The sequence below is a fragment of the Paenibacillus ferrarius genome, from assembly GCF_002027705.1.
Lineage (GTDB): Bacteria > Bacillota > Bacilli > Paenibacillales > NBRC-103111 > Paenibacillus_E > Paenibacillus_E ferrarius.
The window spans coordinates 57672-173014 of sequence record NZ_MBTG01000015.1; the positions used below are offsets into that span (position 1 = coordinate 57672).

Genomic DNA, 115343 nt, shown 5'->3' on the forward strand with positions numbered 1-115343 from the left:
AGCGCAGGTACTCTTTCTTTGTAATCCTTCGTATTGATGCCAGCGCCAACAATATAGCTTTTATTGCCATCAAGAAGCTCTAGCGGGTTCTCTTTATGCTCATCATAATCCTTGCGGAAAACGAGCGTATCCAGCTTCTGATTCTCATCGACAATCGGCAAGCAATTCAATTTATGATCCCAGATCAGATTGTTCGCTTCCGACAAAGTGATCCCTGATTTTCCGTAAATCAACTTTTCGAAAGGTGTCATGAACTGATGAATAGGACGATTCAGCGGGTCGCGGCTAATTCGATAATCTCTTCCAGTTACAATACCAAGCAGTTTTCCATTTGCTGTACCATCGTCGGTGATGGCAACTGTGGAGTGTCCAGTTTCTTCCTTCAAAGCAAGCAAATCGCTTAGCGTATGGTCCGGTGTCAAGTTAGAGCGGCTAACGACGAAGCCGGCTTTGTATCCTTTGACTTTGCGCACCATTGCCGCTTCTTCTTCAATGGATTGCGAGCCAAAAATAAATGAAATCCCGCCGCAACGCGCCAAAGCAATCGCCATTCCATCATCAGATACGGCTTGCATAACAGCAGATGAAAACGGGATATTCAACGAAATCGCGGGTTCCTCACCTTTGTTGAATTTCACTAACGGCGTCTTCAGCTTCACATTCGCTGGTGTACAGTCCTTCGTTGTCAGATTAGGAATCAACAGAAACTCACTAAACGTACGGGATGGTTCCATGTAATACGTGGCCACTTTTCGATTTCCTCCTCATTGATCCATAGGTAAATTTTTTCAATCTTATCACTGATCCTTGTCTGTGGTCAATGGATTTTTCAGGGAAATCTATTTTTCGTTAATTTACAAGCAATGCCCCCACTCCACCCAGCTGCCATTGCGGAGTAATCGTCCCTTTCAAGGTCGGTTGATGACTCGGTCGATAGAGGTGATTATGCTGTGCGGCGGCCAAAGATATTTTAGAATAGGACTGGTTAAATCATTGATTTCACATTATAATTTCTATGAGACGAAGAACGTCCTAGCCCATTCTTGTGAATGGATTAGGGCGTTCTTTTTTTTATGGAGGAGGGGGAGCACAATGAATTTCGAGGAAGCGCACGCTGCTTATATTCAATCCCATTTAATGAGGAGGACAGGTGAACGCAGAGGCCGTTTGGAGCGGGGACACAAGGAGGCAGAAAAGCTGTTTTGCCATCATGTATGGTGGCCGCTTCGTGGCAATTTTGAAGATTTGCATCCCGAATTCGAAGTATTCGATTGGAGGGGACTCTCCTACTTTTGTGATTTCGCCTGGCTTACCAAGTCAGTGAAACTGGTTATCGAAATTAAAGGCTTTGGTCCGCATGTTCGAGATATGGACAGACAGAAATACTGCAACGAGCTGAATCGAGAAACGTTTCTATCTGCGATGGGCTTCCAGGTAATTTCATTTGCGTATGACGACGTCGCTCACCGACCCGAACTATGCTTAACACTGCTGCGAATGGTCATTAGCCGGTACCAACCAGATTCCACCCCAGTCAACCTGCATAGTTTGGCGGAACGAGAAATCGTTCGACTTGCCTGCATGCTCGCTCAGCCTCTTCGCCCCATTGATGTGGAAACCCATCTAAGCATCAACCACCGTACCGCAGTTCGAACACTTCAAGCCCTCTGCTCCAAAGGATGGTTGGCTCCAGTCACCGGAACGGAAGGCAGACATGTCGTGCGCTATGAACTGCAGCCTGATAGGTTAATGCGGTTGCAGTAGGGTTTGGGGGTGCTTTGGGGGTGCAGTAAGGCCTGCGATTGCAGAAAAGCCTGCGAAAGTACATCTTTTGGGGCTTGTATTTGAGCTTTTACCGCAAATTCCTGCGATTGTGCATCTTTTTCGGACTCATAATCAACTTCAGGCCAAAACATCCGAAAATTCCTGCATAATCGCAGGTTTCCCTTCTTTTTAAACGATTATTGGAAAAAAGCCTGCACTTTCGCAGGTTTTGGTGAACCCGAGTCGACGTCAGCTTTAAACGTGATGATGTGTGGACGGTGCGTTGGCAGACATGGTGTTCGTTTGAGCTTCTAAGTAATAATCTGATGGTGCTGGTGGTGGCTCGGCGTATGATATGAGCTTCTTAAGTGATAATGTGTTGGTGCTGATGGCGACTTTGGCGTGTGGGATGAGCTTCTAAGTGATAATGTGTTGATGCTGACGGCGACTTTGGCATGTGATATGAGCTTCTTCTGATAATGCGTTGGAGTAGATGGCAATTTGGCGTGTGGGATGAGCTTCTAAGTGATAATGTGTTGATGCTGACGGCGACTTGGCGTGTGGTATGAGCTTCTTCGTGATAATGTGTTGGAGTAGATGCGACTTGGCTATGATATGAAGCTTCTTCGTGATAATGTGTTGGTGCTGATGGCGACTTTGGCATGTGATATGAGCTTCTTCTGATAATGTGTTGGAGCAGATGGCGACTTTGGCGTGTGGGATGAGCTTCTACTGATAATGTGTTGGAGTAGATGGAAATTTGGCGTGTGGTATGAGTTAGAAAGTGATCAGATGTTCTACATTCTCAGAAAAGCCTGCAATTGTGCATCTTTCTTGGCATGTATTTGAGCTTTTACAGCAAATTCCTGCGATTGTGCATCTTTTTCCGGCTCATTACCAATTTCAGGCTATAAAATCCCGAAATTCCTGCACTTTCGCAGGTTTTCTTTCTTTTTAAACGATTATTGGAAAAAAGCCTGCACTTTCGCAGGTTTTGCGAGTTCGAGCGGTAACCGGCATAAGCTTCTGCGTGCCAGTGGGTTCGAGCCGCAGGCGGCACGAATCATGTGTGGCAAAAGGCACGAGCTTCTGCGTGCCAGTGGGTTCGAGCCGCAGGCAGCACGAATCAAGTGTGGCAAAAGGGCACGAGCATCGGCGTGCCAGCAAGCTCAAGCCGCAGGCTTCACGTACTCAGCAGCCCAGCGAGCTCAAACGCCTCCATGCATGCCGCAGAAAGCACCAAAAAACCTTCAGCACCACATGAAATGTGGGATTGAAGGTTTTTTGCGAATTGCATTGCGGAAGCCGCCCGCCTTATTTCTTCCAGACCCGCGGCTTGTCGTGCCCGCTTGTGTATTCGATGGAAGATGGTGTAATTTCCAATACGATATATTCTGGATCGTGGGGGCCTTTGAACCATTCCTTGAAGGAATTTTCCCATAGCTTCTCACGAAGCGAGTTATCGCTGCATATGTCAGCGGTAGCTTCGACTTGCAGGATATCGGACGAGCGCTTGCCATCGTATCCGACCAATATATGGACATTGGGATTCTCTTTAATCTCGTCCACTTTATCGGTTTTGCTGTTCGTCGCCAAGTATAGCTTCAAACCTTCGTGGAACAAGGCCATGTACCGAACCTTTGGCTTCTTGCCATCTATGGTACCAAAGGAGCAAATGGGGTTAGCATCCAATACTTTCGAGATTTGGTCTTCCAGCTGTTTGGTTTCAATCATGGGGAACTCTCCTCTCAGATTCTCAAATGGCTTCCTGCTTCAACTACCATAGATTACCCTCAGGAGCAAAGTTTCAATCAAAGGGGCGCAAAAGAAACCCCACCCCTTCATTCGAAGGGGTGGGGCTATTCTTAAACCGTGGCCGCCTGATGCAGCGGCATCGTGTAGTAATGAGCCGGCTGCTGAGCGTCCGGCGGGAAGTGCACAACGAGCAGTTCCTTGCTGCTCGCATCGATCTCACCGCTTTGCAGATATGTCTGCAAAGCGAAAGGCAGAACCTCCAGCATGACATGCTTATGGAGGTCTTTCTCGTTGATGCGGAGCAGGTGGAAATCTCCGCTGACAAGCTCAGGCTGCTCCGCAAGCAGCTTGAAGTAGCTGTTCTGCTCGGACTTCTCCAAGGTGAAGTCCCACCAGATTTTGCGCGGCTTATATTTATGACCCAGGAAATAATCCAGCTTCATCAACCCTTCAATGACGCGCATATCCATCGTCCCGCGAGACATCAGGAAGTCGCGCAGACGCGTGAAGAGGTCCTCGAGCTGATGCCCGATTTTCTGCCAGCCGCGCCCCTCCCAGAAATCGCCGAATTCCTGAAAGAAATCGAAAGCAGACGCAAATTCATGCTTGATTAAGTGTTTCACCGTATGATCCATACGATGGGCGTTCCAATATTTCTCGAGCACGTCCTCCACCCGTTTGATCCGAATCAAATCGGTGAAGGGCAGGATGTCGTTGCCCAGAATTTCATAAGGAGCATGGTCCATGTAGACATAGCCATATTTGTGTGCGTCATTGCGCATACCGGTACCGCGCAGCATTTTCAAGAAACCAAGCTGAAGCTCTTCCGGCCCCAACTCGAACACGTCGTTAAACGTCTTCCGAAACGAGTTATAGTCCTCTTCCGGCAAGCCGGCAATTAAATCAAGATGCTGGTCAATTTTCAAGCTGTTTTTCACTTTGGACACCGTACGGCTCAGCTTGAAGAAATTTTGCCTGCGCTGGACTAAATCATTGGTCGTATCGTTCGTAGACTGTACGCCAATTTCGAAACGGAACGTACCTGGAGGCGCATTCTCAGCCAAATAATCCAATACCTCAGGACGCATGATATCCGCCGTAATCTCGAACTGGAACACGGTTCCACGGTGATTGGCAATCAGGAATTCGAAAATCTCCATCGCATAATCCCGCTTAATATTAAAAGTCCGATCCACGAATTTAATCAGCTTAGCCCCGGAATCAATTAAATAGAGCAAATCCGACTTCGTTCGTTCCATGTCAAAATAACGCACGCCCACTTCAATACTCGAAAGACAGAATTGACAAGAGAAGGGGCAGCCCCGGCTCGTTTCAAAGTAGACAACACGGTTCGCAAGACTCGGCACATCCTCTGCGAAGCGATGCGGAGACGGGATATCATCCAGTTTCAGCTTAGGTCTGCCCGGCATGAGGATGACTTCCTCACCTTTGCGATAAGCCAGGCCATAGACGAAATGATATTTGCGCGTCGTCGAAATCTCCGTCAACAACTGGTGAAAGGTCTCTTCCCCTTCGCCCATCACGATGAAATCAACCTCGGGAATACGGTTCATCCAGTACTCGGTATCGTAGGAGACCTCAGGTCCCCCAAGCATGATCAGGAGATCCGGCCGAATTTTTTTGATCATTTTGATAATCGTAATCGTTTCTTCAATGTTCCAAATATAACACGAAAATCCCAGCACATCCGGGGCTTTCTGATAAATATCGGACACGACATTCATGACCGGATCTTTGATCGTATATTCTGTAATTTCAACATCAAAATCCTTCTCGCAAAACGCTTTTAGATAGCGAAGTGCTAAGGAGGTATGAATGAATTTGGCGTTCAGTGTCGTTACAAGTACTTTCATTCGCAAAAAACCTCGTTCTGTTTTCGTTTATCGATCACTCTAATTCTACACGAAAACGGAGGAAATACAAAGACAAGCCTCCTGCAGAGGCCAAAAGAATTCAAAAGAACAGCTAAAGAACCATATCGTCATCCCAAACAGGATTCTCATAAGGGAATTGCAGGTAAGAAGCTTCTTGGATCGCATTTTTCCATCGTTCGGCATGAACGTGCAGCTGCTCCTCGACTTCTTGAATTCTTAACTGCAGCAGGCTCATGTTGTCTTCATCTGCTCCACTTTGCAGCGCTTTTTGCAGGGTGGTACGTTCTTCGAACCACTGGGTTAGCTGATATAAAAGCATGTAGATTCCCACCATTCCTCATTCATAGGGTTTTAGTAATCAGTGTTCCCCCTACGGGAAGTCCGCATACCGTTGATCCGAATGATAAGCCCTAGTATAGTTAGTTTAAATTTAGTTTAAAAAAGAGCAAAAAGGGGCCCTAACCTATGCGCAAACGAATTACGCTTCACGATTTGGCCGGCCAATTGGGCTTAACCATACAAACCGTATCCAAGGCACTGCGTGGATTGCCCGGCATGTCCGAGCAGACGCGCAGCGAGGTTTTCCGCCTTGCCCGTGAGCTAGGCTATATGACCAAAGATCAGAAGCAGACGCTGCAGCTTGACCACATATCCCCTTATCCCATTGTTCAACGCCGTTTCGTGCTCGTTCAAAACAAGCTGTCCTTGAATTTCAATCAACTTCTTCTGCAGGGCCTGCACGAGAGGTTCATGGAATTCGGACATACCGTGCAGCCGCTCCTTATTCCGCCACAGCTGAAGCCTTCACAATTCGAAGCATGGGCGGAAAAAGAAGGGCTGCTTTATTCGGAAGGCGTGTTCATCGCGCCGAGGATGAGCCACGATTCTTTGGAGCAGAAATTGTTGGAGCTGCCGCTGCCTCGTATTCTGCTGAATTTCCCGCCTCCAGAATCCAGCGTCGACAGTGTCATATGGGATGTTTACGAGGCTGTCTATCAGGCCGTCCGGAGACTTGTCAGGATGGGCCATAAGCAGATCATGTACGTGGGAGATACCAAAGATCAACGCGGCTTCGTGATCCGCTGGCAGGCGTTCTGCGAGGCCATGAAGGAAGCTGGTTTGCCCGTGGATTCCGAGGCGCACGTCACCCAGCGTGACGGCACGGATCAGTGGCTTGAAGATTTGCAGGCACAGTACCGCAAGCATCAGCCTACCGCTGTAATTAGCGGTATTGATGAGGAAGCTACCCCTGTCTATCACACGCTGCGCCGGCTAGGGGCAGCTATTCCTCAACAGTGTTCCTTCGCAGCACTCCTAAATGAACAAAGCGGGACACTTCCACTATGCTCGCGTCCTCAGCTGCCGATTCGCGAAACTGGGTATCGTGCGGCGGATCGGATGCTTTGGCGGATTGCCAATCCGCACTTGCCTTATGAACATGTGCGTTTGCAGGGCGCTTTTTTCACTGGAAGTACGATTCAGAAGCTGTCGGAGAAAGCTTTCCCGGGAATCCTTTCATAAGAGTTTGCATAGAGCGTTTCAATTGCTTTTGTGAACGTGGTATATTGAGTACTGTGAAACAAAGGAACGGAAATGAAATCGGAGGTTTATGTATGCAAAAAAAGCAAGGCAAGAATCAAGGTCCGAAAAAAAACTTTAGTCAGAAACCAACTTTTAAGCAGAAGCCTAGCTCCAGTCCGAGCTACTCCAAAGCTAACCAAGAGATGAATACGCGTCAATATACGGTGAAAGAGCCGATGGAGCTCCTGCCTTTTTTAATAGAGAAACTATCGAGTTTGGGAAGAAATTCAGTCAAAGCGATTCTCGCCCGTGGACAAGTCGCTGTGAATGGCAAAGCAGTAACAGCTTACAATCACCCCTTGCTGCCAGACCAAACGGTGACGATTAATAAAGATAAAATCGTAGAGGACATCCCTCTGGCGGGCATGTCCATTCTCCATGAGGATGATGATGTGATCGTCATTCAAAAGGATGCTGGACTGCTGTCCATCGCCGCAAATACACAAGAGAATGAAATAACCGCATATCGCCAGCTTACCGCGCACGTACGCAACCATGATCCGAAGGCAAGAATTTTCGTCGTACACCGTCTAGATCGGGATACCTCGGGTGTCATGATGTTTGCCAAAAATGAGAAGGCTCAACAACACCTCCAAAATACTTGGCAGGAAAGCGTGAAAGAACGGACCTACGTCGCTTTGGTTGAAGGCATGGTAAAGAAACCGGAAGGCACCATTTCCTCCTGGCTTAAGGAACATACGAAATCGTTGAAAATGTTCTCTACCCCGTATCCAAATGATGGGCAGCACGCCGTAACGCATTACAAAACTATCCAAACCAACCGAAGCTTCTCTTTGCTTGAAGTCAATTTGGAAACGGGCCGCAAAAATCAAATTCGCGTGCATATGCAGGATATCGGGCACCCGGTTGTCGGCGACAAGAAATACGGAGCGAAAACCAAAGAGATTGGACGACTTGGGCTCCATGCGCGTGTGCTTGCTTTTATCCATCCGACCACAGGGCAGCTGCTTCGTTTTGAGACGAATATCCCCAAATTATTTATGAATCCTTTCCGCGAAGCACCGGGGACAAAATAAATCCTTCAGAATTTATGACATATACAAGAATTTACGAGTTGGGAGATACATACAGATGAACATTGTTGTCCTTGACGGCTATACACTCAATCCAGGCGATCTGGATTGGGACGGGCTGCACGCGCTTGGCGAAGTCACTTTGCATGATCGAACTGCGGAATCGCAAATCGCTGGGCGGGCTGCCCATGCCCAGATTGTACTGACGAACAAAACGCCGATTACGGCCGAAACGATCAAGCAGCTCCCTCATCTTCGCTATATTGGCGTACTCGCGACTGGCTACAATATCGTTGATGTGCAAGCAGCCAAGGAGAATGGCGTTGTTGTCACGAATGTTCCGGCTTACAGCACACATTCCGTAGCACAGTTGGTTTTTGCTTTGTTATTGGAGTTCTGCCATCGTGTTCAGAAACACAGCGACAGTGTTCAGAACGGGGATTGGGCCAGTTCGGTTGATTTCAGCTACAGCCGCTCCCCTCTCGTTGAGCTAAGCGGTAAAACGATAGGACTGATTGGCCTCGGACAAATCGGCAAACAAACGGCGCTCATCGCACAGGCAATGGGCATGAAGGTACTTGCTGCGGGCAGCGGGCGACGTGTTCCGGAGCCCACCAGCGGGATTGAATGGGTACAGACGGAGGAGCTTCTGCGACGGGCGGATGTCGTCAGCCTGCATTGCCCGCTGACTCCCGAAACAACGCAATTGATCAATGCAGAGCGAATTGCGCTGATGAAGCCGACGGCAATTTTGCTCAATACAGCAAGAGGCGGACTTCTGAATGAGGATGATGTTGCGCAGGCGCTGAATGAGGGCCGATTGGGCGGAGCCGGGCTAGATGTATTAACCGTCGAGCCGCCAAGCCCAGACAACCCTCTCTTGCATGCACGTAATGTTATCATTACCCCGCATATCGCTTGGGCTACCCAAGAAGCGCGTACACGCCTGATGGCTGTAGCGGTTGATAACGTACGGGCTTACAAAGAAGGAACACCGATGAATGTCATCGGCTGAAGAAAAATCAAAAAGCCACGCTTCCCTAATCAGGGGCGTGGCTCTTTAACTTTTACACGAATTATAACTGCTCGCGAAGAACGACCGGCTTCTTCATTCGCTTCATCAGCTCAGGAAGGGCAATCCCGCACATCGTTACCACGACGCCCAGCCATTGCAGCCAATTGACGGCTTCGTTCAGCACGACATAGGACATCACCACAGCCATCGGCAATTCCGCCGCGCTTAGGATCGTCGCCAAGCCGCCTCCAACCTTGGGTACCCCAATGGCGAAAAACAATGGCGGGATGACCACGCCGAAAAGCGCCAGCAGCAGCGCCCATGGGAGCAGTGCCTCATGCAATGAACCATTCACAAGAAAGTGAGGTGGAAACACGAGCATGACAAGAATGAATGAGCCGGTTAGCATAATGGCGCTTCGTGTGATCGGAGCGACTTGTTTGGCTGTTTTGCCGCTAAACCAGATGAACAAGGCATACGTCAGAGCAGCCAGCAGCCCCAGCGTCACACCTATCCAAGAGATGGCTTCTTTCCCCCCGCCTAAATAACCGCTTGCCATAATAATCCCGATAAACAAAATAACCAGGGATAACAGCTTCTCTTTGCCAGGACGCTTGCGTTCAACAATCGCCTCCAAAAGGATGCCCATCCACGTGAATTGGAATAGAAGGATAATAGCGAAGGATGCAGATATATATTGCAGCGCCGCGTAATAAAACATACCCGTCAAACCTGTCGTTGTTCCTACCAGCATGAGCGAGAAAACTTGTCGCTTTGATACTTTAAACACGCTTGCGGCTGTGGCTTGTTTGTTCGATTTGGCTGAAACAAGCACCAAAATCCACAGCATGAGTACGCCAAAAAGGTTTTGGCTGCCAACGACATCGCCAACATTAAAGCCTGACTCATAGGCTTTTTTTACGAACGTGGATAACATACCGAAGCTGCATGCTCCGGCCAAAACAAATAGAATGTATTTCATGATGCCTCCCTGCGAAAAGAAAAAAGCGGACTGTGTGCCCAGTCCGCCACGTTTCGTTATTATGCCATTATACAAAAAAACTACTTGAAAAACGAGTCTCTTCCAGTCAAACTACTCTACTGAGAAAATGTCTCAGAAACTGCTCCGTATCAACTTTCAAACAAACTTGCATGTTGGGCTCATTCGCAGGCTTGCTGCGCAAGTCTCCGACGGTGCGGCCCAGCGTGTGGAAACCATCCAAATCAACCCGCACATAGAGCGGAGTTGTTGTGACAAACTCCGGATTGATAGCGACACCTACGGCAAGCGGATCGTGCAGGCCGCAGCCGCCGATGCCAGGGTAGAAATCTTCATAGGCATCAATGTAAAACTCCGTCATATCCGCCATTAAAGTTCCCAGTGCCGTCTCCTTGTCCCGCCACGCCTCAACGTCCTTCTTCGGCAGCAGCGTCTCCATCGTCACGTCAAGACCGACAAGCGTAATCGGAACGCCAGAAGCAAAGACATAATCCGCGGCTTCCGGGTCGGCATATATGTTCGCTTCTGCATGCGGCGTTGCATTGCCGGCACGCGTTACCGCTCCGCCCATGACGATGACATTATCGATCAGCTTCACAATGTCTGGCGCTTGCATAATGGCCAGCGCCAGATTCGTCATCGCAGCCACGGTGATAATCGTTACCTGATGCGGTCTGCTCCGCACCTGATCGATAATAAATTGCGGTGCAAATTGCGATGACGCTTCCCGCTTCGGCTGCTCGCCTTCGCTCAGCGTATTCCCCATGCCGTCCCTTCCGTGTATATGAACCGCACTGGCTTTCACACGGCTTACATAGAACGGCTTCGCTGCTCCAGGAACAACAGGAATGGAGCTGTCCAAATGTTCCAGAACAAGCAGCGTATTGCGGGTGGCCTCCTGAACCGTTACATTGCCGAAGCAAGTCGTCACACCCAGCAGCTCGAGCTCAGGGGAATTTACAGCGTAGCTGATAGCCAACGCATCATCAATACCTGTATCAACATCCAAAATAACCGGTTTCATCTATGTGTCTCCTCTCGTTAGCTCTTTAATGTGGTAATGAAGTAGTCAAGAAACCGCGGGCTGTCAACATCAACCCCTACCGATGTATTCGTAACCTCCACCGATCTGCGCAAATCTGCGAGTGTAGCTCCGTAGGACATCGTACCTTTCGTTTCAATACGGATATAGTGTTCTTCCGTCGTAATCAGATCTGGATGAGCCGCAACAGCCACGGCAAGCGGGTCATGCAGAGGTGCGCCGTAGAAACCATTTTGCTTGTCATAAGCGCCAAAATAAAATTGGAAGGCTTCTCCGATGTAAGCCGCAGCTCTTTCATTGCCTGGAGCTGGCGACTCCATAAGATGAAGGCGTTGTTCCTCGCCGATAATCGTTTTCATAGTGACATCAAGGCCAACGAGCGTAATCGGGATACCCGATTCAAACACGCGATGCGCGGCTTCCGGATCGCCGTAGATGTTCGCTTCGGCAGCAGGAGTCACATTGCCAGGCACTTTCACTGCACCGCCCATGATGACAAGGCGTTTCACCTTGGAAGCGATGGAAGGATCTTTGGCGAGGGCAAGAGCCAGATTCGTCATGCGGCCCACGAACACAAATGTCAGCTCGTGCGGGTTCTCATTGACCATGCGCACAATAAAGTCTGAAGCGCTTTCGGAAATAGCCTTCCCTTTGGGCAGCGGAAGCTCGCAATTGCCGATACCGTTATCGCCATGAATATGCGTGACAGGCCCTTTCCAATCGCGGTACAACGGGCGTGCTGCACCCATAGCGACCGGCACTTCATAAGGAACACCTGACAGCTCAATCACTTGCAGCGTATTTCGGGTCGCTTGCACCACATCGGTATTCCCGAAGACAGTCGTAATGCCTTCTACTTTGACATGCTTCGTTTTTAGGGCGAGAAGAATCGCCATTGAATCATCAATACCTGTATCAACATCAAGAATCATCCGCACATTTTGCATTGTGATCACCTCTACGTGTAGTTTTTCAAAGTTTGAACGAGCATAGCCCAGAATTTATCCTGATCAAGCGTGAAAGCAACATTAACATTAGGCTCACGACCTGTGACGCCTAGCAAGTCAACGACGGTCATCCCGTACGTATGCTCGCCTTTTGTTTCAATATCCACCCGCAGCTTCTTCGTTCCGAATGCTGTTGGGTCAATACAGTAAGCGACGCAGCAAGCATCGTGAATCGGAGCACCAGCGAAGCCAAAAACTTCCTTGTACGTATGAGCGAAAAATCCCAACAGTTCATGAACAAAATGTGATACACGATTGTCCACGTCGAGAATGCGTTGATGGATTTCGTCGGTGACGATCGCTTGGTGGGTTAAATCCAGCCCCATCATCGTGATCGGTACGCCGCTCTCGAAAACTACCTTCGCTGCTTCCGCATCTACATAGATATTAAACTCTGCAGCAGGCGTAGTATTGCCGAACGTTCCTCCGCCCATGATGACAATTTCCTGTATTTTAGATAAAATTGCAGGCTCTTTGCGCATCGCTAGAGCAATATTCGTAAGCGGCGCGACAGGGACCAGCGTAATATCGCCATCGGACTCCATCAACTTGCGAATAAGGAGATCTACGGCATGCTCCTCTTCCATCGCTTTGCTTGGATTAGGCAGCAGAGGACCATCCATGCCCGATTCGCCATGAATATCAGCTGCCGTCTGACGCTTGCGTATGAGCGGCTGGCCGGCGCCCTTGGCAACAGGCACATGCGTGAGACCTGCCAGTTCACATACCTTTAACGCGTTAAGCGTCGTTTTCTCAACCTCTGCATTGCCTGCTACCGTCGTAATAGCGACCAGTTCCACATGCGGGTTAGCCCCTGCCAGCAAGATCGCAATAGCATCATCGTGCCCTGGATCGCAATCAATCATGATTTTCCGTTTACCATTTTCCATCGTTCGCTCCGCCTCCCAGCTCTTATCCACTGCTTTGGTTATGCTACAGCTGCATTTGGTGATCTTTCAGACTGCGCTCTGAGCGCATCATTCAGCTTCTTCTTCTTGCGAATCGCAAAGAAAACAAGCGCTGCTATCGTTACAAGATAAGGAATCATTTGGATAAACTGACTCGGAACCTTACTCCCCGGAATGGTTTGCACGACTGTCGCAATAGCGCTGGCCAACCCGAAGATCAGCGAGCCGAACAAAATACCAATCGGGTTGCGGTTCCCCAGCAATACGACCGCCAGCGCCAGAAATCCGGTTCCTGCCGTCATGTCCTTCACAAACATGCTCGTCATGCCCATCGATAAGTATGCGCCAGCTAGGCCTGTGAACAATCCACTCCAAGCGAGTGCCGAGAATTGAATGCGGTTCACAGAGATGCCGAGCGATTTGGCTGCTTGCGGCGCTTCGCCAACTGAACGGAGATGAACGCCATACGGCGTTTTGTAGAGAATAAATACACAGATAAGCACAGAAAGGAATGCAATCCACGTCATGAGACTATGACCGCTAAGCACCTTCCCAAGGAAAGGAATCGTGTCAATAACCGGAATACGAACGACAGGGATATTGTGAACAGCCGAAGGGGAGTAGTTGCCCGTCACCCCAAAAATTTTATTCATGAGAAAAATCGTCACGCCTGAACCGAATATATTGACGGCAAAACCGGTAATGATCATGTCTACTTTCAATTTGAGCGAGAAGAACCCCATTCCGTAACACACCAGCATCGAGGAAGCGACTCCCGCAACCACACCAAGAACCCAGCTATCCGTTACAGAGCCAACGGCAATCGCACTGAAAGCCGAGATAAGCATAAGGCCTTCCAAACCGATATTGATGACTCCTGCGACATCAGCGATAAGTCCACCCAGAGCCGAAAGCAGGATCGGGGTTGTGAATCTGAGAAGCACGACGAACAGCGATAAGTCGATGATTTGTGCCCAAAGAGCTGATAGCATCTTAGTTCACCGCCTTTTGACGCAGCGCGAATTTTTGTTTCAGATACGTGAAGATGGCTTGTGAAGATACGAATAAGACCAACATAACCTGGATAATAATAGCCAATTCGCGCGGCACGTCGCTTCCGACCTGCATTTGGGTAGCGCCTACTTGAAGATAAGCATAGAACAGGCTCACTGCCACAACGCCAATCGGATGATTTCTGGCAAGCAATGCGATGATAATCCCATCAAATCCTAGTCCTGATGAGAAATTATCTTTATACGTGCCATGTACGCCCAGAATTTCCACAATACCAGCTAATCCGGCAAGCGCTCCGCTGATCATGACGCTAACGATCACAACACGTTTCGTTGAAATACCGCCGTAATTCGCAAATCGGCTGTTTTTGCCAACCAAACGCATTTCATAGCCTGATCTTGTTTTGTACATCAAAAGATAAACGACTACGGCTGCCAAGAGGGCAATCAGCACACCATAATGCGCTGGAAAACCTGCGAAAATTTTGCCCAGCTTTGCCCCATCCCCAACATAATGCATACGGGCGTAGCCGCCACTGGCTGGATCTTTGAACACGTTGTTCACCAAATAGGATGTAGTCAGAATGGCAACGAAATTCAACATCAGCGTAGTGACAATTTCATTGGCATTCCACTTGGTTTTGAGCCAGCCTGGAACTGCGCCATAAAGCGCTCCGCCAGCCATCGCACATAGAAGAACCAAGGGAAGCAAGATCCAAGCAGGCAATCCATGTACATAGACAGCGACCAGTGAACCGATGAAAGCTCCAACGTACAACTGACCTTCCGCCCCCATGCTGAAGACGCCACATTGAAATACCACGGACAATGCCAAACCTGTGAAAATAAGCGGAACGGCTTTATTCAAAATCGTGCCGATATTGAACGCCCCAGAAAGCGGGCCGCCTAGAAAAGAACTGATAGCTTCCATCGGCTGATGGCTGGAGAACATAATAATGATAAATCCGCAAAGGATCGCCATGATGGCAGCGGCAATGATACCTGTGATCTCGAGATAAATAGCTTGTCTTGTATTCATTGGAGCGCCTCTTTCCTTTCCTGACTTTTAATCCCCAACATATAATAGCCGAGTTCCTCTTCGGTCAGCCCGTCATGATTATCAAGAACGGCAACGATTTTACCATTGTAGACAACAGCAATGCGGTCGCTTAAACCCATGACTTCCGATAATTCAGCCGACACGAGCAGTACTGCCGCCCCGCCATCCCGCCTTTTGATAATCTCGCGATGGATGAATTCGATAGCTCCAATATCGACGCCGCGCGTTGGCTGCGAAGCAATCAGAAGCTTCGGATTTTTGGAAATCTCCCTGGCGATCACCACTTTTTGCAGATTGCCCCCGGATAATGCCCCGGCCATCACGTCTTCGTTTTGAGCGCGCACGTCATAAATATCCATCATAATTTTGGCGAATTGCTTGATTTTCTTTTTATTCAAAAAAGGGCCCCGGCGAAATTCAGGATTCCGGTAATGGTCAAGAATTAAGTTTTCGGCAATGGTTGACGTTAAACTGGCTCCCGTCGTTTGCCGGTCTTCAGGAACATGCCCCACTTTCATCGCGCGGATTTGGGCAGCGCTTTTCCCGATCAGTTCGTCGCCCAAATAGCGGATTTCGCCTGACGTAGCTTTCCGCAAGCCAGTGATCGCTTCGACCAACTCCGTTTGTCCGTTCCCTTCCACACCAGCGATTCCAACAACCTCGCCAGCTCGAATATCAAGGGAAATGCCACGAAGCGCCGGAGCCCCCTTATCATCAGAAGCACACAGATTTTTAACTGATAATACGATGTCTTTCGGTTCGGAAGGCTGCTTATCGACGCGGAATAACACTTCTCTGCCAACCATCAATCGTGAAATTTCTTCTGGATTCGTGTCTTTGGTGAGCATGGTCGTAATCGTTTTCCCGGCTTTAAGCACCGTAACCCGATTGGAGATTTCCATAACTTCGCGCAGTTTATGCGTGATGAAAATAATCGTATAGCCTTGTCGCACCAGCATTTGGATCGATTCGAACAGTTCATCGGTTTCCTGCGGTGTTAAGACGGCTGTAGGTTCATCAAGGATAATAAGACGTGCGCCGCGATACAGCACTTTGATAATTTCCACACGTTGCTTTTGCCCAACAGATATCGTTTCAACCGTCGCACGCGGATCTACTTTCAGTTTGAAAGTTTCAATCAACTTCTCAATTTCGGAAAATTCCTTCGTACGATCCCGCACGAGGGAGAAAAGCCCTTTGACGGGCTCCTCGCCAAGCACGATGTTTTCTGAAACTGTGAGCGATGGGACGAGCATAAAATGCTGATGCACCATGCCCATGCCTTGCTTGATTGCATCTTTGGGTCCTTGAAAGCGCAGCGGCTGTCCCTTGTAGAGAATCGAGCCGCTCGTCGGCGCCTCCAGTCCGAACAATATCTTCATTAGCGTCGACTTGCCTGCTCCATTCTCGCCGACCAGGGCATGGATCTCACCTTCATGCACGGTTAAATCCACACCACGATTTGCCTTCGTACCGTTGGGGTACGTCTTATGGATGTCTTTCATCTCCAGCAAAATCGCCATGGCTGCGTTCCCCCTTCATGATCGGCTTATTTCAAAGTCGTTTGTACTTTGATTTCGCCTTTGTTCAACTTATCTTCAATTTGCATGATTTTATCTTGAATAGCTTTAGGTACGTTTTTGTTGTACAGATCATCCTTCGCCAGACCTACTCCGCCTTCTTTAATCCCTAAGACTTCATTCTTGCCAAAGCCCAGTCTGTCTTGGCTGAACAGGGTTAATGCCCGAAGAACCGAATTATCAATGGATTTCACCATGGACGTTAAGACACTGCCCGGATATAGACCATTTTGGTTGGAATCTACACCAATCGAGTATTTGCCTAACGAATTACCGGCTTCCAGAAGACCTAGACCTGCTCCCCCTGCTACATTGAAAGCGATATCAACTTTTTGCGAATTATATTGAGCGAGTGCGAGTTCTTTCCCTTTGGGAGCGTTTGCAAAATCACCAACATAAGAAGCGACAACCGAAATGGCAGGATCCACGTATTTAGCGCCTTGTTCATAGCCGGCTTTGAAGTCATTAATAATTGGAATGTCCATACCGCCGATAAAGCCGATAACTTTTTCTGGATTTGCACCTTTCAATTCTGTGCTTGTTGTAACCAATGCGGCAAAAGCGCCAGCCATGAAAGATCCTTCATTTTGCGAGTAAGTCATGGAGTATACATTCGGAAGACCTGTAATCGCTTCATCAAAGAAAATAAATTTTTGTTTCTCATAACGCTTCGCCACATCTTTGATGATATCTGTCATTTGGCTTGTTCCCAAAACGATAACATCATATTTCCCGCTGGAAGCAAGGGACTCCAAACCTGCCGGCCAATCCGCTTGGTTCGTGCCGCCTTCAACAGTTTTCACATCCATGCCCAGCGTTTCGCTGGCTTGCTTCACACCTCTTTGTGCAGAGTCAAAGAACCCTTTATCTCCAAGTGTACCGTTTACAAAATAGGCCGCATTAATTTTCTTCGTTGTCGCAGCTTTGCCAGGACTAGCCGAATTGGCAGGGGTTGTCGTAGATTTACCACAACCCGCCAAGAAAACCAAAACCGAAAGCAACAGTAACGCAGTAATTCCTAAACTTTTTTTCATCGCATATATCCCCCTTAGGATGTTCTTATTGGATGGAAAGTTTGTTTAAATCTGCTTGAGTCGGCATACCCGCTTGGGCACCAAGCTTGGTAACAGACATGGCGGATACTTTGCTGGCGAAAACAACCGCCTCATTCAATGCATAACCGGCCGCTAAGGCATAAGCCAGTCCGCCATTATAGGCATCTCCGGCCCCGGTCGTATCAACAACAGGAACATGATAAGCTGAAACTTTCACTAAGGACTCACCTTTGTGCAAAAAGGCGGAACCTTCTTCGCCAAGCGTCGTTACGACACAACTCGGTCCCATCTCCAGCAGCGCTTCCATTGCCGTCTGCAGCTGATCGCCAGAAGCATCAATACCTGTGAGCGTTTCCAGCTCCAACCTGTTGGGTGTGATATAATCTACGCATTTCAGCATCGACTCTGGCAGCTTGCGTGCAGGTGCTGGGTTCAAAATCACGGTTTTACCTAACTTCTTCGCTAACTCACATGCGGCCGAAGCCGTTTCAAGGGGAATTTCCAACTGCACAAGCACAATATCATGCTCGCTGATCACTTGCTCCAAGGCTTGGATATGTTCCGGCAGACACTTTGCATTCGCGCCAGGAATAACAACGATTCGGTTGTCCGATTCAGCTAGCGTGATAGAAGCGATACCTGTTGGCGTGTCTGCTATCCGCTTGATATGATCCGTAGAAATCGCATCCTGATTCAGATATTCGATCAGCGATTTCCCGAACATATCGTCTCCGATCGAGCCGATCATCGTTGTCTGACCTCCAAGTCTAGCAGCAGCTACCGCTTGGTTCGCGCCTTTGCCGCCTGGAATAAAATGGACATGCTCGCCTGTCAGTGTTTCCCCAACACGTGGAAATCGGGACGTTTCCACAACAATGTCCATATTCAAGCTCCCGATGACCACAATACGGGGTTTATTCATCAGTTCTTTTCCTTTCTGTCGATCCTCTAGTTATGAGATTCACATCAAATAAATGTGTCTGCTCTTCTTGTATGTCGCCTTCAATCTTCTTAATCAGCAGCCGCGTAGACAACATGCCCATGTCATAAATCGGTTGAGCAACTGTCGTAATCTCCGGCTCAACGATAAGCGTTAAGTCGATGCCGTCAAATCCGACTAGCGCAACTTGATCAGGTACGCTCAGTCCCATGCGCTGAAGCTTCTTGAGCGCTCCAATCGCCATCATGTCGTTGCCAGCAAAAATGCCGTCAATATCCGGATGGCGCTGCATCAAATTCTCTACGGCAGCCATCCCGCCATCAACACGGAAGTGGCCTGGTTCCACTAGGCTTGGTGAATACCAAGGAAGATGCTTCACCGATTGCTCGTATCCGATGAACCGCTCTCTTCCGGTTACCGTCTCCTGCGGGCCATAGATATGGGCGATTTTCTTGCATCCCACATCCATCAGATGCTGCACAGCCATCTGAGCTCCTTCCAAATGCTTCGAGCTAACCACCGAGCAGGATGCATCTCGCGGCGCTCTGTCAAGGATAACGAGCGGAATCTTCTCATTCTTCAATGCTTCTACATCGTCGGAACGAAGGTTGTAAGAGGCGAACAAAATGCCATCTACATAACGCTGCTTGAGTACTTTGATGTACGTTTGTTCCTTATCGGCCTGATTGTCCGAGTTGCACAAAATAACCGTGTACCCGTACATCCTTGCCACATCTTCTACAGCTCTGGCCAACTCAGCAAAAAAGGGATTCGTAATATCAGGAAAAATAAGAGCAATCGTCCCTGTTTTCCTTCCCGCCAGCCCTCTGGCTATCGCGTTGGGCTCATACTGAAGCGTCTTAATCGCTTGTTGGACCTTTAGCTTGGTATCTTCATTAACATACCCATTTTTGTTGAGATAACGGGAAATCGTCGCAACTGAAACTCCAGCTAATTTCGCGACATCTCTAATCGTTGCCATTTGTTACGACCCACTCCTACTGATGCGGACAACCCGCTCCCCACATCCAATTTTAGGTAATAGGTAAACGGTTACACATATCCGAAATTTGCTATTTTATCTATTATAACCAATGAATAAAAGAAAAACTTCGATGTATGATCTTTGTGTAACAATCAATGTGTAACCGGTTACACATCTTATATTTTTATTATAGCTCTCGTTTTCAAAAAGTGTCAAGAAAAAAGTTAGCAAATAGCCCTTTCTGTTGGAACAACAGAACTACTCTATTGATCATCCAAGCGCTTTTCTTGATCTACTTAGGAAAGGGGCGGTCAACAGAAAATTGAGGTTAGCTGGGCAAGTATAACTAAACCTAAAGCCTAGCTTTTTTTGAGTAACTCTCCAATAAAAATGGGGCTGCCCTCAAGTAGGTTTATCTACTTTGGGACAGCCCTCTCAGTTGGTTCAAACAAGCAGCCTTACTTCAATAAAGCCGCATAATCCATCTGCGGCACAAGTCCCGCTTCTGCAGCCCGCTGGAGCAAGGTCAAGACGGCGCCGTAGCCGCTCTCTCCAAGATCAGCGGTGAACTCGTTCACATACAGGTCAATGTGCGCCTGAGCGACCTGCGGGTCCATCTCTTGCGCGTGCTGCATGACGTAGTCGCGCGAAGCTTCTGGATGCGCCCACGCGTATTCTACCGAGGCGCGGGCCCAGCCCGCAAGCGCCTCTAGATCCATAGAGCGCCGCGCAATGATGGCGCCCAGCGGGATCGGCAGGCCGGTGTCCGTTTCCCACCAGCTGCCCAGATCTGTGAGAAGCGCTAAACCGTACGACGGGTAGGTAAAGCGCGCTTCATGGATCACAAGGCCGGCATCGATGCGGCCGTCCCGCACGGCGGGCATGATCTCGTGGAACGGCATGACCACGATCTCGCCTACGCCGCCAGGCACATTCTGTTCGGCCCAGAGGCGGAACAGCAAGTACGCGGTCGAGCGCTCGCTTGGCACAGCGACCCGGCGGCCGCTAAGCCGAGCCGGGTCAGGGGCTGCGCTGTCTCCGCTGGGCTGCGTCAGCACCAGCGGTCCGCAGCCTCTGCCCAAGGCGCCGCCGCAGGGCAGCAGGGCGTAATCCTGCAGCACCCAAGGGAGTGCTGCGTAAGAGATCTTAAGAACATCAGGGCCCGTGCCTTCAGCGGCCAGCCGGTTCGTGATGTCGATGTCCGCATATTGGACATCCAGCTCTGGAGCGCCTGGGATTAAGCCATGCGCCCAGGCATGGAAAACGAATGTATCATTCGGACAGGGTGAATACGCAATTTTCATATTAAAGCACCTCCGCTAAGACTGAACTTGCTGCTTCCAAAGCTTTCAAAGCATCGCCGATGCGCCACGCATCGCGGTCACGCGGACCGATCGCGTTGGAAATCGCGCGAATCTCTATAACCGGCACGCCGAGCTTCTGGGCAGCGGCGGCAATGCCGAAGCCTTCCATAGCTTCGGCGGCGGCTCCGGGCACACGCGCTGCTAGCGCTGCTGCGGTAGCGGCAGTGCCTGTAGCCGTTGCTACGGTAAGCACCGGCCCTGTGCGCGCATGCAAACCGGCGGTTTGCAGCGCCGCTGCCACCCGCTCGGCCCTCTGCGCATCGACGCTGATTCGCGTCGAGCCAAAGCCGAGCTCGTCTAAGCTGCTGAACCCATCCAGCAGCTCCACACCAAGATCAGCGGCAATGATTTCGCTCGCTACGACCAGCGTGCCTATTTCCGCTTGTCCTGCAAAACCGCCGGCAATACCGGCAATCACGACCAAATCATATTCAGCTTTTGCAAGCTCTATCGCTCCATTAACTGCTGCGGCAGCAAGTCCTACCCCAGCCAAGGCGAATTCAAATCTGCTGTCATGCCCCAATCCGCGCTGAACAGCATCCCTTTCAGGGGCTACCGCGGTCATTACAAGTATACGCATCGCTATGCCTATCCCCTTTGTGAATTGCAAAATAATCATTCCGACCATCTCTATTATTTTACATGACTATACGTAAATAGGGAAACTCCCTCGCTGTCCAACGACAGAGTGATGGCACATCAGCCTTGTGCTGCTAGCCTTCCAATAACCATTTATTTAAGTTTTCGCTTTCTGCCAAGCTCTCTAATCGGGTTACTAACGGATTTACTCTGCTGCCATCGAAAATAATATAAACAGGATACTCGGCATGGATGCCGTTCTCAGTCAAAGTAATGGTTGCCTTTCCAGTTATCCAGCCATCGTCCGAGTTCACAATGATATTTTTATAGCTTTTAATAAATACTCCTTTTTCTTTTAAAGATTGCAGTTTCTGTTCAAGGATCGTTTTTTGGTTTGGATCTATATGGTAACTGGAAGCTTTAGAATAATTCTCCTGTACTAAGTTTTCTAGATAGCTCTTTGCAATCATCTTACCTTTTATGATCGGGTATAGATGAAACAGTGAAATAGACAATGCAACTAGAAGAAGAGAAATAATTACAATCTTTTTTTTCATTTGTACCTCCCGTTTTTTCTTTTGAGTTTCATTCATTATATTACTTCTTTTTGGCATATTTTCCAGAAAAAAATCAATTCCAATAACCATATCGTTGACAATCCCAACTAATTTAATTATCATCTAATTAGATGAACGTCAAATAACCTAGAGGTGACACCCATGCAATTAGATAAAATTATCACCTATCACAAGGCCCTCGCGGATGCGACGCGAATTCGCATGCTGATTTTGCTTGCGGATGGCGAATTGAATGGTCAAGTGCTTGCGGAGAAATTGGGACTGACCCCGGCCACAATTACCCATCACGCGGCTAAGCTGCGCGAAGCCAGCCTGATCTTTGAACGCAGAGAGAAGAACTCCATTTATTTCGCGCTGAACGATTATTTCATTCGCAGCAACGCTAGCGCAACCGCTGAGCTTATTTACAAAAATAAGAAAGGAGAGCAACCACCCATGAATGAAGTGAATGCTAGAAGCAGCCTGAAACAAACGGTCGTGCGCAACTTTTTCACAGCAGATGGCAAGCTTAAGCATATGCCTGCTCAGCTCAAGAAAAAATTAATCGTTCTAGAACATCTTATAGCGCAAATGGAGCAAACGCGCAGGTTTACGGAGAAAGAGCTGAACATGTGGATCCAGCAAGTTCATCCGGATTTCGCGACGATTCGGCGGGAATTTATTATGCATCAGTTTATGTTTCGAGAAAATGAGATTTATGAAATTAACCCGAGGGAAATGTGGGCCAAATGGGAAACTCTTTCCTAAAGGCAGTCATACGTGGAATCGCTTCATCAAAAATGATATAGTTATATGTAAGTGTTACATTTTACAAAAAGGCAGGTGAACCTACAGATGAGACCTCTCTTCCATCCTGCTCCGAGCGATCTTGAACTATCAACGATCCTACACGCACTCAGCGATGAGATTCGTTTGCATGTCATTAAACGACTCCATGAACAAGGTGAACTGATCTGCGGGGCGATTGAAATAGACATCCCCAAATCAACACTTTCCCATCATCTGAAAGTTCTACGTGAATCCGGGCTGATCCATACACGTATGGATGGCACCCTTCGTCATATATCCTTGCGCCGAGAAGATCTGCAAGCCAGATTTCCCGGGCTGTTAGATACGATTTTGACCCTCGTCAACACCTAATAAGCTTCCTGACTCCATGGTTCGCCGTGGTGAAGGGAAGCTTTTTTTTCACCTTGCAAGGGATGTCCATCGGTCAAGCATCTATTTTTTTCTCACGAATAGGGCAAACATCCATACGCCCTCTAGATGAATGACATATAGTAATTTTGTGAAGGGAGGGATTAACATGAGTTGTGGCTGCGGAACATCTGTACCTTACACTGGCACTTCTGTAATCCTCGTTCTATACATCCTTTTGGTTATCGTTCTTAGTACTTTCGGATTTGGTTGGTAATTAGACTATAGCGGCTGGAGCGATGCTTTTCGTTCCAGTCGCTTACTTTTTGGATCGCTTTTACGTTATAATCGAAATAGTTCACTTTGCACGATTTGATACATACCTATTCAGGATGGAGACGAGGAATTGTGGCAACTCCGATTTTGACCATTGTGGTCCCTTGTTATAACGAAGAAGAAGTACTTCCAGAAACGGTATTCCGGCTTAGCGGTGTACTCGATGCGCTCATCGCGGACGAGCTGATTGCAAGCTCCAGCACGATGTTATTGGTCGACGATGGCAGCAAAGATGCGACTTGGGCATTGATCGAACGCTTCCATGAGGCAAATACCTTCGTCACAGGCCTTAAGCTGGCGAAAAATGCCGGACACCAAAGCGCTCTGCTCGCTGGGCTTATGAAAGCCAAAGCTTATTCGGATTGCGTAGTCTCCATCGATGCCGATTTGCAGGATGACACCGATGCGATTCGTGAATTTATCGTCAAATTCCATGAAGGTTATGATATTGTCTATGGCGTTAGACAAGACCGCTCCGCTGACACCTTCTTCAAAAGAGCTACAGCCCAAGGTTTCTATAAGCTAATGACATCCCTTGGCGTGAAAATTCATTATAATCATGCGGATTTCCGCTTAATGAGCAAACGAACTCTTGATAATTTGGAGAAATTTCAAGAGGTTAATCTATTTCTTCGCGGTATGGTGCCGCTGCTCGGCTTCCCCTCTACGCAGGTTTATTACGACCGCAAGGAGCGCTTTGCCGGGGAATCCAAGTATCCGCTGCGCAAAATGCTCGCTTTCGCCTTCGACGGCATCACGTCGTTCAGCGTGACCCCCATTCGCTTCGTAACTTTAATGGGATTTCTCCTGTTTCTGCTCAGCGTCTGCGCTGGGATTTATGCCATTGTCGGCAAATTGGTAGGAGCGAATGTGACTGGCTGGACATCTCTCATTGTCTCTGTTTGGTTCATTGGCGGCGTGCAGCTGCTGGCTCTAGGTTTAATAGGCGAATACATCGGGAAAATATACAAGGAAGTAAAGCAGCGTCCGCTTTTCGTTATCGAAAAGGATTTGACCGCGCATGCGACTGCACAATCAGAGCTAACCGATTCTACCTTCAAGCAATCCATTTCAGGCCGGGGATAGCTAGATGAATCAATTAAAAGCATGGTTATCCGGCAGCTTTGCCCGCTTCTTGTTGGTCGGTCTGTTCAATACGCTGGTCGGATTATCCGCCAGCTTCGTTTTCTTTAATCTCCTTCATTTGAATTATTGGGTCTCTACCTTCGCGGGAAATACGATCGGGGCCATTGTCAGTTTCATGCTGAATCGGACGTTTACCTTCCGCTCCAACGTCAGTGTCGGCCGCAGCTGGTGGAAATTCGCTATTGTGATTATGAGCTGCTACGGCCTTTCGTATGGTGCAAGTTATCTCCTTGTCGAGACCGTCAGTCCTTTCGTGACTTCGCTTAGTGCTGATTGGCTGCATAACGCAGCTATTTTGATTGGCAACGGACTTTATACAATTGGCAATTATTTGGGTCATAAATTTTTTACGTTCCGAACTCATGGAACTCGCGACCACGGGACAACCTAAGCAGCAAGAGGTGATGTGAAAATGGCCCGTAGAAGAAGCCACAGAGCCATGGTGCCCGGTTCCGAGCATGGACTTGGACTGCTCAAAGCGCAAGTCATGAAAAATCAAGGTTATGCTGTCAACCCCGAACGACCCGATTTGGTCAAATATGAAGTAGCCCGTACGCTTGGCGTTCCGCTGCAGCAAGGCTACAACGGTCAGTTAAGCTCAGAGGACGCTGGCAGAGTTGGCGGTCCTATCGGAGGGGCGATGGTACGTGAACTCGTGCGCATGGCCCAGCAGCAGCTGTCTGAACAACGCCCGCCGCAGAGGTAGGTTAGAGATAGAAAGCCATAATCCGCCGCGGAAGCACATAGACTAGTAGCATGCTGCTTGCAGCGCTACTTTCTATGCAGAAGAGTCAGGTGATGATGGCCGATGAATCCCCCAGGCAACCGTTCACAGGGGCCCGATTGGAAATCACTATCGGCGCAGGCCGGCGACGTGTTAGGCCCCGAATTCTGGCAGGACATTGCCAGTATCATCCCGCTTACAGGACCACGGATTGATATGTATGAGACACCGCAGGAGCTGGTTGTTGTCGCGGAGGTTCCTGGACTTTCTTCTCCCGAACATATTCAGCTTTCCTTTCGAGATCAATCCCTTCTGGTGCGAGGCAATCTCGTTCGACCTTATCAAGTGCCGGATGAGAAGATGCGGCTTTCCGAGCGTTTCTTTGGCGCCTTTGAGCGAGCCATTCGTCTGCCCGGCAGAGCGATGACCGAGCATATGCGGGCAAATTATCATAATGGTCTACTTATTGTTCGAATCCCCTTGGCTCCGCCGGATGGGGAGAAGGTAATCCCTATTCAATTCACGTAACGTTCGACAGCCCAAAGCAGGAGGCGACACATTCGCCCGCTTGTCTAGGACTAGCGGACGTTATTTGTTTTTGGAAAAGTGAAATGAATCTCCGTTTGTCCCCATATAAATAAATGAGACCATTCGGAAATCCAGATACGGAGGGGATTATTGTGGTGCGCATTCAATTTCAATCCATTCATATCGATAACATCGCAGAAACATCCAGTGTGAATAAAGGGACCAATCGGATTATGGGAAGGCGGCATTCGGTAAAGGTCAATCAGGGACTGGGCGAAGTACATGGCGATAGCAATGTCGTTCTCGGCGGCAAGCATGCCGTCCATGATGGCGACATGTTTGATCTTAAACCGATGACAAGAAAGAGCTGAACGGAGGATGTGGTTCAAAAAGAAAAAAACGAAACCGCAGCCACGTACATCTATTCCGTCGACGGCAGCACCCACACCTGCATCTCCGCCTTCGAACCAGGCCAAACCTGCATCCCCACCTTCGAACCCCACCAAACCTGATTCGACTTCTCTCTATGTTCAGCAACTGGAAAGACGGCTCAAGAAGCTTGAAGATGAACTGGCTAATCTGACCGCCAAACATCCGCAGATTCGTATTGATACTTTGCATGTGCATCAGCCTGTTTTGGAAAATCTAACATTTCGCTTGGATCATCTCGATATTAAAGAATTGAGCGGCTCCCTGAATTTAGGCAATAATTTCGGAGCCAAGCCAAATGAGAAGAAAGGCCCCTTGGATGAAGCCCTCAAGCATGTCCAAGTGTCAAAAGACGCGAAACAAGCTGCACACCCAACTGGCGGTGAAAGCTCGGCTGAACAAAGTACCGATAGCGGAAGTCAGACTGGTGGCGGTACGAAGCATAGTGCGAGCAGCGGCTCCCCACATTCAGAACGAACTTCAACCGGCTATCGTTTTACGTCCCCATCCAAGACAGAATGAGGTGATCTACGCATGTCAACGTTCATGTCGCCCTCTTTCATTATCGGCTCGATCCGGATTGGATCCGTCGAAAGTGCCTCATGCATCAATATGGGCAACAATTGGCCGACCGACTTCCAAAGCAATCAGAAAACTGTGCAAGGGTTTGGCGCTGTAGAAGGCGATCATAATCAGCTAGTTGGAACGCGCTCCATGCTGAACGACTCCGATTTCATGGATATGCTCAATATTGGCGACAATGAAACACCGGATTGGCTGCAAGAGATGATTGCCAACCAGGCTCAGGCCTCCGGCTTTACGTCGGCTCAGGCTCACAAGGAGGAACCTGCCGCAACAAATGCTCCGCAAGCGGCTGATTAAAGCGGCTGCGGAGCAAGTTTTTTTACAAACGGCCAATAATGAAATCTCCCTTGGTGTACGGCGCATCAATGATATCATTGTCGTAGACGGTGTTCACATTGTTCAGCATATAGTTATTGTCCCCGCTGACTTCACCCATGCCGCTATTCGCCTTGCTGCTTGATGTCCAAAGAATTTGCATATTCGTCCCTACGAAAATACCAGAGGAATCACCGATTGTATTCACATGAATGGAATCGAATTGAATGAGTGGCGGCTCTTGTGGAACTGGCAGATACGTGATCGCATTCCCCCACTCTTTCATCATACTTGGGTCGCCACGGTAGGTTTAAAGTCCTGATCATTAATTGGCGCATCGATAAAGTCATTATCATAAAGGAAATTCACGATATTAACGGAAATCGAATTGCCGATAAATTCACCGGTACCGTAATTGTTCTTGCTGTGCGAATCCCAGCTCGATTGAACATTCTCACCGATTCCGATGGTGGCATTCGTATTCTGATTATTGATATTAATCATGTTAAAAACGATGGAACTCGGCATGCCGCTCACTCCTGTCCACGGATAGCTTTCAATCCGCCGCCCTTTCCTTGCTTCAAGGACATTGGCCGAAAACTTGTATGTTAGCCTATTCATGTGGCAGCCGATTGGTGACAGTTGCCGGCTTCCGATTAGGGATGAATTTGACCCTTGCATACGAGTAAGGAGCAATCGAGCATCTTTGGGCTCACGATTTTGAAAACCTGCCAAAGTGCAGGCTTTCTCGATCAAATCGTGTGAAACAGCAGAAAGCCTGCGATAATGCAGGCTTTTTAAGCTTTTTCATCCTGGGATCGAAAAAAAGCCTCAAAAGGATGCATAATCGCAGGCTTTTCACCCTTTTGCCTATTCCAAGACGAAAAAGGATGCATATTTGCAGGAAATACGCAGGATAGACGAGCCTAAGGCAGACCGCCAACTGCCAGCTTGGGCATAACTCAAACTGCTCCAGCAAGAGGGCTGTCAACAAAAAAAACCCTTTCCCACTGGGGAAAGAGTCCTCCTTCGACAACTTTTAAACCTTAGAACCAAAGCCCAGGACCGAAACCGCCGCCAAAGCCACCGAACGGACCACCAAAGCCGCCACCGAAGCCACCGCCAAAGCCACCATAACCATAGCCACCATAAGCAAACGGTGAAGTACCAATTGCTAACAGATCAAACAAAACCAACGGAACGATAGCTTTAGTTTGTGCTTTTTTGCTAGTTTGCTGAGCCACAATTAATGTATTCCCGCTGATGCGCACTAGTTTTCCCGTTACACTGGATCCGTCTTTCTTCACAGCTACAATATGTTTACCTATCAATTTCCGAACATCTTCTTTACGAATCTTGGACGCCATGAACGTCCACCTCCTTCAGCTACCAGAGATACATTGCTCTACAGTGTACGGCTGTATAGGTCGATTCGCTTGGATAGCTGTCCATTCCAAAGAATAAATACGCAGATGTCTCTATAAAGAAAAAAGCCGTATTTCCAAGCCCCGCAAAGGCAAGAAAAACGGCTTCTTATTTGTAACCTACTAGGCTTTGCGAATATTGCCCAGCTCTGTTGTGATCGCATCAATTTCACTAATGCTGAATCTATCTTTGCTTGCAACCATGTTGTACAGATCCTTCAGGTCCTCATATACCTCTTCCTTCACGTTGGAGGCTTTGATTGAACCGCCTGTCGCCATGCGCAGCTTCTTCTTAATTTCTTCGAACATGAATTCCACGTTCTCTTCCGACCATGTGTTCAAATCCATCTATGTGTCATCCTCCCCTGCTTCTCTTCCATCATTTTAAAGCACCTACCGCTGAATGTAAAATAGAAAGCATGTTCAGAGGAGCAAAAAAGGACTCTCTTCCAGCAGATAGATCTACTTGAAAGACAGTCCTAACCTTATTAAATCGCATTCGAAATAGGTAAATTCGAGCCGACCATTTTGACAAGGGGACGCTGCTGTTCATAAGAATCAATGTCCAAGCTTACACAGATCAGACGAATATGCTCTTCAGCCAGCCTCCGCGCTTCTTCATAGGTTTGTTTAAACTGAATGCAATAAGAGATAAGGCCATGCATGGACATAAACAAATTCCACGGCAGCGTGAACTTTCTGCTCTCATAAGCAGGTTGGTCAGCGATTACCTGTCTAATCACAACAGCGAACATTTCTAAGCATTGTGCTTGCTCGGTACGAGAGTAATGGGCTAATTCCGGTTCGTTCAACATGAACATCATTTCGTAATGATTCGGGTTGGTCAAACCAAACCAAACGAATTCCATCATCAGCTTTTGAAGCAGGTTCACGCTAAACCCATGCTCACGAACGATCATTTCCCTCTGCCGCTGCAACAGTAAGGAAAAGTCATCTTTAATTAACGCATAAAATAGTTCAGCTTTCTCATTAAAATGGTAATATAACGCTCCGTGACTGTACCCCATTGCTTTTGCGATGCTGCGCATCGTTAAAGCACGATAGCCAAAAGTAGCGAATAAATCCCGCGCCTCGGTAAGTATTCGTTCTCTGCTAAGCTCTTGCGCGACTGCTTTCCTAGCCATTCTTCTATCCCTCCGCATCCTTAGCTTATGAAATTATATGATCTGTTTAACCTCGAACCCGCCTATTCCGGCAGGTTCTTATGAATGATGTACTCGTTCTCTCCGGTGGTGATCATGCCTTGACCTTGTGTAATGTCTGTTGCCCAGTTGATAAATGTTTCCGCTGCCGCTGCCAAAGGGTAACAAGCTACCGTCACTTTATCTGTAAACTGAATGTCCCCTAGGAGCATCCCCTGGTTTCTCAGCTCATTCTCGATTTTGCCATACCACGTATAATCAACCTCAATCAATACCTTTTGATGGTTAACTTTATAAATCGGCTGACCAGCCTCAATGCCGACCACGGCTCCATCTGTATAGGCACGAATAAGTCCGCCCGCGCCAAGCATGATGCCGCCAAAATAACGGGTAACCACAACGGCGATATTCTTGAGCCCTTGATGCTTAATCACTTCCAGAATCGGCTTACCTGCGGTCCCGCTCGGTTCTCCGTCATCAGATTGCTTCTGAATCTGGTCTCTCTCCCCGATTACATACGCACTGCAGTTGTGTGTAGCCGCTTTGTGTTCCTTTTTGATCGCTTCAATAAATTGGACAGCTTCTTCTTCTGACTCTACTGGCTTGGCATGGCCGATGAAACGCGACTTCTTGATGATGATTTCCGACGATCCGTACGATTGGATAGTTTTGAAATGTGCTAGCATAGCCGACCTTTCTTGGTAGAAGGAAACATCTGTTTCACTATATTCTACACACAACATTAGACTTCGACAATATAGAAAGAAAATTTACCACATAAATAATGGGAATTATGGAACGAAAAAACGACCTATCCGATAGGATTGATCGCTTTTTTACATTTGTTCATTTTTATTGTTGCAAACGTGCTTCTAACTCCGCTTTTTCCTTCTCATAACCCGGTTTGCCTAAGAGGGCAAACATGTTCTTTTTGTAAGCTTCAACGCCTGGTTGGTCGAAAGGATTCACGCCCATCAAGTAACCGCTGATGCCACATGCTTTTTCAAAGAAGTAAACCATATACCCAAAAGAGTAAGGTGTCAGGTCCGGCAAAGTCACGATCAAGTTCGGAACGTGTCCGTCTGTGTGGGCCAGCATCGTGCCTTGGAACGCTTTTTTGTTGACGAAATCCATTGTTTTTCCGCTTAGGAAGTTAAGCCCGTCCAAATCATCTGCATCCGTACCAATCGTGATATGGTCTGCAACTTGATCAACTTGGATCACCGTTTCGAATAAAATCCGGTTGCCGTCTTGCACGAATTGGCCCATCGAGTGAAGATCCGTGGAGAAATCAACAGACGCAGGGTAAATGCCTTTGTAATCCTTGCCTTCGCTTTCCCCGAACAACTGCTTCCACCATTCCGATACGAAATGTAAAGACGGCTCATAGTTCACCAGGATTTCAATCGTTTTGCCTTTGCGATATAGGGAGTTGCGAACGGCCGCATATTGGTACGCTTGGTTCTCGCTTAATTTCGGATTGGAGAATTCTTGCTGCGCATCTGCCGCGCCTTTCATAATAGCTTCTACGTCAATACCCGCCGTCGCGATTGGCAAAAGGCCAACAGCTGTAAGGACGGAATAACGACCGCCGACATCATCCGGAATGACGAAAGTTTCGTAGCCTTCTACATTAGAGAGTGTTTTGAGAGCACCCTTTTCTTGATCTGTTGTTGCATAAATCCGCTTGCGTGCGGCTTCTTTGCCATATTTTTTCTCCAGCAGCTCACGGAAAATACGGAAAGCAATCGCCGGCTCTGTTGTCGTACCGGATTTGGAAATCACGTTGACGGAGAAATCTTTCCCTTCCAACAATTGAAGCAAATGCGTGACATAAGTAGAGCTGATGTTATTGCCCACAAAATATATCTCAGGCGTTTTACGTTTATCTTTTGGCAAAATATTATAGAAAGAATGGGACAACATCTCCAGCGCTGCGCGCGCTCCCAAGTAAGAACCGCCAATCCCGATCACGACAAGCGCTTCGGAATCTGATTGAATTTGCTTCGCTGCAGCTTGAATACGTGCAAATTCCTCGCGATCATATTTCTCAGGAAGATCCACCCAACCTAAATAATCGGATCCTGCACCTGTTTGGTTATGCAGCTGATCATGCGCTAACTCCACTTGAGCTGACAAATAATCAACCTCATGCTGGGATAGAAAAGATAATGCCTTACTGTAATCGAACTGTAGTTTCTTGCTCACTATGCTCGCCTCCATCTCTATATTTTTCCTTTTCCTAGCATACTTATTTGCCTGTCCAAATGCAAGTAAAGAAGGCATTCACAGGTTCTAGTTCCCATGATAAAATGAACCTAGAGGTGAAATATCTATGAAACGTATCGGCTTTATTGGACTTGGCACAATGGGCAAACCCATGGCTGCTAACCTTATTCAAAAGGGTTTTAACGTAACGGTCTATAATCGCACTGCGGAAAAAACGGACGAGCTGGCCCGTCTTGGCGCTGAAGTCGCTTCGACTCCTGCACAAGCAGCACGCAGTTCGGATGTTCTTATTACAATGCTTAGCAATGATGCTTCACTCTTGGAAACGTTCTACAGTGAACACGGCATTCTGAGTGGTATTCATCCCGCTCTCACGATTATTGACTCCAGCACCGTGTCCCCTCAAACAAGTCAAAAGCTGGCTGAGGAGCTCGCGGCGCATTTCGTTGATTTCCTCGACGCACCGGTCACCGGCACCAAACCTGCCGCTGAAGCTGGTACGCTTACTTTCATGGTTGGCGGCAGCCAAGAAGTGTTCGATGAACAGCAAGACGTGTTCTCGGCACTTGGCAGCAAAGCCCTCTACCTCGGCCCGAACGGTTCCGGCTCCAATGCAAAGCTTGCCCACAATACCATGGTGGGTATTAACTTAGCCGGGTTAGCCGAAGGCTTATCCATTGCAACCAAAGCAGGAATTAACCCTGCTCAATTCCTAGAGATTGTACGCTCCGGCGGAGCGCACAGCAAGCAAGTCGAGCTGAAAGGCGACAAAATCATTGATCGCGATTTCAGCAATCAATTCTCCCTGAAGCTGATGCTGAAGGATCTTTTGCTCGCGCAGGAGCTTACCAATAAGTTCCAATTGCCTTCGCCGATGTTGAATTCGGCAACAACCTTGTTCCAGATGGGCTTCAGCAAAGGCCTTGGCGAGGAAGATCTGAGCGCCGTCATCCAGTGCTATGAGGACTGGATGGGTGTTGAAGTCGCAAGACCAAGCGAAGCGGTAGTGGAAGCTGCTTCTGCTGCGGAGAAGCAAGCTTCGCCGCTTTCCGGCCGGGAACGCCGCCGGAACACACGCGTGAAGCTGGACATCAGCCTGAAGCTGTCCATTTACCAATGGGAGCAGGAAGGCTCCTTCTCCGGCCAGAACATCGACGGCACGCTGTTCGACTTGTCGGAAAGCGGCCTGCAGATCACCTCGGAGGCTCCGCTTGCGCCGGACATGTTCATCGTCATCCACTTCCCGCAGGAAGCGGAACTCCCGCCAATCACGGCTCGCGTGATTCGTATTGAAACGGATGGCCATAAGTTCCGTTATGGCTGTATGCTGTCCGGCTTGCCGCCTTATGTGCGGATCAAGCTGGAGCAATATATTGATGATCATATTGAGTATGCTTTGTAGGTGAATGCAACTTCTTCTATTCACCTCTAATGAAGAGAATTCGCGCAAATAAGAGCCTGCAAAGGCTCTTATTTGTGTTGTATTACACTTCCAGTTGGCCAGAAGCCTTGCGCAGCTCATCAGCGAGTCGATGGAATTCTTCTCTAGCTTCTGCATCCTCCGTACTCATCCAAGCGGCCGATAGAAAACGAATAATCTTGTTCGCATCATCCGCACTCATCATATACTCCCCCTTTTCCTCCAGTTGATCAAAACGAGTGAGATCACTTCCCTCTATGATTTGTATAAGCTTGTCCGCATACTTCGGATCTGTGGCATAGCCTGCACGCTGCAGCTCCTTACTTGCAATTTGGTAATTGCGTTCATTCAAAACATTCTTATAGCGCTGATTCTGCGCAAGCAAAAGAGAATGATCGCGTATGCTATCCGCCCAGCTTTCGTACACTCTAAAACCGTCTACAATTTGTACCCACTTGCCGTTAATGAACTCCTGCGTCGCTTGCTGCTGCCCGCTCCCTTTGATGCCAAACAAATTATTCCCAGGTGCCGAGCGCCCCCAGCCACTTTCCAAAATCGCCTGCGCAATCGTCACACTCGCCAAAATCCCATACCCCACCATATCCGCTTGTGCGGCCGGCGCCACTTGGTCAATAAAACTTTCCTTGCTCATAGCCCCTCCCCTTTGCTGCGCAGTATTTGAATCATCTGTTTCAGAAAACTTGGGAGCGGAAGCCCCAACCGCCCATAATTTTCCGTAATGGAAATCAACTCATTAGCTAAATAAAAATAAATAGCCGCCGTCATCATCAACTCCGTATCAAAGAGAAGATCCATCCGATGCGCCAGCATAATGACCAGCAGCATAAGCCCTTTGCGGGCGAGTCCCCAAAAGCCAACCTGACTATTCAGTCCACGTTGTTCCTTCATCGACGCCGCAATCCCCGTCAAATAATCAATGAGGATCGCCATGAGAAACAGGGACATCAATTCATTCCACCCGCCGAATGCGTAAGTTAACATCGTTCCAAAGACAGCTGAAATCATATTAAAATTAATTTGATTCATGTGTAGTTGCTCCTTTCTTCAATAGGTGAGGAAAGGCCGCCGAGATTCTAGGTTCTGGGCAGCCTTTCTGCGTAAATTACCATATAATTGATGCGACTTCTTCTTCGGTGTTTGCTGCTGATAGTGCTGTTTTCAGCTCCCAGTACTTGCTGATGTTGGCGTTTTTGTGGGCGAGCCCATCTGCGTAGAGGTTTTTGAATTGTTCAAAAGAGTGCGGCTGTAGCATGCCGGAGGCTTTCCACGGAATGGGATCTGCGGCTATGCCTGCTGCGATTGCGTTTAGCGTGCTGTTGAGATTTGTTTGGGTTTCGTAGTCGAAGTCGTAGGCGTGTTCCTTGCCCAGAGCTTTTGACTTGAATCCGCTTAGGATTGTTGTGTTGCATTTGGAGTTGAGTTCTTCAGTCTTTGATTCCTTCGATTGTAACAAAACTTGCTCCGGAGTTGGCTGCATCGCTTCCCAGGCGGATTGGAGTTGTTCCTCCGTTGGCTCGGGAGATTCTAGATTCCATTTTGCGATGTAGGGGCCTTGTCCGTCTGAGTCGTCTTGGACGATGAAGTCGGCTAGGGGGTTGGCATCTGGGTATAGATGCATGATTGTTTGTGCTATGTTCATTTGGGTTTCCTCCTTTATGCGATTCTTACAACATCAATACTTGAACCACTTCCTAAAACTGTAGCCGAACTTGTTTGTACATAAACTTCAATGTAATCATTTGCAGATAAATCTATATTCATCATATAAGGAATTATGGGATTACCTGAATTTGATCCATTATCCCCAAATATATTCCTAAATGGTGAACCATTTTTATAAATAGTAATATTTCTGCCTACCGATGTACTCATGCCCGAACTCCACACAATGACACCAGATACATTGTAAGTGCCTGCTGATTTTGCAGTAAACCTTGCAGTACCGCTGTTGAACTCTAGCAAATTATCAACGCCACCTGCTTGGAAAAGGATTTTTGTAGCTGTTACTGCATTAAGATTTTGTGTTGTGTTGCTTCCGTAGTTGACTCTACTTCTATTTGCTTGCGTGTTATCTCCCCAAGGATTAAGAACACCACTATCAGAAACGTTAATGCCGCCCGTCGTAGTCAAATGAAGTCCTGAGGGTTGTGTGCTATTCCTTGCAATTTTGCCGCCATACTGTGCATATGTTGCATATGTGTTGCTTGTACCACTGTTAACCTCTGTCATAACATCTGCGTTTACATGTGACAAAATCGCTGTGAGCCTATTAGATATAACGTTATTGAAAATGTACACTTTTGAATATTCGGCAACAATTCCCCCATAATTTGCAGCATTTCCAACTATATTCAGATCACTTAATAAAACCTTTGCGCAACCCGATACTTGAACACCATGATTGGACGTTGTATTTATGTTGAACCCTCGAACAACTATGGCAGTTGAATTGTATGACATTTCAAACAAAATCACATTTCTACTCGTACTGGCTATTGTATCACCAGTAATAATTATCTCCCTTGTACCGCTGAATCCTCTAATTGACACGCCCTCTGCATACGTACCCGCCGCAACATTAATAACGACCGCATGATTCACAATTTGTGGAACACTATTAATAGCCCGCTGAATCGTCTTAAACGGCTTCCCAGCGCTTCCATCATTATTATCCGCTCCGTTTGTACCATCGACATATAACGTCATTGCAGCACTTGTCTTTTGTGGTACGTTGTATATCTGTCTAGCTAAGATTTCATTAGCACTAATACGTGCGTCTTGGTCTGCTTGATTCGTGGACAATGTATCGACAACGGTTTTTAAGTTGCTTGCCACTTCACCGTTTACCGATTGTACTGGGGCTGCTAATAAATATTGGTCAAGGGCAATGTATGAGACTTCGTATGTTGCTGTTGGATCATAGTTTACAGGAGAACAGTAAGCCCTTTGTTTTCCGTAAGGGTTACCAGAGTCGATTGACCATTTGGAATCACGAATCCCATTCTTATAAACTGCCAAAATGACTGATGTTCGATTTTTTAGTTGTGAAGGTGTCAAACCAACATCATTTATGAACCAATTAGGAGCGCTGAATATAGGTGTAGCCTTCTCACGCACTACACCCCCTTGCCCCACTTCAATCTGATTTAATCCCTCATGTAAAGACATTCCTGCATCTATTTGGACTTCTTCAAATGTTGGTGTAGCTAGTTGATAGATTAGTTTGTAAGGTGTCCAGTTTGGCGCGTAACTAGTTGGCAATGTTCCAGTTCCGTTAGTATGTCCGATCACTTTAAACCAACCTTTGAAGTTCCCATCGACTCGATTGTAAGGAAATGATGAGTTACTGGTATCGTACATAGCCCAACCATTAAAATATGCTTGCATCTCTGCTATTAATGGCATGTATGTCTCTCCCCAACCGCTGTCTGAGTCGGCAACGTCTAAAAAGAAGTTTCCGTCATCATTCAGTTGCGCTCCGTCAATCGCTCCAACAGTACTAAGCACTTTTCCGTCATATTTCACAGCCCTTTGGGAACTCGAAACGACATTAGCACCTAAATTACTAACCAATCTTTTATAACCTGCATAGTCGTTTGTTTGACCCCACGATAAACCTCCATCAAGCAGCATATCCTTAAAACGCTTCTCAACAAAGAATTTCCCATCACGTTTAAACAATGTGTCATACACTGATCCATCCACGGAAGAAGCTAGTTGTACGTTAGGAAATGCAAGCATATCGTCATTACGTGGTTTGAATGGTTTAGCTGTTGTGCCAAGGTTTAGCATTGGATTAGTGAATGTGAATGTTCCTGTAACGCCTGTATCGGCTCCAACTAGAATCGTAACACTTGCCGCATTGCTATCCGTTGTGAATGTTTTGTTAAAAATCATTGATCCATTTGCTATGGCATAGGGCACAGTGTTAAAGCTAGCAATTAGATTACCATTCTTATCATAAGTGTATATATTGTAATAGCCTCCTGCCCCAATCGTACCACCGATGTTTGACACAGAGACGGCTGCTGAAAACGTATATTGCTGTCCACTTATAATTGGAATATTAGTAGCATTATAAGTAGAAAACCCAGCCAGCGTTTTCACAATGGTAACGCTGTATGGATCAGTAATATACATTGCTGAGTTAGCTGGATTAGTCGTTCCCCATTCACCAAACGTAGGCAACAAGTTCTCCCCATACTTAATTACATAAGGTGCATTAACATGTTTTACATCATCTACATATGGGTATTTAGCTGCAACTTGTGCAGCTGTCAAACCATCAAATTCCGCATATTCAGCAGAAGTAACTTCAAACATTCTTATTTCATCAAAGTTGGCGTTGTTACCACTCGCACCTACAACCATCCTTAATTGCATTACATTACTTCCTGCGTTTGGTGTGAACTTAAAGCGTGATAAATTGAACTTTGTTGTGTCTGAAATGACGGGAACTAAAGACGCATAGTCACCTGTTACTGTACCTCCATTATAAGTAATCGGAACAATCTTAGCCGTACCTACATTCGGTTTCACAGAACCGACAAGGATATATTTAGATGTGTCTTTGATCGTTATAGTTGAGCCAGTTGCCGCCAAATCTTGACCCGCACCCGATCCACTCCAAGTTAATTTAAAAGATGAATTACCACTAACTTTAACTGACGTGTCCAATGCCAAAACGGAGGGCGTAGCTGTCCACTGATAGACACTTTCTCCGTTACCTAAACGCCCCAACAAGTTAACTAATGTACGACCTGTAATGTTTTGGACGTTGTAAGGCGCCCCCTTCGGAGCCGTAACAACCTGCAACCCATTAACCAAATTCACAGCCATAGGCGCAGAATTACCCAACTGCCCCCCAACCTGCGAATCAATCCGATCCCAATTGTCATTCAACATCGTGTTAATATCAAACGTATCATTCCCGTCCGTAGACGGATTCTTCTTATAAAGCCCCATGTTCGTTGTCGAGCTCGGCATATGCGTTTCCCTCCAGGTTAAACGGGGATGAATGGCGCGAAATCGGTCATTTTCCTCGTTTGAATTTGATTGATGGTCATCGTTTGGTGGAGCTGGTTGAGCAAGAAGTATTTGTACTGGTACACAACTTGCAAATGTGCCGGTTTGATCTCATCGATCGCCGCCTTCAGATCGCCAAGATTCGGCGGCGTGCCGAGTGTGTCCACGAACCGCACGGTGAACTGATACGCAGCCGGCTGCTGCGTCACTTCAACCGTGCCGCGACTATACGCGCTGGCCACGCTCTCGATCAGCTCAACGGTGACGGTCCCCACGCCGCGCAGCTTGGCGTTGATCACCGACCGGCGCTGATCGTCGGGCTTGCCCGGCACCGGCGCGATGCCGAGCTCGGCTTCCCAAACGTCGAGCCCCCACGTGGCGGAGCCGACGAAGAACTGAGCCAGTGTCTCCTCCAAGGAGACACGCAAAAGATCAAGCTCCGCGCCCTGCGCTTGCAGAATGCCATCCATGATCCGCGAGGTCTCATAGTAGCGGGGCAAATATCCCTTCATCCTGCCGCCACTAACACTTGCACTTGCACTTGCACTCAAATTCCCATTCACACTCACAGCGTCACCACCCCAATAACGGCAACCTGCCCAGCACCAATCACAATATTGGTCCCGCCGCCGTTCAACTGCAAACCAGCATAATCCTGCACGCCCGGGGTATCCAGCAGCAAGGAGCCAATTCGCACATAGCGCACATACGGATCCGCAGAAAAAGCTATTTCGGCTAAATAGCTGCGAACAGTAGCCATAAAGTCAGCTTTCACCTGAGCTAAGGTTCGACTCCCACTCAAGGTCACACTCGCAGAGATGCCAATCAAGACCTCGGCAGCCGCAACGACGGTGACGGCCGCGCCGATAGGCGCTTTGCCAACCAAAGGCGGCGCTGGATAGATGTATTGCTGCACAGCAGAGACAACGGAAGCCGAAGCGCTTCTTTTATCCGTGCCGATAACAACAACTTTGACGGTGCCCGGGCCGTTCCACAAAGGCAGTACCTGTGCTGCGCCAACGCCTGCTACATCGAGCGCCCAGTTGAGATAATCCGCTTTGTTCCCGCTTGTTCCGGGGGAGCGAACTTTCGCATAATAACGGTTCAATAGAGAGGGATCGCCCTCTTTCTCTGCCCCGCCCGTAATTGCCCCAGCATTCGTCACTCCCGTAACTCCAGCAATAGGAGAAATCAATAGGCTAATTGCACCACTAGGTACATTCCCCCCTGTCCCGCCATTCACAGCAGATGCCAGCACGGCAACACGCCCCGAGCCATCTACAACTCCCGCATCCTGCGTCTCAAAAACAATCGAAGCAGTCCCCAGATACGTATCCGCCATCGTTCCGATGCGTGTACCTTTAGGCACTACGGTGCCTGGGACTCCTGCAAACTCAACCAAGCCAGCAGCCCTAACGGCCTCCTTGCGAAAAACACCATGCTCGGCACAACGCAAGTCCAAATAGGGACCAAAGGTCGTCCCTGCAAAACCTCGCCGCAAAACCTCCTGCGACTGAATCGCCGCCTGTGCCAGCTCAATTGCTGCCGGAGCCAAAGCATCCCAAATATACGACCCTTCGGATTGATCCCAGTCGGACGAAAGCCGATCCAGCATTCGCCCGCGAATCGCTTCTTCGGTCTGCTCGGCCAAATAATCCGGTAAACTTGCCATATTAACTGATCACCACACTTCCCTTGATGTTCTTTTGCTCGCCTCGCACATTGGTGATTTCGCACTGAAACGAACACTCGCTATTTTTCCATTCAAATGTAAAATGACGCACATCCGCCGTACGCGGATCGACTTTCAACGTCTCCGTCGTAATGCGTACGATTTCCATTTCATTCGCTTGACGTGACAAATGCCGGGCAACCAAGTCCTCGTACTCCTGGCCATAAGCCCGTGAGTAGACTAAATGCGCATAGCGCTCCGTACGAAGCGCCTTTTGGCACCATTCCAGCCATGCCTCCGTATCTGTGCATTCTGCAATTCTCCCCGTCTGAGTCGTTGCGAACTCCCCAAGCGAATGGTTAAACTTAGGGCTGCGCCTGAACTTAACCGAACCCTTACGCTTCTCTCCGACAAGTGCCCCTGTTCCAATCCCAACCTGCGGAAATAAATTTGGCATCTATCTCACCACCTTGCACAGGATCACAGCATCATTGCCGTCATTGATGGGAATCGCCAAAACGCGGTCGCCCGGCTTCAAGCCATGCCGAAGCTCCAAACGCACATCTTCCACCTCGGACTTGCTAAAGGCAAACGTCCCCTGCCCCGTCACAGCAGCGCTTCCACTGGTCAAGCCTGTAACGGTTCCACCTAATGTGAAAGCAGGCAGGTACACCTTCGCCATCCAATCTGCCACATAATAATCGGCAATCTCATGTTTAAAACGATCCAGCTTCAGCCCGCCAGCCGTCATCGTTCCAAGTTCTGCGGGCATGCCTGCAACGGCAGCCGCAGCATGCCCCGACATCCGATTATCCAGCGTAGTCGCGAGCTTTTTATACGGATTCATTCATGTAATACCTCCTTCTTACCAGCTCGGGGCTGCCCAACTCCAACACCATCTTGCCGGGATCGCCCAGCTCATGCCGAACGGACATCGCAATCAGCTCCATCCCGCTTCCGGCCAAATCAACCTTATCGCCTGCGCGAATCGTGTTAATATCCAGCGAAGTTACGCTGATCGTTTCCTGTACGCCTGAGAGCATTGCTTGCGCTGCCTCTTTGGCTTCGCTGACGGAGGTATAACTGCTGTCCTGTACAATTTTCTGCAAGGTTCCGAGCTCAGCAAGCTCACCTTCTTCTACAGCCAATACTTGTGCGGAAGCATCCTCGCCAATTTCCTTGGTGCCAAGCACCTTGACCTTGGTCACAGCGCCCTCGAGCGTTCTTTTCTGCATAATGCTGATCACATTCTCGCTGGGCTCCAGCGACCAGACGACCTTGTTGCCGCCAATTTCCACGAGTTCCAATCCACTCGCAGTCATGCGGGGGCGATACATCGGTCCGCCTTTTTTGGCTGTTTCCTTCAAATCTTTCATCATCATCCCGTAGATCGACTCCGCGCGATACAGCGCCTTTGCCAGCTTCACTTCCGTATCCGGTAAACGGTCATACCGAATGTTCCAATCATCCGCATACTTGCGAATGCGCTCACTCGCCGTCATCCCCGCTGGAAACACATATTCATCCTCAGATTTCGCCAAATAAATCGTTCGGTCATACATCGTTACCGTCAGCCGGTCGCTTCGTTCATAGTGATTTTCACACTGCCAAACGACAGCGGGATGAAGCAAGTCCACCTGCTGCGTAGCCCTAAAAGGAACTCCTAATACACGGACAGCTTGACCAGGTTTCATCCCTGGGAAATCCGGTGACACGACGAGTGTCGCCTGAGCCCTGTAGGAGATCTCATCGAGTGCTTCCTCCAGCGTCAGTTCATAAATCAAATCTTGAAGCGCATACTTATCCTCCAGCCAAATATCATAAAGGCCAGCCATCCTTTTAGCTGTCATCCGGGCATCACCAACTCTTGATCAGGCTGAATTAAATCGGGATTATCGCCGATAATTCCACGATTAGCCTCATAAATCTCCCGCCAACGGCTGCCTGAACCCAGATTCATTTTGGCAATAGCCCATAGAGAATCGCCCAGCTTAACCTTGTACGTGGCAGGCAATGGTTTAATATCAGGCCTTGACTCCCCGCCCGAGCTTCCCAACCGCTCATCCAGTGTCCTCACCTTATAGTCATTCCAAGTACGGAAGGTCACATCGAAATACACATCGCCAGGCTCACCGCCTCTGAAGCTGCTGTTGTGCGCCGAAAGCATAACGAGTACATTTACCTGTGTTCCCGTAATACGAAGACGAAGCGGGTCCTGACTCTCCATCCATGTATTCAGCTGATTCATCGCTGTTTGGGGATCTGGCAGCGGTTCATATTGACAGTAGCTTGCATCATAATTCGCCGGAAAGAAGGAGGAGAAGGCAATCTCCTTCACCTTCACGCCTTGTGGAACATCCAGCTCGCCACCACGAATAATCGTGATCGTTTCGAAGCTTTTATCTCGGCGGATGTTCACTTCAGAGGGATTGACAGGGAAATGCAGCTTCAGTCCACTCGGATCCTCCAGCGAGAAATCCATTTCCTGACTAGACATAATACATCCTTCCGTTCTCTGTGCGATTCTCCACCGCAGCGTTAATTTGCGAGACAATGTGATGCCCGATCGTCAGGGCTAATTGTTCCTCATCCACTTTCTCTGTTGGAAAATTAATCGTAATGCCATCCACCGTAATGCTGTATTGCTGAGAAATAGCGGAGCTCTGAGAAGAACTACTCATATTTGATGGATCGCTCTGCAAAGGATTCGCAGATGCAGACTCGCGGCCAGCAGGCAGCAGATCCGTCTTGGACTCCTGAGCCTGAGACTTATCCTTACTCGCAAATAACTTATCATTAATATAAGAGCCCGCTTTATCGCCGAGCCAACCGCCAACAATACCGCCAACGGCAGTCCCAAACCCTGGTAAAATAAAGGACCCAATCGTAGCTCCGATTACAGTACCCGCTGCACCTGCACCTGCTTGAATGGCTGCGGCGGCCTTATTGTCGGAGGTCAAAATATCTGCGGCTGATAGTGCGATACCGAGCGGCTTCACCACTTTCCCACCCATTTTCAGCAGCTTGGAGCCTTTCTTGAACAACTTGCCCAAGCGCCCTCCTTTCGGAGCAACCGGATTTCCTTCCGGTTTCACATCGGCAGCAGCCGGTGTTGGTGGTGTTGGTGGTACTGGCGGTGTTGGCGGTACTGGTGGTACTGGCGGTACTGGTGGTGTTGGTGGTGTTGGTGGTACTGGCGGATTTCCACGCGCTCTTTCCCTAGCTTTAGCTTTCTCTGCTGCTTTGTCAGCCTTCGACTTGCTTGCAGGTTCGGCATTGCCTGTCTTTGTTTTGGTTTTGCTGCCTGCTTTACTCTTCGTCTTCGAGCCAGCTTTGGGCTTTGTTTGCTTAGCCCCTTTGCATTTGCCCTTGCCTTTCGTGCAGCATTCCGTCTTGGTTCCTGCTCCCGACTTCGTTCCCTTGCCCCCGCCGCCAAACAATCCCTTCAAAGATTTGATGCTGGCTACAATGGATTTAACGCTTTCCGCAAATGAGGCAAAGCTCTTGGAGATCGACTTAATCCCCTCCGCAAAAATCTTGCAGCCTTCGCCAATCCCTTTGGCTCCTTCACCAATGGCTTTGAAGCCTTCGCCGAAGCTTTTGAACGCTTCTCCAAAATCCTTGAGAATGGGCCCCAGCTTCTTCAATCGCTCAATCCAAATATCAATCGGGCTGGTATCCGGCTTGGTCGTAATTGTAAGCATCGCAACGGATGCTGAGGCAGATGCCGAAGCAGATGCCGATGCCTCACCTGATCCTTTGGCCGCTACATCAATGGATAAGGTGCCGCCGAGACCCTTCAACAAATCGCGAAGCTGCTTGGCGTTCCTGAGGATGTCCTCACCCAGCATCAACTTCAAATCCACCTTCGTATGTCCCAAATCCGCCAATTGCAGCAGCAGCCGGTCTATCACGAAGGAGAAATAATCCCTGATCGCAATCGTCGGTCTGGCTGTAATCTGGCTTAATCTGGCGCTGGCCTCAGCGGCCTTGCCGAACCTATCTTCCAGACGCCTCGTTGATGCGCCCGTCCGGTCCACCATACTGCGCAAACGGTCCTGCGCGGCCATCATTTTGGCCATATTGCCAACTATCGCTGTATCGCTCATTCCTCTCACCTCCTTGCGCGTTCACGCTCGCGCTGCTGCGCTTGTTCTTGTTCCAGCTCGAGCTCCAAGCTGGCGAGCAAGAACTGCTGCTCACCGCGAGGCAGCTTCCAGAATGCTCCGGGGCGCAGATGGTGACGCGTCCACATCGCATGGAGCATCGCCGGGAGCCCCCCGGAGGCAATTAGTTTTTTACTTCATCCAGCGTTGTGTTGAAACCGCTCAGGTCCAGCACTTCATCCCCAAGCGCGGACAGCTCGCCTGCGAGCAAAATCCGCTTGATCACTTCCTCGCCGGAGCTGGCCTGATACTTCGTCAGCAGCCTCGAGTCCCCCCAGTTGGGGGACACGGTGGCAGCCGCAATCAGCGCGACGTTGAACTGCTCTTCGTCCAATCGGTCCGTGTGCACACCCCGGCGATCCGAACGTTCCGTGCAGCGCTCACGCAGCGCAAACACCTGCTTCCCGGTTAGTCCGCGCAGAATAATCGGGACGCCGACCCTCGAAAGGGTCACCGTCTTTTCTGGCAATTGATCCGCGTCGAGCAGCTTTTGCAAAATTTGTTCATCCGTTAACATGATCGCGTTCCTCCTCTTTTAGATACCCCTGATAGGGTCATTCAGTGTGTAGCCTTCGAATGTGAAAGCAACCTCTTCTTTGACTTCCTCGCCGGCCGTCCAATTCGCCAGCTGAAGCTTGTCCAGCATGACATTATTCAAGGTAATCCGCTCAAAACCATAAGAATCGGGATCATTTAATTTGGAAACGAGACTGAATTTATCGAATCCGCGGGCAATCATATCGCTGGTCACTTTGAAACCGCTCATCGTCCCCGTCCCCTTCATTGCGCCTTTCTTGTGGCGTACCCAAGGATCTCCGGCCAGGTTCAATTCTTTCTTCTGAATTTCTACATTGGCTTCCAAATGGTTAAAATTCGTTTGCCATACACCTGCAATAAATACCTGACCATATGTCCCTAAAATAACTCTGCTCGCATCTAAACTCATCGCTAGTCCCCCTTAATTTACGGTAAATGTGCCAAAAATTTGTTCCATCACATCCGTCAGCTTCGCTTCCCACTTGATGTACACTTGGTCGGCAGCCGGTGTCAGCACCGAGCCAGTACCATAGTAGGCCGGATTCAAGTACACATCGAAATCGACTGCTTCGATCACACCAGCTTGAGCCAATGTCTGCATATACTGCTTAGCCGCTTCCACCAGCGCCAATCGCCCTTCTTCTGTGTTGTTTACTTTGCCGATATAGCTGTCTTCCGCCGTGCGGAGCAAATCGTTGTTAATCGTATCCATCACACGAATGGTGCGGATTTTCTTCCAAGCCGTGCTCTGTCCCTGACGCAAGCTGACCAAAGCATTCATCCCGCGAAGCGCCTTCACTTTCTGACCGTCATGGTACAAAAGGAAGACCCCGTTCTTCACGGCTGTTTCCTGCTCGCTCCGCGTCCAGCGGCGTGTCACGTCACTGAAAGGCGCTGCCGCATAGGTAGTCGATTCGCTCAGTTTCTGACCCGCGATGAGGCCGGCGACATAGGCGGAAATATAAGCTGAGCTATAGCTCGTCCCTGCCAAAATCGCCCCGGCTCCCACATTCACGATCGCTTCGTGATTGAAAGCTGCGCTTCGCGCTGTTGCTCGGCTGACCGCATCGGCCGCAATATCGTCGGCGGCTGAACCGCCCAGCACCGTTACAATGCCTCTGCCTTCGCTGCGCAAACGCGTCGTCCATGCAGCTGTCGAAGCTTGAATGCCTGCATCCGCTACCCCATCCAGCGCTAAAACATGAAACTGCTGGGTTTCAAGCGCGCTGAGCGCATTCACATAATCGGTGGAAGCGATGCTGCTGATACCGGAGTTGCCCCCTGTTAATGCGCTGCCTGCAACCGGAGCGAGTGTGCCACTCCCTGGAGCAAGCACCGATGCTGTCAGCCATACGTTGCTGGCATCCTGATTCATCGCATCTGCTGCCGCTTGGACGGTGCTGCCGGAGAACGTGAACACCTTCAGAACTGCTGTGCCTTCAAGCAGCTTGAGGTCTTTTTTGGTCCCATCCACCGCATTCGTCTGTACGATGACAGAGAAGTTATTGCCCCGTGTACCCTCGTATTTGGCGGTAAGCTTTAGCACATTGGCCGCCGCCGAGTCCTTCAGAGTCACACTTGCTTTGGCCGCTGCCGTATCCGCGATCCGATAAGCGAGCAGCTTTTTCGGCTTGCCGAGTAAAGCCAGCTTCAACACAACCGGCGCAGTCGCCGCATCCCCTTGATCAATCCCATAAGTATCATAGATACCTTGCTCACTTGTAATTTCCACAAACTGCCGCACCGCGCCCCAGTTCGCCTTCACCGGGATAGCTACTACGCCTTGCCCGCCAGGTTCAATTGCGCTTAATGCCGCCGCCTCAAAATTCATATAAAAACCCGGTAATACCGGACGATCCGCCCCACTCCAAGTTCCACCTGCCATTATGCAAGCACCTTCCTTTGTAAAAAGTTTTGAATGCGTTGATTCGCTGCTTCAATCGTCAATTCGTTCTCTTCGCAGCCATGCAGAGCGCCGATCAGCACTTCCGGCTGGCTGGCAAATAAAGCTTGCGAGTGCGTGATCAGCTCATCTTTGCTATATAAAGTGGCTTCAGCAGCATTGTCTGGTTTACCGCTTGTTTGCGTCGTGCTTTTTTTCAAAATCGATCACCTCAATTTTCAATTTGTGTTGCCGTTTGTACGCCAGCTATAAGTGGGAAAACGCCTTGCGGTACGGCGGCAGTACCGCTGAGTGTAACGGTAATAAGTCCTGTGGACATATCTCCAGCCCGGAGAGCTGCGCCAGCATGCACAACGGTTAACCATCGGCCGCCCAAGCCAGCCATAGGCAATTTGGCATGTTCGGCTAGTCCCAGCAGCAAATTCTGCGCTGCCAGTTGATATTCACTGGATGTCCTCGCTGCAATCTGTCCAACGAACTGCTTGGAGAGCTGATTAGCGGCTCTTGAAGACGAGGCGCTTTGCTCATTCATGCACTGCCATGAGACGCTGGGTCGGCAAGTTCCATTGAACCCGCGATAAACACGCCACTGCGCTCCCAAAGCCGTCTCTGTGAAAAGGGATATGGCTTCCAGCCACGGTTCAGTGATAGCATCGACTTGCCTAAGAATCAGCACTGTTTTCATTGCATATCTGCCCGCAGCATCCTTATCCTGCACAGCAGGCAAAGCTGTAATTTGTACCGTGTAAAGCTGTCCATCTACTTTAATGACACCGTCATTAGGATGAAGCAGCTTATTCATGCAGCTCCATATACGATCCTGCGCACGTTGTGAGGTAGCGCTTCTCGTATTCAGGCTGAGCTTGCGCCAGCTTTGCGGCGAATCAAGCTTGAATTCGGCGCTGCCGCCAACATGGTTGAACCAGATCGCTTCATCCGGGGAAGCCGGTATGCTGTCCACGAACATGTCGCTTCCCAGCACCCCCTCGCCCTCGGACTGAAGATAGCGCGCTAATTGATTAGTCAAATTAATCATTCACTTCTCACCTCCTTTCCGATCATTCATCCTCTACATTTGTTTTGAAATTCAAAACATTTTTTTCTTTTCAAAGCAATGAACTTGCCTGTTTCCCGAAACCACGCTTTTCACTCCTTCGGCTCATCCCTTAAGCTGCCTCCCAAAGGCCGGCTCGACACCAGTCAGGACTTTGTGTCAAAGTAACTTCTTCTGGAACATCGCCTCCTCTAGCTGACTTCACAACGATCTTACCATCCCCTATCTAGTGTGAACTGCCAACGTACGGCCAACTTTCTGTTAGATCCTTGGAACCTACTTCTCTTTAAATACCTGAATGACGTTCGCCCCCACTAGATTGCTATCCCCTAGCCTCCACTCTCTCTGCGGCATCATTGCTCCGTGACTCCACCTCCAACCGCAGCATATAAGCCAGCTTGCTCATCGCTTTCGCCTTAATGCGGCGGTAAGTGCGTTCACTTACATTCAATTCATGAAACAACAAGAAATCGAATTTCTTATCCTTTTGCAAATAGCGCTTGCGAATCAGCTCCTGCTCCTGAAGCTCCAACCGTGAGACAGCCTCCTCCACCTCCACGCTTACACTTGCTATGTAAGCTTCGGGATCGGCCTCATGCAAACCTGGCATTTCCGCTGCGATGAGATCTGATTGCGAGCCGATAATAGCATTCTTTTCCCTCCTCATGCCGCCAATCGACCTAAACATGCGGACCAGTTCAAGCACCCTCTCCACACGTTTGCGCGTTGTCTTCTGATCTATATCTGTATTCGCTTTATGTAAAATACGATTAACCATTCATCGATCATCTCCTAAAATTTGTCGTTTTGAATTTCTAAACAAATCATACGATGGATTGTTTTAAATTTCAACACAAAAGTTTTGAATATCAAAACTTTTTTTTCTAACCCCTCTTGTTTTTTGTGCCTCCAACCATTTACAATAGAACAAGGTGATGAAGCGATGAAAGATATGGTGCAATTCGGCATTCGAATCCGGCGTCTGCGCCAGCAGAACAAATATTCCCTGCGAGAGCTTGGAGAACGATCCGGTGTCAGTTATTCATTTATAAACTCCATAGAAAATAACCGCTTCAGTCCATCCAGAGAAACGGTTATCGCCTTAGCCGATGCGCTTAACAGTGCTGATAAGGACGAGCTTCTACTGCTTGCCGGTTTTGCTCCGACGGAAGAAGAAGCGCTTGATGGACCTTTGGGAGCCAGTCATGCGGTTGATGTCGATGATCCGGAGATCAGTCTGTTCTTCAAAGATTTCAAGAATGCCCCCAAAGAGCGTAGAGACGAGATGCTTCGCTTCTGGCATTTTATTCAAGAACAGCAGAAGACTCGCAATCCCGATAGCGAGCAGTAAGCTTATTCATTCTATACATGAAGCCCAGCCGGGCTTTTATTTTCGATTATATAACGAACATATATTCCTATAACGAGGTGTTGGTCCTGTTCACGCATTATCAAACTACCCCTCTGGAACAGTGGGTCGAAGATTTATATATCCAACATGGGATTACAACGCCTGCACAGCTTTCCATGACTCATTTGGCTGCCAAATTGAATATTTGGGTATATACGATGGATATGAACAGCATGGCCGTTGAGAAGAACGGACTGTTCAGCATCAATGTCGACCGCAGGCTGTCAGCCAAAGAGCAGTGGGAGGACTTCCTTCATGAGCTGTGCCATGTGCTGCGCCATTCCGGGAACCAGATGGTCATGCCTGATCGCTACGTTGATTGGCAGGAGCAGGATGCTGCGAATTTCCAGCTCTACGCGGCGATGCCGCTTGCGATGCTGAAGAAGCTGTCGCTGCCTGAGCAGAAGAACGAAATGATTGCCCTCTTATCGGAGGAATTCCAAGTCACGTACCGGCTTGCCGAAGCACGCATTGTCCAAATTCAGCGCCGCGTCCTCCAAGGGATTGTGGACCAAGAATATCAACGGCTTACGGAAAGCCAATTCACAAGATACAGCTCCGCCAACTGGTCCGATTCTACCCGTGCCATTATGAACAAGCTCGAACAATTGAAGCAGAAAGGAGCATCTGCCGATGGCTAAGCGCACAGTTTTCTATGATTTTCATGAGGATCATATTCGTCCGTTTATCATGGCGCTGCGCTTTCAGCCTCATGAGCTGGATTGGACCAAATCATCCCTCTATATCCCTCTGAGCGGCCCTTTCCAGCCGCTAATGCTAGAAGAGGTCCCAGAGCTCGAAGCAGGCATAACCGTCCTTCTAGATGATCTCGTCATCCATCCCGAACGGCCCCACACCATTGGCATCAGCCTTAACTCCATCCAGCAAAGACACGCAATGCAAGCGGATTCCCTGCCAAGCATCGTTCATCTATGGATCCGTATGAGCGACATCGAAGAGGTGCTGCAGCTGGACAGCCGCTCCTACTACGCTTGGTCTCCCAACTAACCTTGATCCAAAACCAAAAATCCCATACCCCCATCCGACATTAAGTCCGATAGAGGTATGGGATTTCTTTGGCAGAGAATGATCTCTCCGTCTAATTTTACTCAGAAATATAAGAGCAGATATAATCGCTGACTGTTTTCACTTCGAGCTTGAATTTCGTGTTAGCCGGAACTGTGAATTCACCTTGACCGCTAATGCTGATCCATTCGCTGCTGCCTGGAAGCAATACATTCAAGTCACCCGCTTGAATTTCCATGATTTCTTTCGTATCCGTGCCGAATTCGTATTCACCTGGAAGCAGGATACCGAGCGTTTTTTTGGTTCCGTCTGCGAATACAACGGTACGGCTCGTTACTTTACCGTCGAAATAAACATTGGCTTTCGTTAGTACGGTTACATTTTCAAAGCTGGACATGGTGAATAGTTCCCCCTCTAATTAACGATGAATATAATGGCAAGCCCACCGCTGGTGGGCTTTGGCCATGGATGAATTAGCTTATGACAAGAGAGCTTTCACTCTCGCTACAACATTTTCAGGAGAGAAGCCGTATTCTTTGAGAACTACGTCCCCAGGTGCGGAAGCTCCGAAAGTGGAAATCCCCAAGATAGAACCTTGGTCGCCTACATAACGCTCCCAACCAAGCGGGTACGCCATTTCAACTGCAAGACGCTTCTTAACTTCCGGCAGAATAACAGAATCTTTGTATTCTTTGGATTGCTTCTCGAACAGCTCCAAGCTTGGCAAACTGACGACACGAACGTGAATGCCTTCTTCTTGCAGCAATTTTTGCGCCGCGACAGCCAATTGTACTTCGGAGCCTGTTGCCAGGATCTGAGCGTCCGGTTTGCCGTTAGCTGCGTCGGATACCACGTATCCGCCTTTTCTCAGGTTTGCTTTGGCTCCTTCTACCGCACCTTCAAGGATCGGCAAATTCTGACGAGTCAATACGAGTGCAACTGGTCCTTTAGCCTCAGCAATCGCATAACGCCATGCTTCGGAAGTTTCGTTGCCGTCCGCAGGACGAATTACGGTAATGCCCGGAATGACGCGAAGCGCTGGCAGTTGTTCAATCGGCTCATGCGTAGGTCCGTCTTCACCAACAGCAATACTGTCATGTGTTAGAACGTAGATAACCGGAAGCTGCATAAGAGCCGCCAAACGGATCGAAGCACGCAGATAGTCGGAGAATACGAAGAAAGTCGCTCCGTATACTTTCACACCGCCATGCAAAGCCATACCATTCAGTGCAGTACCCATACCGAACTCACGAACACCGAACCACACGTTGCGGCCTGCATAGCTGCTAGCTGTGAAGTTCGCTTCACCCTTGATCATCGTGTTGTTGGAGCTCGCCAGATCCGCGGAGCCACCGATCAATTGCGGCAATTTGCCGGCAACAGCATTGATCGCATTACCGGAAGCAACACGCGTTGCCATCGGCTTGTCCGATGTGCTGTAGACCGGAAGGTCTGCATCCCAGCCTGCTGGCAGTTCACCATTTACAGCCGCGCTGAATTGGTTGCCAAGCTCTGGATATGCTTTGATGTAGTCATTCAGCAGCGTGCTCCAAGCTTGTTCAGCTGCAGCGCCTTCTTTTTGAATCTCCGCATAATGCGCTTTAACTTCGTCCGGAACCAAGAAATCCGGCTCTTCCGGCCAGCCATATGCTTGCTTCGTCAATTTCACTTCGTCGCCGCCAAGCGGTGAACCGTGAGGACCTACGTGGCCGCCTTTGCCGCCTTTGTTCGGGCTGCCGAAGCCGATTGTTGTTTTCACTTCAATCAAGGTAGGACGCGTTGTATCCGCTTTTGCTTCAGCAATTGCTCGGGAAATAGCAGCAAGATCATTTTGCTCTTCTACGCGCAGAACTTGCCAGCCATAAGCTTCGAAACGCCCTTGAACGTTTTCGGAGAATGCCATATTCAATTCGCCATCCAGCGAGATATCGTTGGAATCGTACAACATAATTAATTTACCCAATTTCAGGTGCGCTGCCAAGGAAACGGCTTCGGAAGAAACGCCTTCCATCATATCGCCATCGCCACAGATTGCATAGGTATAGTGGTCGATTACAGGGAAGTTCTCTTTGTTATAAGTCTCTCTCAGGTGAGCTTCGGCCATCGCCATACCCACAGCCATCCCAATACCTTGTCCAAGAGGACCTGTCGTTGCGTCAACACCGGCTGTATGACCGTATTCCGGATGTCCTGGCGTCTTGCTTCCCCATTGGCGGAAGTTCTTGATCTCTTCGATCGGCAGATCGTATCCACATAAGTGAAGAAGGCTGTACAGCAGCATAGAGCCATGTCCCGCGGAAAGCACGAAACGGTCACGATTGACCCATTTTGGATTGGCTGGATTGTGTTTCATATGTTGTTTCCACAGCACGTAAGCCATTGGGGCTGCCCCCATAACCATACCTGGGTGTCCTGATTTGGCTTTCTCAACGGCATCGATACCGAGAGTACGGATCGTGTCTACGGCTAGTTGTTCAATCGTTTTGTTTGTAACTGTCATTCGAGAATTTCCTCCTATTTGTCTGTATTTATCATCCATGTCCAACTTGTACATACAAGTAACTTTTATCGCTTGCATTATTGTACCATTTGCTTTGAGGCTTTGCCACAATAAACCGCTAAAAGGAGTTCACGCCTGTACGGCATCTAGCCAAAAAAGCTGCATCCGCAACGGACACAGCCTAGCTTTCCCCATTAATTAAAAACTACCGTTTTATTGTTATGCACAATAATTCGATCTTCAACATGCCAAGCGACGGCTCTGGCAAGAACAATTCGCTCAATATGTCGACCGATTCGTTTCAAGTCTTCGACGTTGTCACGATGGCTTACCCGCTGAACGTCCTGCTCAATAATTGGCCCGCCATCTAATTCCTCAGTCACGTAATGAGCCGTGGCTCCGATGATTTTCACACCGCGGTTATGAGCTTGCGCATAAGGCTTGCCGCCGACAAACGCTGGCAAGAACGAATGATGAATATTAATAATCCGATTCGCGTAATGCTTAATGAAAGAAGGCGACACGATTTGCATATAGCGTGCGAGAACGATCGCATCTACCTTGTCTCCCACCACTTCTAGCTGACGGCGCTCCGCTTCTGCTTTCGTATCGGCTGTCACCGGAATGTGGTAATACGGGATGCCGAAAGGCTCTACCAGCGACTGCATATCCGGATGATTGCTGATCACCATCGCGATATCCGCATTCAGATCGCCGGCACGCCAATGCCACAGCAGCTCAAGCAACGCATGATCTTCCTTCGATACGAAAATCGCGATCCGCTTTTTCTGGCTGGCCAACGATAGGCTCCAATCCATCTTGAACTTGTCTGCAACGCCGGAGAAATCCGCTCTCAACTGCTCGACACGATTCGCAAGCTCTTCCAGATCAAATTCGATACGGATGAAGAACATTCCGCCTTCCGGATCCATCGTATATTGATCGGATTGCACGATATTCGCACCATATTCAAATAAAAATTGTGAAACTGCCGCGACGATGCCTGGTTGATCAGGACAGGAAATTAACATTCTTGCCCTATTCTTCATTTCGATGTCTTTGCGAAGTGGACCATTATTACTTGCCAGTACCATGTTTCTCCCCCTATAAGCCTAAACTAAAGCTCCCCGTTAAGGGAGCTGCGTCTCTATTATTGAACTCTATTAAGCTTTTTTCAACACATCTTTGCCGGCAAGCCACACAATCAGGCGTTGATTCAATTGTTCTTCCGTCAAATCAGCCAAAATGCGTTCTTCGAACAGGATATCGTACAAACGCTCCAAAGGCTCGCGTCCATCCGCTTTCTTCGCTTTTGCATCATTTTTCAATAGATCCCATGTATTTAGGACATAATCACGGAAATGAATATCTTTTTTGCCGAATAAATGGTCAATCCGCTCGACTTGATCCAAGAATTCGCCGCCAAAACGTCCGCTCAAATTGCCTGACAACAAAGCGATCTCAGCCTCGTACATCGGACGCTGCGTTTTGTCTTCTTTTCCGATCCAAGGTGTCTCTAGAATCATCGGCAGATGCTGCAGCTTAGGATGGTTGGCTACATTATTCATCGCCTCGAAGCCAATCCATCCCGAACCTAACGGTGCGTGACGGTCTTTGCTGGCTCCGCGGGAATTTTTACTGTCATTCAAGTGAATCACGCCAAGTCTTTCCAGACCGACGACTTTATCAAAGTGATGCAGAACACCGTCCAGATCGTTCACGATATCATAGCCGGCATCATGAATATGGCAAGTATCCATACAAACGGAAATTTTGCTGTTTTCTTCAACACGCTCGATGATCTCGGCAATCTCCTCGAAGCTGCGGCCAATTTCAGTCCCTTTGCCAGCCATCGTTTCCAGTGCAATCTTGACATTCGTATCCTTCACGCCAGCAAGCACTTCGTTCAATCCATCGGCGATTCTAGCAATGCCATACTCGGCATCTTTGTCCGTATAGGCTCCTGGATGAAGCACAATATTGCGAACGCCAATGTAGTCAGTGCGACGAATTTCTTCTTGCAGAAAGCGAACAGCCAGCTCAAACGTATCCTCTTTATAAGAACCTAGATTAATAATGTAGGGAGCATGGACAACGATTTCGCCGATGGCATGCTTGTCCATCAAAGCTTTGCCTTCTTCGATATATTGATCCTCAATCGGTTTACGGCGCGTATTTTGCGGAGCGCCCGTGTATATCATAAATGTGGAAGAACCGTATGAAACTGCTTCTTCAGCTGCATTCAACAAGCCTTTATCTGAGAATGAAACGTGTGAACCAATATTGGGCATGATCCATAACTCCTTTGTATGTGTCTTCTACCCTCCTATTTTACTCGGATTGTCGCAAGAAATCTAGAAATAAGGTATAATTCTTATCACATAACGATGTAAACGAGTGAGGTGACAAATAAATGGCTAATGATTTCTTCATGTGGTTCATCATTTTCTGGGTATGTGTCCTGCTTTTTTTCATGTCGGTAGGCGGATTTTTTATGTTTCGGAAGTTTCTCAAGGTGCTTCCCAAGGAAGACGGCAAATCGAAGCTGGATTGGCAGAATCATTACGTTGACAGCTCCCGGCATCTATGGACGGAAGATTCCAAAGTGTTTCTAGATCAACTCGTTTCGCCGGTGCCAACAGCTTTCCGGGATATTGCCAAGCATTCGATCGCCGCGCGCATCGGACAAGTAGCCCTCGAAGCGCAAGCCGATCAAGTCACAAGAGATCACTGTATTGAAGGATATATTCTCGCAACTCCTAAGCGCGACTACAAGAGCTTAACCAGCTTCTTGGAGAAGCAGGCAATTGATTATAGTGCTTATAAGCATTTGCTGCAGTAACAGCAATGACAAAAAGCCGCTCCACTTTTCACAAAAGAGGAGCGGCTTCTTGGAATTTCCATTCTTATAATCCGTATGTTGAAGCAAAAGCTTCTTTCTGATAGATCACTCTATGTACCGGCGCCCTTAGAACTTGATAGGACAAAGGCAGATCAAAATCCGTATAACATTTATGTGAATTGCCAATAATTTCAATATTGAATCTGTTTTCCTCCGTACAAGCACATGATTTACAGAGGCAAAGTGGGATCGTCGTATGATAAAAACCCGTCTTAAAGATCTTGTTTGCGTTTTCTTTTACCATAAGTGAATTACATTGAATACAATATACAATATCTAAATTCATGATCTTCCCCCCTTAATTTCTCGGATTCAACAATTGTTACGATATGTATACAAATCAATTATAGGATACGATTTGTAACATTACAAGGGGGGAAACCCAGAATTTGTGAAAAAGAACTGAATATTCGTCATTCCATAGACGAATCTGCTAATTTTTTAGCATCTTCAGCATATGAGATCGACTGTATTCTCCAGGGATAAAGACTCTGTTGCGTAGCTTTTAACTAGTTTACCGTATTTATTATTCTGTTTGACGGCTAGCTGATTAATCATATATAGCATTTCAGTATCCGTATTTGCATGCTTGTCTTGTTTAATAATTGCTTTATACACGTATTCATTTTCCGTATTGCTGACTAGCGTAATGCCGCCAAGAACGTGAATGGATTGATTAAAAATAGTCAGTTCAAACCCGTAAATGACCTGGTGATTCGTTGGCAAGCATAACGAGCTAATAAATTTAAAATGAAACTTCTCAAGCTCTATAATGTCAATTAATGTATATTTGCTATTAATAGGTTGATCTCGAATTTGAACAATATTTAACTTGCCTATAAACGGTACCAATAATGATAATTTATTCCTTTTTTCCACACCCATTCCCATAACTCTCCTTTATAGTTTCATCTTTTATCTAGTCAAATGAATCTCCGCTTTGCTATAATAGTTCTCTGATACAGCCTTAAAATGCAGTGGATACTGGTTATAGGAAATATATATAGTGAGGAATGATACCTACTTGAAGTATGGAGATCGCATTGCGCAATTACGAGAAAAAAGAGGACTGACTCAAGAAGAACTATCCACGAAAATCGGGATTTCTAGAGCTGCTCTTTCGCATTATGAAACTAATCGCCGTGAGCCCGATTACGAAACGATTAATAAGATTGCAACTTTCTTTCATGTTACTATTGATTATTTGCTCGGCAGAACGGATCAACCCGAAATGGTTCTTGATCACGATGTTCGGGAATTCGTTGAACATCTCGATTTGACGGATGAAAGCATTTTGAAAAAGTTTTCATTAACGGTAGATGGCAGAAGGCTGACTCCCGAAGAAGCAAGAAGATTTATCGCTTTTGTGAGAGCTGAGCGCTCTTTGGAGTAGGTTGTGAGGATGATATCCCTGTTGTAGGCTGAAACTTCTGTGGGTCAATTCCTAGCTGTTGAAGTACCTGATGAATGTTAACCAGAATTTTTTCTTCGTGTTTCATAAAGAAGTCACACTCCCAACGCTCAGCTATGATCTTTGAATTGAAGTGATGGCTAGCTCGTCACACCGATATATCTTAAAGTAACGGATGGGGCCGACTGATTGAATAAATCTCTCAAAACGGAGACGTTTTTCGTTTTTAGGTAATAATGATAACCATATGTTTTGCGGAGCGTGTGCGTACCAATATCAGATAGCCCCACCTGCTTGGCGGCTTCGCTTAGAATCCGATAAACCCGAATTCTCTTGATCGGATTACCCGTTCGTTGGGATGGAAACAAGAAGTTGTCTTCATCCATATATTTGATATAATCCTCAATAAATACCTTGAGCTGTGTAGAAAGCTGAAACGTCTTTAATTTACCCGTTTTTTCCTCCCGCACATGTACGATATTTCGATCCATCACATCTTTTACTTTCAAAGATAGAAGATCACTTAGATGGAGTCCCGAATTAATCCCAATTGTGAATAGAAGCCAGTCTCGAATCGACTGTTCTTTCAACACGGCTTGTATGGCTTCGATTTTCTCTTGTTCTCTAATAGGTTGAACAACTTGCATGAGTTGCACCTCACATCATTTTAATCGGATTCATTTTATGCGATACTAATTGTATCTAAGAATACAAAAAAATATATTTTCTTCCCAAGTCCCCCCTCTTTATTACCATATGATACATATTGTATCACAAATATTAGAAATGATCTATGCCTTTTCTAGTTCTCAAAACCTAATATATACGGTATAATTCTTAATAACGAACAGCCACTCCTACATACATATTAATTTAGCATGAAGGGAGGTTAGGTACAATGTTTAGAATCACCAGAATATCCCTTATCCTTTTGCTGTTTAGCGCTATCCTTCTTCCAGCCTATGCTTCAGCATCAACAGGCTCAAATAACTCCTCCGTGAACAAAAAAACGGCCACACAAACGATTCAACAACTATTCTCTTCCTTCACTAGCAATAAAAAAGAGAGCAAAGAAGATTTAGATGATTTCATGAAGAAAAACTCGAAAAACTTCGATAAAATCAAGTGGGAAGACATAGACTGCAAAGATTCTTATGATATTTGGAAAAAATGGTTCTGCTATTAGAATACACTCCGTTGGCGTAAGCCAGCGGAGCTTCTGCTGAGCTACATCTGCTTAGTCTCCAGATCGAAGACTGTAATCTCAGGCCGGCAATTGAACCGGATCGGAAACAATGTTGTTCCTATTCCGCGATTCGTATACACATGAAATTCACTTCCCGCGAAGCTGTAGAGCCCCATCGGATACTTCTGAGCCAAATCTGGTATAAAGATGCTCCCGTAGAAAGGGATTCGTATCTGTCCCCCATGGCTGTGACCAGAGAGCTGCAAATCTACTGGAAAAGCTAAGGCTGTATCTGCAAAATCGGGTTCATGGGCAAGTAAAAGGACGAAATCGTCTTTCCCTACCCCCTTCAACGCAAGTGGCAAGTCAGGCTGACCATGGAACATTTCATCTATACCCACCACCTGCATGCGCTCGAGTCCTCGTACAATAGAGCGGCTTCCGTTAATAAGTACGGTAAAACCCGAGCGCTCCAGCACATCCACGACTCGTTTGGCATTCAAACGCATATCGTGATTACCGAGGACTGCAAATTTGCCCAGCTGAGCTTGCAGTCGTGCGAGAATCGGAATGACGTCATCGCTTACTTCCCCGAATTTGGAATCAAAGAGATCCCCTGTAAAGCAGATCAAATCAGGTTTCTGCTTTTGTACGAGTTCCACGACTTCTTCCAATCGCTTCAAACTGTAATACTTCCCAATATGTGTATCACTGAATTGAACAATACGCATACCAGCGAAAGAGGATGGAAAACGCCGGTAGGCCAGTCGAACCCTTTTGATTTGAATCCAGAACCGCTCTCCAAAAATACTATAAAGACCGCCAGCTCCCGCTAGGGCAACGAGGGCTTTAAGGGCAAAAAGGCCATTCTTGAGAAACGTCCTACGGCTAAGGCGCTTACCATTCACAAGGTAGTCCCTCCCCTCTCTCGTTTAATGGGGTAATCTTCCGTATTCACGCGTTATTTGTCGAGGGATCTACAATAGCCCTGATACACTTTGTATAATTTTAATATTTTCAGGATTGATTTCAAGGAAAAAACGTGCAATAATAAACAGTAAGATACGATTTGTATCACACAGGATTATTGTGGAGGGGTTAACTATGAGTATGCTAAACCAGATGAAAACCGAAGAGTTCGATGCAGAGTGGATGAATCTGATTATAAGTGCACGTAAATTAGGTCTTACGTTGGAGGATATCCGCGCATTCCTAAGAAGCCCCTATCAACCCATGAAAAATCCACACCTGACAACAGCAAACAATACCTGCACGTCCTCGTAGAATTCATGAACAAACGCAATACTACTCATCGTTCGGACGTTTCATTCTCCATTTATTGAAATCTAAAAATTCCCGGAACTGCTGTTTGTCAACTCCAGAAGTCATGGCTTCCTTAATGATCTCATACCATTCCTGATCCAGCTCACGGTCGTTTGGAGCCATTTCTTCCTGATCATCAATTAACCTGTCAACAGGCACCTTAAGTACAGCTGCAATTTTCTCAAGAAATTGAATCGACGGATTCTTCTGAATATCCCGTTCCAAGCTGCTAATATATGACTTAGCCACGCCTGCTCGCTCTGCCAGTTCTGTCAGGGACAGGCCTTTCTCTTTTCGCAATTGTTGAACTCGTTTACCAATCATTTGGGATCTTCCCTCTTCGTGAAGTTATAGTTGCTCTTGTTGTTAGTATAGCAGAATTTCTTACAACGAACAAATTTGTTTGTTATTAAGAACGGCATTTTACCAAAAAAAGTCTCTTTGGATCAACGCCGTTAATGGACTACTGCTTATTCATCGTTTTATCATCGTGCCATTTCATAAAATCAATTAAAATTTTAAATTCATGGATGCGTTCCTTCGCTATGCCTGATTGTTTCAAGTAAAAAACAAAATCGATCCACTCTTGATCCAGTTGGGGATTGGTGTCCACATCTACGGCTATTTTTAACAGCGTTTTCAAATCTACTTTCAGAACCAAAGCAATTCTTTCCATGACATGAATGGACGGGTTCTGTTTCAGATTTCGTTCAATGTTGCTTAAATAGGATTTGGAGATACCCGTCCGTTCGGAAAGCTCGGACAATGTATAGCCCCTTTGTTTACGGATACTTGAAATGTTTTGTCCGATCATGGTCTCCATCACTCCACAGTGACACTCTTGGCAAGATTTCTGGGTTTATCAATATCGCACCCTCGATATAGCGCAGCATAATAAGCAATTAGCTGGAACGGAATGACAGAAACAAGCGGTGTTAGCCATTCATAGACGGCAGGCAGAATAACATGATCTTCTTTCTCCTCTATCCCTTCAATACTAATCATGCAGACATGTGCGCCGCGTGCTTTGACCTCCTGAACATTGCTGCGAATATTGGCTCTAACATGAGCTTGTGTCAGGAGTGCAATCACCGGAGTACCTTCCTCAATCAAAGCAATCGTGCCGTGCTTCAGCTCTCCGCCTGGAAATCCTTCTGCTTGAATATACGAAATCTCCTTCAGCTTGAGCGCGCCTTCCAAACAAGCGTAGTAGTCCACACCCCGACCGATAAAAAAGCAGTTGTGCGAATCATTTAAATATTGCCAAACGATCTCTTCCATAACTTCCTTGTGATTAATCATAATTTCCATGGCATTAGCGGCAATACTTAATTCATGCGCAGGGTTCACATTCAGCTGAATCCCCTTGGCACGTGCGCTATCGAATGCCAATATGGCTAGGACTGCGATTTGTGCTGTATAAGCCTTCGTGGAGGCTACCGCTATCTCCGGACCGGCATGCGTCAATAAGGTATGCGTGGCTTCGCGAGACAGCGTAGAACCCGGAACGTTGGTTATCGTTAAGGAGCTATAGCCCATTTGTTTGATAGCGACTAACACACCGCGAATATCTGCTGTTTCTCCACTTTGCGAAATAAAGATAAAAAACGGCTTTGGAGACAGAATCGGTCTGTTATATAAGAATTCACTGGCAATGTGTGTTTCAACGGGTATATCCGCTATTTGCTCAATGAGCTGCTTCCCTGCTAATCCAGCGTGGTAGCTAGTACCACAAGCAATGATATAAATCCGATCAGCTTTCTTCATACAATCGCGAATCTCGCTATCCATAATCAAATCGCCAGCAGCATCTTGATATTTGGAGATAACCTTGCGGATAACGATCGGCTGTTCGTCGATTTCCTTCAGCATATAGTGCGGGTAAGGCCCCTTTTCTATATCGCTGGCATTCAGCTTGACGTGAAAGGGTCTGCGCTGAATGACTTCACCGTTCAAGTTTTGAATCCTTTTGAAGTTCTGCCGCAGAATGACGATTTCTTCATCCATCAATTCGACAAATTGATTCGTTACTTGCAGCATGGCCATAGCATCGCTAGCAATAACATGGAAATCGGGACCAAGTCCGATCAGTAAAGGGCTCTTATTTTTCCCCACATAGATCGTTTCCAGATCTTGATTGTCTAATAAGGCAACGGCATAGGACCCCTTGATCTCCAGGAGAAGCTGCCTGAAAGCGTCCTCGACGGCTAATCCACTGTTTACCCATTTATCCAACAATTGCACAATAACTTCTGTATCCGTTTCACTGACGAAGGGGGTATCCAGCAAGTATTGTGCTCTAAGTTCTTCATAGTTTTCAATTACTCCGTTATGCACAACCGTGAATCGTCCGCTGTTGCTAAGATGAGGATGCGCATTTCTCCGACTTGGCTTCCCATGAGTGGCCCATCGGGTGTGACCGATTCCTACTGTCGCCTGTTCCTGCTCATCAATTGCCTCGCGAAGGGCAGCAATGCGGCCCTGTTCTTTGTAGACATGCAGTCCACTGTCGTTTAACAAGGCGATCCCTGATGAGTCATAACCTCTGTATTCAAGCTTTTCTAGCCCTTTCACTAGAATTTCCTTCGCATCTTGATTCCCGATGTATCCGACAATTCCGCACATGGCTGATGATACCTCCTGTATAGTAGTTAACTGGAATGAATAGTTTGCAGGATTGATTTCTTCACACACGAGATGACCCTGATCTGGTCATCTTCTGTCATTTGAGATCCGGAGGGCAGACATAGACCTGTATGAAATAATTGATCTGATACAATTTCCTTATCTTGATGCGGATAAAATAAGGCTCCTTCAAACAGCGGCTGCAGATGAAGCGGCTTCCATACCGGGCGAGCTTCAATGTTCTGTGCCGTCAAGGCTGCGAACACTTCCTGCACACTAGTCCCCGCTTCTTGCTCGTCTATGGTTATGACGGTAAGCCAACGATTCGAGCGGGAATTGGCTAGTTCCGGCATGAACTGAATGCCTGGTACGGAGGACAATGCTTCTTGATACCGGTCACAAATCAATCTTCTAGCTTGAACACGCTCATCCAGCACCTCTAGCTGAGCTCTGCCAATGCCTGCCAGCACATTACTCATCCGGTAATTAAAGCCCAATTGGCTGTGCTGATAGTGGGCAGCTTGGTCTCTGGCTTGTGTAGCTAAAAAACGGGCTCGCTTTAACTGTTCCATATCATTAGACACCAGCATGCCGCCGCCTGAGGTAGATATGATTTTGTTCCCGTTAAAGGAATACACGCCAAATCGGCCAAAGGATCCGCTTGCTTTGCCGCGATAGGTGGAACCCAAGGATTCAGCCGCATCCTCGATAATCGGAATATCAAAGTCATCGCACAACTGGACAATTTCATCCATTTTGGCACTTTGACCATAGAGATTGACAACGATAACAGCTTTGGGCAATTGCCCCTCTCGCCTCGCGTCAAGCAGTGCGCGCTCCAGAGCCTGCGGAGACATATTCCATGTCTCAGGCTCGGAATCAATAAAGACAGGCCTCGCTCCGCAATAGACAATTGGGTTAGCGCTGGCAACAAAGGTAAGGCTTGAGCAGAAAACCGTATCGCCTGCTTTCACATCCAGCAGCTGCAAAGCGAGATGAATAGCCGCTGTCCCTGAGCTGACTGCCGCGGCATCCTTAACGCCTGCATAGGCAGCAAGCTCTTTCTCAAAAGCGTCCACATGGGGACCCAGCGGTGCGATCCAATTTGTATCAAAAGCATCCTGGATATATGTCATTTCATTCCCGCTCATGTGTGGAGGAGAAAGAAATATTTTCTTATTTTGTAGCGACATAGGATTAATTTCACTGCCTTCCTAATTGGTGATATACATCAATAGCCATGTTTTATCAAATTCCTATGAAGATTCAGCAATCGTCCGCGCAGGCGTGCCTACCGCTGTACGATAAGCTGGGATATCATGGATGACTGTTGCACCTGCTCCCACAGTTGCCCACTCCCCCATCCTCTTTCCTGGAATGATCGTTGCACCTGCACCGATCATAGCCCCTTCATGGGCTGCTACAGAGCCTGTCAGCAAGGCTTTCGGGGCGATGTGGACATAATCACCGACATAGGAGTCGTGTTCTACGATTGCGCCCGAATTAATGATAGCGTGATCCCCTATGACGACATCGGCATTGACAATGGTATAAGCCATGATCACCGACCCAACCCCGATTGAGGCGCTTGGGCTAACGATGGCAGAATCATGGATGAGAGTCATATAGCTATCGCTGGCTAAACCAAGCCGATCTGCAATGGTCTTGCGAACCCGATTGCCGCCGATTCCAATCACAAATTTGAGCGAGCTGATCTGTTCTGCCAGATCATGTGCGGAGGAAATAGGACCTCGATAGACGTCGCCGACGAGTTGTAATTGTTCATACTTGTCATCCAGGACAGCCCTGATCTTATATCCTGGCTTCGATCCAATTAAATCCTTGATTACTTTGCTATGACCGCCTTCACCTATGAGGGCAAGATCCATTATGTATCACAACCTTCATGAGAGGTTCGAACCCGAGAATTTCTCCATCGTTACATGATTGCCATGACTGATCCCATCAGACTTCAGAACCTTCACTACGGTTAATGCGAGTATTTTCACATCAAGAAGGAAACTTTGATTCTCCACGTACCAGACATCCAGCTTAAATTTATCTTCCCAGGAGATTTGGTTCCTGCCGTTGACTTGAGCCCATCCGGTAATGCCCGGTCGAACCAGATGCCGTTTGGCTTGTTCCTCTGAATAAAGCGGCAAATAATCCATTAACAGCGGCCTTGGCCCTACCAAGCTCAAATCCCCTTGAATCACATTAACCAATTGCAGCAGTTCATCCAGACTATACTTCCTTAGCAATTTGCCAAATGAGGTCAATCGGACGGAATCTGGAAGTAATTTCCCTTCGTGATCGCGTTCATCCGTCATAGTTCGAAACTTATACAGTTGAATCGCTTTCCCCTGCAGCCCAGGCCTCTGCTGCTTGAAGATCACAGGAGCCCCCAGCTTGAATCTTACGAGAATCGCGACAATCCCAATTATCGGGAGAAACAAAACAAAGCAAGGAATCGCTACCAGCAAATCAAATAATCGCTTCATATGCTATCTTCTCCTACTGATCTTAACTAAACATCCGTGATTTAATCCGATCCAGCTTCCATGCAAAATAGTTCCACCTTTTGGTCCGCTGGCCATCTACCGCTACCAGCCATTGCGTATCGCTAATCATGAGCTGGTCAATATGGTGCATGCCGTCTTTGCGCCAGTCTCGATCTTTATTCGTGCCTCGCAGCACGATCGACACTTCTTCATCCTTATACTCGAATTCAGACAGTGTATTTACTTTGAACACGCGCACAGAATTTCCGTAGTATTGGGAACCATCTTGGGTATAGCGAAACAATTGACTCCCCATTGCGACGAGGCGGCCTCCTGGTCTTGTAATCCTTTTGTCATTCGTAATGATCGGGTTCTGAGGATGTTCCATCCATGGACCCAATAACTGGTCTGCGTGGAATAAATGAAGGTTGCCTCCTTCGGAGCCAGCAAATATCCACCATTTGTCTTCATACTTCACAATGGAAGGATCCAGGAAGTTTCCTTCGAATAACACCGAGACGACTTCCCATTCGAATGGAAATTGCTTGGCTTTGTATAACAATACACGCCCAGCGCCTGAGGTCTCTGGCAGCATATAGACGTCATCCCCGATAACAAACACCTGCGGGTACGACAGATGAAAGCTTTCGCGCAGCACAATTCGCTGATACTCCCACTTGGCTCCGTCATCACTGATCGCTAAACCAATTTCTCCCCGTGCTGATCCCTTATTAAAGACTTCAAAAAACAAGTAAAATTTCTGCTTGTATGTGATAATAAAAGGGTCCGCTACAAATTCGGCCTGCACATCACGAACATCCGATGCTTGCAGGGAGGGCGTATCCAAATTGGTCTCCATACAGGAAGCCGAAATCATGTGCTCGGATTGGAAAACCTTAATTGCCCAAATCTGAGCAACCATTCCCTTCTGCATCAGAGACAGCAAATTCGAGAATTTCCGCAAAGATTTGCTGTTTAGGATTGACAAGTCATTTCCTCCCTCAGGACCAACAAAATCTGCCTTTTTATTTCTTCAATGAGCTCGTTGGCCTTCAGATGTTCCGATTCCTTGCCGATCCTGTAGACGTCGATGACAATTTCTTTCATCTGTTGACTTGTCAATGCAGATATATCCATGAATAAGACCTCTTTATCTATTAATAATGTAGGTGTGGTGCTGCAGGATCACTGCTACGAAATTCCCGCGCGAAGAAGAGGCTTCTCCTTGTTATACCCTTGCGGATTATTCACTTGCCAACGCCAAGCATCCTCGCACATCTCTTCAATGCCCTTCTGGGCAACCCAGCCGAGCTCTCTTGCCGCCTTCGATGGGTCTGAATAACAGATGCCGATATCTCCTGGCCGTCGGTCCGTCAACCGATACGAAATATGCTGGCCGGTTACTTTCTCGAAGGAAATCACCATTTCCATCACGCTGTAGCCACGTCCAGTCCCGAGGTTGTACGCTTCTACACCCGTCGATAACAGCACCTTCTCCAGTGCCTTCAAGTGCCCTCTAGCCAGATCCACAACATGGATATAATCCCTTACCCCAGTGCCATCGAGTGTCGGATAGTCGCTTCCGTAAATGTGCAGCTCCGTTAATTCGCCTACGGCCACTTGCGTAATGTATGGCATCAGATTATTGGGTTTTCCACTCGGGTCCTCGCCTAGCTGGCCGCTGCTGTGAGCACCAATTGGGTTGAAATAACGCAGCAGCGCAATACTCCACTCCCTATCTGATGCATACAGATCGGTCATAATCTCTTCAATCATTAGCTTCGTTCTCCCATAAGCGTTCGTTGCGCTAAGCGGGGAATCTTCAGAAATCGGCACGCTGTCCGACATGCCATACACCGTAGCGGATGAGCTGAACACGATTTTCTTGACCGCATATTCCTGCATCAACTGGCAGAGTACGAGCGTGCCCGTAATATTATTATGGTAGTAGCGAAGCGGGAGCCGAACCGATTCCCCTACCGCCTTGAACCCAGCCAAGTGAATGACTGCGTCTATCTCATTTTGCTCAAAAATGATTTCCATTGCCTCTCGGTCCAAGAGATCTGTCTCATAGAAGGTGAAATCCTTCCCCGTTAACTCCTTAACCCGCCTTAGCGATTCCAGACTGCTGTTGGCAAGATTGTCTACAACCACGATTTCATATCCCGCATTTAATAATTCCAAACAGGTATGACTCCCTATATAACCAGCACCACCGGTAACAAGGACTGCCATCATCTATACCCCCTATCCATTTTTAGAACCTCAAGTAATCGCTGGTATAATAAATATGCAAGGTCACTACATTCTCGTAGTAGAAATACACGAAATAAAAAGCAAGAATCAGGTAGTAAATCAGTTTCTGTTCTCTTCTGACAAATAAACTAATGACCCATGACATCAGAATGACATTATATAAGCCAAAGTAGATCGTAAACCTCGCGAAAATCCAATTCTGCGTGGCGATAGCCATGATCACAAAATTCAGCAAGGACATATTCACGATGTAATCACTTTGTGGAAATAACGCTCTGAGTTTATGTCTTCCCAAATAAGCAAACACGAGAGGGACAGCGCTCACGGCGACTCGAATGACATTAGCTCCGCCTTCCTGAAAGTTCTTGTACTCGCTGTAATGCGTATCTGCGATAGCTGAGAATAGGGCATCCGATAAGATGTTATATCCCAGAATCAAGATGACTGCCATGAATAGAAGGACGAACGTCGAGGCTGCCCATGCCTTTCTTCGAACAATGAAATAGATAGGAATAAGGATTAAAGCACTCTCATGAAAAGTAGAAGCGAAAGCAACTACGAGAAAATACTTTTGCCAGCTTCCAGCGAATAAATACTTAGTAGCCGCAAATACAAGGGCAGATGCCAGAAACTGGCGAACACCGTTCATCGAAACAATGTAAAGCCCTGACGTGATATAGACATAGATACTTAACTCAAATAGCTTTGAATACTTGTAGAACACATAGACAATGAGCACATTGGTCACTAGTGCGGTTAAGAAGATTAACAATTGCGGATTCGCCGTAAATGATTTCAAAATCATTTGCAGGACGCCAAAGCCAATATCCTTCTCTGCCATAATCTGCTCCCAAGTGAAATCATTAAGCTTGTAGGCATACATATAAAAGAACGTATCGCCTATGTTGTTGCGCAGCCCTGCTATGACAACAAATGTAGCCATAACGATGGCAGCCAACCATTTATTAGGCTTAATCAGTAGTGGTTCAGAGCCGATTGTCACAGGTTTGCCCAAATATCTGGAGAAGAAAGATGCCACATAAACGACAATCAGATTAACCCATAAGATAGCCATTCGGATATTCCTTTCGCGTGTCTAAGAGATTCTTGTTTTTCTAATCATGTACCAATAGAGAATGATGCCCAGTGGAATAGCTAGAAAAGTCAGCACCTTAGCCGGTGTTTCCTGCATAAACCTGCGATTCCCCGAAGTCATGCTGCTCGATACATAGTGAATGGATTGCCTGAATTTAAATAATAGGCTGGCATAGGGGAGCTTCATGAGTTCTTTCCTGTAGAAAGCAAATCCCTTGGGGTTCTTGCGATACTGCTTGAACATATTCATCGAGGAGCCATCCGGCAAATACTCCACACAGCAAAGCACTTCATTCATCAGCAGCATTTCATATTGTTGATCCAGCTTGTAATACTTATAAGCTAAGCCCACATACTTCTCATTCTCAAAAATGGGATAGGGATAGCTGCGAGTTAGTTCTGTTCGATACACCAGCTTCTTATCTCCCGTCACGCGATGCTTGCTGTACAGCTCAAAAAGTGTTGAGCTTGCAAGCTCTTCAGGCATCCTTGAGCCAACAATGCGACCATCTGTGAAGGCATCGAGCCCAATGATTCCACTTACACGATCATTTCCGTGTTTCTCCCAGAACGTGTTTATTTGTTCTACAGCGTTATCCGGCATATAATCATCGGAATCAATACAGACATTTAATTCCGTGTTGATCATTTGATAGGCGGTATTATGGGCTCCATGCATCCCCTGATTCTCCTGATGATGATAACGGATAAGAATTTCATTCTCCGCCTGCCAGCTTGCCACCAGCTCATGCGTGTTGTCCGTAGAGCCATCATCAATAATGAACCAGATGAAGTCTTTGGAGGTTTGCCGCTTCAGACTTTCGTAACAATGAACCAGACAATAGGCTCTGTTGTAGGTCGGTGTAAACACGGTAAGCTTCTTCATACGATCACCTCAATATGCCTAAATAAAAACCTTCTGTCCACGCTGCTGTATTCTTAATGTCGTAGCCCTTGTTCGATAAGGATAAAGCCGGAATCTGACGGGGGAAGTTCCCCGTTATGATTTGCTTCATTCTGTCTACCCACAGCTGCTTGTCGCTTAACGTCAGCCGCTCTACCAAATGGATATCCATATCCACTTCCTGGGTAATTTCGTCAGAAATAAGGCAAGGCAGCCCTGCACCCTGCGCCTCAATGAGTGTGACGGGCAGTCCTTCGTGCAGCGAAGGAAACACGAACAGGTCAAAAGCTTGCAGCAAGCGGGTAATATCACTGCGCACCCCGAGGAATCTGACCTTGTCCTGCAAGAGACAAGCTTTCACTTTCTTCTCGATGACAGCTCGCAGCGGTCCATCTCCGGCAAGAACCAGCACTGTATCCGGTCTCTCCCGATTCAATTGGGCAAAAACATCAATGAGGAAGGCATGATTTTTCTGATGAGCGAATCGTCCCACATGGCCAACCACGTAACAATCCGGTGGAAGCTTCAATTCCCGCCGAACTTGCGCTCTCACCTCGGGGGAAAACGCAAATTTATCACTCTCGATGCCATTTTTGAGAATCACCGCGTTTTTCTCTTTTTGAGGAAACAGCCATTCTGCCGCTTTCGTTGAGCAGGCTAGAAAGTGCGTTGCACAAGAGGCAATGAAGGTACCGGCAAACCATTTATAGAGCTTAGCGGCAATTCCGCCTTCACTGCTCGTATTATGACTATGGGCAATTCGTATAGGCGCGCCCGCTTTTTTGGCGGAACGCAGGACGAATCCACTCATTTTGTCCATATGGGCATGCACGATTCTATAATTCGTATACGCCCGGAAAAATTGATCCAACGCTTGGATATACTTCGCATGACCAATCTCCGAAACATAGGGAATCCGATGAATGATTCCACCCATCCCCATGATCTCAGCATCATAGGCTCCTGCTTTGCAGGTCAAGAAGTCGAATTGGACCTTGGTTCGATCCATATTCCGATATAGATTCATCAGGAGCGTTTCGGCTCCGCCTCGATTCATATTCACGACAACATGCAGAATTCTTATTGGATCGCCCACATGACTTCCACCTTTTCGTCCATAAATAGGGAATATATTCTGCTCTTTTCTTCCAGCACCTGATGGATGGCGTATCGACTTTCAACCCATTCACGCCCGCTCTTCCCCAGCTTCATTCGTAATGCCTGGCTGTGAGCCACCTGCTTAATTCTCTTAGCCATAGCTTCATGATCATTGGGAACGATAAGCCAGCCATTCTGCTCATTGCGTACCAGCTCATTATGGCCTCGGTTTTCACTTGCGATTATCGGAAGTCCACTCGCCATGGCCTCCATGAGATTCACCGGCAGACCTTCGCGCAGACTTGAGGCTACTGCAACATCGCACATCTGCAAAAGTTGATCGATATCACTGCGATACCCCAGGAATTCGATCCGATCCGCCACATGCAATTGCTCGGCTAGATCCTTGCATTGTTCTTTCAATGCTCCTTCACCAGCAAGCAGAAGCTTGACTTTGGGTGCATCCTCTTTGGCTGAAGCTAAGGCATGAATAAGCATTTGTTGATTCTTATTGGCATTGAACTCTGCCGCATAGAAGAGTAGAATGTCATCCGGTTGATACCCGTTTGCTGTCTTTAACTCCCGCTTATAGGAGTCTTCCACCGGTTTGAACCGTTCGGTATTCACACCAACGCCGTGAACATGTTCAACCCGATTAGCGCGGAATCGGTGATTAACAGCTAATTGGTAATCTTCCTCATTAATCGTTATTAAGCAATCCGTCAGATAAGAAAGCAATTTCTCTAAGGGATAATACACCAGCCAATGCAGATAAGGCGCTCCCTTGCAAAAGTGAAAACCATGCGCGGTATAGATGACCTTCGTGCCCTTCTTCCGCGCTTGTCGCGCTGCCAAGCGTGCCAGCACACCGCCCATTGGGGTATGGCAATGGATGATATCATAGTGATTCTCATTGATAATTGACTTTAATTGCGCGTAAGCTTTCAAGTTGGCTTGCCGGAGTGGGGATCTTTGAATGGGGATGTTCATCTTCTTGTCGACATACGGAAGCTCCATATTCCCGTTTGCGGCAATATGGACTTCCCAACCCTGCTCTTTGAACCATTTCATATATGGGACATGGAAGGCTTTGAAGTGATAATCAACGGTAGCACATAACAACACTTTCTTCGGCATCCGCATCCCCTACTTAATGAGTTCCTTCTCCAAAATCGAAGAAAGGTATTTCAACAGCTCGTATTTCAGATCCTCACGCTGAAGCGCGTAGTCGATGGTTGTTTGGATAAAACCTAATTTCTCACCCACATCGAATCGTTTGCCTTCAAATTCGTAAGCATACACAGATTCAAGGCGATTTAATTCAGCAATAGCATCCGTGAGCTGGATTTCCCCACCGGAGCCCGGCTCTTGATTGCTCAAAATATCAAAAATCCGCGGCGTTAAAATGTAACGCCCCATAATCGCAATGTTCGATGGCGCTTCCTCTTTCTTCGGCTTCTCCACTAAGTGATTAACGCTAAATAACCGCTTATTGATTTCCCTTCCATCAACAATGCCATATCGGGACACCTCATCGGCCGATACATGCTGCACACCGATAATGGATGCTTCTCTTTGTTCATATTGATGCATCATTTGCTTCAAACAAGGCGTATCCGCCCGAACAATATCGTCGCCGAGAAGAACAGCAAACGGTTCATCACCAATGAACTTGCGTGCGCACCAAATGGCATGTCCCAGACCCTTAGGCTCCTTTTGCCGAATATAATGGATCTCTACTTTGGACGACTTTTGAACTTCCGTTAACAGCTCGAATTTCTGCTTCTCAAACAAATTCTGTTCAAGCTCAAAGCAATTGTCGAAATGGTCCTCAATCGCTCTTTTTCCTTTGCCGGTCACGATAATAATGTCCTCGATTCCCGACTCAATAGCTTCTTCAACGATGTATTGAATGGTCGGCTTATCGACGATGGGCAGCATTTCTTTGGGCATAGCTTTGGTTGCAGGCAAGAATCTGGTTCCTAAACCAGCTGCTGGAATAATCGCTTTTCTTACTCTCATGAATGTTTGCTCCTTTTAGCCAATCGAGACTAGTTTTTTCGGAATTGGAATGACTTTGCTATTGGCTAGATCTAATAGCTGCGTTCTGAGGCTTTCTTTATCCAACGTAGCGTAGGTAGAGATCATTTCTTTGATTTCTTCCATATACAGATTGGCCGTTTTGCCAATATAAATTTTCGGAAAGACATGCTTTCCATCAATTTCATCTGCTTTCAACAACTCTTCATACAGCTTTTCTCCCGGTCTCATTCCGGTGAATTCGATACCGATATCTTCTAAGGAATTGCCGGAAAGCTTAATGAGATTCTTCGCCAGATCAACGATCTTGACCGGTTCTCCCATATCCAGAACAAAAATCTCTCCGCCTCTGGCTAAGGCACCCGCCTGAATAACTAATCTGGAGGCCTCGGGAATCGTCATAAAGTACCGAATCATGTCGGGATGCGTAACGGAAACAGGACCGCCTTTGACAATTTGCTGCTTGAATCGAGGAATAACGCTGCCACGGCTCCCGAGCACATTGCCGAAACGTACAGCAACGAACTTCGTTTTGCTTGATTTATCCATATCTTGAATGATCATTTCGGCCATACGCTTGGTCGCGCCCATCACACTGGTTGGATTGACAGCTTTATCCGTAGAGATCATCACGAAGGTATCCACCTCGTATTGACTTGCGGCCATCGCTACATTCATCGTCCCGATGACATTGTTCTTGAACGCTTCTTCCGGATTTCTTTCCATAAGAGGCACATGTTTATGCGCAGCGGCGTGATACACGACATTTGGCTTATATTTGTTCATGATCGACATCATTTTTTTGACATCCTGTACATCTGCTATTTCGGTAATGAATTCAATCTCTGTATGCCCGTCAGAGTCCTTTAATTCCATCTCAATGCTGTAGATGCTATTCTCACCGTGACCCAATAAAATTAATTTCTGAGGGCTGAACTTGGTGACCTGACGACAAACTTCCGACCCAATCGACCCCCCTGCTCCTGTAACCAGTACCACCTTGCCCGTGATATATTCGGAAATACTTTCAATATCCAGCTCAATGGGTTGGCGGCCTAGCAAGTCCTCGACCTGCACGTCCATGAAATGGTTCACGGACAGCTTCCCGGATACCAAATCTTCCAACATAGGAAGAGTTTGCGTCCTTGCTTTGGTTTTCGAGCATTCTTGGAAAATAAGATTTAATTCCTTTTTCCCCAAGGATGGAATAGCAATTATGATGTTGTCGATGTTTAACTCTTCCACCGCTTTTTCGATCTGATCAACCCCGCCATACACGGGTATTCCCAGGATATCCAAACCGTGAATATTCACATTGTCATCGATGAAAACAACAGGAACGAATTCCGCATCATTGCTTTTAATTAATTGTCTCGCGACCATCGTGCCAGCTGAGCCTGCGCCAACAATGAGCGATCTTTTTTTATTAACAGACTTATTCATGTAGGTACTTACAATAAGTCTCCAGCAGAAACGAGAGCCTCCGATTAATAACGAATGCAGCATCCATGTCACCGCGAGCAATCGAAAGTAAATATCATGGACAACGATTTGCTGAACAAACGCAACAGCAATCATCGAAAAGGTGATCGCCTTAAAAATAAACAGCAGCTCCGTGATGCTCGCATGCTCCCATGCCTTCTTATAAAGCTTATAGATGAACGAAAAGATATGATGACTCAGCAGCAAGGTTATTGAACTGACAACTAAGGGAAGAGACAGGACATGGAGGTTAGCATTTACCAAAAAGTGACTAAAGAAAATGGAAGTTAGCACGATGACAGAGTCTATTGTGACCAATAGGGATAAACGTTGACGATATGACAGAATAATTCACCCTTTCATTAAAGTTCTTAAGTATAGGGCCTTTGAGGAAAGACCTTATAATTAAAGCCTTTAATCCTTAGGGCATCTAACCCTGCCTCGCACCACACTTTTGACGACTGGCGTCTAAGGCTTGCATCGCCCACAGCATGATCGAGTACTTCCTTGGATAACGGTAAGGAGGCATCACCGGCTGATCCATCAGCTTGCAGAAAGGTTCTTTATAAAGAATATCAGCTTATTGCACGCTCTGAATTCTTTTATAAAGAACGTATAACTTTCTATTAATTCTTTATAAAGAACATTTATTCAAAAAAAAATAGGTGAATCTGCTCTTGCTTATCTTGTTTTCATTGTAGTTCTTTATAAAGAACGTGTCAATGGGGAATATTTATTTAACCTTCTAGTCTATAACCCTCACTCAACGATCTAGCAATTCATACACTATAAAAAAACGAAGAGGTGAGTATAGATGATAAAAGTTAATCTTAGTGATCTTGATGATATTAATCTAACCACCAAACTTCCTTCAGCGAACGATGTTCTCAGTTATGACAGCACTCAATCCAGTTGGGTGCCCAAGAGCCTGGTCATTGACAGCGCTGTCTCCAAACCCTATGTCATCGATCTGGCGACATGGAATATTAAAAATGACGGAACTAATTCTGCCGCTACGACCAAAGGCATTAACGACGCTTTAATGTGGGCAAGCTCTCAAGGAATTACCCATTGTCTTCTACCCAATGGTACCTATACACTCAAGATGGATAATACCTCTTTCTCATGCCTGCTTATTCCCAGCCGCATGCACTTTGAAATGGCCGACGGCTGCCTCGTGCAATTGGAAGCCACCTCTTCTCCTTGGTATAGAATCTTTAGTTTAAAAGGCACAACCAACTCGAGAATATCAGGCGGAACTGTCATTGGCGATAAGAAATCGCATATCTATCAATTAGCCGTCAAGTTTGTACGCGGCGGAGTCAACCCGGATGGTTCCTTAAATGCGAATACCAATTTCATCCGCAGCGAGGTTGTAGACAGATACAGTAACCCAGGACTGCTTAAGAGTTTCCGATTATGGAGTATGACTGGTGTTAACGCTACGGGATATAGCTTCTTTCAATATAAAGATACCGTATCTAGCAGCACCTTGGCCGGGTCTCGGACGAACGGTCTGTTCGCTCCTGCATCTCCAACAGGACGCGGCTGGTTTGCCGAAATCGAAAATGCCAACAAGATGATATTCACCATTGATATTACATCCTCTCCTCTTACCGACGACCAGATCGCCCAGCTTGCTGCCAAGGTCGATTCTCAGAACTATACGCATGAATGGGGACATGGGATTGAACTTGCCGGCGCAAACCATATTCAAATAGATAACGTAGACATCAGCAATTGCACGGGTGACGCCATCTTCGCATCCTGGTTCGAATACAAGCTTAATCCCGCAGATTACACGCAAAGTCAGATGGGGTCCCATATTTATATCCATAACTGCGATCTCCATCACTGTAGAAGACAAGGAATCTCTATCGCAGGCTCCAATGACGTCACGATTACGAACAATAAAATACGTTACATCGGTAGAGCTGACGACGGGAAAACCGAGGATGGCACAGCTCCCATGTTTGGCATCGATATTGAATCCATGTGGTCAGAAACCAACATACCGACCTGGCGACCTGAATTGAATCAAGCGGGCTTTGAGCTAAATACAAGAATATATATTAGAGACAATTATGTATTGAACAATAACCGCGGGCATTTCGTGAATGCTGATGGGATTTATGTAACCTTGGATAACAATACATTTGAAGGCTATAATGTTGGCGGAATAAGCTCCTATTTGAATAATATGTATGTGAAATATCTAAACAACACAATGATTAGTTGTGAGCTTACCGTTAAAGGGGACAATTTTGTTGACGGGGCACTCTGCACGAATGGGAATATCAAAATTGCCGACATCGCGGGAGCCGTCATTACGAACAGTAAGGTTGTAAATGGACTCTTCTACGGCTCAAGCACCTATGGTTACTTTGGTACTCCTACCGTTGATCTGGCAACGGGTACCTTCACCTTCAGCACGCCGCACGGTTTAGGCAATGGCGCAAAAGTTATCTTTGAGCAATGGATTGGCAAGGTTCCTGCGGGTGCTAGTGTCGATAAGCTTTATTATACCGTCAATATTACTGCAAACAGCTTTCAGGTCTCTGAAACTTTAAGCGGAAAGCCCATCACCATCACGGACATCGGCACTACTGGATTCAATCTAAGCCGTTATAATTATGGCAGATGTTATATCTCGGATATTACGGTTGAAAGAGACTGGCGAGCTGATAATTCGTTATCACCGAATTTCCAGCTGCTTCTCACAGGCGGCATTCTCCGGAATATCACGGTCAAAAACTTTGAAATCGATATTCGAACGCCAGCCAACTATGCAGGCAGACCGATTACCATCGACGGGATTACACTGATTGAAGGCGGGGCCAATTTCGAAGCCTGCAATCTAAGCAACGGCTCGTTCCTCCGAGCAAAAACTAGCATACTTGGAGGCGATATCGCTCTAGGCTCCAATGATGCACGTTATACAAGAAAAGTCATCGCCGACAATTGTTTATTTCAAAATGTTGGCATCAATTACAACGGGAACGTTACGAATAATCGCAGTACGCTGATCAACTCAAGCATAGGCAAAACTGACAGTACCACCATAGCGGTTATTACCAATAGCTACCTCGAGAACACCAAAATCAATTTGCACTGGCTTACTCGTGATAAATCCGTGACCATAGCGAAATGTATTTTCAATAATGTCGTGACAGATGTCAACGCAAATACCAGAATGCTGGATAACCTTACCCTATAACTGGATAGCAAAAAGGAAGGATAAGCGACCTCGCCGCTCACCTTCCTTTTTCTGTTTTTAAGGGCCTTTAATTGTTGCTGTGGATGTCGTTTGCTTTTAACTTTAGAATAGCCTTATTCAAAATGTTGTTCCATATCTGGAAAGCAGGCGCCCCTGTTCCCGCATACATCGTTGAGATCCCAACAGCTTCCATGTTGGAAGTAATTGTGTTCCCTTTGATCGTCGCGGATAAAATAAGATTGGGCTGCGCTTTTTGCCAATAATCGTTCAGCTTGATAATTTCAGTGGAAGCTGAAGTAATCCCACTTGCTGTAATTTGATTATTTTCGATATGCACCTTTTTCGCGGCAGTTACCGAAATGGCCGAAGTATTGCCAGAAATATTGAATTTGGAGTTGGTGATGGTCAGATCCAAGTTCTCATTGCCGGCTGTTAACCCGCCATAGCCTGTAAATGAGCAATTATTAAATACATATTTACCGGATTTCCCAACACCCGGAACTGCTTTGCCTCCATCGGTTGGCCCCTTAAACACACAGTTATTGTAAGTCCCCGGCGGCAAATCTAAGCCGTAGGTTGAATTGTAGCCAGTAACGGTAAGGTTATCAAAAATATTGCCCTCCACATTCCCGCCTGAGACCGCTCGCAAAGCAGGTGCCCCAGTAATTGTGACATTTGTTAGATGAACAGGATTTAACCAAATGGATAAGCCTGCTTCAGCTGTTTTTTTGGTCAGATTGATTGTAATATCCGAAGCTGTTACACCAAAAGGCTTGGAACTGCTAATCGCAAAATTCGTATTGGTTGCTGTCATCCCTTTGATATTAATATTAGGTCCATCGAAATGAGTCAGCGAGTCACTGATGGAATTGCCTATGAAGGTCACATCATGACTGGCATAAATACTTGTCCCTTCAAAATTGTTGTCTTTAATTGTTGCCCCTGTGAAAGGTTCAGAGACAGCGAGCCCAATTGCTCCAGCAGAAGCCAAATGGTTATTCTCTAATAGGCCGTCGTGGCCGTCGTAGAAGATAACATCATATCTGCTGTTCTTGTAAAATTTATTGTTCTTTATTGTAATGTTTTCATTAATAAATCCGTTATCGCCGGCACCGCCTTCAACGTCGATTCCCGCCATGGGCGCCGTGCCGCCCTTTCCACCTATATCATGAAAAGCACTATTCTGCACGGTAACATTTTTACCTCCGCTAATACTCAATCCTTGTCTACGATTAAAAGAAGAATCAGCATTTCGGATCGTAATATTGGTAGACTGCACCCTGTTCCATATTTCCACATAGGTGCCTTTTTGGATAGTTCCGCTAAATGCAAGCCTCATAGAATCGCTTCCCGCTGGAATTGGCACATACTTCCCTTGCGGTTGTTGCTTTATTTTGGAGATAAAGGTCCCATCTGCTTTGTAAAAATAAATATCATAGACATTCGGCAGCTGATGACCGTTGTCAATGATAAGACTGTGCGTCAAATCAAAGGATGGGTCCGTTAATTTCCAGCTTGCTTTGGTTCTTATTTTCGATGAATCCTTGGTCAGCTTGCCTTGATCATCCAAACCGCCTGATTCGAAGCCATTTTCATACAAATCCTGCATGTACCCGCTGCCGCCGGCTATATAAAGCCCGTCACCCGTAAAGTTATTGGTCTTTACGCCATCAATCGTAACATTAATCGCACCTTTGGTGGCAATCCCATACCCGCCTTCATGGGTGCCTCCCTTGGAATAATCGTGTGTATCTCGATCGCCACGATACGTTCCACCAGCAATGGTTACGTTCTTAACGCCTACACCTACAAGCAATGTCGTGTAGCCTGGAAATCCGTTTTGTTCCTTCTGAATGACCGCTTTCTCGTCAAGCCAAAATTTCATATCACTAACCATGTTGATTCGTCCACGCGCATCCCAAGTTCCATCTGTTCCCTTGGCAATCAAATACGTTCCCGCGGGAACCTTAAAGACGTTGTAGCCCTGATCATGCGCCCATTTCAGCGCATCATTAAAGCCATCCGTCGTTTCAACCGCATGGGAATTGTCATTGTAAATATGCCATTTGGCTAAATCGAGCTCATAGATGCGTTCTTGACTAGAAACAGAAGCAGGTGCAGCCGTCTCGGCATGCGAAGCATTGGGCCATACTGGAAGCAAGCAAAGGCAGACGGAGCACAAAATAAAAACAAACCTATACATGTTAGAGTATCAATCCTTTCACTTCTTAGAGGTTCTCCATAAAGAGACCATTTCAAACGATGACTAGAAACTGGACGACGACAAATCCCCCTCCCCTGCTGCCTCTAGATGCTTTGGTCGGAACGACTTTCTTGCCGTTTTCCGTACATATAAAGGGGATTCAGAGCAAAAGCAGTGCTCCATTTATACAGAAGCAGACTAACAAGGAGGCATTATCGTGCCCCATGAATAATACTGATGCAGCTCTGGAAAACAATAAGCAATATCACTTGGACATGTCTTTGCACGCTTATTTAGAAGATAAGCAATCGTATCCGGATTAAATTGAAAAGACTCTTTCATTGAAGACGCTCCTTTCACATTTTCCGTTGATTCAGGGCTGCTGCTGGCATCACTTTCCTCTGCACCTTCATCAATAGGCCTATAGCAATTCTCGCCAAATATTTAAATTCATCACTTCTATGGAAAATAAGGATATAAACCAAATTCGGTATAAGTAGACAAAGCAGCGCTTTGGCTCCAAAAGTAAGAATGGAATGGACGTCAATTAGATGAGCGAAGAAATCAGTAAGCAGACAAGTCCCCACGCCTATCGCGGCATAGTAGAAGTAACGGACAAAGTACCGCAGAACGGACAATTGAAATACTTTTTTATACACAAAATACGGCGTCGTCCAAAAGGGCACCAACATCGCACTTATCAATGTACCAATGAATACGCCAGCAATTCCGATCGATTTTACTAAAATAATAGAAAAAACGAGATTGACGGCTGCTTGGCACAGGGGCACATATCTGTCTTCATGGAAAATTCCCGCTGTTGTCTTAACGGTTGTTATGGAGTTTCTCATGCCTCTTTCATAGAAAGTAATGACCAAAACAATCAACACCAGCTTATCCATTAGAAACTGCGAACCAATCCATAGTGTGATAAAAGGCTCGATCGTCACAAATAAAACAATAGCAAACAAGGAATACAACCAGAAATTAAGCAGCATGGTCACTTTATATACACTATAAATTCTTTCTTTGGTCTCCTTTGCCACTAAGTTGCCTACGCTATGATAAATATTATTGAAAATCTGATTAATGAACGTCCTGCAAATGTCGATTAGCATAAAATAGTTGGAGTACAGGCCAACAGCAGCAACGCTTACATAATAAGAAATAATCAGATTATCCGTTCCAAAAATTAAGTAGGAGCCTACGTTTTGCAGAATAATGGCTTTAATATTTTTGATTAGATTACTTTTGGTCAGACTATCAATTGTGCCTGCGATCTTCTCCTTGAGAAAAGGATATAGCTTATCAACAATCATCGATAAAATGATGTTGTTCGTAATCGTAATGACACTGTCAATAATTAAATACATCAAATAATTCTGCGTCGTATAGAGAATTGCGATCTTCAGACAAGTCGAAAGGATTGAGGAGACCGAGAACAGTCCCGTTATGATGTATCCTTTCTGATTCACATTAAGAAAAGAACTCTTGTACTGAAATAAATAAGGGGTAACGGTATTGACCAGGAAGACAAGATAAATCAGATGGATATGTGAGACACTGGATTCTTTGACAAAATAATTAAGAAACGGCAGGACAGATAGGCCCAATACAAGAACAACCAATGCAATCGCTAAATACGCTTTCTTATATAATTTCATCAGCATCAAGATCTTATCTTTATCTTGTTCAGCCACTGGTTTATACAGATTATAAATAATACTTGACCCGATACCGGCCTCCGCTAACGAGAGCATCGCTAATATATTCGTGAACAGACCATTAACGCCTAAATAATCCAGACCTAGCGTGTGAATGAATACTGTTCTTGAAAAAAAACTTAAGAACGTAATAATCAATTGATTGCCAAGTCCTACACCTATGTTGATCAGCGAATTTTTGGTTCTCATACTACGAACCCTATTTCATCTAATAATTCTTCGTACATTTTATTGATCATCTCTTCACAACCTTAAAACCATGATTGAAGTTCATCATTCGAATACAAAAGCCTTGCGTGAAAGGCAGGATATTGAACAACATGGAATACACCCCAATGTCTTTCGTATCTCCTTGCGAGAAATCAACAGCCCCATTCCGTCTCGTTACCTTCATCAAATAATTGGATGCTTGATTGGCGCTGTCTAAACACATGTCCGCAATCTCTTCGATTTTGGATGCATTCAACATAAACCAGCCCAATGTAGCCGTAGTAGATGAATCTGGCCGGCATTCCCCTCTGGTTACGGTCCAATTCCAGTTGCCATTAGCCTGTTGAAAGGCGATAGCCGCTTTGGCGAATCTTTTCACACTTTCCTCTAAAATTGCTTTATACGCATGATCACTTGGAAGTTCATTCCAAGCGTCTATGAGACCTATGGCATACCAGCCAAGCCCTCTACCCCAACCAAATAAGCCTAGTGGCAGCTTATCATCTACTTCATAGGCATGACTTGGGATATGATGCCCCTCAAGCATCCCGCGCTCTTCATAAGCTTTAATCTGTTTTAATGCCAATTCTACACATTCCTCTAGTTCATAACGAATACCGTATGCTACCAAGAATGGACAAATAAACCCGATTGTATCCACATACCGATAGCCCTTCATAAACTTTCGGTAAGCCACGGTACCATCGTGTCCTATATGTTCCCGGATCATAGCCCAAGTAGTATCAAGAGCTAATTTGTAATCATCCGTTTCTATAAAATCCACTTTCATTAAAGCGTAAGCTAGTATAGCTGTATCGACATGAGTAGGCATTTGACGCCATTGTCCTTGACGATCAAACTTCATATCCAAGTACCGCTTAAGCTCGCGTTCCACTTCCAAGTCATGATGATTTTGCAAGTATTCCGACAATCCCAGAAGCAGCGATGCTTCTTGCCAGTGCTGGATCGCACTCCTTGTATAATTGCCCTTTAACATATCAATTACGACTAATCTCGTGTGATCCGTTACCTTAATCTTCGGTGTTGTGTTCAGCCATTTGAGTCCAACTTTGGTGATCGATTTACTCCATAATTGCTTATCCTCATATCTCCCAATGTGAATTCGACTGAGCCAATCCTGCCCAATGGGAACAATATCAATTAAGATAATGATGATTATAATCAAAAGTACGATTACACCTAAAATTTGAATAATCATAATGCGCGTCCCCTTTAATTAAACATCTCATAGAGCTTGTGTATTTCGGATTCCGTTCCTAATTGTTCATTGGCTAAGTGACGTTTGAATTGTTCTCTTAATCCTTCATTATTTATAAGCAATGCAATTCCTTCATATAAGGCGTTGACGTTCATCTCTACAATTAAGCCGTTGTCATAATTCGTTATTTGATCCTTAGCGGTACTAAAGTTAGTGACTACGATAGGTTTGTGTAAAATCTTAGCCTCATCTATAGCAATGGATTTCCCTTCAAATAACGACGGCTGTACATAGATATCCGCTTCTTTGATATAAGGATAAGGGTTTTCTTTCATTCCCAGAAGTACGAAGATGTCTCGAAGTTCATGCTCATCAATCATTTTCTCGAGTTGATCCCTTTCTTCCCCTTCACCGATGATATACCATTTCACTGGGTACCCATTTCCAATGAGCGCTTTGCAGGTTGCAATAGCGAGTTCGAAATTCTTCTGTTTGTTCAACCTGCCTACAGAAATGATCTTGATGCCCTCATCCCCCATAACTGTCTGCTCTAATGCCATTTTGTTAATTGTTGCAGGAGAGATAATGTTATGCATAACCCTCACCTTGGTGTTATACATGGGAAATCTGTTCCTTAACACATTCCCGCATTCTTCTGAAACAGACACGATATTGTGCAACTTCTCAAAATAGCCGTGATCTAAATCAGGATCCATACCCAGCATGTCATAGTCGTTATGAACAAATCCTATTTTCTTGGCTGCATCAACCTTATCAACGCAGAAATAGATAGGCGTCTTTTCAAGATAACCAACGGCAATATCATACTTGGTGTTAATATTTTTTAATGCTTTTGAGAGATATGCCCATACGATCTGCTCAGATCTGACTCTGTTTTTCTCCGTTTTCATGGCAATGCCAGCCAATAATCTCGATAGAGCGATCTCCAGCTTGCCCTTCTTTAAGCAATCCAGGATAGCCTTGTGCATCGACATATCAAAATAACGATAGTCGCTTGGCTCTTCCAACACATTGACCTCACCAGGGATTTTGTTGAAAAACATTCCCTCATGCTTGAGTAAAAATAAGTCCACATCGTATTTCGAATAGTCAATTGTTTCCAATAGTGAGATAAGTGCCTTCTCAGCGCCACCGCAGGTTAAGTTATTCATTATGAACAATACCTTTTTTTTCATCGTCTCACCTATTTATAAGTTCATAGAACTTGTTTATTTCGTCTTCAGTACCCAGTTGTAAGCTTGCTAGATTAGCTGTTAGCATAGTTCTCAGCTCTGCATTAATAATCATTTTCTCAATTTCATCGGCAATCGCATCTGCATTCATTTCCACAATCATGCCATCAATCCCATGGGTAATCTGATCTTTAGCGGTACTGAAATTCGTTACAATAATAGGTTTATTTAAGATTTTGGCTTCATCAATGGCAATAGATTTTCCTTCAAACCTTGAGGTTTGCGAATAAATATCAGCTTGCTTGATGTAGGGATATGGATTCGACTTGAGGCCCAGTAGTTTAAAATGGTTCTCTAGGTTGTATTCCTTGATTAGCGCAAGCAGCCGTTCCCGTTCCTCACCATCGCCAATAATGTTCCACGAAATATTGTAGCCGCGGTCGATTAGCTTTTTACAAGACTCAATGGCGATGACAAAGTTTTTTTGATAATGCAATCTTCCTATCGACAGGATGACAATTTGATTTTCTTCTTTCTCGAACAGTTCTTCATGATGTTGATCCGCCATTGAGTTAATGAAGGTGGGAGAAACAATATTATAGATAACCTTTACTTTCTCCTTTTGTTCAGGAAATCTACTCTCAAGAACAGTCGCACACTCCTGAGAAACGGTAACAATTTGATCCAATTTATCAAAATAGACTTGATCAAACACAGGATCCATGCCCAATTGATCATAGTCAATATGTACCCAGCCTATTTTCCTGGCAGCTGAGTCCACCTTATCCACACAAATATAAGTGGCGGTTTTTTCCAAAAAACCAATTGCGACATCATAATTCCCTTTGATATTCTCCAGTGATTTAGAAATATATTTCCAATTATATTGTTCTCTTAATGCGACATTTTTCAAGTTTCTATTCCTGAAGGTAAACATCAATCTGTTGTAGGCCAGCTTGCCATTGCCTTTGCTTACTAATTTCCAAAGTGATTGAAGCAGCGGCAAGCTAAACATATGATAAGTATCCGGCAATGGAATGATCCGCACTTCTTTCGGGACGAACTCTACGAATAATCCTTCATGCATTAATAGGAACAAATCTACACTATACAATTCGAAATCTATTTTGTTTAATAAAGTGACTAAACTCTTCTCTCCACCACCCGAAGTTAAACTGGGCATAATAAAAAGCAATTTTTTCTTCATCTTATACCTCATTTACTAGACTAGTCGATTTAAATACTCAACAGCTTTATAAGACATCTTCTGAATGCGAGGAATAGCTTGATGCAGCGTTTCTCTAATCGCTTTTTCATCTTTGACCATTTCGTCGAATTTACTTTGGAGCTTAGCGCCATCGGATATTTCTTCAATCCCCAGCACTAATTTCTCTTCGCCAAAAATGTCCTGCGCGATCCCTTTTGACTTTACGCTATAACCAAGAACCATGGTTGGAACATAATTGGAGTAAGCGGCTATTGTTGCATGCGTTCTGGCGCCGATGAAAAATCTCATTCTCGCAATATATCCTTTGTACTGGATCGCATTCAAATGGTTGGGCAAAAGGATTACTCTACCTGTATGCTGGAATTCCTCATAGTACTTCTGCAGAACCTCATAGTCGTTATTTCCACCTTCAATCACGTGGGGAGTAAGAGCTATCGTCATATCCGTCGTGTTGATAATATGTGTGATGAGGTCTCTTACGGCCGTTTGAGACTTTTCATTTTTCTTCCAGACCAATGGACTGAAATTAAGGCCAACCGTATTCCCCTCCTGCCATCCGCTTGGCAGCTCCAACTCTTCCTTCTCCATCGTGAAAGCGGCATCCGCGCATAATTCGACGTTGCGCAATCCCTTGCTTTTCAGCATGTCATACGTCAACGTTTCTCTGGCAAGAATAAGATCAAATAACTTTAAGTCTTCTAGCTTTCGCTCTGACATATCTTCTTTGCCTATCGAGCAGCCCCATAAAACTAACTTCTTCCCCTGAGCTTTAACTCTCCTATTGATTTCATACCATCCAGGCTGTTCACCATAACAATAGTTATCCCCGCCGATCGAAAGGCAGATATCCATATTGGAAATATGTTTAACGATATTGTTATGGATTTTGCCCAGCGCATAAGATTCGTCTTTGAACAGCTTTACTTTAAAAGAGGAGAGGAACCAATCGTACGAGTATCGCTTAATGCCACGGGGGGAACCATCATAAATTCCATCCAGCTTAGAAATGATACGATCCGTCTCAGGCTTCCCAGAAGCTAAGTAGACCTGCGCACCCGTCATTTTTTCTTTAATTAGACTAGTTGAGGAACGGACAATCGCTTCGCACCCTCTATTTAAACTACCGTCATGAGCAAACATCATAATCTTCATTGTCTGATCTCCTCAACTTGTTTTGTTTCTTATGCTGCTGTATCTTGTGCCACAATATAATCCTAGCGTCGACTTTTTTCGAATCATATTTATGATGAATCTTTCATATCGGCCTAACGTTCCGTACACTTCACGATAATAAATGGGAAGCGCTTCTCTGACATGAGGGTTCGCGATCATAGTGCTCACATACCTTAACCTTTGGCTGAAGCTTAACGTATTCGATGATTTTAAATAGACATTGACATAGGCCATCACACTATTGATTAGCTTGATTGACCGCAGCTGCTTGTATGCAAGTGGCTCTATATAACTCACGATCATATCAGGGACATCCATTGTGTAGACTTCTAATGCCCTTTGGAAATAGTCCTTTTCCAAAATATTTCTCGTTGCGCTTCCTGCCACTTCCCGGTAGTGATAACCCGAATAGTCCAGATACATCGCATGAGCAGCATATTTGAAAAATTGCATGTTAAACATTCCGTCTTCTCCCAGTGCAACCTTCTCAGGAAACTTTACTTCATTCCCCACTATCGTTATTCGCTTGTACAGCTTGTTGCACGCCGTGTTCAACTGATCTGACTTCAGAAAAAAAGGAAGTATCTCCCTCTCGATATACACTCTCGGCAGGCTAGTATGAGCTGGGAACGGGTATCTGGTAATCACCCGCCGACCTTCCATTTCACTTTCGAAATTGGAGATAACAACGTCATAATCTTCCTGCTTCGCCGCATGATAGAAGGTTTCATACATATCCGCATCTACGTAATCATCCGCATCTACAAAACCTATGTACTCACCCGCCGCTGCTTCCAGCCCCTTGTTGCGGGCCATGCTTACCCCTTGATTGGTCTGATTAATCAGCCTGATCCTTGAGTCTTTCTTGCAGAAGCTCTCAATTATTTGCTGACTGCCATCCGACGAGCCATCGTTAATGAAGATGAACTCACATTCTCGCAACGTCTGGGCAAGAAGAGATTCCACGCATGGCACTAAGAATTTCTCAGCATTATATACAGGAATGACGACACTTACCTTTGGATTCATGACTATATCACTCCATACAGCTTATTTAATTCGAAGGTGTTGCTGTAATCTTGAGACGTGATATGAGTAATCAGATCATTTCTTAATTCGTTTCTTCCATACAACAGCTTAATCCCTTCAGCGATCCCTTCCACACTTAACCCGCAAATAATGCCATCCACGCCATCCTCAATCTGACTGCTCGCTGTTGGATACTTGGTTATAAGAATAGGCTTGCCTAAGATTTTGGCTTCCGTTACGGTGACCGCTTTGCCTTCATATCTGGAGGGCTGCACATATAGATCGCAAAATCTGATATAGGGGTATGGATTCATCTTTTTGCCAACGAGGATAAAGCTCTCCTCCAGCCGGTTCTCAGCAATTAACTGTTTCAGCTGTTCCTCATAGCCGCCATATCCGACGATGAACCATTTAATATGAGTAAGACCTTGATCATGCAGCAGCCTTAGTGCTTTAACAGCCATATCGAATCCCTTCACATAAGACAGCCTGCCAACGGATACAAGATTAAAGGTCCCTGAGAAGCTTTCGTTCAAGTGAAAAGGATCTTCGGCCATATGCTGGATAAAAGAAGGAGAAGTAATATTCTCTATTAATACAATCTTCTCTTGCAGCGAAGGGTAGGTGTGGATAAATGCTTCTGTACATGCCTCAGAGATCGAGGCTATCGCATCGAACTTACGCCAGACTGACAAGTCTATCTGATTGTCTATTTCTAATTCACTGTAATCCGTATGGATCCAGGCAATCTTCTTCTCAGCGCTAACTTTATTCGCGACAATATCATGCGGCCAAGCATAGCTAATGGCGAGATCATACTTTTTTTCAAAACGAGGCAACAGGTACGTTGTATATTTCAGTACAAGCTGCATTTGAATATAGCCTGAACCTTCTTTGAGTTTCCTAAGCTTCGCCTTTATCCCAGCTAAGCCTTTGCTTAGCATCCGGATGAAGAGAGCGGAGAGATGCCCCTCTTTCAAACAATCCAGCATCGATTTGCGAAATACGGTGTATGCCGGAATCTGAGGCAAAAGGTTGACACGATCCGGGATTAAACTCAAAAAATCACCTGAATGGTTGCAAATGAATAAATCCACCTCATACTTATCGTAATCAAAGCTCTCCAGCATGTTGATTAAGCTTCTTTCAATTCCGCCAATTTCCATGTCATAGACAGTGATTAGTATTTTATGCATATTGAATATAGCTCTTTTCCCTTTTATTTAAGAACAGCGTATTCGCAGGCACATTCCCCTTCACAACACTTCCCGCTGCGATGACGGCATTATCACCGATGACAGTGTCCCTTAATATCACAACATTGGAGCCAACCCACACATTCTCACCTATGATGACTTCTCCCATAATGAGGTGTTCATCTGTAAAATGCTTAAAATTATGATCATGGTCATTAATACTGACATTAGGGGCTATTTTTGTGTTCTTGCCGATCGATATTCGGTATACACAATTGATGTTGCAGTTATCATTGATAAACACTTTGTCGGCAATATGCAGTTCACCATGATGATCGACTCGGATACTTGCATTTTTCCTTATAAACACAAATTTGCCGATATCAATCCTGGCGTGCTTGCTGAAGGCTTCAATTCTGCTATTAGCTTGGAGAGAGAAGATCGACGATTTAATATTATTAAAATAAAGAAGCTTATTGAGATATGCTCTGAGAATGCCTACGGCATGCGATAGATTCATAACTACGGTGTAATACAATCCTCTGCCGCGGCTCTCCGCAATGAGTGTCGTTATTATTTTCCTCAAAATACGTATCATTCTGTTCTCCCAATGGACTTATTTGAACCAAGCAGCCTTCGTAGTCTAGCGATGTTATGGCCACCTATGACCTTAGCTAGTGTCAACTTCATCTGCCCCTTCCATCTTGCCTTCGGCGGAAGCCAGCTTTTATAGAAATGATGCATGGCATAAGTTTGTTCTGTGGTGAAGGTTCTGCAGTTGATGTAATCATAGGGGGAGAAATAGATCTGCGGATAGAAGGTGCCCATGCCGGCTATTTCTTGCCATTGACCATTGGGGGCAATCCCCATATCGCCTAGTATTTTCGTAATCATCGCTACATTCGTCAAGGAATCGAAGGTCCCGTCCGCGCGCAGGAAGCTTTTGTCCTGATAAGAGTCCATGAATACTTGAATCAGCTTATTCCCTTTGGCTGCCCCGATCGTACTCGTCGCAATAAAATTCTCCTGCTCGAATCCCCAGAAGGATTCATGGTGCAATAGATCGTCAAATGACTTGTAGACCTCTACATCCGTATCTAAATAAATGCCGCCAACGTGATATAAAGCGTGAACTCTGGCGTAATCGCTGACAAAAGCAAATTTGCCTGCTTCATAAGCTTCTTTCACATATTGATTGCTGCTTAGATCAAAATTGCTTTCATTCCACTCCATGAAACGGTAATCGGATAAATAACTGTGCCAGCTCGCTATGCAGCGATTAACGATGTCAGGTTTGTCCTGCTTGCCGAACCAGCAATAGTGAATAATCTTGGGAATTGTCATGACCGAATCTCCTTCTTCCGATGACTCACGACTAAAGGTTCGCCATTCTTAATAAAGAACATTTATTACCTCTAATAATAGTTCTTTATAAAGAACTTGTCAACGCGTATATGCTTCAATAGAGAACATTTACACCAGCTTAATTGTTTACATAATTGACAGCACCGCTTATGGGATTGCCCAGCATGGTTGAAAACATTCCGCCTCGTTCACGAGCTAGTTGGTCATAGTCTCCCATCTGAATGATTTTCCCCTCATCGATAACAATGACTTGATCTGCTTTGCGAATGGTTGATAATCGGTGTGCAATGACGATCATCGTCAATTTTCCTTGCAGCTGATCCAAGGCTTCTTGAATTTTGGCTTCATTCTCCCGATCTAACGCACTAGTTGCCTCATCCAGAATAAGGATTGACGGCTTGCGAAGAATAGCTCTGGCTAGAACAAGACGCTGCCGTTCACCGCCAGACAGCCGAACACCACGATCTCCGATCATCGTATCCAAACCTTGGGGAAGTTTACGGACGAACTCTGCCGATGCCGCAAATTCAAGTGCCTCCCACAGCTGTTCCTCTGTCGCATTCGCATCAATCAATAACAAATTATCCCGGATGCTGCCGTTAAATAAGAACGGGTCCTGAGGCACATAGCTGATTGATTTCCTAAGGGACAACAAGTTATCTGGTGTAAGCGGAACGCCGTCCATGCATACTTGCCCTTGCTGCGGCTGCAGAAGCCCCATGAGGATGTCAATCAAAGTACTCTTGCCCGCGCCGGACTTACCAATGACCGCTGTCATTTGTTTCGAAGGAATACTCACATTGATATCCTGAAGTGCATATCGACCTTCATTGGTGTTATAAAAGAAAGATACGTCTCGGCATTCTAATCTCTCCATGATTTGGACTGGCTCTACGAAGTCTCCTGTTTCTCTGATCTCTCTGGCTTCTCTGCATTCATTTTGCAATTCCATGAGTGTTTTGAAGGCAGGTATCGCTGCGGCAATTTGCTCCAAATTGGACTGGATACTAGTAAATCTCGGCCATAGTCTTGAGAAAATGAGGACAACCAAGACAAGCTGCTGCCCCTGAGTTTGAAAAAACAGGACTGATAGGCAGATGAAGAAAGCTATGATAAGAGAGGACGATATTTTAAAATAAAGCTGGGAATTAGCACTTATTCGGGCCAGTGCCAAACGCTCCTGCGCGAATTTCTGACACCACGTCATCAACCATTGAATTCTGGATTGTTCCAGCATATTGCTTTTGATATCCTTAATGCCATTCAGGTGATCCGTCATACCGCCAATATAGCTTCTGCCAAGCTCGGATGTCTCTTGGCCCAGCAGCTTAGACCTCTTGATGAATACCCGGGAGAAATAAGAGACAGCCAGTCCGCAAATGATCACAAATACGGTCATCATCGGGGACAGCCAGAAAGCTATGCCGACCTGAATAAGCGTGAAGACAATAGAAGCTGCGAATTGCAGGAAGATGAAGGTTCCGCTGGTCACCCGTCCTAATTCATCCGTAAGGGAATTAATAAGATCCGATTTCCTTCTTTTGATAAAAAAGTCCCAATTAGCCTGCATGATTGCTTTATAGGTCTCTAATCTGACATGATTGATAAAGCCGGTATGAATGCGAACATCCCGAAGATTGAAATTACGTTGAACGATGCTTTGACCGGAGATCAATACGAGGTAAATACCCATGATAAGAAGCAGTGCCCCTGACTTCGGAAGCCCATTGATGACGTCCAAGAAAGCTGTCGGGAGACTGAAGCCGGTACTGCTGTTCAGGATTCCGCTAATACTGAGCAATGGAATCAATAAGAATATCGCTAGCCCGTCGAGGAGACTGATCAGTGTCATGCCGATTAAGTTAAGATAGATAATCTTGCCCGCATAGGTGTGCAGCTGCTTCGTAAAATACAACAGATGTTCCATTATAATTCTCCCTGTGAAACAACATTCTTCCTCGTTTTTCTCCAAGCCCATAGAAACGGACGCAAGAGGAAATACAGAACATGCAGTGATTCAGGCAACCTCAACGTCTCGGCATCCTCTGGATAAGGGTGAAGGAAGCTTAAGACAAACAGTATTTTTTGCCGCGTCGCCATGAGCGCGAATAAGTGCCGTTTGTGATAGCTGGATACATGCGGTGGCACGGGAAACGTATGCAGATTTATTTTCTGCCGAATATAAAAGTAAGCCGCTTCAGCCAGCCGATCTGCCCGCTTGACGGAGGCTAACGTTTCAAGCTCTGGTGTTAACGGTGTGTGGAGAATTCGCACAGCGAGAATAATCGCTTGGGCGCCAATATGCAGCTGCTGATGCTTCTTAAGCAGATCTTGCAGCTTGCTCTCATCCAACTCCTGTCTAGCCAGCTGGTCGATATCGGCCAGCCACCGCAATCGCGACCAACCATGGCGGGCTCCATGGGAAGCAAGAAATAGAAATAAATCCTCTCTCCCCAAATAATAGATAGGATGATTGGCAATAGGGCTGATTCTTTTGCGCTCCCAGAGCTCATTGAACGTTGGCTCCTTGCCGGGACCAGGACTTAAACGCCAATGAATTTCCAGTTTAATTCCTTTTTGGAAGTGATTGTACGTAACATGGTGATGCCGCCACTTCCAATCATTAAGTATCGTCTTGTATTCATCATCCTTGACATATCCAAGCCTGCACAGCAAATCCTCTGTTTGCTGCACGTTCTGAATCGGGATGAGCACATCCAAATCACCCGAGGTACGCAAAGAAATATCTCCATAGAGATCAACTGCCAGGACAGGACCTTTGAGCATGATCGCACGGATGTCGGAGTCGGAGAACACTTTCGCTATATTCGCCATCTCGGCGCTCAAGTGCAGCATCGTGAAGGTATTATGTTGATAATCCTGCTGCAGCTCTCTTAAGACCTGCGGAGGAACAAGGGTCTCTCCTGCTTGTTTAAGCTTGGCATACAGATTGGGATACACCCGGTGATGCCTCGCTAGCTGCAAGAATTCCCCCCAATTGATCTCACTTAAACAGTCTCTATAGGTAGACAGGTCGTTATTCCCTATCTTCATTTTCATAATGGAGAGGAGCACGTTTAGTTCTTTAGAGAAAAGCGTTGAATCTGAATGGGAAAGGTTAGTCATCTTAATCTCCTTCATCCTCTATTCACTTACATATTTAGCGAATTTGCCGATTACCGCAAACTTCTCCATGCCTTCGGCTCCCGTAATATAGTAAGGACCGCTGCGGAGCCAAGCATGAGCTATCATTTTACCCGATTCGTCCCTGGCCGTTCCCAAATATAGCGTGCTGGCAATGCGCCGCTTGGCTAGCATTTTGGATGCAGCAATGGCCTTCACTAAGCATTTGCTTTCCCATGGCGTATGCTGACTTATAAGTTGAATGGCATCTTGAATCCGAATCAGCTCGGTTCTGTTTCGATCCTGCTTCTCCTGTGGCGTTTCTTCCATCTTAACCCCAAGCGTTGGGGCAACCTTAGAGAACGGCACCGAGATTTGCATACGGGCCCAGCCCAAATAGGATAAAACCTCTACATATAGAAGTACGGTTTTCATCTCTAGCGAAAATAATAATTTAATTTTTCTAAAGAAGCCCATGATCTTCACCGGATTCGATTAGTCCTTCTTTGGAAAGCATTTCGATAAAGGAAATCACCTCAAGCTCGCATTCACGCTGTTCAACCTCGTATTCGGACATTAATGAGGTCACAATCTCAGCAATTCCTACTGGCTGCGATAATAATTCCCAAATCCTCCCGCCAATTTCACCTAAATTGTAGTACTTCCCATTGTGGATGCTGAGCATGACTTTCTCGCCACCCATATCACTTACAATGTTGCCTTTGCCTTGCACATAATAATATTGCAGCGAAATGGCTTGATTCTTCAACATCGTCTATTCCTCCTTATGGATAGCTTGCAGAATTGTCGCTACGAGCAGAGGCGCTGTAAACCCCGTCATCGGTCTGGAGAGTCGATACATTGCAATCTGTTTCACCACGCTTACCGAAGTGCGGAAGTGCCAATCTGTTAAGCCTAATTGGGGGATAAAAAAATTCCGAAACGTATGCTCGAATAGGGTCTGCAAGCGAGCTAACTTCTCGATCGGCCGAATCTCGGCTTCTTGCCCCTCCGATTTCACAAGCTCAATAACGCCGGCAAGCGGAAGAGTGCCCGCATAGTAGTTCCCAGCCATGGGGACATTGTATTTGGTTGCCCTGCCATAAATCGAGCGGTACTGGCTGGCTTCCATGCCGAAGCTTGCTAAGCTTTCCTGCCAAAGCTTCTGCTGCGGATACGACGATGTCACATAAGGGACATCTCCCGCCTCGGACAGTGAAACCGCTATGACATCATCTGTAAGAAGCTGGTAGCCTTGCTTCATGAATGCTGAGGCAAGCGTGGACTTCCCAGCACCTGACTCCCCAACGATGGCATAAGCCTTGCCTTGAATGGCGACAACACTGCCATGTAGAGGAAGCACTTTTCTCTGCATGAGGATTGCCCCCATACATGTCCCCAGAATGTACAATCGAATTTCATTTTCATCTGCATCTGGTTCAGGGACAACAGAGATGAGCTTGCCGTCCTGCACAGCAAATAAGGCAACTTTAGGCACATAGAACATCACCGTATGATCTGTGACCAGATACGTATTAGGCTTTTCGTATGCCTCAGCAAACGGGCCATGCGTGCCGTCCAGTCCCAATTTAATGACAATGTCAGAAGATGCTGCTACGCTGTTTGTTTGCTTAAGTTCAGGGAAATCCAAATCACTTGCTATCATTAAACCAAAAGCCAGATAACAGGTATGCTGCTCAATGCTCAACATGCGTTTCACTCCATCACATCCATAATTATGCTAAAGGTCCTTATACGGCTTGATGTATAAGGACCTTTACCTATAAACCTCAAAGTACCAGCTGCCCACATGGTTTCCTATGTACCGAAATCCAAGCAGATTGAAGTTCATTATTAGCTATACGTTAATTGGTCGCGAGGAGTACCTGATGGGTAAGCATAATCAAGGTGATTCCCATTTCTTGGGTCAGCCATCGTCATGCTTACTTCAAGAACCTCAAGCGCTGGTTTTTTCCATTCTTTTTTCATATCCTTCACCTCCTCTCAAGCAAATTTTTGCATATAGCGGTAAACAATCAAGCTTCGCATTAAGATTCTATAATCCGAATCCGTAGCGAATTCTGGACGTGCCCCCGCCATAACTTTCGTTAGGGCTGCCTTGATCTGGGCCCCGTCCAAATATCTTAGAGCATCGGAATCGTTGCTTAATTGCTGCACATCAGCGATGAATGAGCCCCAATGCGGTGTCATGCGATGCACCCAGTCAGCTCCTTGGACGCCCCTGATTCGTTGATTCAAACGGATCGCGTCGGGCAGCAGCTTTTCAGTGGATCTTCTGATCAGTGCTCGATCTAATCCATTCTGCACATACTGCTCTTCCGGTACGGATAAGCAAAACCGAATCACACGCAGATCATTCGTAGGATCTCGCTGCCATAAGGCATGCTGCAAGGATAACTTGGTTGTCAGCGTGTTCGTGGCATTCCAGTGGAATCCATCATGGAAATGCCGATGTCTTTGCTCATAGATGTTCGAGGTTGCGAACCAGCCTGATCCATCAATCCCATAATCCTTAAGCTTGGCGAACACTTTGCTTTGGCTCGCAAATTCCGGATTGATGAGAACAGGAAACTTGTGCGAAGTGCCCTTCTCCAGCATGCGATCCAGAAAGGGAAAGGCTACTCTCGCTACGGTCGGAAGACTGCGCAGCCGCTGGCCGCCAATATTTTGACTATATTGATGCAGTTCCCGGACAAGCTGTACCCACTTCAATTTCTTCATCAGCTTCGCATAATGATCATAAGCAGAGCCCCAAGAAATACTCAAATTCCCTCGAGTACCGCTCAGAAGGACGCCGACGCCTTCCTCTTTCGCTTTCTCGAACATTCCTTTCATCCAGAAAGAATTCTCAAAAAACTTGTAGGGCATCTCCATCGTCTCAAGCAAGCTATCGATATCCGAATATGAATTCTTCCCTTGGAAGTCCAAGTAATGATCCGCTATGCCCCCAACATGCTTGACCGTTAATTGGATCATGGGACTCTCATCGGCCATTAATTGATTTGCTGTATAATCCTTGAAATCACTCGTAGGAATATAACTGAACGTATGCAAGCGTTTATTGTCCTTCCGAAGCGACTTCGCCGCAAAGCTTACGACAGAACCTGAGTCTAATCCGCCGCTCAAATGCGCGCCTATTCCACGATAAGTGCGAAGACGAGCATCTACCGATCGTTGAAACACTTCCTGAAAGGCTTCTACATACTCATTTGACTTCAGCTTTAGCGGCTCTGCCGTTATCGTGCTGTACTTCTCCAATGAGACATGGTCTCTGGTTACCGTCAAGCTATGGGATGGAGGTACTTGTTCGATATGCAGATAAGGCGTAATGAAACCGTCAACGCCATCAACGGGCGCCGATATTGCCAGGTATTCAGCCAGCCACTGCTCATTCATCTTCTTCTCCATATGAGGAAGGGACAGGAGTGGTTCAATAATCGTACAGAAGGCAAATCTGTCTCGGTCATGGAAATAATACAAGGTGCGGCTTCCGGAAAAGTCTCTAGCTCCGAATAATCTTTGATTTCTTACGTCCCAGATCATGAAGGCGAAATCTCCGACCAAATAGTTCGGGGCATCCCGCTCCCATTTCTGGTAAGAACGCATAATCAATTCACTATCCGACATGCTGTTTCGCAGACTCGGCTCCACCTGCAGAAGCTGAAACAGTTCATCACGGTTATCAATAATCGCATCGGCCGTAATGACCAGCCCACTCTCCGAGTCGCGGTAGGGCAAGCGTTCATGGATCGCTTCAGGCGTAATCCACTGGGCATGGCAGCCAAGAAACATGTGTCCGCTAGTCCACGTTCGGATATCGTTCGCTGGATATTTCTCCAGACCTTGCATTAAGAGATGACCCTGCTGCGTGACAGTCTCTTGATTGAGGTGATAGATTCCGGCAATAGCACTCATGCATTTCCTCCGTACTGCTATATCATACATGAATTTTTCTTTTTATCGTTCTCGTTAAAGAACGTCTTTACCGATTTAAGCCAAAATATTAGCTAAACATTCCACGAAAGGCTTCGTGAATCTGTTCGTTCATTTGTTCTTTATCGAGAACATCCTCAGAATACCACCTTACTTCTAAACTGTCAACAACTTCCTACATCTTTTTAATTTTATGGGAGAGCGGCAGATTGCCTAACCGATTCGTGAAATGAATAAGAGCTGCCAAAGTATGGGTGAGTGAATCAAAGATAAAAAACTTATGATATATTTTACTGGCCAATTGCTCGAAATTTCGGCGTTTGGTTGTTTGGTACTTTCCATATAGCTTATTTTTGTGCTGAACAGGAAGTTCTTTGATGTCTGATAGATGGGGGAAATGCGCATAGACATGAACTAGCGTCCGGATCATTCTCCTTAATGTTTGGTGAACAGCCGCATCTCGAAATAAATGAGAATAATGGATGTGATCCGGATAGCGATGAAGCATTTGGATAATGTCTATAAAATATTTGGGAGAATCCATATAGTGACTCCACCCGTGCAAACAAATCATATAAAACGTATGGTACTCGGATAGTTCCTTCACAAACTGGAACGATGCCATTGGTGTGGCCTGTTTCCAAAATTCGCTGATAGTGAGATTAGACGTTTTTTCGATAAGTAAATCCCAGTGAAGCTCAACGGTCAGAGGGATTCGGCTATGCGGCAATTGCTTGGAAAAACTTGCATGGAAATGCGAAGAAGCTCCCTCCTGCTCGATGGTGTAGCCAAGAAGCTTCACACACGCGATTGCCTGCTGCAAATCACATTTGTGGAGCAGCAGATCTATATCGGTTGTGGCTCTTGCCCCAAGATGGCCGAAATATTTCTCAGCAAAATATACACCCTTCAGAGGAATCACTGGGATTCCCAAGTTTTCCAATTCACTAAGCAACTGATCTGTTTGATGTTTAATAAATACATTGAGGCATAGTGTTGCATGATATTGCAGTGTTAATCGCTCTTGGAAAAAAAGCGGCACCTGTGCCCATCTGTCACATTGCTTTAATAAGTAATAGATTTGTGAGGATAACGCGCCGCATTCAATCTCCTTGATTGCTTGCTCATAGAACGGCAAATCACGAGGCATCCGGGTGTGAGGATCATATAACGCTTGTATCAAAGGAATTATCAAGGCTCGGAACTCCTCTCTGCGATTGCAAGCGAATTAATCGAGGGTATAGCCCCTCCTGCTTCATAATTTCATCATGATGTCCCATTTGCACGATCTTCCCTTTATCCATCACAACAATAAGATCGGCATCCCGAATCGTTGATAATCGATGAGCAATAATGATCGTGGTGGTCGTGCGATTGCTCAGAAGTTTCTGCATAGCATCCTTAACTTGATACTCCGTTTCGCTGTCCAAGGCGGATGTACTCTCATCCAGCAGAAGAACAGGCGCATCCTTCAATAGGGCACGCGCGATGGCTAATCGTTGTCGTTGTCCGCCAGACAGCTTGGCTCCCTTTTCCCCTACCTCGGTATCGTAACCTTGGGGAAGAGCTGCAATAAAGTCATGAATACCTGCTGCTTCCGCAGCCTCCATCATCTGGACATCTGTTAGGCCTTGCCGCGCTACGAGCAAGTTCTCCCTGATCGACCCGCTGAATAACGTGATTTCTTGAGAAACATGAGCGAAGAAACTCCGCTGCTCCGAGATGGTGAGCGTGGTCGTAGGCCTGCCATTCATGAAAATGGCGCCTGACTGCGGCTTATAGAAACCCTGAAGCAGATGAAATAAAGTGGTCTTGCCTGCCCCGCTTAATCCGACTATCGCCACGACTTTTCCAACTGGAATTTGCAAGTTAAAATGGTCAAATAGGCTGCTTTTCCCCTCGTAGCTGAATGTAATATCCTTAAGTTGAATTGATGTTACTACAGGCCTAGAAGCGGGCATACTTGGCAAGCTATCTGATTCCTTCTCCATCTCCAGGATCTTACATATTCTCTCCATCGCTGAAGCAGACTTTTGGAACCCCGCCCATTGTCCTGCCAACTCCGTTAGCGGATAGACCAAATGATGAACCAAGTTAACAAACGTCAGCAAAGCGCCAACGGTTAAAATGCCGCCTGAGACAAAATACGAACCAATACAAAGACTTAACAGGAAGGTGATAGAGGCAGCCGCTTGGCTTCCTACATAAAACCAACCTCGCAATCTGGCATTGCTCAGCTCTAATTCATACAACTGCTGCTGATTAGCGGCATACTTGGCCGCTATCGTTCTTTCCATTAAAAAGGATCGAATTACGAAGAATCCATGGAATGTTTCATTCAGCAGTGTATTGATTTGTGCTACCCGCTCCTGAATGAACCGATTGTTCGTCCGAAGCAATAAGCCCAATATAACACCGGAAACCATGGCAACTGGCGCAACAAATACGCTTAAGAGTGCTAGCTGCCAATTCAGTTGCCATAAGTAAATAAAAACGGCGGCATAGATGAAGGGTAACTTCATCAGTTGAATAAGCCCGCTGCCAATAACCCCATCCAGGTTGTGAATATCATTGGTGAAATGTGACATGAGATCCCCGGAATGTAAGCCAGTGAACTGTTTGCCAGGTACTTGCAAAATATGGTTGAAGACATGCGAGGAAAAGTCTCTTTTGACGGCATTCGTGGCAATGGTCTCCCATAGGGTATTTAGATATGTAGATGCAACACTTATTAGAACCAACGCAGCGCCCAGCGGTACTAACCATTTCATACGTTCGAAGCTGCTATGAATAGCCGCATCCGTAATCGCACCAAAAAACCACGAAAAAGCTAAGGTTAGAGCGATTTCAACGAATACTAAGAAGAATAGACCTCCGTACACCTTACGATGTTGAAGGACATAAGGCTTCAATACGGAATAGGTTCTGCGAGCATCTTTCAAGGTTAACATTCCCAACATACCTGCGACACTCCATAGAAAGAAAGTCTATGCCTTTATACCTTCTCTTCGATTTAAATACATTCTTAAACATAACGAAATCAACGGGACTGCAAGGACCAGACGCCCCCATAGATAAACAGCCAATTCTGTCACATGGATAATGCGCTCATCTCGTTGTATCCAGGTCATTCTGCCAATGATCTGATCCCATACAATAGCTTCGTCATACGCTAGATTGGTATCTCCCTTGCATAGATATTGCTGCTGGTCTCTCTTTACGCATTGGGAGAAACGATGCGCGACCAAGTTTCCGAGCGGCACATGAAAGAGCAGGATGTCCCCTTTTCTTATATTTGCAGCCTCTGTGGGAACAAAGCGGCAAATATCGCCCTGTTTAATCAACGGATACATGCTCGTTCCACGAGCTGGAAGCTCGATCCAGCCCCTCTTTTCCATCAGTTGAGTAACCAACTGCAAGGATACCTTATCCACCGGCATGCTGAACTAAACCTCGTCCAATCATGTCATGCAAGAATGCTTCAATATCCTCCTCAACGGTCTCGTCAACCGAATCGAACTCTTTGCGTACTGCTTCACTGATGGAGCCTACGGTCTGAGCTTCACCGAGCAAAGACCAGCAGAATCCGCCCACGCCATTCAACTTTGTTAAGGTATACTCATCCGTATTCAAGATTATCCATTCCATATCCAGTTGAATAGACTCATAATCATTCATCCGAAGGTACCTAGTCATGACGAAATCAACTCCCAAAAAGTATCGTTTTTTTGAAAATGCAGCTCGCTAACAGCGACATGTTTGACCATTTGCTGCAACAATTGGAGTATGCTCACATTCCCTGTAGGGCTAGGGGACCAATAAAACACTTTATCCATCAGCTCAAGAAATCCATTGGACCTGCTAAGCCTAACGACGTGATTATGAAGCGATTGCTTTAATAAATATATGCCTGCCAACGGCCCTGCCTGCTCAAGTCCTGTTCGGTTCAGCTCACTCCGGAAAGGGGAGTTATACACCGTAATCTGCTCGGAGCTGATCTTCACGATCGTTGCTTCGTCGGATAGAAGCTCTCTGGGATACGATAGCTTAGCCGCCGTCGATTTCCCAGCTCCTGAGTGACCTGCAAACAAGTACGCGGCTCCCTTTTCCATAACACAGGAAGAGTGAATCAGCAGTCCCCAACGATGATGGACCACATAAGAGCTGTATAGATTCATGAAAGCATGCTTGAGCGCCAGCTCATTATGCACGGAAATCACAGCATACCCATAATCCGTTTTGGCTTCGATCAAATAATCGGCCCTGCGGAACAAGATGGCATCCTCTTCTTGGGTAATAGCTACGTTGTAGTTATAGAAAGGGATCCCATATCCCTCTTTCAGATAAATGATAAGATCTGCTTGACGTGAGGGGGGATCCATCATTGGGAAGTACTTATGCATAAAGCCCATGCAGACTTGTGACTGGCTAATCACTTGAATGATATGATCACCAATCAGGGAATAGAAGATTTCCATCCTTATTTCCCTTTTCCTTTGCCGTTGTGCGGTCCGGTGTAGGGCGGATTCGGATAATTAATACCGCCATTTCCTTTGCCTGGGTGATTCAGGTTGCCGTGCCCTTTATTCCAGCTTTGTGCGGTCTCGAATCGCACCGGCTGTTGACTGAGAACCATTGGGCGCGAGTATTTTTTTTGCGCTGTCTTTGCCTCATCTTCCATCTGTCGCTCTCCTATCGTTTCCATGTTTGGACAAGTCTTCTTACTTCACCGAAAGGGGTATCAATAATTTCGTACATACGCAGAGATACTGTCGTCTCTAACCGATCCAAATCAAAATTAAGAGTCTGTGTTCCGCTAACCAGCTTATTTTCACCTGTAAAAGAGAGAACCTTGGAAGTCATGATTCTGTTCTTCGTATCGACCAACTCAAGTCTCATTTTGGAAAAGCTTTGATCCACGACGACTTCATCCTGCAGCTTGATATTAAAGTCTACATTCAGCTTATAGGCGTACGGCAAACTGCCGCCCATGTTGTAATTTGCTCCCAGCGACCAATCATTCATTGTGACTTGAAAAGGGTAGAAAGCTAACGACTTATCTGACGTTTCTTCCATCACCTTCGTCTTGAAGGCCGCTAACGAAATATTGTAGGGCTCCACGCTCTTATTATCCAGAATCTCCATGATCAACTGCTCCCCGGTTTCCGAGCTGGGGATGATGAAGGAATAATAAATCACATAGCTAATATTCGGGATGAGGGTCTCGACCTGCGTATTTTGCCTTGTTCCCATATATTTATTGCCATTATAGCTGGTTAACGCTGCTTGAAATGGCGGAACTTGCATCGGGCTATCGCTATGATTAAGCAGCTTAAACTTAGCAACCGCTGCTTTAAAGCCGCCTCCCGCACTTTCTTGCAGCTGAAGATCCACCATAGAAACGTCGATCTCCGGCCGGATCAGCTTGTTAAGCGGGTCAAACCGAATAGGCTTGTTCCATTCATAGGGAATCAATTGATTGACAAAACTCAGGTTGTTTTTAGCCCCCGGAAGAGTAATCATCAATCGTCCAATTAAAAAGTCGGTATGTGCTTTCTCATCTGCGAAATCTTCAGGCGTCAGAATGGATAAGCTGCTTAGCTCCAGTCGGTTCCTAGCTGGAATCGCGTAGTGAATATATACCTGTTCATTGGCTTCCAAAGCGGGCAGCTCTTTTTCCAACCTTTTACCCGTGTAAACTTTCTTATCGGAAATGCCATTGATCCGGAAATCCGGGATCTTTGCTTTCTTATCCCCTTTATTGGTTACAAGCAAACCAACAATCACCATCGGGCCTTCCGGCGTGTTCTGTTCGTTGAGACTAACAGGCTTAAACTCTACGGTGTTGGACAACACAGGAATTGTAAACGTATCTTCCCACTTTTTAGTCACAGCAGGATTGGCCAGGGTAGCTTTCTCTCCCTTCCACTCAATCGCAGAGATCGGAATCGTTAGGATCTTCTGCTCCTGCTTGGGGTATACAAATTCGTTCACATCGTACCAAGATAGATCAGTCAACGAAAATGTGTCGTAACGGTCGACCACATTCATATAACTAAGCTCTACCGTTTCCTTAGGCTGAATATTTTTCGCATTGGCTTGACTAGCCCGCATGATATATTCCAAGCCGTCTTGCCCTTTGACGCGAATCTCGTATTCCGGCACCCCGGTCAAACGGTCGCCATTATTGTAAATACGAACTGTTGCAGCAATTCTGGTTCCATCCGGCGTAGATTCATTCAGAATGCTTTTGACTTGTACCTGAATCGAATCTGTTAAGGAATAGCTCTCTACGGATGTTTGTGTGTATTTCTCATCTGCCGCGACATGAAAGGACGCAGAGGGAATGACCAATGAGGCGGTTAAGACGCAAACAACCATTGTATGTTTCCAGTTTATTTTCAATTCAAGTCACTCCATTTTTATTATTGCTCTTCAACTGCTGTCATGTGAACTTTTTCCTTGTCTCGCAACTGATTAGGGTTGGTTTTCACGACGAGCTCGCCTTCTTTAAGGCCAGCAAGCACTTCTTGATTAGGCTCATTCAGCCTGCCCAGCTGAACGCTTCGCTTCTCGACGGTATCCCCGTCTAGTACGTACACATACGCAGCATCGCCTTCTTTCACAATGGCATACGTAGGAACAGTGAGAACAATTTGGTCTTTTTCCTCGCTCATCTGAACCATAAGCTTCATGCCAGGCTTCAAGGTCAGATCCTTGTTAGGTACCTGCAAGTTAATTTCGTAAGCCTTCGTTTGCGGATCAATCACTTTAGCGACATAACTGATCGTGCCTTTCAACATTTGCTTGGTACCCGTTACGTAGTAAGGCAGTTCTTTCTTATCGCTTAAATGTCTTGTTTCTTCTTCTGTCAGTTGGGCTTTAATTTTGATCGGATCCAATCTTTGAATGATCCCAACCGGAGAGCTTGGCTGCAGTGTCATTCCCGCTTCCAAGGGCATTTCTGTCAACAATCCACTTACTTGAGCCTTAATTTCGAGGTTTTTGATGGTTTGATCTATTTGCTGCAAAGCAATCTGAGCCGTTTTGAGCTGTGTTTCCAGCTCAGAGGTTGCGTCAATTGGTTCGAGCATCGTCGCTTTCTGCTTCAGCTGGTCCAAATCCAAGCGAGCATCCATCATTTGTGTTTCCATTTGATACAATTGGGCTTTGGTCACTAAACCGATATCGTAATCATTCTTCATTTTATTGTAAGTGCGAAGCAGACCGGCCATAGCCAGCTCTTTCTTCTGGATTGCGTTATTCATATCCGATTTTTGGTTTTCCGTTTCCTTTTTAGCTCGTACCTTCGCTTTTTCAATAGCTTCTTGAGCCGTTTGGACAGTAAGCGCAGCCGTTTCTCTCTGGGTCGTTAACTCGCCTGATTTGAGCTTGACGATAACATCGCCTTCTTGTACCATTTCTCCGCGCTTCTTGAGGATTTGTTCCACATCCCCAGAAACTTTGGAAATGACGTCGAATTGCGCAGAGGACAGCACTTCAGCGTTGCGTTCGAGAGGATCCCCGATTTTCTGCTTAATGACTTTAAATACTTTAACGGCCTTCTGACCTTGTTCGTTGTATACCGAATTGGCATCGGGATTTAACGGAGCTGTATCCGAGCACCCTGATAGAACGGCAAAGCTGAGTGCCAATATACAGATGGTTTTGACGGGTTTTCTTTGCGGCTTACGTCTTTTTTGTCTCATTAGCTATAAACTCGCTCCCCCTACTTTGATTTCTTGAATATCCTTAAAGATAAGCATCCACATGGTAGTTTTTAATTTCGTTCAAAACAATGCCAATCAGCTTGGCTTTGGCCAGCATCAGCTCTTCTTTCACCTTCTTGGCCATTTGACGCTTCACTTTGCCGTACTCGACAACAAGCAAAACACCATCGCATTTGGCTGCCAGCACTTTGGCATCGGTTAACGTTAAAACCGATGGCGTATCGACAATGACCATGTCGTAATTCGCTCTTAATTCGGCTAGAAGGACATCCATCTTAGGGGAAGCCAATAATTCCGAAGGATTCTGCCTAAGCGTTCCGGAGGTCAGTATCGATAAATTTTCGATATAGGACTCCCGAATGGTCTCATTTAATGCCAGTTGATTACCTAAATAGTTGGTCAAGCCTGTATCATTTTCTTGGCTGAAAGCCAAGTGGATCGAAGGATTCCTTAAATCTGCATCCAGCAAAATGACTTTCTTCCCGATCTGGGCATACGCGACTGCCAAATTAATCGCTGTTGTTGTTTTGCCTTCGCCTCGGCCTGAAGAAGTAACGGTAATAATTTTGGCTTCTTGCCCGAGAGCCGAACATTCGATATTGAACCTTAAAGAACGGTAGGCTTCTGAAATCGGGGAATGCGGGTTCACTTTCATCATAATTGGAAAATTAGTGGATGGTTTTGGCATATGGCGTTTCCCCTGTTTTTTTTCTAGATTTTGGATTCCGGTTCGTTCGAAGTTCCTTGTCTCGTTCCTTCGCTTTCGGTATGTAAGCTAACGTAGGCGATTCAAAAATTTCACGAATATCTTTGTCTGTTTTCAAAGTATCATCTAGGGCATCTAGCAGAAGGATAAGACCCACCATCGCTGCTAAAGTAACGATAAAGCTCAAAATAATATATTGGTTCGACTTTTGGTTAATGGGGATGGGATTGTCTTGGCTTTTGGCTCTGTTCAAAATCGTGACATTATCAACCTTCATAATTTTGGGAATCTCCGTTTGAAACACATCCGAAACAGCGTTGGCAATCTTCACGGCTTTTTCATGCGAAAAATGTCGAGCACTGATGGTCATAACCTGTGTTTCATTGAGATTTGATACATTCACGATCGAGATGAGCTGGTCTGTGGAAACATTTAAATCGGGGAAGCGTTGAACGACTTTATCCATAATAGCTGGGGTTCTAATAATTTCCTTAAATGTATTCATGAGTGCTAGATTAACACCAATCGCGCCATAATCGATCTGTTCCTTACCGGATTGATCCTGCTCAACTGTTTTGTTGACGATCAATTTCGTCGATGCCTGATAAATAGGTTGATAGTGTGATGTGGTATACATCGCTGTAAGAATGGTTACTGCCAGCACACACCCAATAATAAGCCACATGCGCTTTTTTATTATCATTAAATACTCTTTAAGATTGATCTCCATGATTCCCCTCCAAAGAAGTCTACTTTACTTTGTTCGCTAAAGTTCTCCAGAACCTTGATACTATTTGTATCATGTTCTAGTTCTACTTTAAGATACTTTTTGTATCATGTCAATACAATATTTCATATTTAGGTTCCAAATTGTATCATGCAAAAATGGGTAAAAAAAAGAGAGAAACTCCCCATTTCTGGAGACTTCTCTCTTCCTTATCAATTACCTATGGCTGGGATTCTACTTAGTTCATTCGATCGTTTGGAGAAGGATAGCGACTGCTGCAAAAGGAGCGCAAGCAATCGGCGCATGGAACCAATTCCAATCTTGCTCATAATATTGGCCAAGTGAATTTTTACTGTCTTTTCACTTATACAGCAGCTCTCTGCAATTTCTCGATTCGTATAACCATGAGTAGCAATGAGGCCAAGAATTTCCGATTCACGTTGCGTTAATCCATAACTCGTAAAAAATTGATTCAAAATTTGATTATCTTCTACCATGTTTGGGTTCATACAACAACTTCCTTTATATGAATATGTCGTTCTCGACTAAGATCTACGAAAATATCATCAATCTTAACAAGCGGGTTTGTATCATCCGTAGGATTAATATAAATGACCTCTCCCCACCGACCATCAGTAAGCATTACTTTCCTGCCTATCAAATTCTGAATCATATTCGTCAGAAAGACAGAAACAATATGAGGATCCAATTCTCCGAAAAAACCTTTGCGCATCCTGTTGACTACTTCGTAGAAGGGCATCATTTCGTGATACGGTCGCTTCGATGACATGGCATGAAAAACGTCGGCAACCGCGACAATGCGACTCATCCGATCCACTTGCGTATCCCTGAGACCAAGCGGATATCCCGTACCGTCCGCTCGCTCATGGTGCTGCAAGGCAACAAGAGCAACTCTGTAGTTAATCCCCACCGTTTCTCTCAGCATGTTATAGCCTCGGATAGTGTGCTGCTTCATCTCATCATACTCATCCGATGTCAGTTTCCCCGGCTTCATCAGAATTTCTTCTGAGATCTTGATTTTACCGACATCATGCATCGTAGCCGCCAAGGATAACAAGGCCACTTCGGTGTCTTCCAGATTCAGCCATTTGCCGATGAGCGTTGATAATATGCCAACACCGATATTATGCTGATGAGTATATTCGTCTTTGGCTTTAACCGCCTGAAACAGTTGGAAAAGATCGGGGTTTTCAGCCGCTTGTTGAACGATAGGAATCAATTCATTCTTAATTTCCAGCAAGGGAATTTTCTTTTGCGATTGAATACGCTCAAATAAATCTTTGGCATATTGAGATGCCTTTTGGACAAGGAGTTCTGAAGAATCAAGGGAAAATCCAGATTCACTTTCTTGCTCATCCTCAGTAGTCAAGATGTCCATTAGGTCAATACGATGCTGTTGGAATAAATCCAAATGCTCCTGATAGAGAACGGATTGACTTGGTAGTAAGACTAGTCCATGACTTGTAGTGACATCGTACTTCAACTTCTTACCCAATAGTTCTCTCATGGAAGCTCGCTCCAATTACTTCAAAATATAACCTTTTTCAATTATATACGACAATTTACTTTCCATCTATGGGATAGATCTCCCGTATTTAAATACATGAAATAGGATAAAGAGCCTATATACCCACAAATCAGTCTATCACATAGGTCTATTGATCTGTTTATTCCTTGAAAGTCCTCAATCCCAAACCGTGACATTCGTCTATCCTTCTGCATAGAGTAAGTATTGACAATTTCGCTTTTACTCAAGGAGGAACTTACAGACTATGACTTCAAAAAAGAAACAAACGCTGCGCAACTTAGATTTGGAGACGCAAATCGTATCGGAGCCTGAGACGGAAGAATCCAATCGTCCACCTTATCCACAAGCAGCCCCTTATCCATACGGCTATCCCGTACCTCCATACTATGCCTGGGTTCCCACTTACGATCCGCGTGGCTTAGGCGGTATGATGCCCGGCTTAGGCGGCGGAGGCTTCCCTGGCGGAGGGATGATGCCTGGGTTCCCTGGGCAGCCAGGAGGATTTCCGGGACAGCCTGGATTCCCTGGGCAACCCGGTTTCCCTGGCGGTGGTTTTCCAGGACCAGGCTTCCCCGGACCGGGACCCGTTCCAGGATCACCGGAAGGAGGCGGACAACAGCAAGCGCCTACCTCGCCCCCGCCTTCCTACACACCGCAGAAACCGTTTAATGCCTCTGGGGCTGCCTTCGCGGTAGATCCACGCGGCATCGCTCGTTGCTTGTTCCGCTTTACGTACGTATGGCTGGGCAACGGCCAGTCCTTCTGGTACTTCCCGGTATTCGTGGGCTCCACATCCATCGGCGGCTTCCGTTGGAACGGCTTCACTTGGATGTATTTCGGAATTGATTTGCGCTTTATTGATGCCTTTACTTGTTAAACCATCCTCTTAGAGGCTGCACCAGAAGGTTGAAGTACCTCAGGTGCAGCCTTTTTTCGAGCAAATCACAAAAAGAGGCTGCTCCCAAGTAGATTTATCTGCTCGAGGGACAACCTCTTCCGCCTAGCGCTTGCATCAAGCCAACTGCTCATACTCCGTAAAAGGATCGGCAATTTCCATATAATGTGCTTCGGTATCGCTGGCACCGACATATAAATCCGCCAGACTGCATGCCTTCCGGACCAAACCTCCGCTGAAGATCACATCGGCAAGATCTGCCCGCTTCGCAGGTCCATCCGGGAAATCGCTGCGGGTTGCAATGATTTTGACCGGCGACTTCTCCCTCGTCCAAGGATTAAGGACGAAGGACATGGCATGATAATGCAGCCGTCCTTCTTCATCCGTATACGATATATGGCCCAGCACGCCAAGATATCCATTTTTGAGCAAATGGATTTCATTGGCTCCGCCCCATTCGTCCTTCAGAAATTGATCGCGGAACAAGGGCGCCTTGATAATGGCTGTTTCCGACAAGTCATCGAAAGAATCGAGGATGCTGAATCCAATGACAGCTCGTGTGCCTTCGATGCCGAACGGCCTCGAAAATACGCCAATCCGTCCATCCGATAATGCCGTCAGCCGGATATCTTTCATGTTCCACGGACCCGAAGCGGCGTGTTTGAGTTCATGCAGGTTCTTCCCTCGGTAAAGCACCGTTTTCCAACCGATGATCGCTCTTTTCGTCACCGAGTCGAAATACAGCTCGACGCCACCGAATATCCATTCGCCATTAATCTGGGTAATGAATGGGTCTTGCAGCTGGTATTTGGGCAGATCCAGCTTAGGTGTCCAGACCTCATCTCGGCATGTAAAGAAGATAATTTCGGATTCCTCTGAATCCCGAGACTCGACCCGGCCTGCGATATAGAGTTCCCCTTCATTCATGAAAGGAGCCGTAATATTGTAGACATCCCGATCGCCGACTCCAGCAAAATGAAGTTTGCGGCCTTTGTGCTGAGCAGGCTGATAGTCCAGCAGTAGTTCTTTGCATGTCTTCGTTTGCCATTCCAATTTCATCATAGGTGACATTCAGCCTCTCTCAGGTGTATTCCAGCATGCCTTTTTCTTTCAACATGGCAACGATTTCCTTGACATCCTGCGCCTTCTCCTTCGAACAGATGAGCAGCGCGTCCTTGGTATCTGCAATAATCAAACCATCAATACCAAGCGTGGTAATTAATCTATCTTCCCCGTAAATAATGGAATTTCGCGTTTCAATCCCAACGTAGTTCGCTTTCACAATATTCCCGTGTTCATCCGGAGGAAAGATAGCCCCGAGCGCATCCCAACTTCCGATATCGTTCCAGCCAAAATCCCCTTCAATTACAACTACCTCGTCGCAGCGCTCCAAGATGCCGTAATCAATTGAAATGTTTTGCAGTGAAGGATAAATGTCGTTAATCATTTCTACTTCCTTGCTTGTGCCCATATAGGCCATCAATGGCAGCATCGTTTTGTAGAGTCTCGGCAAAAATCGCTTGAAATTATCGAGAATGCTGGACGTTTTCCAAATGAACATCCCGCTGTTCCACAAATAGTGACCTGAACTAAGATAGGACTGTGCCTTCACAAAATTTGGCTTTTCTACGAATTCAGCAACCTCATACACGCTGCATGGCTTGCTCATGAAGGCTTCATTATGACAAGAAATATAGCCATAGCCTGTTGACGGAAACGTAGGTTTGATTCCGATCGTCACGAGCTTACCGGTTTCTATCGCAATTTGGCAGGCATGATCCAGCGTCTTCTTGAATTTATCTTCTTCGGTAATGTGATGATCGGAAGGAAAAACGACCATAAGGGAATCGCCATGATGCTTTTCAATAAATAAGGCAGCGAGAAGAATGCTTGCCGCTGTATTTTTGGCCACAGGCTCCGCCAAAATATTGCCGGGTTGGACACTCGTGTGCATGATGCTTTCCAGCAAAACAGCTTGGGATCGATTCGTAACTACGATCGTATTCTCCATAGGGATCACCCCATTGAACCGCTGAATCGTATCATTGAGCATAATATCATTGCCGCTGATATTCAGCAGCTGCTTGGGCAGCTCCTGCCTGGAAAGCGGCCAGAAGCGGGTTCCCCCGCCGCCGGCAAGTATCGTTGCGAATTTATTCATGCTGCATCACCAGCTTAGCCATACAGTAGGAGACGATATTTTCAGAGCCTTGGTTGAGATTCAAGCCGGAGGCATGAATGCCATCGAAGCAGGCCCCCGTCTGAGCATCAATCAATGATTCTTGACGTGAGTTGCGTCCGTGGAACCAGTCATAGCAAAGCGACGCTTTGGCGTAATAAGTGGGCTCTCTTAATACCTTGTAAGCTTCCATACAAGCTAGCAGCATCTCGCATGCCTCGATTGGCTGCTCGTCAAATCTAGCTGCATCTTGACCTCTCGTCAGCCAGCCATGACTTCCAATCGGCTTGAAATAACCTTCCTGAGCGAAGGTGATGGAAGCCAAATAATCCAAGCTTTCCTTGGCTGTTAATCGAAATTGCTCCGTGTGCTGCAACAGCGATGTAAGCTGCGAGGCCTTGAAAAGCGCCCAAGGCAGCATCGCATTGCCATAGGTTATACTGTCCTCAAACCACAGCCAGCCATCGCCTTTATTCGCTTGATACTGGGTATGCAGCCGCATTGCCAGCTCCTCCACTAAGGAAGCTATTTGCGCTTGCGGAAGAAACGCGGGATCTTCTTGCTCCATGCCTGGATAAGGAAACTTATAGGTTAAAGCTTGCGGCGTTTCGAGCATATACGTCAAGCCAATCATCGCATAGGCCATGGCCCGCGGAGACGTTAAGCTCTTCACATGCGAGAGTGCCTGATTGATCATATATCGGCAAGTATTTTGAATATTATCCGGTACAGATGCTTCCGACAGGGTAAATCCGAGCGCCCATAGACAACGCCCCAGACAATCCTCCGAGCCTACCTGCTCAATAAATACACGCTGATAATCCATGAAATTCCGAAAGCTGCCATCCTCATTTTGCGCATGATAAAGAAAGGACGAATAAATCGAAATTAGATTTAGCGTCTTGTTATCCTGACTGTTCTTGAACAGCATAACGGCAGCGATCAGAGCCCTCGCGTTGTCGTCGGACGTGTACCCCTTGGAACGATCAGGGATGCCAAATTTCGTATGCTGAAAGATGCCCGTATCATCCGTTAAGCGATGCAAATAATCCGCTGTGAACGGCTTGACCGCCAGCTTCCCCATCAAACCGCACTCCCTTTGATCACAATCCGGCTCGCGATTGTATCACGAAACAGCGCTGCATAAGACTTGGCAACTTCACTCCACATCATCGTACTTCCAAGCGCTTGTGTTCTGTTCTCCATCTCCAGCTGCAAATCCGGATGGTCCAGAACATTCACGATGTGCTGCTCGAGCGAGGCTGAATCATAGAAATTGCCCAGCAGTCCGCGGCCGTCTGCCAACATTTCCACCGCATAGCGGTAGGGGGTGGAGATAATAACTCTGCCATAACCGATACCATAGGCTAGCGTTCCGCTTACAGCTTGATCCTTGCCCAGATAAGGAGTCATATAGATATCGGATAAGACCAGGGATTCAACAACTTCCTCCTGTGTCAAAAGCTTATCTACAAAAGTCACATGCGCCTCGAGTCCAAGCTTCGACACTAAATCCATCAGCTTCTCTCTATAGACTTCTCCAACTTCCTGCTGCACGACTGGATGCGTTTTGCCCCAAATGATATATAGTGCTTCAGGATGTTTTGCGACAACTCCTCTCATCGCTTCAATAGCGTATTCAATCCCTTTGCCCGGGCTCAAAAATCCGAAAGTCGATAGAATCTGTCTGTTCCTATACCCATACCGGTCTTTCAGTTCATCTCTTGAGGCCGTCTCCACGAAAGGAACACCATGATGAAACATCGTGATCTTCACGTTTTCGATGCCATAGACGTCCTGCAAATCCTGCACTTTATTTTGCACCATCGTAATCACTCTAAAGCTTAGCTCGGCAAGCCGCTTCATGATCAAGCGCTGTTTATCACTAGGTTCCGATAGAACCGTGTGGAAAATGACAACGAATGGAATCTTTAATTTCTCAGCCAGATCCAGCACATACTCGCCGCTTTCCCCGCCATAAATCCCAAACTCGTGCTGAATGACAAGCAAATCGATGTCAGAACGATTCAAATCCAGTGCTGTCTTGCTGTAATCTGCTCGTTGATGCTGGCTGATTTGTCCCATTACCTGGTTGCCATACACATACGACTTGTTATTGTTAACCGCAATCATACGGGGTGAATTAAAATCATGAATCCGTTCAATTTCGTTCATCAAATCCTGTGAAAATGTAGCTAACCCACACTCTCTCGGCAAGCTTGTTCCCAAAAAAGCGATATTGCGTTTAATGGATTTTAAAGTCATTGAAATTCCTCCTATTTTTTATAAATTATTACAAATGAGTACGAAAAAAAGAAATAAAGATCACTTTATTTCCTACGTAAATCGCTATCCAGTTAACTTCCCTAGCTCTTGCCATTCCGCTCCTATCTGCTGCTTAAACCTTAGCACGACCCCATTTTCTTGTCAATGCGGGCTCGATAAACGTGCATGCCGTTTGACAAGCGTGAAACTTGTGATAAAATTAACATATGACAAGAAAATATGGTCATTCCCTCGGCTGATTAAACATGATATGGTTAATCGGTCTTTTATTTGTATGTAAGACAGCAAACAAGCATGATCTTTCCCCATTCGATTAGGAGGCAACACAATGATGAGCAATTCTATCCAGTTAAGCGAACGGGACCAACTAAGCAAGTCGCAAATGAATGTATTGAGAAAACAGGGTCAGGTTCCAGCCGTTGTTTATGGTACTGACGTTGGCAGTATCTCGGTTACGGTAAGCGAAAAGGACATCCTTTCCACCTTGAAACGGAATCCCCGCGCTATTCTTCATGCGGCTATTCCACAAAACGGCAACAAGCCTGTTCTCATTCAAAATGTTCAAAGAGATCCCCTTTCCAACAAGATAGTTCACGTCGATTTCTATCAACTGAATATGAATATAAGCATGGATTCGAAAGTTACCATTCATTTCTCTGGTGAGCCTGTAGGCGTCAAAGAGGGGGGAATTCTTCAAGTAGAGTTGTACGAAGTTCAAGTTCGCTGCATGCCTGATAAGCTGCTTAGCGCTTTTGAAGTTGATATTAGCGGACTAGGTATTGGCGATCATCTGCTAGTTTCTGATCTTTCCTTTCACGAAGGAATTGAAGTGCTGTCCGACGCCACTGCCATGCTAGTGAAAATCTCGCATGCCCACGCAGAAGAACCAGTCGTCGTTCCGGCCTAAATAAAAAATAGGAATCCTACACATTGTGCAGGGTTCCCTTTTTAATTGGAATGGTCTTCCTCTCCATAATCGACAACGATCAGCTGCCCTGGAGTCACCTTAAAATACTTGCAAAGCCGCCATATCAAGTCCCTCGGATACTGAACCATCTCGTCTTTATACATCTTTCGAACCGAATCAAAATGGTAGTCAATATCTTTGGCCAGCTGACGAATCGATAGCTTAGGATCTTTTTCTCTCATCATTTCTTTCAGGTTACTATGAACCCCCGGCATACCTACACCTCAATTTAATCAACAGAGCATCTTTTAAGATAATAGCCTGATTGACTGGGCTTGTCTAGAGTTCCGTGTATCATTGACCCTTCAGGTGCATTTATATTTCTTTTAAATACCCCTGTATTTTGCCTAATAACCGCTCCCACTCAACCGGCTTCGTATCGAAGTCATCACAGCCTACTTCAAACGCCTTATCCCGATCGCTGGACATGGCATGGGCAGTTAAAGCAATGACAGGTATATGCTTCGTCTCCTGCAGCTCTTTCAGTTGGCGGGTCGCACCCCAGCCATCCAAGACCGGCAGGCTCATATCCATTAAGATGAGATCCGGGCACTCCGACTTCGCCGAATCAATGCCTTGCTGTCCATCAACAGCTATAACCACTTGATATCCTTTGCGCAATAAACGGCGCGATAACATATCACGATTCATCTCGTTATCTTCGACTAGAAGTATTTTATACATCGCCCGATTCCTCTTGACCCGAAGTATGCGATTGGGGCTTCACGATCTGCTCAATAGCAGCGCTGGCAATCAAATGAGAAATTTCCTGCAAAAAGTCTTCCCGTCGAAGGCTCCCTTTTTGCACAATATTTTTCACGAATCCGTTTAATCGCAACCGATCCTCTTCCGTAATATTTTTGGCGGTAACGACCACAACCGGTATGGAGCGCCATTCCTCGCGTTTACGCAATTCGGTCACAAACTCAAATCCGTCCATCGTTGGCATCATTAAATCAAGCAAGATCAATTGCGGCAGCGCTTGCCTCACGCATTCCAACGCTTGCTGCCCATTCTCTGCTCTAGCAACGCGATAGCCTTCTTTCTCCAGCATTCTGGTCATCATTTGGCTGGTCGCCAAATCATCTTCAATAACCAGAACCGAATTGGAATGCCGCTCAGATATATACTTATCCAAAATATAAATCAAGCGCTCGCGATAAATCGGCTTGGTCAGAAATTCAGAGGCGCCCAGCGCGTAACCCAGATTCTTATCGTCTGTCATCGAGATAATAACAACGGGAATGTTCGCCAGCTCAGGATCGTTCTTCAGCATGGCTAATACGTTCCATCCATCCATTCCGGGCATTAACACATCAAGTGAAATGACGTCGGGATGCAGCTCCTTGGCCAACCTGATCCCTTCTTGACCGGTTGTGGCAAGGGCAACCTTCCATTCCTCTTTGCTAAGATAACGCTTCATCAATTGAAGCATAGCTGGATCATCGTCAATCACCAACACCGTGCTGGAACCTTTCGACTTTCCATCCGGACTTTCCATCAAAGAGGCGTTTGCACCAGAGCGATGCTGATCTACGAGTGGCAGCCAAATGGAGAACGTTGTCCCTACCCCGTATTCACTGTTAACCGTGATTTTCCCGCCCATGATTTGGCACAGTCTTTGACTAATAGCCAGACCTAGCCCCGTTCCGCCATATTTCCTTGTAGTCGAAGAATCGGCTTGCTTGAACGCTTGAAACAGTTGTCCGATTTGATCAGCTGTCATACCGATTCCTGTATC

The 115343-nt window shown here is 46.3% G+C and carries 125 protein-coding genes and 1 pseudogene (2 of these 126 cut by a window edge); 26 read left to right on the plus strand and 100 right to left on the minus strand.

What is annotated here, in order from left to right:
- Window positions 1-749 carry the start of an IMP dehydrogenase gene (locus BC351_RS17635; RefSeq protein WP_079414060.1) on the minus strand. It extends 751 nt beyond the left edge of the window, so 749 of the gene's 1500 nt are visible here — the first part of the coding sequence; the start codon lies at window positions 747-749; its stop codon lies beyond the left edge, outside the window.
- Window positions 750-1092: 343 nt separating this feature from the next.
- Here BC351_RS17635 and BC351_RS17640 point away from each other — a divergent pair, with 343 nt between their 5' ends.
- Both BC351_RS17640 and BC351_RS17645 read left to right on the plus strand, forming a co-directional pair.
- The gene (locus BC351_RS17640) at window positions 1093-1764 is read left to right on the plus strand and encodes a DUF559 domain-containing protein (RefSeq protein ID WP_079414061.1); all 672 of its coding nucleotides are present in this window, start codon (window positions 1093-1095) and stop codon (window positions 1762-1764) included.
- Between the two features lie 1067 nt (window positions 1765-2831).
- Window positions 2832-3041, plus strand: coding sequence for a hypothetical protein (locus BC351_RS17645; protein ID WP_079414062.1), 210 nt, complete (start codon window positions 2832-2834; stop codon window positions 3039-3041).
- 37 nt (window positions 3042-3078) lie between these two features.
- Here BC351_RS17645 and BC351_RS17650 read toward each other — a convergent pair whose 3' ends face one another.
- From BC351_RS17650 to BC351_RS17660, 3 genes are all read right to left on the minus strand, one after another.
- Window positions 3079-3498, minus strand: a complete 420-nt coding sequence (locus tag BC351_RS17650; protein ID WP_079414063.1) for a pyridoxamine 5'-phosphate oxidase family protein — start codon at window positions 3496-3498, stop codon at window positions 3079-3081.
- 131 nt (window positions 3499-3629) lie between these two features.
- Window positions 3630-5393: a B12-binding domain-containing radical SAM protein gene (locus BC351_RS17655; protein WP_079414064.1), complete on the minus strand. Its 1764-nt coding sequence runs from the start codon at window positions 5391-5393 to the stop codon at window positions 3630-3632.
- A gap of 112 nt (window positions 5394-5505) precedes the next feature.
- Window positions 5506-5733, minus strand: a complete 228-nt coding sequence (locus tag BC351_RS17660) for a hypothetical protein (protein ID WP_144028437.1) — start codon at window positions 5731-5733, stop codon at window positions 5506-5508.
- Between the two features lie 146 nt (window positions 5734-5879).
- On the opposite strand from BC351_RS17660, the gene BC351_RS17665 reads away from it, so the two are divergent.
- From BC351_RS17665 to BC351_RS17675, 3 genes are all read left to right on the plus strand, one after another.
- On the plus strand, window positions 5880-6935 hold the full coding sequence (locus BC351_RS17665; RefSeq protein WP_079414066.1) for a LacI family DNA-binding transcriptional regulator: 1056 nt from the start codon (window positions 5880-5882) through the stop codon (window positions 6933-6935).
- A 92-nt stretch (window positions 6936-7027) separates the two neighbouring features.
- On the plus strand, window positions 7028-8032 hold the full coding sequence (locus BC351_RS17670; protein ID WP_079414067.1) for an RluA family pseudouridine synthase: 1005 nt from the start codon (window positions 7028-7030) through the stop codon (window positions 8030-8032).
- A gap of 55 nt (window positions 8033-8087) precedes the next feature.
- Window positions 8088-9044, plus strand: coding sequence for a D-2-hydroxyacid dehydrogenase (locus tag BC351_RS17675; RefSeq protein ID WP_079414068.1), 957 nt, complete (start codon window positions 8088-8090; stop codon window positions 9042-9044).
- Between the two features lie 61 nt (window positions 9045-9105).
- Here BC351_RS17675 and BC351_RS17680 read toward each other — a convergent pair whose 3' ends face one another.
- From BC351_RS17680 to BC351_RS17740, 13 genes are all read right to left on the minus strand, one after another.
- Window positions 9106-10026 (minus strand): EamA family transporter, encoded by a 921-nt coding sequence (locus tag BC351_RS17680; protein ID WP_079414069.1) that lies wholly within the window; start codon window positions 10024-10026, stop codon window positions 9106-9108.
- A gap of 106 nt (window positions 10027-10132) precedes the next feature.
- Window positions 10133-11068, minus strand: a complete 936-nt coding sequence (locus tag BC351_RS17685) for a nucleoside hydrolase (protein WP_079414070.1) — start codon at window positions 11066-11068, stop codon at window positions 10133-10135.
- Window positions 11069-11085: 17 nt separating this feature from the next.
- Complete coding sequence (locus BC351_RS17690; protein WP_079414071.1) at window positions 11086-12033, minus strand: nucleoside hydrolase; 948 nt, start codon at window positions 12031-12033, stop codon at window positions 11086-11088.
- Window positions 12034-12044: 11 nt separating this feature from the next.
- Window positions 12045-12983, minus strand: coding sequence for a nucleoside hydrolase (locus BC351_RS17695; RefSeq protein WP_079414072.1), 939 nt, complete (start codon window positions 12981-12983; stop codon window positions 12045-12047).
- Window positions 12984-13021: 38 nt separating this feature from the next.
- The gene (locus BC351_RS17700) at window positions 13022-13993 is read right to left on the minus strand and encodes an ABC transporter permease (RefSeq protein ID WP_079414073.1); all 972 of its coding nucleotides are present in this window, start codon (window positions 13991-13993) and stop codon (window positions 13022-13024) included.
- 1 nt (window position 13994) lies between these two features.
- On the minus strand, window positions 13995-15053 hold the full coding sequence (locus tag BC351_RS17705) for an ABC transporter permease (protein WP_079414074.1): 1059 nt from the start codon (window positions 15051-15053) through the stop codon (window positions 13995-13997).
- Window positions 15050-16597 (minus strand): ABC transporter ATP-binding protein, encoded by a 1548-nt coding sequence (locus tag BC351_RS17710; RefSeq protein WP_079414075.1) that lies wholly within the window; start codon window positions 16595-16597, stop codon window positions 15050-15052. Before BC351_RS17710 ends, BC351_RS17705 begins: the two co-directional genes overlap by 4 nt.
- A gap of 26 nt (window positions 16598-16623) precedes the next feature.
- On the minus strand, window positions 16624-17688 hold the full coding sequence (locus BC351_RS17715) for a BMP family lipoprotein (RefSeq protein ID WP_079414076.1): 1065 nt from the start codon (window positions 17686-17688) through the stop codon (window positions 16624-16626).
- 25 nt (window positions 17689-17713) lie between these two features.
- Entirely contained in the window at window positions 17714-18631 is a 918-nt protein-coding gene (rbsK, locus tag BC351_RS17720; RefSeq protein WP_079414077.1) for a ribokinase, read from the minus strand.
- Window positions 18624-19631: a LacI family DNA-binding transcriptional regulator gene (locus tag BC351_RS17725; RefSeq protein WP_079414078.1), complete on the minus strand. Its 1008-nt coding sequence runs from the start codon at window positions 19629-19631 to the stop codon at window positions 18624-18626. Before BC351_RS17725 ends, rbsK begins: the two co-directional genes overlap by 8 nt.
- Window positions 19632-20092: 461 nt before the next feature.
- The gene (locus BC351_RS17730; RefSeq protein WP_079414079.1) at window positions 20093-20938 is read right to left on the minus strand and encodes a 1,4-dihydroxy-6-naphtoate synthase; all 846 of its coding nucleotides are present in this window, start codon (window positions 20936-20938) and stop codon (window positions 20093-20095) included.
- Between the two features lies 1 nt (window position 20939).
- The gene (locus BC351_RS17735) at window positions 20940-21578 is read right to left on the minus strand and encodes a futalosine hydrolase (RefSeq protein ID WP_079414199.1); all 639 of its coding nucleotides are present in this window, start codon (window positions 21576-21578) and stop codon (window positions 20940-20942) included.
- A gap of 133 nt (window positions 21579-21711) precedes the next feature.
- Window positions 21712-22224: a hypothetical protein gene (locus BC351_RS17740; RefSeq protein ID WP_144028438.1), complete on the minus strand. Its 513-nt coding sequence runs from the start codon at window positions 22222-22224 to the stop codon at window positions 21712-21714.
- 72 nt (window positions 22225-22296) lie between these two features.
- Here BC351_RS17740 and BC351_RS17745 point away from each other — a divergent pair, with 72 nt between their 5' ends.
- The 10 genes from BC351_RS17745 (at window position 22297) to BC351_RS17785 (ending at window position 27337) form a co-directional block, all read left to right on the plus strand.
- Entirely contained in the window at window positions 22297-22902 is a 606-nt protein-coding gene (locus tag BC351_RS17745; RefSeq protein WP_079414081.1) for a DUF2087 domain-containing protein, read from the plus strand.
- A gap of 87 nt (window positions 22903-22989) precedes the next feature.
- Window positions 22990-23295 carry an ArsR/SmtB family transcription factor gene (locus BC351_RS17750; RefSeq protein WP_079414082.1) on the plus strand — a complete coding sequence of 102 codons (306 nt, stop codon included), beginning with the start codon at window positions 22990-22992 and terminating at the stop codon, window positions 23293-23295.
- A gap of 166 nt (window positions 23296-23461) precedes the next feature.
- On the plus strand, window positions 23462-23569 hold the full coding sequence (locus BC351_RS43460) for a YjcZ family sporulation protein (RefSeq protein ID WP_244209072.1): 108 nt from the start codon (window positions 23462-23464) through the stop codon (window positions 23567-23569).
- A gap of 131 nt (window positions 23570-23700) precedes the next feature.
- Complete coding sequence (locus BC351_RS17755; RefSeq protein ID WP_079414083.1) at window positions 23701-24714, plus strand: glycosyltransferase family 2 protein; 1014 nt, start codon at window positions 23701-23703, stop codon at window positions 24712-24714.
- 4 nt (window positions 24715-24718) lie between these two features.
- Window positions 24719-25165, plus strand: coding sequence for a GtrA family protein (locus BC351_RS17760; RefSeq protein WP_079414084.1), 447 nt, complete (start codon window positions 24719-24721; stop codon window positions 25163-25165).
- 21 nt (window positions 25166-25186) lie between these two features.
- Window positions 25187-25480 carry an alpha/beta-type small acid-soluble spore protein gene (locus BC351_RS17765; RefSeq protein WP_079414085.1) on the plus strand — a complete coding sequence of 98 codons (294 nt, stop codon included), beginning with the start codon at window positions 25187-25189 and terminating at the stop codon, window positions 25478-25480.
- A 102-nt stretch (window positions 25481-25582) separates the two neighbouring features.
- Window positions 25583-26026, plus strand: a complete 444-nt coding sequence (locus BC351_RS17770; RefSeq protein WP_079414086.1) for an Hsp20/alpha crystallin family protein — start codon at window positions 25583-25585, stop codon at window positions 26024-26026.
- Between the two features lie 155 nt (window positions 26027-26181).
- A complete protein-coding gene (locus tag BC351_RS17775; RefSeq protein ID WP_144028439.1) occupies window positions 26182-26397 on the plus strand; it encodes a hypothetical protein in 216 nt (71 codons plus the stop codon).
- 7 nt (window positions 26398-26404) lie between these two features.
- Complete coding sequence (locus BC351_RS42925; RefSeq protein WP_208629765.1) at window positions 26405-26977, plus strand: hypothetical protein; 573 nt, start codon at window positions 26405-26407, stop codon at window positions 26975-26977.
- A 12-nt stretch (window positions 26978-26989) separates the two neighbouring features.
- Window positions 26990-27337: a hypothetical protein gene (locus tag BC351_RS17785; RefSeq protein WP_144028440.1), complete on the plus strand. Its 348-nt coding sequence runs from the start codon at window positions 26990-26992 to the stop codon at window positions 27335-27337.
- 22 nt (window positions 27338-27359) lie between these two features.
- On the opposite strand, the gene BC351_RS17790 is transcribed toward BC351_RS17785, so the two are convergent.
- From BC351_RS17790 to BC351_RS17820, 7 genes are all read right to left on the minus strand, one after another.
- Complete coding sequence (locus BC351_RS17790) at window positions 27360-27644, minus strand: spore germination protein (protein WP_079414088.1); 285 nt, start codon at window positions 27642-27644, stop codon at window positions 27360-27362.
- Window positions 27641-27883, minus strand: coding sequence for a spore germination protein (locus BC351_RS42285; protein WP_158082128.1), 243 nt, complete (start codon window positions 27881-27883; stop codon window positions 27641-27643). The genes BC351_RS17790 and BC351_RS42285 overlap by 4 nt, the downstream gene beginning before the upstream one ends.
- Before the next feature lie 518 nt (window positions 27884-28401).
- Complete coding sequence (locus BC351_RS41620) at window positions 28402-28722, minus strand: 50S ribosomal protein L33 (RefSeq protein ID WP_144028441.1); 321 nt, start codon at window positions 28720-28722, stop codon at window positions 28402-28404.
- Between the two features lie 180 nt (window positions 28723-28902).
- Window positions 28903-29127 carry a DUF1128 domain-containing protein gene (locus tag BC351_RS17805; RefSeq protein ID WP_079414090.1) on the minus strand — a complete coding sequence of 75 codons (225 nt, stop codon included), beginning with the start codon at window positions 29125-29127 and terminating at the stop codon, window positions 28903-28905.
- Window positions 29128-29267: 140 nt separating this feature from the next.
- Window positions 29268-29924: a TetR/AcrR family transcriptional regulator gene (locus BC351_RS17810; RefSeq protein WP_079414091.1), complete on the minus strand. Its 657-nt coding sequence runs from the start codon at window positions 29922-29924 to the stop codon at window positions 29268-29270.
- Between the two features lie 62 nt (window positions 29925-29986).
- The gene (locus tag BC351_RS17815; protein WP_079414092.1) at window positions 29987-30628 is read right to left on the minus strand and encodes a YigZ family protein; all 642 of its coding nucleotides are present in this window, start codon (window positions 30626-30628) and stop codon (window positions 29987-29989) included.
- Between the two features lie 166 nt (window positions 30629-30794).
- The gene (locus BC351_RS17820) at window positions 30795-32150 is read right to left on the minus strand and encodes a glucose-6-phosphate isomerase (RefSeq protein ID WP_079414093.1); all 1356 of its coding nucleotides are present in this window, start codon (window positions 32148-32150) and stop codon (window positions 30795-30797) included.
- Between the two features lie 127 nt (window positions 32151-32277).
- Between BC351_RS17820 and BC351_RS17825 the strand changes: the two genes are divergently transcribed.
- Window positions 32278-33573 carry an NAD(P)-binding domain-containing protein gene (locus BC351_RS17825; RefSeq protein ID WP_079414094.1) on the plus strand — a complete coding sequence of 432 codons (1296 nt, stop codon included), beginning with the start codon at window positions 32278-32280 and terminating at the stop codon, window positions 33571-33573.
- Between the two features lie 82 nt (window positions 33574-33655).
- Here BC351_RS17825 and BC351_RS17830 read toward each other — a convergent pair whose 3' ends face one another.
- The 18 genes from BC351_RS17830 to BC351_RS17915 all read right to left on the minus strand — a co-directional run bounded on the left by BC351_RS17830 (window position 33656) and on the right by BC351_RS17915 (window position 48747).
- Entirely contained in the window at window positions 33656-34243 is a 588-nt protein-coding gene (locus BC351_RS17830; RefSeq protein ID WP_079414095.1) for a glycoside hydrolase family 73 protein, read from the minus strand.
- Complete coding sequence (locus BC351_RS17835) at window positions 34240-34638, minus strand: phage holin family protein (RefSeq protein ID WP_079414096.1); 399 nt, start codon at window positions 34636-34638, stop codon at window positions 34240-34242. The genes BC351_RS17830 and BC351_RS17835 overlap by 4 nt, the downstream gene beginning before the upstream one ends.
- Before the next feature lie 76 nt (window positions 34639-34714).
- Entirely contained in the window at window positions 34715-35251 is a 537-nt protein-coding gene (locus BC351_RS17840) for an XkdW family protein (protein ID WP_079414097.1), read from the minus strand.
- Between the two features lie 14 nt (window positions 35252-35265).
- Complete coding sequence (locus BC351_RS17845; RefSeq protein ID WP_079414098.1) at window positions 35266-38598, minus strand: right-handed parallel beta-helix repeat-containing protein; 3333 nt, start codon at window positions 38596-38598, stop codon at window positions 35266-35268.
- 17 nt (window positions 38599-38615) lie between these two features.
- The gene (locus BC351_RS17850; protein WP_079414200.1) at window positions 38616-39149 is read right to left on the minus strand and encodes a YmfQ family protein; all 534 of its coding nucleotides are present in this window, start codon (window positions 39147-39149) and stop codon (window positions 38616-38618) included.
- A 53-nt stretch (window positions 39150-39202) separates the two neighbouring features.
- Window positions 39203-40309, minus strand: coding sequence for a baseplate J/gp47 family protein (locus BC351_RS17855; RefSeq protein WP_079414099.1), 1107 nt, complete (start codon window positions 40307-40309; stop codon window positions 39203-39205).
- 1 nt (window position 40310) lies between these two features.
- The gene (locus BC351_RS17860) at window positions 40311-40766 is read right to left on the minus strand and encodes a DUF2634 domain-containing protein (protein ID WP_079414100.1); all 456 of its coding nucleotides are present in this window, start codon (window positions 40764-40766) and stop codon (window positions 40311-40313) included.
- Entirely contained in the window at window positions 40767-41156 is a 390-nt protein-coding gene (locus BC351_RS17865; RefSeq protein ID WP_079414101.1) for a hypothetical protein, read from the minus strand.
- Window positions 41143-42159 carry an XkdQ/YqbQ family protein gene (locus BC351_RS17870; RefSeq protein WP_244209073.1) on the minus strand — a complete coding sequence of 339 codons (1017 nt, stop codon included), beginning with the start codon at window positions 42157-42159 and terminating at the stop codon, window positions 41143-41145. The genes BC351_RS17865 and BC351_RS17870 overlap by 14 nt, the downstream gene beginning before the upstream one ends.
- A complete protein-coding gene (locus tag BC351_RS17875) occupies window positions 42156-42791 on the minus strand; it encodes a LysM peptidoglycan-binding domain-containing protein (protein ID WP_079414202.1) in 636 nt (211 codons plus the stop codon). Before BC351_RS17875 ends, BC351_RS17870 begins: the two co-directional genes overlap by 4 nt.
- A gap of 7 nt (window positions 42792-42798) precedes the next feature.
- Window positions 42799-44418 (minus strand): hypothetical protein, encoded by a 1620-nt coding sequence (locus BC351_RS42290; protein ID WP_158082129.1) that lies wholly within the window; start codon window positions 44416-44418, stop codon window positions 42799-42801.
- A gap of 5 nt (window positions 44419-44423) precedes the next feature.
- Window positions 44424-44576: a hypothetical protein gene (locus tag BC351_RS42745; protein ID WP_167388028.1), complete on the minus strand. Its 153-nt coding sequence runs from the start codon at window positions 44574-44576 to the stop codon at window positions 44424-44426.
- A 23-nt stretch (window positions 44577-44599) separates the two neighbouring features.
- Window positions 44600-44992: a phage tail assembly chaperone gene (locus tag BC351_RS17890; protein ID WP_079414104.1), complete on the minus strand. Its 393-nt coding sequence runs from the start codon at window positions 44990-44992 to the stop codon at window positions 44600-44602.
- An 18-nt stretch (window positions 44993-45010) separates the two neighbouring features.
- A complete protein-coding gene (locus tag BC351_RS17895) occupies window positions 45011-45421 on the minus strand; it encodes a phage tail tube protein (RefSeq protein ID WP_079414105.1) in 411 nt (136 codons plus the stop codon).
- A gap of 12 nt (window positions 45422-45433) precedes the next feature.
- Window positions 45434-46897: a phage tail sheath subtilisin-like domain-containing protein gene (locus BC351_RS17900; RefSeq protein WP_079414106.1), complete on the minus strand. Its 1464-nt coding sequence runs from the start codon at window positions 46895-46897 to the stop codon at window positions 45434-45436.
- Window positions 46897-47115: a YqzN/YkzM domain-containing protein gene (locus BC351_RS17905; RefSeq protein WP_079414107.1), complete on the minus strand. Its 219-nt coding sequence runs from the start codon at window positions 47113-47115 to the stop codon at window positions 46897-46899. Before BC351_RS17905 ends, BC351_RS17900 begins: the two co-directional genes overlap by 1 nt.
- Before the next feature lie 11 nt (window positions 47116-47126).
- Window positions 47127-47951, minus strand: a complete 825-nt coding sequence (locus BC351_RS17910; RefSeq protein ID WP_079414108.1) for a minor capsid protein — start codon at window positions 47949-47951, stop codon at window positions 47127-47129.
- A 340-nt stretch (window positions 47952-48291) separates the two neighbouring features.
- Window positions 48292-48747 carry an ArpU family phage packaging/lysis transcriptional regulator gene (locus tag BC351_RS17915; protein ID WP_079414109.1) on the minus strand — a complete coding sequence of 152 codons (456 nt, stop codon included), beginning with the start codon at window positions 48745-48747 and terminating at the stop codon, window positions 48292-48294.
- A gap of 165 nt (window positions 48748-48912) precedes the next feature.
- On the opposite strand from BC351_RS17915, the gene BC351_RS17920 reads away from it, so the two are divergent.
- From BC351_RS17920 to BC351_RS17930, 3 genes are read left to right on the plus strand one after another with little or no spacing between them, the layout of a single operon-like run.
- On the plus strand, window positions 48913-49320 hold the full coding sequence (locus tag BC351_RS17920; protein ID WP_079414110.1) for a helix-turn-helix domain-containing protein: 408 nt from the start codon (window positions 48913-48915) through the stop codon (window positions 49318-49320).
- A 17-nt stretch (window positions 49321-49337) separates the two neighbouring features.
- Entirely contained in the window at window positions 49338-50021 is a 684-nt protein-coding gene (locus tag BC351_RS17925) for an ImmA/IrrE family metallo-endopeptidase (protein WP_079414111.1), read from the plus strand.
- Window positions 50014-50388: a hypothetical protein gene (locus BC351_RS17930; protein ID WP_079414112.1), complete on the plus strand. Its 375-nt coding sequence runs from the start codon at window positions 50014-50016 to the stop codon at window positions 50386-50388. The genes BC351_RS17925 and BC351_RS17930 overlap by 8 nt, the downstream gene beginning before the upstream one ends.
- Before the next feature lie 97 nt (window positions 50389-50485).
- Here the strand turns inward: BC351_RS17930 and ppnP are convergent, their stop codons facing one another.
- From ppnP to BC351_RS17950, 4 genes are all read right to left on the minus strand, one after another.
- A complete protein-coding gene (gene ppnP, locus BC351_RS17935; protein ID WP_079414113.1) occupies window positions 50486-50803 on the minus strand; it encodes a pyrimidine/purine nucleoside phosphorylase in 318 nt (105 codons plus the stop codon).
- Between the two features lie 81 nt (window positions 50804-50884).
- Window positions 50885-52906 (minus strand): transketolase, encoded by a 2022-nt coding sequence (tkt, locus tag BC351_RS17940; RefSeq protein WP_079414114.1) that lies wholly within the window; start codon window positions 52904-52906, stop codon window positions 50885-50887.
- A gap of 194 nt (window positions 52907-53100) precedes the next feature.
- A complete protein-coding gene (gene purU / locus BC351_RS17945) occupies window positions 53101-54000 on the minus strand; it encodes a formyltetrahydrofolate deformylase (RefSeq protein ID WP_079414115.1) in 900 nt (299 codons plus the stop codon).
- Window positions 54001-54069: 69 nt separating this feature from the next.
- On the minus strand, window positions 54070-55197 hold the full coding sequence (locus BC351_RS17950; protein WP_079414116.1) for a deoxyribonuclease IV: 1128 nt from the start codon (window positions 55195-55197) through the stop codon (window positions 54070-54072).
- Window positions 55198-55319: 122 nt separating this feature from the next.
- Here BC351_RS17950 and BC351_RS17955 point away from each other — a divergent pair, with 122 nt between their 5' ends.
- The gene (locus BC351_RS17955) at window positions 55320-55748 is read left to right on the plus strand and encodes a DUF2621 domain-containing protein (protein ID WP_079414117.1); all 429 of its coding nucleotides are present in this window, start codon (window positions 55320-55322) and stop codon (window positions 55746-55748) included.
- Between the two features lie 510 nt (window positions 55749-56258).
- On the opposite strand, the gene BC351_RS17965 is transcribed toward BC351_RS17955, so the two are convergent.
- Window positions 56259-56693 carry a hypothetical protein gene (locus BC351_RS17965; protein WP_079414119.1) on the minus strand — a complete coding sequence of 145 codons (435 nt, stop codon included), beginning with the start codon at window positions 56691-56693 and terminating at the stop codon, window positions 56259-56261.
- Window positions 56694-56832: 139 nt separating this feature from the next.
- Here BC351_RS17965 and BC351_RS17970 point away from each other — a divergent pair, with 139 nt between their 5' ends.
- Complete coding sequence (locus BC351_RS17970; protein WP_079414203.1) at window positions 56833-57201, plus strand: helix-turn-helix domain-containing protein; 369 nt, start codon at window positions 56833-56835, stop codon at window positions 57199-57201.
- Window positions 57202-57359: 158 nt separating this feature from the next.
- Here the strand turns inward: BC351_RS17970 and BC351_RS17975 are convergent, their stop codons facing one another.
- On the minus strand, window positions 57360-57866 hold the full coding sequence (locus BC351_RS17975; protein WP_079414120.1) for a tyrosine-type recombinase/integrase: 507 nt from the start codon (window positions 57864-57866) through the stop codon (window positions 57360-57362).
- Window positions 57867-58117: 251 nt separating this feature from the next.
- On the opposite strand from BC351_RS17975, the gene BC351_RS17980 reads away from it, so the two are divergent.
- Window positions 58118-58405 (plus strand): hypothetical protein, encoded by a 288-nt coding sequence (locus BC351_RS17980; RefSeq protein WP_079414121.1) that lies wholly within the window; start codon window positions 58118-58120, stop codon window positions 58403-58405.
- Between the two features lie 41 nt (window positions 58406-58446).
- Here BC351_RS17980 and BC351_RS17985 read toward each other — a convergent pair whose 3' ends face one another.
- Window positions 58447-59313 (minus strand): metallophosphoesterase, encoded by an 867-nt coding sequence (locus BC351_RS17985; protein WP_079414122.1) that lies wholly within the window; start codon window positions 59311-59313, stop codon window positions 58447-58449.
- Between the two features lie 196 nt (window positions 59314-59509).
- On the opposite strand from BC351_RS17985, the gene BC351_RS17990 reads away from it, so the two are divergent.
- Window positions 59510-59689 carry an anti-repressor SinI family protein gene (locus tag BC351_RS17990; protein WP_079414123.1) on the plus strand — a complete coding sequence of 60 codons (180 nt, stop codon included), beginning with the start codon at window positions 59510-59512 and terminating at the stop codon, window positions 59687-59689.
- A 21-nt stretch (window positions 59690-59710) separates the two neighbouring features.
- On the opposite strand, the gene BC351_RS17995 is transcribed toward BC351_RS17990, so the two are convergent.
- The 15 genes from BC351_RS17995 to BC351_RS18060 form a co-directional block, all read right to left on the minus strand.
- Window positions 59711-60052, minus strand: coding sequence for a helix-turn-helix domain-containing protein (locus BC351_RS17995; RefSeq protein ID WP_079414124.1), 342 nt, complete (start codon window positions 60050-60052; stop codon window positions 59711-59713).
- Between the two features lie 139 nt (window positions 60053-60191).
- Window positions 60192-60542 (minus strand): helix-turn-helix domain-containing protein, encoded by a 351-nt coding sequence (locus BC351_RS18000; RefSeq protein ID WP_079414125.1) that lies wholly within the window; start codon window positions 60540-60542, stop codon window positions 60192-60194.
- A gap of 8 nt (window positions 60543-60550) precedes the next feature.
- Entirely contained in the window at window positions 60551-62353 is a 1803-nt protein-coding gene (glmS, locus tag BC351_RS18005) for a glutamine--fructose-6-phosphate transaminase (isomerizing) (protein WP_079414126.1), read from the minus strand.
- 26 nt (window positions 62354-62379) lie between these two features.
- A complete protein-coding gene (locus BC351_RS18010; RefSeq protein WP_079414127.1) occupies window positions 62380-63546 on the minus strand; it encodes a DegT/DnrJ/EryC1/StrS family aminotransferase in 1167 nt (388 codons plus the stop codon).
- A gap of 63 nt (window positions 63547-63609) precedes the next feature.
- Window positions 63610-64242, minus strand: coding sequence for an acetyltransferase (locus BC351_RS18015; protein WP_079414128.1), 633 nt, complete (start codon window positions 64240-64242; stop codon window positions 63610-63612).
- Window positions 64243-64257: 15 nt separating this feature from the next.
- Window positions 64258-64854 carry a sugar transferase gene (locus BC351_RS18020; protein ID WP_079414129.1) on the minus strand — a complete coding sequence of 199 codons (597 nt, stop codon included), beginning with the start codon at window positions 64852-64854 and terminating at the stop codon, window positions 64258-64260.
- Between the two features lie 22 nt (window positions 64855-64876).
- Entirely contained in the window at window positions 64877-65842 is a 966-nt protein-coding gene (locus tag BC351_RS18025; protein WP_079414130.1) for a glucosamine inositolphosphorylceramide transferase family protein, read from the minus strand.
- Window positions 65830-65991, minus strand: a complete 162-nt coding sequence (locus tag BC351_RS42295) for a YwzD family small protein (RefSeq protein WP_158082130.1) — start codon at window positions 65989-65991, stop codon at window positions 65830-65832. Before BC351_RS42295 ends, BC351_RS18025 begins: the two co-directional genes overlap by 13 nt.
- A gap of 54 nt (window positions 65992-66045) precedes the next feature.
- Window positions 66046-67089, minus strand: a complete 1044-nt coding sequence (gene galE / locus BC351_RS18030) for a UDP-glucose 4-epimerase GalE (RefSeq protein ID WP_079414131.1) — start codon at window positions 67087-67089, stop codon at window positions 66046-66048.
- Between the two features lie 22 nt (window positions 67090-67111).
- Window positions 67112-68185 (minus strand): EpsG family protein, encoded by a 1074-nt coding sequence (locus tag BC351_RS18035; RefSeq protein WP_079414132.1) that lies wholly within the window; start codon window positions 68183-68185, stop codon window positions 67112-67114.
- 21 nt (window positions 68186-68206) lie between these two features.
- Entirely contained in the window at window positions 68207-69091 is an 885-nt protein-coding gene (locus BC351_RS18040) for a glycosyltransferase family 2 protein (RefSeq protein ID WP_079414133.1), read from the minus strand.
- Window positions 69092-69095: 4 nt separating this feature from the next.
- Complete coding sequence (locus BC351_RS18045) at window positions 69096-70205, minus strand: glycosyltransferase family 1 protein (RefSeq protein WP_079414134.1); 1110 nt, start codon at window positions 70203-70205, stop codon at window positions 69096-69098.
- On the minus strand, window positions 70190-71344 hold the full coding sequence (locus BC351_RS18050) for a glycosyltransferase family 4 protein (protein WP_079414135.1): 1155 nt from the start codon (window positions 71342-71344) through the stop codon (window positions 70190-70192). The genes BC351_RS18045 and BC351_RS18050 overlap by 16 nt, the downstream gene beginning before the upstream one ends.
- Before the next feature lie 9 nt (window positions 71345-71353).
- Window positions 71354-72229 carry a UTP--glucose-1-phosphate uridylyltransferase GalU gene (gene galU / locus BC351_RS18055; RefSeq protein ID WP_079414136.1) on the minus strand — a complete coding sequence of 292 codons (876 nt, stop codon included), beginning with the start codon at window positions 72227-72229 and terminating at the stop codon, window positions 71354-71356.
- Between the two features lie 15 nt (window positions 72230-72244).
- A complete protein-coding gene (locus tag BC351_RS18060) occupies window positions 72245-74074 on the minus strand; it encodes a polysaccharide biosynthesis protein (RefSeq protein ID WP_079414137.1) in 1830 nt (609 codons plus the stop codon).
- 469 nt (window positions 74075-74543) lie between these two features.
- Between BC351_RS18060 and BC351_RS18065 the strand changes: the two genes are divergently transcribed.
- Complete coding sequence (locus BC351_RS18065) at window positions 74544-76946, plus strand: right-handed parallel beta-helix repeat-containing protein (protein ID WP_079414138.1); 2403 nt, start codon at window positions 74544-74546, stop codon at window positions 76944-76946.
- 67 nt (window positions 76947-77013) lie between these two features.
- Here BC351_RS18065 and BC351_RS18070 read toward each other — a convergent pair whose 3' ends face one another.
- The 29 genes and pseudogenes from BC351_RS18070 to BC351_RS18205 all read right to left on the minus strand — a co-directional run bounded on the left by BC351_RS18070 (window position 77014) and on the right by BC351_RS18205 (window position 107254).
- Window positions 77014-79149: a right-handed parallel beta-helix repeat-containing protein gene (locus BC351_RS18070; protein WP_079414139.1), complete on the minus strand. Its 2136-nt coding sequence runs from the start codon at window positions 79147-79149 to the stop codon at window positions 77014-77016.
- 356 nt (window positions 79150-79505) lie between these two features.
- Window positions 79506-81062 (minus strand): lipopolysaccharide biosynthesis protein, encoded by a 1557-nt coding sequence (locus BC351_RS18075; protein WP_079414140.1) that lies wholly within the window; start codon window positions 81060-81062, stop codon window positions 79506-79508.
- A gap of 46 nt (window positions 81063-81108) precedes the next feature.
- Entirely contained in the window at window positions 81109-82302 is a 1194-nt protein-coding gene (locus tag BC351_RS18080) for a glycoside hydrolase family 88 protein (RefSeq protein WP_079414141.1), read from the minus strand.
- A gap of 14 nt (window positions 82303-82316) precedes the next feature.
- Window positions 82317-83498 (minus strand): glycosyltransferase, encoded by a 1182-nt coding sequence (locus tag BC351_RS18085; RefSeq protein ID WP_079414142.1) that lies wholly within the window; start codon window positions 83496-83498, stop codon window positions 82317-82319.
- A gap of 4 nt (window positions 83499-83502) precedes the next feature.
- Complete coding sequence (locus BC351_RS18090) at window positions 83503-84702, minus strand: glycosyltransferase (protein WP_079414143.1); 1200 nt, start codon at window positions 84700-84702, stop codon at window positions 83503-83505.
- A gap of 15 nt (window positions 84703-84717) precedes the next feature.
- Window positions 84718-85875 carry a polysaccharide pyruvyl transferase family protein gene (locus BC351_RS18095; RefSeq protein ID WP_079414144.1) on the minus strand — a complete coding sequence of 386 codons (1158 nt, stop codon included), beginning with the start codon at window positions 85873-85875 and terminating at the stop codon, window positions 84718-84720.
- A gap of 12 nt (window positions 85876-85887) precedes the next feature.
- The gene (locus BC351_RS18100) at window positions 85888-86925 is read right to left on the minus strand and encodes a glycosyltransferase family 2 protein (protein ID WP_079414145.1); all 1038 of its coding nucleotides are present in this window, start codon (window positions 86923-86925) and stop codon (window positions 85888-85890) included.
- Window positions 86926-86927: 2 nt separating this feature from the next.
- The gene (locus BC351_RS18105) at window positions 86928-88121 is read right to left on the minus strand and encodes a glycosyltransferase (protein WP_079414146.1); all 1194 of its coding nucleotides are present in this window, start codon (window positions 88119-88121) and stop codon (window positions 86928-86930) included.
- Window positions 88114-88719 (minus strand): acyltransferase, encoded by a 606-nt coding sequence (locus BC351_RS18110; protein ID WP_079414147.1) that lies wholly within the window; start codon window positions 88717-88719, stop codon window positions 88114-88116. The genes BC351_RS18105 and BC351_RS18110 overlap by 8 nt, the downstream gene beginning before the upstream one ends.
- Window positions 88716-89480, minus strand: a pseudogene (locus BC351_RS18115) (glycosyltransferase family 32 protein); the annotation flags it as partial. The pseudogene BC351_RS18115 and the gene BC351_RS18110, both read right to left, overlap by 4 nt.
- A 124-nt stretch (window positions 89481-89604) precedes the next feature.
- Window positions 89605-91413, minus strand: coding sequence for an ABC transporter ATP-binding protein (locus tag BC351_RS18120; RefSeq protein ID WP_079414149.1), 1809 nt, complete (start codon window positions 91411-91413; stop codon window positions 89605-89607).
- Entirely contained in the window at window positions 91413-92612 is a 1200-nt protein-coding gene (locus BC351_RS18125; protein ID WP_079414150.1) for a nucleotidyltransferase domain-containing protein, read from the minus strand. The genes BC351_RS18120 and BC351_RS18125 overlap by 1 nt, the downstream gene beginning before the upstream one ends.
- A gap of 18 nt (window positions 92613-92630) precedes the next feature.
- Complete coding sequence (locus BC351_RS18130) at window positions 92631-93086, minus strand: lasso peptide biosynthesis B2 protein (protein WP_079414151.1); 456 nt, start codon at window positions 93084-93086, stop codon at window positions 92631-92633.
- Window positions 93073-93381, minus strand: coding sequence for a lasso peptide biosynthesis PqqD family chaperone (locus BC351_RS18135; protein WP_079414152.1), 309 nt, complete (start codon window positions 93379-93381; stop codon window positions 93073-93075). Before BC351_RS18135 ends, BC351_RS18130 begins: the two co-directional genes overlap by 14 nt.
- A gap of 3 nt (window positions 93382-93384) precedes the next feature.
- Complete coding sequence (locus BC351_RS18140; RefSeq protein ID WP_079414153.1) at window positions 93385-94320, minus strand: phosphoenolpyruvate carboxykinase (ATP); 936 nt, start codon at window positions 94318-94320, stop codon at window positions 93385-93387.
- Between the two features lie 143 nt (window positions 94321-94463).
- Window positions 94464-94598: a paeninodin family lasso peptide gene (locus BC351_RS41625; RefSeq protein WP_144028442.1), complete on the minus strand. Its 135-nt coding sequence runs from the start codon at window positions 94596-94598 to the stop codon at window positions 94464-94466.
- Between the two features lie 15 nt (window positions 94599-94613).
- Window positions 94614-96545 (minus strand): lasso peptide isopeptide bond-forming cyclase, encoded by a 1932-nt coding sequence (locus tag BC351_RS18145; protein ID WP_079414154.1) that lies wholly within the window; start codon window positions 96543-96545, stop codon window positions 94614-94616.
- A 193-nt stretch (window positions 96546-96738) separates the two neighbouring features.
- A complete protein-coding gene (locus BC351_RS18150) occupies window positions 96739-97758 on the minus strand; it encodes a nucleotidyltransferase family protein (RefSeq protein WP_079414155.1) in 1020 nt (339 codons plus the stop codon).
- Window positions 97727-99523, minus strand: coding sequence for an ABC transporter ATP-binding protein (locus tag BC351_RS18155; protein WP_079414156.1), 1797 nt, complete (start codon window positions 99521-99523; stop codon window positions 97727-97729). Before BC351_RS18155 ends, BC351_RS18150 begins: the two co-directional genes overlap by 32 nt.
- 27 nt (window positions 99524-99550) lie before the next feature.
- Window positions 99551-100003 (minus strand): signal peptidase I, encoded by a 453-nt coding sequence (locus tag BC351_RS18160; RefSeq protein WP_079414157.1) that lies wholly within the window; start codon window positions 100001-100003, stop codon window positions 99551-99553.
- On the minus strand, window positions 99990-100259 hold the full coding sequence (locus tag BC351_RS18165; protein ID WP_079414158.1) for a PqqD family protein: 270 nt from the start codon (window positions 100257-100259) through the stop codon (window positions 99990-99992). The genes BC351_RS18160 and BC351_RS18165 overlap by 14 nt, the downstream gene beginning before the upstream one ends.
- Complete coding sequence (locus BC351_RS18170; RefSeq protein WP_079414159.1) at window positions 100256-101041, minus strand: hypothetical protein; 786 nt, start codon at window positions 101039-101041, stop codon at window positions 100256-100258. The genes BC351_RS18165 and BC351_RS18170 overlap by 4 nt, the downstream gene beginning before the upstream one ends.
- 2 nt (window positions 101042-101043) lie before the next feature.
- A complete protein-coding gene (locus BC351_RS18175) occupies window positions 101044-101244 on the minus strand; it encodes a hypothetical protein (protein ID WP_079414160.1) in 201 nt (66 codons plus the stop codon).
- Window positions 101245-101255: 11 nt separating this feature from the next.
- Window positions 101256-102968, minus strand: coding sequence for a hypothetical protein (locus BC351_RS18180; protein ID WP_079414161.1), 1713 nt, complete (start codon window positions 102966-102968; stop codon window positions 101256-101258).
- 20 nt (window positions 102969-102988) lie between these two features.
- Window positions 102989-104272 (minus strand): efflux RND transporter periplasmic adaptor subunit, encoded by a 1284-nt coding sequence (locus BC351_RS18185; RefSeq protein WP_079414162.1) that lies wholly within the window; start codon window positions 104270-104272, stop codon window positions 102989-102991.
- 43 nt (window positions 104273-104315) lie between these two features.
- Window positions 104316-104981, minus strand: a complete 666-nt coding sequence (locus tag BC351_RS18190; RefSeq protein ID WP_079414163.1) for a CpsD/CapB family tyrosine-protein kinase — start codon at window positions 104979-104981, stop codon at window positions 104316-104318.
- On the minus strand, window positions 104962-105729 hold the full coding sequence (locus BC351_RS18195; protein ID WP_079414164.1) for a YveK family protein: 768 nt from the start codon (window positions 105727-105729) through the stop codon (window positions 104962-104964). Before BC351_RS18195 ends, BC351_RS18190 begins: the two co-directional genes overlap by 20 nt.
- 209 nt (window positions 105730-105938) lie before the next feature.
- The gene (locus tag BC351_RS18200; RefSeq protein ID WP_079414165.1) at window positions 105939-106235 is read right to left on the minus strand and encodes a helix-turn-helix domain-containing protein; all 297 of its coding nucleotides are present in this window, start codon (window positions 106233-106235) and stop codon (window positions 105939-105941) included.
- Window positions 106232-107254, minus strand: a complete 1023-nt coding sequence (locus BC351_RS18205; protein ID WP_079414166.1) for an HD-GYP domain-containing protein — start codon at window positions 107252-107254, stop codon at window positions 106232-106234. The genes BC351_RS18200 and BC351_RS18205 overlap by 4 nt, the downstream gene beginning before the upstream one ends.
- Window positions 107255-107519: 265 nt before the next feature.
- Here BC351_RS18205 and BC351_RS18210 point away from each other — a divergent pair, with 265 nt between their 5' ends.
- Window positions 107520-108152, plus strand: coding sequence for a hypothetical protein (locus tag BC351_RS18210; protein ID WP_079414167.1), 633 nt, complete (start codon window positions 107520-107522; stop codon window positions 108150-108152).
- Window positions 108153-108287: 135 nt separating this feature from the next.
- Here BC351_RS18210 and BC351_RS18215 read toward each other — a convergent pair whose 3' ends face one another.
- From BC351_RS18215 to BC351_RS18230, 4 genes are read right to left on the minus strand one after another with little or no spacing between them, the layout of a single operon-like run.
- On the minus strand, window positions 108288-109232 hold the full coding sequence (locus tag BC351_RS18215; protein ID WP_341866005.1) for a DUF1861 family protein: 945 nt from the start codon (window positions 109230-109232) through the stop codon (window positions 108288-108290).
- A gap of 19 nt (window positions 109233-109251) precedes the next feature.
- Entirely contained in the window at window positions 109252-110331 is a 1080-nt protein-coding gene (locus tag BC351_RS18220) for a mannose-1-phosphate guanylyltransferase (protein ID WP_079414168.1), read from the minus strand.
- Entirely contained in the window at window positions 110324-111433 is a 1110-nt protein-coding gene (locus tag BC351_RS18225) for a glycosyltransferase (RefSeq protein ID WP_079414169.1), read from the minus strand. The genes BC351_RS18220 and BC351_RS18225 overlap by 8 nt, the downstream gene beginning before the upstream one ends.
- Entirely contained in the window at window positions 111433-112614 is a 1182-nt protein-coding gene (locus tag BC351_RS18230) for a glycosyltransferase family 4 protein (protein WP_079414170.1), read from the minus strand. The genes BC351_RS18225 and BC351_RS18230 overlap by 1 nt, the downstream gene beginning before the upstream one ends.
- Before the next feature lie 349 nt (window positions 112615-112963).
- Between BC351_RS18230 and BC351_RS18235 the strand changes: the two genes are divergently transcribed.
- Window positions 112964-113542 carry a 50S ribosomal protein L25 gene (locus BC351_RS18235; protein ID WP_079414171.1) on the plus strand — a complete coding sequence of 193 codons (579 nt, stop codon included), beginning with the start codon at window positions 112964-112966 and terminating at the stop codon, window positions 113540-113542.
- 41 nt (window positions 113543-113583) lie between these two features.
- Here BC351_RS18235 and BC351_RS18240 read toward each other — a convergent pair whose 3' ends face one another.
- The 3 genes from BC351_RS18240 to BC351_RS18250 form a co-directional block, all read right to left on the minus strand.
- Window positions 113584-113817: a helix-turn-helix domain-containing protein gene (locus BC351_RS18240; RefSeq protein ID WP_079414172.1), complete on the minus strand. Its 234-nt coding sequence runs from the start codon at window positions 113815-113817 to the stop codon at window positions 113584-113586.
- Between the two features lie 100 nt (window positions 113818-113917).
- Window positions 113918-114286: a response regulator gene (locus BC351_RS18245; RefSeq protein WP_079414173.1), complete on the minus strand. Its 369-nt coding sequence runs from the start codon at window positions 114284-114286 to the stop codon at window positions 113918-113920.
- Window positions 114279-115343: the 3' portion of an ATP-binding response regulator gene (locus BC351_RS18250; RefSeq protein ID WP_158082131.1), read on the minus strand. It continues 684 nt past the right edge of the window; only the last 1065 of its 1749 coding nucleotides appear in the window; its start codon lies off the right edge, out of view; its stop codon occupies window positions 114279-114281. Before BC351_RS18250 ends, BC351_RS18245 begins: the two co-directional genes overlap by 8 nt.

Bases quoted from the DNA above. Each gene is read 5' to 3' on its own strand.
- ppnP (WP_079414113.1), bottom strand. From the start codon at position 50,803: ATGTCCAGCTTTGAAAATGTAACCGTACTAACGAAAGCCAATGTTTAT.
- rbsK (WP_079414077.1), bottom strand. From the start codon at position 18,631: ATGAATAAACCCCGTATTGTGGTCATCGGGAGCTTGAATATGGACATT.
- BC351_RS17825 (WP_079414094.1), top strand. From the start codon at position 32,278: ATGAAACGTATCGGCTTTATTGGACTTGGCACAATGGGCAAACCCATG.
- BC351_RS18230 (WP_079414170.1), bottom strand. From the start codon at position 112,614: ATGACTTTAAAATCCATTAAACGCAATATCGCTTTTTTGGGAACAAGC.
- BC351_RS17665 (WP_079414066.1), top strand. From the start codon at position 5,880: ATGCGCAAACGAATTACGCTTCACGATTTGGCCGGCCAATTGGGCTTA.
- BC351_RS17900 (WP_079414106.1), bottom strand. From the start codon at position 46,897: ATGGCAGGTGGAACTTGGAGTGGGGCGGATCGTCCGGTATTACCGGGT.
- BC351_RS42745 (WP_167388028.1), bottom strand. From the start codon at position 44,576: ATGCTCCATGCGATGTGGACGCGTCACCATCTGCGCCCCGGAGCATTC.
- BC351_RS18050 (WP_079414135.1), bottom strand. From the start codon at position 71,344: ATGCCGAAGAAAGTGTTGTTATGTGCTACCGTTGATTATCACTTCAAA.
- purU (WP_079414115.1), bottom strand. From the start codon at position 54,000: ATGGTACTGGCAAGTAATAATGGTCCACTTCGCAAAGACATCGAAATG.
- galU (WP_079414136.1), bottom strand. From the start codon at position 72,229: ATGAGAGTAAGAAAAGCGATTATTCCAGCAGCTGGTTTAGGAACCAGA.
- BC351_RS17745 (WP_079414081.1), top strand. From the start codon at position 22,297: ATGCAATTAGATAAAATTATCACCTATCACAAGGCCCTCGCGGATGCG.
- BC351_RS17785 (WP_144028440.1), top strand. From the start codon at position 26,990: ATGTCAACGTTCATGTCGCCCTCTTTCATTATCGGCTCGATCCGGATT.
- BC351_RS17730 (WP_079414079.1), bottom strand. From the start codon at position 20,938: ATGAAAATTGCGTATTCACCCTGTCCGAATGATACATTCGTTTTCCAT.
- BC351_RS17975 (WP_079414120.1), bottom strand. From the start codon at position 57,866: ATGCAAGTTGTTCAACCTATTAGAGAACAAGAGAAAATCGAAGCCATA.
- BC351_RS17815 (WP_079414092.1), bottom strand. From the start codon at position 30,628: ATGCTAGCACATTTCAAAACTATCCAATCGTACGGATCGTCGGAAATC.
- BC351_RS17855 (WP_079414099.1), bottom strand. From the start codon at position 40,309: ATGGCAAGTTTACCGGATTATTTGGCCGAGCAGACCGAAGAAGCGATT.
- BC351_RS17860 (WP_079414100.1), bottom strand. From the start codon at position 40,766: ATGCCAAATTTATTTCCGCAGGTTGGGATTGGAACAGGGGCACTTGTC.
- BC351_RS18095 (WP_079414144.1), bottom strand. From the start codon at position 85,875: ATGAAGATTATGATGTTTGCTCATGACGGTAGTTTAAATAGAGGGTGC.
- BC351_RS17995 (WP_079414124.1), bottom strand. From the start codon at position 60,052: ATGATTGGTAAACGAGTTCAACAATTGCGAAAAGAGAAAGGCCTGTCC.
- BC351_RS18080 (WP_079414141.1), bottom strand. From the start codon at position 82,302: ATGATTATTCAAATTTTAGGTGTAATCGTACTTTTGATTATAATCATC.
- BC351_RS18160 (WP_079414157.1), bottom strand. From the start codon at position 100,003: ATGCCGGTGGATAAGGTATCCTTGCAGTTGGTTACTCAACTGATGGAA.
- BC351_RS18200 (WP_079414165.1), bottom strand. From the start codon at position 106,235: ATGAACCCAAACATGGTAGAAGATAATCAAATTTTGAATCAATTTTTT.
- BC351_RS17805 (WP_079414090.1), bottom strand. From the start codon at position 29,127: ATGGATTTGAACACATGGTCGGAAGAGAACGTGGAATTCATGTTCGAA.
- BC351_RS17830 (WP_079414095.1), bottom strand. From the start codon at position 34,243: ATGAGCAAGGAAAGTTTTATTGACCAAGTGGCGCCGGCCGCACAAGCG.
- BC351_RS18225 (WP_079414169.1), bottom strand. From the start codon at position 111,433: ATGGGGAAGCTGGCGGTCAAGCCGTTCACAGCGGATTATTTGCATCGC.
- BC351_RS18015 (WP_079414128.1), bottom strand. From the start codon at position 64,242: ATGGATCTTGCCCTCATAGGTGAAGGCGGTCATAGCAAAGTAATCAAG.
- BC351_RS18140 (WP_079414153.1), bottom strand. From the start codon at position 94,320: ATGTTGAGCATTGAGCAGCATACCTGTTATCTGGCTTTTGGTTTAATG.
- BC351_RS17875 (WP_079414202.1), bottom strand. From the start codon at position 42,791: ATGGATTTCTCGCTGGAGGATCCGAGTGGACTGAAGCTGCATTTCCCT.
- BC351_RS18120 (WP_079414149.1), bottom strand. From the start codon at position 91,413: ATGGAACATCTGTTGTATTTTACGAAGCAGCTGCACACCTATGCGGGC.
- BC351_RS17710 (WP_079414075.1), bottom strand. From the start codon at position 16,597: ATGGCGATTTTGCTGGAGATGAAAGACATCCATAAGACGTACCCCAAC.
- BC351_RS18100 (WP_079414145.1), bottom strand. From the start codon at position 86,925: ATGAATCCAAAGGTAAGTGTCGTCATTCCTGTATATAATGCTGAGAAA.
- BC351_RS18010 (WP_079414127.1), bottom strand. From the start codon at position 63,546: ATGTCGCTACAAAATAAGAAAATATTTCTTTCTCCTCCACACATGAGC.
- BC351_RS17810 (WP_079414091.1), bottom strand. From the start codon at position 29,924: ATGGCTAGGAAAGCAGTCGCGCAAGAGCTTAGCAGAGAACGAATACTT.
- glmS (WP_079414126.1), bottom strand. From the start codon at position 62,353: ATGTGCGGAATTGTCGGATACATCGGGAATCAAGATGCGAAGGAAATT.
- BC351_RS17895 (WP_079414105.1), bottom strand. From the start codon at position 45,421: ATGAGTTTAGATGCGAGCAGAGTTATTTTAGGGACATATGGTCAGGTA.
- BC351_RS18220 (WP_079414168.1), bottom strand. From the start codon at position 110,331: ATGAATAAATTCGCAACGATACTTGCCGGCGGCGGGGGAACCCGCTTC.
- BC351_RS18125 (WP_079414150.1), bottom strand. From the start codon at position 92,612: ATGACTAACCTTTCCCATTCAGATTCAACGCTTTTCTCTAAAGAACTA.
- BC351_RS18065 (WP_079414138.1), top strand. From the start codon at position 74,544: ATGATAAAAGTTAATCTTAGTGATCTTGATGATATTAATCTAACCACC.
- BC351_RS42295 (WP_158082130.1), bottom strand. From the start codon at position 65,991: ATGGATATATCTGCATTGACAAGTCAACAGATGAAAGAAATTGTCATC.
- BC351_RS17765 (WP_079414085.1), top strand. From the start codon at position 25,187: ATGGCCCGTAGAAGAAGCCACAGAGCCATGGTGCCCGGTTCCGAGCAT.
- BC351_RS18135 (WP_079414152.1), bottom strand. From the start codon at position 93,381: ATGTTGAAGAATCAAGCCATTTCGCTGCAATATTATTATGTGCAAGGC.
- BC351_RS17680 (WP_079414069.1), bottom strand. From the start codon at position 10,026: ATGAAATACATTCTATTTGTTTTGGCCGGAGCATGCAGCTTCGGTATG.
- BC351_RS17735 (WP_079414199.1), bottom strand. From the start codon at position 21,578: ATGCGTATACTTGTAATGACCGCGGTAGCCCCTGAAAGGGATGCTGTT.
- BC351_RS17685 (WP_079414070.1), bottom strand. From the start codon at position 11,068: ATGAAACCGGTTATTTTGGATGTTGATACAGGTATTGATGATGCGTTG.
- tkt (WP_079414114.1), bottom strand. From the start codon at position 52,906: ATGACAGTTACAAACAAAACGATTGAACAACTAGCCGTAGACACGATC.
- BC351_RS18040 (WP_079414133.1), bottom strand. From the start codon at position 69,091: ATGAAGAAGCTTACCGTGTTTACACCGACCTACAACAGAGCCTATTGT.
- BC351_RS17930 (WP_079414112.1), top strand. From the start codon at position 50,014: ATGGCTAAGCGCACAGTTTTCTATGATTTTCATGAGGATCATATTCGT.
- BC351_RS17850 (WP_079414200.1), bottom strand. From the start codon at position 39,149: ATGAAGGGATATTTGCCCCGCTACTATGAGACCTCGCGGATCATGGAT.
- BC351_RS17865 (WP_079414101.1), bottom strand. From the start codon at position 41,156: ATGAATCCGTATAAAAAGCTCGCGACTACGCTGGATAATCGGATGTCG.
- BC351_RS17640 (WP_079414061.1), top strand. From the start codon at position 1,093: ATGAATTTCGAGGAAGCGCACGCTGCTTATATTCAATCCCATTTAATG.
- BC351_RS18170 (WP_079414159.1), bottom strand. From the start codon at position 101,041: ATGGAAATCTTCTATTCCCTGATTGGTGATCATATCATTCAAGTGATT.
- BC351_RS17670 (WP_079414067.1), top strand. From the start codon at position 7,028: ATGCAAAAAAAGCAAGGCAAGAATCAAGGTCCGAAAAAAAACTTTAGT.
- BC351_RS17715 (WP_079414076.1), bottom strand. From the start codon at position 17,688: ATGAAAAAAAGTTTAGGAATTACTGCGTTACTGTTGCTTTCGGTTTTG.
- BC351_RS17700 (WP_079414073.1), bottom strand. From the start codon at position 13,993: ATGCTATCAGCTCTTTGGGCACAAATCATCGACTTATCGCTGTTCGTC.
- BC351_RS17705 (WP_079414074.1), bottom strand. From the start codon at position 15,053: ATGAATACAAGACAAGCTATTTATCTCGAGATCACAGGTATCATTGCC.
- BC351_RS18175 (WP_079414160.1), bottom strand. From the start codon at position 101,244: ATGGAAGATGAGGCAAAGACAGCGCAAAAAAAATACTCGCGCCCAATG.
- BC351_RS17650 (WP_079414063.1), bottom strand. From the start codon at position 3,498: ATGATTGAAACCAAACAGCTGGAAGACCAAATCTCGAAAGTATTGGAT.
- BC351_RS17965 (WP_079414119.1), bottom strand. From the start codon at position 56,693: ATGGGTGTGGAAAAAAGGAATAAATTATCATTATTGGTACCGTTTATA.
- BC351_RS18215 (WP_341866005.1), bottom strand. From the start codon at position 109,232: ATGATGAAATTGGAATGGCAAACGAAGACATGCAAAGAACTACTGCTG.
- BC351_RS17870 (WP_244209073.1), bottom strand. From the start codon at position 42,159: ATGACAGCTAAAAGGATGGCTGGCCTTTATGATATTTGGCTGGAGGAT.
- BC351_RS18185 (WP_079414162.1), bottom strand. From the start codon at position 104,272: ATGAGACAAAAAAGACGTAAGCCGCAAAGAAAACCCGTCAAAACCATC.
- BC351_RS17910 (WP_079414108.1), bottom strand. From the start codon at position 47,951: ATGATTAATTTGACTAATCAATTAGCGCGCTATCTTCAGTCCGAGGGC.
- BC351_RS18190 (WP_079414163.1), bottom strand. From the start codon at position 104,981: ATGCCAAAACCATCCACTAATTTTCCAATTATGATGAAAGTGAACCCG.
- BC351_RS17760 (WP_079414084.1), top strand. From the start codon at position 24,719: ATGAATCAATTAAAAGCATGGTTATCCGGCAGCTTTGCCCGCTTCTTG.
- BC351_RS17915 (WP_079414109.1), bottom strand. From the start codon at position 48,747: ATGGTTAATCGTATTTTACATAAAGCGAATACAGATATAGATCAGAAG.
- BC351_RS18210 (WP_079414167.1), top strand. From the start codon at position 107,520: ATGACTTCAAAAAAGAAACAAACGCTGCGCAACTTAGATTTGGAGACG.
- BC351_RS17675 (WP_079414068.1), top strand. From the start codon at position 8,088: ATGAACATTGTTGTCCTTGACGGCTATACACTCAATCCAGGCGATCTG.
- BC351_RS18070 (WP_079414139.1), bottom strand. From the start codon at position 79,149: ATGTATAGGTTTGTTTTTATTTTGTGCTCCGTCTGCCTTTGCTTGCTT.
- BC351_RS18165 (WP_079414158.1), bottom strand. From the start codon at position 100,259: ATGACTAGGTACCTTCGGATGAATGATTATGAGTCTATTCAACTGGAT.
- BC351_RS17980 (WP_079414121.1), top strand. From the start codon at position 58,118: ATGTTTAGAATCACCAGAATATCCCTTATCCTTTTGCTGTTTAGCGCT.
- BC351_RS17740 (WP_144028438.1), bottom strand. From the start codon at position 22,224: ATGGTTATTGGAATTGATTTTTTTCTGGAAAATATGCCAAAAAGAAGT.
- BC351_RS18020 (WP_079414129.1), bottom strand. From the start codon at position 64,854: ATGAAGCGATTATTTGATTTGCTGGTAGCGATTCCTTGCTTTGTTTTG.
- BC351_RS18090 (WP_079414143.1), bottom strand. From the start codon at position 84,702: ATGAAGAAAAAATTGCTTTTTATTATGCCCAGTTTAACTTCGGGTGGT.
- BC351_RS18235 (WP_079414171.1), top strand. From the start codon at position 112,964: ATGATGAGCAATTCTATCCAGTTAAGCGAACGGGACCAACTAAGCAAG.
- BC351_RS17920 (WP_079414110.1), top strand. From the start codon at position 48,913: ATGAAAGATATGGTGCAATTCGGCATTCGAATCCGGCGTCTGCGCCAG.
- BC351_RS17725 (WP_079414078.1), bottom strand. From the start codon at position 19,631: ATGGCAACGATTAGAGATGTCGCGAAATTAGCTGGAGTTTCAGTTGCG.
- BC351_RS17890 (WP_079414104.1), bottom strand. From the start codon at position 44,992: ATGTTAACGGATGAACAAATTTTGCAAAAGCTGCTCGACGCGGATCAA.
- BC351_RS17770 (WP_079414086.1), top strand. From the start codon at position 25,583: ATGAATCCCCCAGGCAACCGTTCACAGGGGCCCGATTGGAAATCACTA.
- BC351_RS17845 (WP_079414098.1), bottom strand. From the start codon at position 38,598: ATGCCGAGCTCGACAACGAACATGGGGCTTTATAAGAAGAATCCGTCT.
- BC351_RS17950 (WP_079414116.1), bottom strand. From the start codon at position 55,197: ATGCCCAATATTGGTTCACACGTTTCATTCTCAGATAAAGGCTTGTTG.
- BC351_RS18205 (WP_079414166.1), bottom strand. From the start codon at position 107,254: ATGAGAGAACTATTGGGTAAGAAGTTGAAGTACGATGTCACTACAAGT.
- BC351_RS18085 (WP_079414142.1), bottom strand. From the start codon at position 83,498: ATGAAAAAAAAGGTATTGTTCATAATGAATAACTTAACCTGCGGTGGC.
- BC351_RS17990 (WP_079414123.1), top strand. From the start codon at position 59,510: ATGAGTATGCTAAACCAGATGAAAACCGAAGAGTTCGATGCAGAGTGG.
- BC351_RS42925 (WP_208629765.1), top strand. From the start codon at position 26,405: ATGTGGTTCAAAAAGAAAAAAACGAAACCGCAGCCACGTACATCTATT.
- BC351_RS18035 (WP_079414132.1), bottom strand. From the start codon at position 68,185: ATGGCTATCTTATGGGTTAATCTGATTGTCGTTTATGTGGCATCTTTC.
- BC351_RS43460 (WP_244209072.1), top strand. From the start codon at position 23,462: ATGAGTTGTGGCTGCGGAACATCTGTACCTTACACTGGCACTTCTGTA.
- BC351_RS17655 (WP_079414064.1), bottom strand. From the start codon at position 5,393: ATGAAAGTACTTGTAACGACACTGAACGCCAAATTCATTCATACCTCC.
- BC351_RS17750 (WP_079414082.1), top strand. From the start codon at position 22,990: ATGAGACCTCTCTTCCATCCTGCTCCGAGCGATCTTGAACTATCAACG.
- BC351_RS17790 (WP_079414088.1), bottom strand. From the start codon at position 27,644: ATGATGAAAGAGTGGGGGAATGCGATCACGTATCTGCCAGTTCCACAA.
- BC351_RS41625 (WP_144028442.1), bottom strand. From the start codon at position 94,598: ATGAAAAAAGAATGGAAAAAACCAGCGCTTGAGGTTCTTGAAGTAAGC.
- BC351_RS18105 (WP_079414146.1), bottom strand. From the start codon at position 88,121: ATGCATAAAATACTAATCACTGTCTATGACATGGAAATTGGCGGAATT.
- BC351_RS17690 (WP_079414071.1), bottom strand. From the start codon at position 12,033: ATGCAAAATGTGCGGATGATTCTTGATGTTGATACAGGTATTGATGAT.
- BC351_RS18075 (WP_079414140.1), bottom strand. From the start codon at position 81,062: ATGAGAACCAAAAATTCGCTGATCAACATAGGTGTAGGACTTGGCAAT.
- BC351_RS42290 (WP_158082129.1), bottom strand. From the start codon at position 44,418: ATGAGCGATACAGCGATAGTTGGCAATATGGCCAAAATGATGGCCGCG.
- BC351_RS17695 (WP_079414072.1), bottom strand. From the start codon at position 12,983: ATGGAAAATGGTAAACGGAAAATCATGATTGATTGCGATCCAGGGCAC.
- BC351_RS18145 (WP_079414154.1), bottom strand. From the start codon at position 96,545: ATGAGTGCTATTGCCGGAATCTATCACCTCAATCAAGAGACTGTCACG.
- galE (WP_079414131.1), bottom strand. From the start codon at position 67,089: ATGGCAGTCCTTGTTACCGGTGGTGCTGGTTATATAGGGAGTCATACC.
- BC351_RS18195 (WP_079414164.1), bottom strand. From the start codon at position 105,729: ATGGAGATCAATCTTAAAGAGTATTTAATGATAATAAAAAAGCGCATG.
- BC351_RS17925 (WP_079414111.1), top strand. From the start codon at position 49,338: ATGAAGCCCAGCCGGGCTTTTATTTTCGATTATATAACGAACATATAT.
- BC351_RS18000 (WP_079414125.1), bottom strand. From the start codon at position 60,542: ATGATCGGACAAAACATTTCAAGTATCCGTAAACAAAGGGGCTATACA.
- BC351_RS18110 (WP_079414147.1), bottom strand. From the start codon at position 88,719: ATGATACGTATTTTGAGGAAAATAATAACGACACTCATTGCGGAGAGC.
- BC351_RS18155 (WP_079414156.1), bottom strand. From the start codon at position 99,523: ATGTTGGGAATGTTAACCTTGAAAGATGCTCGCAGAACCTATTCCGTA.
- BC351_RS17835 (WP_079414096.1), bottom strand. From the start codon at position 34,638: ATGAATCAAATTAATTTTAATATGATTTCAGCTGTCTTTGGAACGATG.
- BC351_RS17955 (WP_079414117.1), top strand. From the start codon at position 55,320: ATGGCTAATGATTTCTTCATGTGGTTCATCATTTTCTGGGTATGTGTC.
- BC351_RS18245 (WP_079414173.1), bottom strand. From the start codon at position 114,286: ATGTATAAAATACTTCTAGTCGAAGATAACGAGATGAATCGTGATATG.
- BC351_RS17840 (WP_079414097.1), bottom strand. From the start codon at position 35,251: ATGAACATAGCACAAACAATCATGCATCTATACCCAGATGCCAACCCC.
- BC351_RS18130 (WP_079414151.1), bottom strand. From the start codon at position 93,086: ATGGGCTTCTTTAGAAAAATTAAATTATTATTTTCGCTAGAGATGAAA.
- BC351_RS41620 (WP_144028441.1), bottom strand. From the start codon at position 28,722: ATGGCGTCCAAGATTCGTAAAGAAGATGTTCGGAAATTGATAGGTAAA.
- BC351_RS17660 (WP_144028437.1), bottom strand. From the start codon at position 5,733: ATGCTTTTATATCAGCTAACCCAGTGGTTCGAAGAACGTACCACCCTG.
- BC351_RS42285 (WP_158082128.1), bottom strand. From the start codon at position 27,883: ATGCCGAGTTCCATCGTTTTTAACATGATTAATATCAATAATCAGAAT.
- BC351_RS18240 (WP_079414172.1), bottom strand. From the start codon at position 113,817: ATGCCGGGGGTTCATAGTAACCTGAAAGAAATGATGAGAGAAAAAGAT.